At 72.2% G+C, this 115,009-nt stretch carries 100 protein-coding genes, 1 tRNA gene and 2 pseudogenes (2 of these 103 cut by a window edge); 46 read left to right on the forward strand and 57 right to left on the reverse strand.

Annotated features, from left to right (window positions below):
• Positions 1-329, reverse strand: partial view of a 30S ribosomal protein S1 gene (gene rpsA, locus BX283_RS13250; RefSeq protein WP_101387822.1) — the start only. 1,180 nt of this gene lie to the left of the window's left edge; only the first 329 of its 1,509 coding nucleotides appear in the window; the start codon lies at positions 327-329; its stop codon lies off the left edge, out of view.
• Between the two features lie 371 nt (positions 330-700).
• Between rpsA and BX283_RS13255 the strand changes: the two genes are divergently transcribed.
• Together BX283_RS13255 and hrpB are read left to right on the forward strand one after the other, a co-directional pair.
• Entirely contained in the window at positions 701-1,519 is an 819-nt protein-coding gene (locus tag BX283_RS13255) for a class I SAM-dependent methyltransferase (RefSeq protein WP_101387823.1), read from the forward strand.
• Between the two features lie 201 nt (positions 1,520-1,720).
• On the forward strand, positions 1,721-4,339 hold the full coding sequence (gene hrpB / locus BX283_RS13260; protein WP_101392317.1) for an ATP-dependent helicase HrpB: 2,619 nt from the start codon (positions 1,721-1,723) through the stop codon (positions 4,337-4,339).
• 88 nt (positions 4,340-4,427) lie between these two features.
• On the opposite strand, the gene BX283_RS13265 is transcribed toward hrpB, so the two are convergent.
• The 4 genes from BX283_RS13265 to polA all read right to left on the reverse strand — a co-directional run bounded on the left by BX283_RS13265 (position 4,428) and on the right by polA (position 10,407).
• Positions 4,428-5,417, reverse strand: a complete 990-nt coding sequence (locus BX283_RS13265) for a DUF3068 domain-containing protein (RefSeq protein WP_101387824.1) — start codon at positions 5,415-5,417, stop codon at positions 4,428-4,430.
• A 31-nt stretch (positions 5,418-5,448) separates the two neighbouring features.
• A complete protein-coding gene (locus tag BX283_RS39805; protein ID WP_107503678.1) occupies positions 5,449-5,604 on the reverse strand; it encodes an SPW_0924 family protein in 156 nt (51 codons plus the stop codon).
• 156 nt (positions 5,605-5,760) lie between these two features.
• A complete protein-coding gene (locus tag BX283_RS13270) occupies positions 5,761-7,455 on the reverse strand; it encodes a lytic murein transglycosylase (protein ID WP_101387825.1) in 1,695 nt (564 codons plus the stop codon).
• 243 nt (positions 7,456-7,698) lie between these two features.
• Positions 7,699-10,407 (reverse strand): DNA polymerase I, encoded by a 2,709-nt coding sequence (gene polA / locus BX283_RS13275; protein ID WP_101387826.1) that lies wholly within the window; start codon positions 10,405-10,407, stop codon positions 7,699-7,701.
• A gap of 132 nt (positions 10,408-10,539) precedes the next feature.
• On the opposite strand from polA, the gene BX283_RS13280 reads away from it, so the two are divergent.
• From BX283_RS13280 to BX283_RS13315, 8 genes and pseudogenes are all read left to right on the forward strand, one after another.
• Positions 10,540-12,822 carry an FdhF/YdeP family oxidoreductase gene (locus BX283_RS13280; protein WP_101387827.1) on the forward strand — a complete coding sequence of 761 codons (2,283 nt, stop codon included), beginning with the start codon at positions 10,540-10,542 and terminating at the stop codon, positions 12,820-12,822.
• Positions 12,823-12,886: 64 nt separating this feature from the next.
• Positions 12,887-13,354 carry a hotdog fold thioesterase gene (locus BX283_RS13285; RefSeq protein ID WP_101387828.1) on the forward strand — a complete coding sequence of 156 codons (468 nt, stop codon included), beginning with the start codon at positions 12,887-12,889 and terminating at the stop codon, positions 13,352-13,354.
• Positions 13,355-13,907: 553 nt separating this feature from the next.
• Positions 13,908-14,321: a hypothetical protein gene (locus BX283_RS13290; protein ID WP_143676425.1), complete on the forward strand. Its 414-nt coding sequence runs from the start codon at positions 13,908-13,910 to the stop codon at positions 14,319-14,321.
• Positions 14,322-14,813: 492 nt separating this feature from the next.
• Positions 14,814-16,027, forward strand: a pseudogene (locus BX283_RS13295) (branched-chain amino acid ABC transporter substrate-binding protein).
• A 130-nt stretch (positions 16,028-16,157) separates the two neighbouring features.
• Positions 16,158-17,090, forward strand: coding sequence for a branched-chain amino acid ABC transporter permease (locus tag BX283_RS13300; RefSeq protein WP_101387830.1), 933 nt, complete (start codon positions 16,158-16,160; stop codon positions 17,088-17,090).
• 5 nt (positions 17,091-17,095) lie between these two features.
• A complete protein-coding gene (locus BX283_RS13305; RefSeq protein ID WP_101392318.1) occupies positions 17,096-18,880 on the forward strand; it encodes a branched-chain amino acid ABC transporter permease in 1,785 nt (594 codons plus the stop codon).
• A 5-nt stretch (positions 18,881-18,885) separates the two neighbouring features.
• Positions 18,886-19,869, forward strand: a complete 984-nt coding sequence (locus BX283_RS13310; protein WP_101387831.1) for an ABC transporter ATP-binding protein — start codon at positions 18,886-18,888, stop codon at positions 19,867-19,869.
• Entirely contained in the window at positions 19,866-20,582 is a 717-nt protein-coding gene (locus tag BX283_RS13315; protein ID WP_101387832.1) for an ABC transporter ATP-binding protein, read from the forward strand. Before BX283_RS13310 ends, BX283_RS13315 begins: the two co-directional genes overlap by 4 nt.
• Positions 20,583-20,813: 231 nt before the next feature.
• Here BX283_RS13315 and BX283_RS13320 read toward each other — a convergent pair whose 3' ends face one another.
• Positions 20,814-21,464, reverse strand: a complete 651-nt coding sequence (locus BX283_RS13320; RefSeq protein WP_101387833.1) for an ANTAR domain-containing response regulator — start codon at positions 21,462-21,464, stop codon at positions 20,814-20,816.
• A 102-nt stretch (positions 21,465-21,566) separates the two neighbouring features.
• Between BX283_RS13320 and BX283_RS13325 the strand changes: the two genes are divergently transcribed.
• A tRNA-Leu gene (locus BX283_RS13325) sits at positions 21,567-21,639 on the forward strand.
• 103 nt (positions 21,640-21,742) lie between these two features.
• Here BX283_RS13325 and BX283_RS13330 read toward each other — a convergent pair.
• Positions 21,743-22,696, reverse strand: coding sequence for a DUF4331 family protein (locus BX283_RS13330; protein WP_101387834.1), 954 nt, complete (start codon positions 22,694-22,696; stop codon positions 21,743-21,745).
• A 129-nt stretch (positions 22,697-22,825) separates the two neighbouring features.
• The gene (gene pyk / locus BX283_RS13335) at positions 22,826-24,262 is read right to left on the reverse strand and encodes a pyruvate kinase (protein WP_101387835.1); all 1,437 of its coding nucleotides are present in this window, start codon (positions 24,260-24,262) and stop codon (positions 22,826-22,828) included.
• 239 nt (positions 24,263-24,501) lie between these two features.
• Between pyk and BX283_RS13340 the strand changes: the two genes are divergently transcribed.
• Together BX283_RS13340 and BX283_RS13345 are read left to right on the forward strand one after the other, a co-directional pair.
• Complete coding sequence (locus BX283_RS13340) at positions 24,502-26,643, forward strand: NPCBM/NEW2 domain-containing protein (protein ID WP_101387836.1); 2,142 nt, start codon at positions 24,502-24,504, stop codon at positions 26,641-26,643.
• A 299-nt stretch (positions 26,644-26,942) separates the two neighbouring features.
• Complete coding sequence (locus BX283_RS13345) at positions 26,943-28,742, forward strand: bifunctional UDP-sugar hydrolase/5'-nucleotidase (protein WP_101387837.1); 1,800 nt, start codon at positions 26,943-26,945, stop codon at positions 28,740-28,742.
• A gap of 6 nt (positions 28,743-28,748) precedes the next feature.
• Here the strand turns inward: BX283_RS13345 and BX283_RS13350 are convergent, their stop codons facing one another.
• The 5 genes from BX283_RS13350 to BX283_RS13370 form a co-directional block, all read right to left on the reverse strand.
• Positions 28,749-30,161: a lysine N(6)-hydroxylase/L-ornithine N(5)-oxygenase family protein gene (locus tag BX283_RS13350; protein ID WP_101387838.1), complete on the reverse strand. Its 1,413-nt coding sequence runs from the start codon at positions 30,159-30,161 to the stop codon at positions 28,749-28,751.
• Positions 30,158-31,522 (reverse strand): aminotransferase class V-fold PLP-dependent enzyme, encoded by a 1,365-nt coding sequence (locus tag BX283_RS13355; RefSeq protein WP_101387839.1) that lies wholly within the window; start codon positions 31,520-31,522, stop codon positions 30,158-30,160. Before BX283_RS13355 ends, BX283_RS13350 begins: the two co-directional genes overlap by 4 nt.
• Before the next feature lie 199 nt (positions 31,523-31,721).
• Positions 31,722-34,211, reverse strand: a complete 2,490-nt coding sequence (pepN, locus tag BX283_RS13360) for an aminopeptidase N (protein WP_101387840.1) — start codon at positions 34,209-34,211, stop codon at positions 31,722-31,724.
• A gap of 111 nt (positions 34,212-34,322) precedes the next feature.
• Complete coding sequence (locus tag BX283_RS13365) at positions 34,323-34,625, reverse strand: chorismate mutase (RefSeq protein WP_101387841.1); 303 nt, start codon at positions 34,623-34,625, stop codon at positions 34,323-34,325.
• 11 nt (positions 34,626-34,636) lie between these two features.
• Complete coding sequence (locus BX283_RS13370) at positions 34,637-35,524, reverse strand: AraC family transcriptional regulator (protein WP_101387842.1); 888 nt, start codon at positions 35,522-35,524, stop codon at positions 34,637-34,639.
• A 120-nt stretch (positions 35,525-35,644) separates the two neighbouring features.
• On the opposite strand from BX283_RS13370, the gene BX283_RS13375 reads away from it, so the two are divergent.
• A complete protein-coding gene (locus tag BX283_RS13375; RefSeq protein WP_101387843.1) occupies positions 35,645-37,420 on the forward strand; it encodes a beta-galactosidase in 1,776 nt (591 codons plus the stop codon).
• Between the two features lie 57 nt (positions 37,421-37,477).
• Positions 37,478-37,900 carry an enediyne antibiotic chromoprotein gene (locus BX283_RS13380; protein ID WP_101387844.1) on the forward strand — a complete coding sequence of 141 codons (423 nt, stop codon included), beginning with the start codon at positions 37,478-37,480 and terminating at the stop codon, positions 37,898-37,900.
• 53 nt (positions 37,901-37,953) lie between these two features.
• Here the strand turns inward: BX283_RS13380 and BX283_RS13385 are convergent, their stop codons facing one another.
• The 4 genes from BX283_RS13385 to BX283_RS13400 all read right to left on the reverse strand — a co-directional run bounded on the left by BX283_RS13385 (position 37,954) and on the right by BX283_RS13400 (position 44,279).
• Positions 37,954-41,022 (reverse strand): endo-alpha-N-acetylgalactosaminidase family protein, encoded by a 3,069-nt coding sequence (locus tag BX283_RS13385; protein WP_257582725.1) that lies wholly within the window; start codon positions 41,020-41,022, stop codon positions 37,954-37,956.
• Between the two features lie 570 nt (positions 41,023-41,592).
• Complete coding sequence (locus tag BX283_RS13390; protein ID WP_101387846.1) at positions 41,593-42,732, reverse strand: sensor histidine kinase; 1,140 nt, start codon at positions 42,730-42,732, stop codon at positions 41,593-41,595.
• Positions 42,729-43,382 (reverse strand): response regulator transcription factor, encoded by a 654-nt coding sequence (locus BX283_RS13395; protein ID WP_101387847.1) that lies wholly within the window; start codon positions 43,380-43,382, stop codon positions 42,729-42,731. The genes BX283_RS13390 and BX283_RS13395 overlap by 4 nt, the downstream gene beginning before the upstream one ends.
• A gap of 72 nt (positions 43,383-43,454) precedes the next feature.
• Positions 43,455-44,279, reverse strand: a complete 825-nt coding sequence (locus BX283_RS13400) for a trypsin-like serine protease (RefSeq protein WP_101387848.1) — start codon at positions 44,277-44,279, stop codon at positions 43,455-43,457.
• 196 nt (positions 44,280-44,475) lie between these two features.
• On the opposite strand from BX283_RS13400, the gene BX283_RS13405 reads away from it, so the two are divergent.
• The 7 genes from BX283_RS13405 (at position 44,476) to BX283_RS13435 (ending at position 51,051) form a co-directional block, all read left to right on the forward strand.
• On the forward strand, positions 44,476-45,384 hold the full coding sequence (locus tag BX283_RS13405; protein WP_101392319.1) for a hypothetical protein: 909 nt from the start codon (positions 44,476-44,478) through the stop codon (positions 45,382-45,384).
• A gap of 250 nt (positions 45,385-45,634) precedes the next feature.
• Positions 45,635-46,792, forward strand: coding sequence for an ABC transporter substrate-binding protein (locus BX283_RS13410; protein WP_101387849.1), 1,158 nt, complete (start codon positions 45,635-45,637; stop codon positions 46,790-46,792).
• An 8-nt stretch (positions 46,793-46,800) separates the two neighbouring features.
• Positions 46,801-47,697, forward strand: coding sequence for an ABC transporter permease subunit (locus tag BX283_RS13415; protein WP_101387850.1), 897 nt, complete (start codon positions 46,801-46,803; stop codon positions 47,695-47,697).
• On the forward strand, positions 47,685-48,554 hold the full coding sequence (locus tag BX283_RS13420; RefSeq protein WP_101387851.1) for an ABC transporter permease: 870 nt from the start codon (positions 47,685-47,687) through the stop codon (positions 48,552-48,554). The genes BX283_RS13415 and BX283_RS13420 overlap by 13 nt, the downstream gene beginning before the upstream one ends.
• Entirely contained in the window at positions 48,551-49,609 is a 1,059-nt protein-coding gene (locus tag BX283_RS13425) for an ABC transporter ATP-binding protein (protein ID WP_101387852.1), read from the forward strand. Before BX283_RS13420 ends, BX283_RS13425 begins: the two co-directional genes overlap by 4 nt.
• Positions 49,606-50,256, forward strand: coding sequence for an HAD family phosphatase (locus tag BX283_RS13430; protein ID WP_257582731.1), 651 nt, complete (start codon positions 49,606-49,608; stop codon positions 50,254-50,256). Before BX283_RS13425 ends, BX283_RS13430 begins: the two co-directional genes overlap by 4 nt.
• Positions 50,257-50,292: 36 nt before the next feature.
• Positions 50,293-51,051, forward strand: coding sequence for a GntR family transcriptional regulator (locus BX283_RS13435; protein ID WP_101387853.1), 759 nt, complete (start codon positions 50,293-50,295; stop codon positions 51,049-51,051).
• A gap of 28 nt (positions 51,052-51,079) precedes the next feature.
• Here the strand turns inward: BX283_RS13435 and BX283_RS13440 are convergent, their stop codons facing one another.
• On the reverse strand, positions 51,080-51,469 hold the full coding sequence (locus tag BX283_RS13440; RefSeq protein WP_101387854.1) for a ribonuclease domain-containing protein: 390 nt from the start codon (positions 51,467-51,469) through the stop codon (positions 51,080-51,082).
• Positions 51,470-51,647: 178 nt separating this feature from the next.
• Here BX283_RS13440 and BX283_RS13445 point away from each other — a divergent pair, with 178 nt between their 5' ends.
• A complete protein-coding gene (locus BX283_RS13445) occupies positions 51,648-52,118 on the forward strand; it encodes a MarR family winged helix-turn-helix transcriptional regulator (RefSeq protein WP_101387855.1) in 471 nt (156 codons plus the stop codon).
• A gap of 11 nt (positions 52,119-52,129) precedes the next feature.
• Here the strand turns inward: BX283_RS13445 and BX283_RS13450 are convergent, their stop codons facing one another.
• Positions 52,130-53,011 carry an SDR family oxidoreductase gene (locus BX283_RS13450; protein WP_101387856.1) on the reverse strand — a complete coding sequence of 294 codons (882 nt, stop codon included), beginning with the start codon at positions 53,009-53,011 and terminating at the stop codon, positions 52,130-52,132.
• A gap of 1 nt (position 53,012) precedes the next feature.
• On the reverse strand, positions 53,013-53,792 hold the full coding sequence (locus BX283_RS13455) for an SDR family oxidoreductase (protein ID WP_101387857.1): 780 nt from the start codon (positions 53,790-53,792) through the stop codon (positions 53,013-53,015).
• Between the two features lie 55 nt (positions 53,793-53,847).
• On the opposite strand from BX283_RS13455, the gene BX283_RS13460 reads away from it, so the two are divergent.
• The 4 genes from BX283_RS13460 to BX283_RS13475 are packed head-to-tail and all read left to right on the forward strand — an operon-like array spanning position 53,848 to position 57,252.
• Positions 53,848-54,612, forward strand: coding sequence for an enoyl-CoA hydratase family protein (locus BX283_RS13460; RefSeq protein WP_101387858.1), 765 nt, complete (start codon positions 53,848-53,850; stop codon positions 54,610-54,612).
• Positions 54,609-55,457, forward strand: a complete 849-nt coding sequence (locus BX283_RS13465) for a CoA transferase subunit A (RefSeq protein WP_101387859.1) — start codon at positions 54,609-54,611, stop codon at positions 55,455-55,457. Before BX283_RS13460 ends, BX283_RS13465 begins: the two co-directional genes overlap by 4 nt.
• On the forward strand, positions 55,454-56,185 hold the full coding sequence (locus tag BX283_RS13470) for a CoA-transferase subunit beta (RefSeq protein WP_101387860.1): 732 nt from the start codon (positions 55,454-55,456) through the stop codon (positions 56,183-56,185). The genes BX283_RS13465 and BX283_RS13470 overlap by 4 nt, the downstream gene beginning before the upstream one ends.
• The gene (locus BX283_RS13475) at positions 56,185-57,252 is read left to right on the forward strand and encodes a nitronate monooxygenase family protein (RefSeq protein WP_101387861.1); all 1,068 of its coding nucleotides are present in this window, start codon (positions 56,185-56,187) and stop codon (positions 57,250-57,252) included. Before BX283_RS13470 ends, BX283_RS13475 begins: the two co-directional genes overlap by 1 nt.
• 260 nt (positions 57,253-57,512) lie before the next feature.
• Here the strand turns inward: BX283_RS13475 and BX283_RS13480 are convergent, their stop codons facing one another.
• The 5 genes from BX283_RS13480 to BX283_RS13500 form a co-directional block, all read right to left on the reverse strand.
• Entirely contained in the window at positions 57,513-59,030 is a 1,518-nt protein-coding gene (locus BX283_RS13480; protein ID WP_101387862.1) for a DEAD/DEAH box helicase, read from the reverse strand.
• Between the two features lie 94 nt (positions 59,031-59,124).
• Positions 59,125-59,328, reverse strand: a complete 204-nt coding sequence (locus tag BX283_RS13485) for a cold-shock protein (protein WP_053727847.1) — start codon at positions 59,326-59,328, stop codon at positions 59,125-59,127.
• 198 nt (positions 59,329-59,526) lie between these two features.
• Positions 59,527-60,684, reverse strand: coding sequence for an acetyl-CoA C-acetyltransferase (locus tag BX283_RS13490; protein ID WP_101387863.1), 1,158 nt, complete (start codon positions 60,682-60,684; stop codon positions 59,527-59,529).
• 28 nt (positions 60,685-60,712) lie between these two features.
• Positions 60,713-61,324, reverse strand: a complete 612-nt coding sequence (locus tag BX283_RS13495; protein ID WP_101387864.1) for a TetR/AcrR family transcriptional regulator — start codon at positions 61,322-61,324, stop codon at positions 60,713-60,715.
• Positions 61,325-61,349: 25 nt separating this feature from the next.
• The gene (locus BX283_RS13500; RefSeq protein ID WP_101387865.1) at positions 61,350-62,138 is read right to left on the reverse strand and encodes an SDR family oxidoreductase; all 789 of its coding nucleotides are present in this window, start codon (positions 62,136-62,138) and stop codon (positions 61,350-61,352) included.
• A 77-nt stretch (positions 62,139-62,215) separates the two neighbouring features.
• On the opposite strand from BX283_RS13500, the gene BX283_RS13505 reads away from it, so the two are divergent.
• Together BX283_RS13505 and BX283_RS13510 are read left to right on the forward strand one after the other, a co-directional pair.
• Positions 62,216-63,361 carry an acyl-CoA dehydrogenase family protein gene (locus BX283_RS13505; protein ID WP_101387866.1) on the forward strand — a complete coding sequence of 382 codons (1,146 nt, stop codon included), beginning with the start codon at positions 62,216-62,218 and terminating at the stop codon, positions 63,359-63,361.
• Entirely contained in the window at positions 63,358-64,371 is a 1,014-nt protein-coding gene (locus tag BX283_RS13510; RefSeq protein ID WP_101387867.1) for an acyl-CoA dehydrogenase family protein, read from the forward strand. Before BX283_RS13505 ends, BX283_RS13510 begins: the two co-directional genes overlap by 4 nt.
• A gap of 134 nt (positions 64,372-64,505) precedes the next feature.
• Here the strand turns inward: BX283_RS13510 and BX283_RS13515 are convergent, their stop codons facing one another.
• The 5 genes from BX283_RS13515 to BX283_RS13535 form a co-directional block, all read right to left on the reverse strand.
• On the reverse strand, positions 64,506-65,039 hold the full coding sequence (locus BX283_RS13515) for a pyridoxamine 5'-phosphate oxidase family protein (protein WP_101387868.1): 534 nt from the start codon (positions 65,037-65,039) through the stop codon (positions 64,506-64,508).
• Between the two features lie 39 nt (positions 65,040-65,078).
• On the reverse strand, positions 65,079-66,179 hold the full coding sequence (locus tag BX283_RS40055) for a hypothetical protein (RefSeq protein ID WP_143676637.1): 1,101 nt from the start codon (positions 66,177-66,179) through the stop codon (positions 65,079-65,081).
• Between the two features lie 13 nt (positions 66,180-66,192).
• Entirely contained in the window at positions 66,193-66,411 is a 219-nt protein-coding gene (locus tag BX283_RS13525; RefSeq protein WP_101387869.1) for a hypothetical protein, read from the reverse strand.
• A 62-nt stretch (positions 66,412-66,473) separates the two neighbouring features.
• Positions 66,474-67,544: a hypothetical protein gene (locus tag BX283_RS13530; RefSeq protein ID WP_101387870.1), complete on the reverse strand. Its 1,071-nt coding sequence runs from the start codon at positions 67,542-67,544 to the stop codon at positions 66,474-66,476.
• Positions 67,541-69,367 carry a DUF2334 domain-containing protein gene (locus BX283_RS13535; protein ID WP_101387871.1) on the reverse strand — a complete coding sequence of 609 codons (1,827 nt, stop codon included), beginning with the start codon at positions 69,365-69,367 and terminating at the stop codon, positions 67,541-67,543. The genes BX283_RS13530 and BX283_RS13535 overlap by 4 nt, the downstream gene beginning before the upstream one ends.
• Before the next feature lie 282 nt (positions 69,368-69,649).
• Between BX283_RS13535 and BX283_RS13540 the strand changes: the two genes are divergently transcribed.
• The 4 genes from BX283_RS13540 (at position 69,650) to BX283_RS13555 (ending at position 73,120) form a co-directional block, all read left to right on the forward strand.
• On the forward strand, positions 69,650-69,868 hold the full coding sequence (locus BX283_RS13540; protein WP_101387872.1) for a hypothetical protein: 219 nt from the start codon (positions 69,650-69,652) through the stop codon (positions 69,866-69,868).
• Positions 69,865-71,109 carry a glycosyltransferase family 2 protein gene (locus BX283_RS13545; protein ID WP_101387873.1) on the forward strand — a complete coding sequence of 415 codons (1,245 nt, stop codon included), beginning with the start codon at positions 69,865-69,867 and terminating at the stop codon, positions 71,107-71,109. The genes BX283_RS13540 and BX283_RS13545 overlap by 4 nt, the downstream gene beginning before the upstream one ends.
• Before the next feature lie 143 nt (positions 71,110-71,252).
• Entirely contained in the window at positions 71,253-72,407 is a 1,155-nt protein-coding gene (gene wecB, locus BX283_RS13550) for a non-hydrolyzing UDP-N-acetylglucosamine 2-epimerase (RefSeq protein WP_101392321.1), read from the forward strand.
• Entirely contained in the window at positions 72,404-73,120 is a 717-nt protein-coding gene (locus BX283_RS13555; protein ID WP_257582737.1) for a family 16 glycoside hydrolase, read from the forward strand. Before wecB ends, BX283_RS13555 begins: the two co-directional genes overlap by 4 nt.
• Positions 73,121-73,251: 131 nt before the next feature.
• On the opposite strand, the gene BX283_RS13560 is transcribed toward BX283_RS13555, so the two are convergent.
• From BX283_RS13560 to BX283_RS13570, 3 genes are all read right to left on the reverse strand, one after another.
• On the reverse strand, positions 73,252-74,712 hold the full coding sequence (locus BX283_RS13560) for a glutamate synthase subunit beta (protein ID WP_101387874.1): 1,461 nt from the start codon (positions 74,710-74,712) through the stop codon (positions 73,252-73,254).
• On the reverse strand, positions 74,705-79,264 hold the full coding sequence (gene gltB, locus BX283_RS13565; RefSeq protein WP_101387875.1) for a glutamate synthase large subunit: 4,560 nt from the start codon (positions 79,262-79,264) through the stop codon (positions 74,705-74,707). Before gltB ends, BX283_RS13560 begins: the two co-directional genes overlap by 8 nt.
• A gap of 455 nt (positions 79,265-79,719) precedes the next feature.
• The gene (locus BX283_RS13570) at positions 79,720-80,451 is read right to left on the reverse strand and encodes a VIT1/CCC1 transporter family protein (RefSeq protein ID WP_101387876.1); all 732 of its coding nucleotides are present in this window, start codon (positions 80,449-80,451) and stop codon (positions 79,720-79,722) included.
• Positions 80,452-80,692: 241 nt separating this feature from the next.
• Here BX283_RS13570 and BX283_RS13575 point away from each other — a divergent pair, with 241 nt between their 5' ends.
• The 7 genes and pseudogenes from BX283_RS13575 (at position 80,693) to BX283_RS13605 (ending at position 88,434) form a co-directional block, all read left to right on the forward strand.
• Positions 80,693-81,694, forward strand: coding sequence for an ADP-ribosylglycohydrolase family protein (locus tag BX283_RS13575; RefSeq protein ID WP_101387877.1), 1,002 nt, complete (start codon positions 80,693-80,695; stop codon positions 81,692-81,694).
• Positions 81,694-82,910 (forward strand): annotated as a pseudogene (locus BX283_RS13580) (ADP-ribosylglycohydrolase family protein). The gene BX283_RS13575 and the pseudogene BX283_RS13580 overlap by 1 nt, the downstream one beginning before the upstream one ends.
• 71 nt (positions 82,911-82,981) lie before the next feature.
• A complete protein-coding gene (locus tag BX283_RS13585) occupies positions 82,982-84,145 on the forward strand; it encodes an ADP-ribosylglycohydrolase family protein (protein ID WP_101387878.1) in 1,164 nt (387 codons plus the stop codon).
• Entirely contained in the window at positions 84,142-85,551 is a 1,410-nt protein-coding gene (locus tag BX283_RS13590; protein WP_101387879.1) for an ADP-ribosylglycohydrolase family protein, read from the forward strand. Before BX283_RS13585 ends, BX283_RS13590 begins: the two co-directional genes overlap by 4 nt.
• Positions 85,548-86,453, forward strand: coding sequence for a ribokinase (gene rbsK / locus BX283_RS13595; protein WP_101387880.1), 906 nt, complete (start codon positions 85,548-85,550; stop codon positions 86,451-86,453). Before BX283_RS13590 ends, rbsK begins: the two co-directional genes overlap by 4 nt.
• Positions 86,450-87,637: a CaiB/BaiF CoA-transferase family protein gene (locus tag BX283_RS13600; protein ID WP_101387881.1), complete on the forward strand. Its 1,188-nt coding sequence runs from the start codon at positions 86,450-86,452 to the stop codon at positions 87,635-87,637. The genes rbsK and BX283_RS13600 overlap by 4 nt, the downstream gene beginning before the upstream one ends.
• Positions 87,634-88,434, forward strand: a complete 801-nt coding sequence (locus tag BX283_RS13605) for a CoA ester lyase (RefSeq protein ID WP_101387882.1) — start codon at positions 87,634-87,636, stop codon at positions 88,432-88,434. The genes BX283_RS13600 and BX283_RS13605 overlap by 4 nt, the downstream gene beginning before the upstream one ends.
• A 241-nt stretch (positions 88,435-88,675) precedes the next feature.
• On the opposite strand, the gene lgt is transcribed toward BX283_RS13605, so the two are convergent.
• From lgt to hisI, 11 genes are all read right to left on the reverse strand, one after another.
• Positions 88,676-89,608 carry a prolipoprotein diacylglyceryl transferase gene (lgt, locus tag BX283_RS13610; protein ID WP_257582742.1) on the reverse strand — a complete coding sequence of 311 codons (933 nt, stop codon included), beginning with the start codon at positions 89,606-89,608 and terminating at the stop codon, positions 88,676-88,678.
• Between the two features lie 82 nt (positions 89,609-89,690).
• Positions 89,691-90,662, reverse strand: a complete 972-nt coding sequence (locus BX283_RS13615) for a thioredoxin domain-containing protein (protein WP_101387883.1) — start codon at positions 90,660-90,662, stop codon at positions 89,691-89,693.
• A gap of 131 nt (positions 90,663-90,793) precedes the next feature.
• The gene (trpA, locus tag BX283_RS13620; RefSeq protein ID WP_101387884.1) at positions 90,794-91,609 is read right to left on the reverse strand and encodes a tryptophan synthase subunit alpha; all 816 of its coding nucleotides are present in this window, start codon (positions 91,607-91,609) and stop codon (positions 90,794-90,796) included.
• Complete coding sequence (gene trpB / locus BX283_RS13625) at positions 91,606-92,859, reverse strand: tryptophan synthase subunit beta (protein ID WP_101387885.1); 1,254 nt, start codon at positions 92,857-92,859, stop codon at positions 91,606-91,608. The genes trpA and trpB overlap by 4 nt, the downstream gene beginning before the upstream one ends.
• 163 nt (positions 92,860-93,022) lie before the next feature.
• A complete protein-coding gene (trpM, locus tag BX283_RS40595) occupies positions 93,023-93,169 on the reverse strand; it encodes a tryptophan biosynthesis modulator TrpM (RefSeq protein ID WP_180357145.1) in 147 nt (48 codons plus the stop codon).
• Positions 93,170-93,176: 7 nt separating this feature from the next.
• Positions 93,177-93,986: an indole-3-glycerol phosphate synthase TrpC gene (trpC, locus tag BX283_RS13630; protein WP_101387886.1), complete on the reverse strand. Its 810-nt coding sequence runs from the start codon at positions 93,984-93,986 to the stop codon at positions 93,177-93,179.
• 148 nt (positions 93,987-94,134) lie between these two features.
• On the reverse strand, positions 94,135-94,572 hold the full coding sequence (locus BX283_RS13635) for a DUF2752 domain-containing protein (protein WP_257582743.1): 438 nt from the start codon (positions 94,570-94,572) through the stop codon (positions 94,135-94,137).
• Positions 94,573-94,649: 77 nt separating this feature from the next.
• Complete coding sequence (locus BX283_RS13640) at positions 94,650-94,922, reverse strand: HGxxPAAW family protein (RefSeq protein WP_101392323.1); 273 nt, start codon at positions 94,920-94,922, stop codon at positions 94,650-94,652.
• A 131-nt stretch (positions 94,923-95,053) separates the two neighbouring features.
• Positions 95,054-95,704 carry a TIGR02234 family membrane protein gene (locus tag BX283_RS13645; RefSeq protein ID WP_101387887.1) on the reverse strand — a complete coding sequence of 217 codons (651 nt, stop codon included), beginning with the start codon at positions 95,702-95,704 and terminating at the stop codon, positions 95,054-95,056.
• A 163-nt stretch (positions 95,705-95,867) separates the two neighbouring features.
• The gene (locus BX283_RS13650; RefSeq protein ID WP_101387888.1) at positions 95,868-97,352 is read right to left on the reverse strand and encodes an anthranilate synthase component I; all 1,485 of its coding nucleotides are present in this window, start codon (positions 97,350-97,352) and stop codon (positions 95,868-95,870) included.
• Between the two features lie 9 nt (positions 97,353-97,361).
• Positions 97,362-97,718 (reverse strand): phosphoribosyl-AMP cyclohydrolase, encoded by a 357-nt coding sequence (gene hisI, locus BX283_RS13655; RefSeq protein ID WP_101387889.1) that lies wholly within the window; start codon positions 97,716-97,718, stop codon positions 97,362-97,364.
• A gap of 82 nt (positions 97,719-97,800) precedes the next feature.
• Between hisI and BX283_RS13660 the strand changes: the two genes are divergently transcribed.
• The gene (locus tag BX283_RS13660; protein ID WP_101387890.1) at positions 97,801-98,433 is read left to right on the forward strand and encodes a TIGR03085 family metal-binding protein; all 633 of its coding nucleotides are present in this window, start codon (positions 97,801-97,803) and stop codon (positions 98,431-98,433) included.
• Positions 98,434-98,670: 237 nt separating this feature from the next.
• Here the strand turns inward: BX283_RS13660 and hisF are convergent, their stop codons facing one another.
• The 8 genes from hisF to hisD are packed head-to-tail and all read right to left on the reverse strand — an operon-like array spanning position 98,671 to position 104,435.
• Positions 98,671-99,426, reverse strand: a complete 756-nt coding sequence (hisF, locus tag BX283_RS13665; RefSeq protein ID WP_101387891.1) for an imidazole glycerol phosphate synthase subunit HisF — start codon at positions 99,424-99,426, stop codon at positions 98,671-98,673.
• Complete coding sequence (locus BX283_RS13670) at positions 99,423-99,848, reverse strand: RidA family protein (protein ID WP_101387892.1); 426 nt, start codon at positions 99,846-99,848, stop codon at positions 99,423-99,425. Before BX283_RS13670 ends, hisF begins: the two co-directional genes overlap by 4 nt.
• A complete protein-coding gene (priA, locus tag BX283_RS13675) occupies positions 99,845-100,579 on the reverse strand; it encodes a bifunctional 1-(5-phosphoribosyl)-5-((5-phosphoribosylamino)methylideneamino)imidazole-4-carboxamide isomerase/phosphoribosylanthranilate isomerase PriA (RefSeq protein ID WP_101387893.1) in 735 nt (244 codons plus the stop codon). Before priA ends, BX283_RS13670 begins: the two co-directional genes overlap by 4 nt.
• Positions 100,579-101,229 (reverse strand): imidazole glycerol phosphate synthase subunit HisH, encoded by a 651-nt coding sequence (gene hisH, locus BX283_RS13680; RefSeq protein ID WP_101387894.1) that lies wholly within the window; start codon positions 101,227-101,229, stop codon positions 100,579-100,581. The genes priA and hisH overlap by 1 nt, the downstream gene beginning before the upstream one ends.
• Entirely contained in the window at positions 101,226-101,390 is a 165-nt protein-coding gene (locus BX283_RS40600; RefSeq protein ID WP_180357146.1) for a hypothetical protein, read from the reverse strand. Before BX283_RS40600 ends, hisH begins: the two co-directional genes overlap by 4 nt.
• Entirely contained in the window at positions 101,387-101,980 is a 594-nt protein-coding gene (gene hisB, locus BX283_RS13685) for an imidazoleglycerol-phosphate dehydratase HisB (protein ID WP_067158063.1), read from the reverse strand. Before hisB ends, BX283_RS40600 begins: the two co-directional genes overlap by 4 nt.
• Entirely contained in the window at positions 101,977-103,098 is a 1,122-nt protein-coding gene (locus BX283_RS13690) for a histidinol-phosphate transaminase (RefSeq protein ID WP_257582750.1), read from the reverse strand. Before BX283_RS13690 ends, hisB begins: the two co-directional genes overlap by 4 nt.
• The gene (hisD, locus tag BX283_RS13695; protein ID WP_101387896.1) at positions 103,095-104,435 is read right to left on the reverse strand and encodes a histidinol dehydrogenase; all 1,341 of its coding nucleotides are present in this window, start codon (positions 104,433-104,435) and stop codon (positions 103,095-103,097) included. The genes BX283_RS13690 and hisD overlap by 4 nt, the downstream gene beginning before the upstream one ends.
• A gap of 175 nt (positions 104,436-104,610) precedes the next feature.
• Here hisD and BX283_RS13700 point away from each other — a divergent pair, with 175 nt between their 5' ends.
• The 4 genes from BX283_RS13700 to ybaK all read left to right on the forward strand — a co-directional run bounded on the left by BX283_RS13700 (position 104,611) and on the right by ybaK (position 108,752).
• On the forward strand, positions 104,611-106,212 hold the full coding sequence (locus BX283_RS13700; protein WP_101387897.1) for an oxidoreductase: 1,602 nt from the start codon (positions 104,611-104,613) through the stop codon (positions 106,210-106,212).
• Between the two features lie 96 nt (positions 106,213-106,308).
• Positions 106,309-107,472 (forward strand): hypothetical protein, encoded by a 1,164-nt coding sequence (locus BX283_RS13705; protein ID WP_257582753.1) that lies wholly within the window; start codon positions 106,309-106,311, stop codon positions 107,470-107,472.
• A 5-nt stretch (positions 107,473-107,477) separates the two neighbouring features.
• Positions 107,478-108,242 (forward strand): LON peptidase substrate-binding domain-containing protein, encoded by a 765-nt coding sequence (locus BX283_RS13710; protein WP_101387898.1) that lies wholly within the window; start codon positions 107,478-107,480, stop codon positions 108,240-108,242.
• 18 nt (positions 108,243-108,260) lie between these two features.
• The gene (gene ybaK, locus BX283_RS13715) at positions 108,261-108,752 is read left to right on the forward strand and encodes a Cys-tRNA(Pro) deacylase (protein WP_101387899.1); all 492 of its coding nucleotides are present in this window, start codon (positions 108,261-108,263) and stop codon (positions 108,750-108,752) included.
• A 357-nt stretch (positions 108,753-109,109) separates the two neighbouring features.
• Here the strand turns inward: ybaK and BX283_RS13720 are convergent, their stop codons facing one another.
• The 4 genes from BX283_RS13720 to BX283_RS13735 form a co-directional block, all read right to left on the reverse strand.
• Entirely contained in the window at positions 109,110-109,733 is a 624-nt protein-coding gene (locus BX283_RS13720) for a DUF2567 domain-containing protein (protein ID WP_101387900.1), read from the reverse strand.
• Between the two features lie 34 nt (positions 109,734-109,767).
• Positions 109,768-110,577, reverse strand: coding sequence for an ABC transporter permease (locus BX283_RS13725; RefSeq protein ID WP_257584292.1), 810 nt, complete (start codon positions 110,575-110,577; stop codon positions 109,768-109,770).
• Positions 110,578-110,600: 23 nt separating this feature from the next.
• The gene (locus BX283_RS13730; protein WP_101387902.1) at positions 110,601-111,608 is read right to left on the reverse strand and encodes an ABC transporter ATP-binding protein; all 1,008 of its coding nucleotides are present in this window, start codon (positions 111,606-111,608) and stop codon (positions 110,601-110,603) included.
• 152 nt (positions 111,609-111,760) lie between these two features.
• Positions 111,761-113,023, reverse strand: a complete 1,263-nt coding sequence (locus tag BX283_RS13735) for an NYN domain-containing protein (RefSeq protein WP_101387903.1) — start codon at positions 113,021-113,023, stop codon at positions 111,761-111,763.
• A gap of 282 nt (positions 113,024-113,305) precedes the next feature.
• On the opposite strand from BX283_RS13735, the gene BX283_RS40605 reads away from it, so the two are divergent.
• On the forward strand, positions 113,306-113,476 hold the full coding sequence (locus BX283_RS40605) for a hypothetical protein (protein WP_180357147.1): 171 nt from the start codon (positions 113,306-113,308) through the stop codon (positions 113,474-113,476).
• Between the two features lie 91 nt (positions 113,477-113,567).
• Here the strand turns inward: BX283_RS40605 and dnaE are convergent, their stop codons facing one another.
• On the reverse strand, positions 113,568-115,009 hold the end of the coding sequence (gene dnaE, locus BX283_RS13740; protein WP_101387904.1) for a DNA polymerase III subunit alpha. Its footprint extends 2,098 nt past the window's final position; only the last 1,442 of its 3,540 coding nucleotides appear in the window; its start codon lies off the right edge, out of view; the stop codon is at positions 113,568-113,570.

The raw sequence follows: 115,009 nt of genomic DNA on the forward strand, positions 1-115,009 counted from the left end.
GCGCGCTTCTTCGAGAGGATCAGGCGGCCTTCCTTGTCCTCCTTCTGGAGAACCAGGGCCTCGATCTCGTCGCCGACCTTGACGACCTCGTTCGGGTCGACGTCGTGCTTGATCGAGAGCTCGCGGCTCGGGATGACACCTTCGGTCTTGTAACCGATGTCGAGCAGGACCTCGTCCCGGTCGACCTTCACGATGACGCCGTCGACGATGTCGCCGTCGTTGAAGTACTTGATCGTCTCGTCGATCGCGGCGAGGAAGGCTTCCTCGTTACCGATGTCGTTGACCGCAACCTGCGGGGTGGTGGCGGTGGTCTCGGTGCTGCTCGTCATGTGGGAAAGGGCTCCGGTACGGACATGAAGTCGTAGGTACTGCTACGCCGAGAGCCCGTATCGCCTCTGCAGAAGCCGGACAGCCTAGGAAGCGCCCGTCCCGGCGAACCGGGGGCGCCTCGAATACCGAGGGGACATACAACAGTGGGAGCGCGCCTGCTAGGTCTGAGGTGCGCAGGCTCGCAGCGCAACTTGTAGCATACGGGGGCAGCCGGACAGGGTCAATGCGCGAAGGCGCACACCCGGGGCGGATCCCCGCAATCCCGGCACAACTTAGGTTCTCCGAGGCCACGCAGGCCCATGCCGGCCCCAGCAGAACGAGGCCGCGCAGCGGCGCTCGCGCTTCTGCGCAAACTACAACGACGGGCACGATGATCCAAGAGTACGAGGCCGAATACGAGCCCGATGCGACGCGGCGTGACACCGACGAAGCGGAGAGCAGCCGGGCCAGCCGCGGGTGGTGGGACCGGAACGCCGACGAGTACCAGAGTGACCACGGAGCGTTCCTGGGGGACGACCGTTTCGTCTGGGGCCCCGAGGGGCTGGACGAGGCGGACGCGGCCCTTCTCGGACCCGTGGAGTCCCTAAAGGGACTGGACGTCCTGGAGATCGGTGCCGGGGCGGCCCAGTGCTCGCGCTGGCTGGCCGCCCAGGGCGCCCGGCCGGTCGCCCTGGACCTCTCGCACCGCCAGCTCCAGCACGCGCTGCGCATCGACGGCGGGGCGGTCCCGCTGGTGGAGGCGGACGCGGGGGCGCTCCCGTTCGCGGACGGCTCCTTCGACCTGGCGTGCTCCGCCTATGGGGCGGTCCCGTTCGTCGCCGACCCGGTGCGGGTCTTCCGCGAGGTCCGACGGGTGCTGCGGCCCGGCGGGCGCTGGGTCTTCAGCGTCACCCACCCCATCCGCTGGGCGTTCCCGGACGAGCCGGGCCCGGAGGGGCTGAGCGTGGCCGCGTCCTACTTCGACCGCACGCCGTATGTGGAGCAGGACGAGGCCGGGCGCGCGGTGTACGTCGAGCACCACCGGACGCTGGGCGACCGGGTGCGGGACGTGGTGGCCGGGGGCTTCCGGCTGGTGGACCTGGTCGAACCGGAGTGGCCCGCCTGGAACACGCAGGAGTGGGGCGGCTGGTCCCCGCTGCGGGGCAATCTGATTCCGGGCACGGCGATTTTCGTGTGCGAGCGGGATTAGCCCGTACGCGGGCGGGCGCGTGTGCACGGGGGGGTAATGGGATCAGCGGAGGTTACGCGGCGGGCCTGAGATGGCGGCCAGGGTCGGCCGCCGCCCCGGCAGCGGCCTCACCTCACCCCCACCAGTAATACAAACCCACAAACCAGCTGGTCTGTGGACGACCGGAAACGCGGCCGGGCCGGGACGTACGAAACTGTGGTCGTGATCCGAACCGACGCGATCGAGCGTCTTCCCGTACGCCATGCCGTGCCCGAGCTGCTGAGCACACTCGACGGGCACGGCACGGCGGTCCTGTCCGCGCCCCCGGGCACCGGCAAGACCACGCTGGTGCCGCTGGCGCTGGCCGGGCTGACCGGGGCCGGGCCACGGCGGCGGGTGCTCGTGGCCGAGCCCCGGCGGATGGCGGTCCGGGCCGCCGCCCGCCGGATGGCCTGGCTGCTGGGCCAGGAGGTCGGGGACGCGGTCGGTTTCTCCGTGCGCGGGGAGCGCCGCACGGGCCCCGGCACGGTCGTCGAAGTGGTCACCACCGGCGTTCTGCTGCAACGGCTGCAACGCGACCCCGAACTCGCGGGCGTGGACGTGGTGCTGCTCGACGAGTGCCACGAACGCCATCTGGACGCGGACACCGCGATCGCCTTCCTCGTGGACGTACGGGCCGCCCTGCGCCCGGAGCTCCAGCTGATCGCGGCGTCCGCCACCAGCGACGCGGAGGCCTGGTCGCAGCTTCTGACGGTGGCCGACGGCACGGGCCCGGCGCCGGTGGTGCGGAGTACGGGACAGGGCCACGGGGCGGCGGTCCACTACGCCCCGCCGCCCGCCGGGATCCGCCCGGCACACGGCACCTGGGTGGACCAGCAGCTGCTGCGCCACGTCGCGGCGACGGTCCGGCTGGCCCTGGAGGCGCACGAAGGGGATCTGCTCTGCTTCCTGCCGGGCACCGGCGAGATCGCCCGGACGGCCGGGATGCTGGACGGGGTGGACGCCGAGGTCCTCCAGTTGCACGGGCGGGCTCCGGCGGCGGTCCAGGACGCGGTGCTGCGGGGCGGCGAGGGGCGTCGGCGGGTGGTCCTCGCGACCTCCGTGGCCGAGTCCAGCCTGACCGTGCCGGGCGTGCGGATCGTCGTCGACTCCGGGCTGGCCCGCGAGCCGCGCGTCGACCACGCACGGGGGCTCGGCTCGCTGGCGACCGTGACGGTGTCGGACGCGGGGGCGACCCAGCGGCTGGGCCGTGCGGGCCGGGAGGCGTTCGGCACGGTGTACCGGTGCTGGGCGCCGGCCGACGACGCGCGGCGCCCGCGCTTCCCCTCCCCCGAAATCAAGATCGCGGATCTGGCGTCCTTCGCCCTGCGGGCAGCGTGCTGGGGCGATCCGACCGCCCAGGGACTGGCGCTGCTCGACGCCCCGCCCGCCGGGGCCATGGCGGCGGCCCGCTCCGTCCTCACCGCGATCGGAGCGGTGGACGCGGACGGCCGGGCCACCGAGCGGGGGATGCGGATGGCCCGGCTCGGGGTGCACCCCCGGCTGGCCAGGGCGCTCCTGGACGGCGTGGCCGAGGTGGGCGCGCGCCGGGCGGCCGAGGTGGTGGCGCTGCTGAGCGAGGAGCCGCCGAGGGAGTACGGGGACGATCTGGCGGCGGCGTGGCGCACGGCCCGCCGCGGCGGCGACGGGTACGCGGCACGCTGGCGCCAGGAGGTGCGGCGGCTGACGTCGGCGGTGACGGGGGCGGGGTCCGCGTCCACGGGGACAGGGGCGGGTCCCGCGTCGACGGCGCCGGGAGCAGGTTCCGTGTCCGCCTCTTCTTCCTCGGGCTCCGGTCCGGAAGGGCCTTTGAGGTCGGGATCGGGATCGGACGACGCCGTTGCCGGGCTGGTCACCGCGCTGGCCTTTCCGGAGCGGGTGGCGCGGGCCCGGGGTGAGGGCTCGTTCCTGATGGTGTCCGGCACCCGGGCCGAGCTGGGGCAGGGGTCCGGGCTGCGGAGTGCAGCGTGGCTGGCGGTGGCCGTGGCGGACCGGCCGGTGCAGGCCGCTTCGGCACGCGTGCGGCTGGCCGCCGTCGTGGACGAGGGCATCGCGCGCGTGGCCGCCGGGCCATTGGGGGCCGAGGGCGAGGAGGTGCATTGGGAGGACGGTGATGTGGTCGCCCGGGAAGTGGAACGCCTGGGCGCGGTGGAGCTGTCCGTGCGGCCGTTGAAGCAGCCCGACCCCGCTCTGGTGAGGCGGGCGCTTCTGGAGGGGCTGGCGAAGGAGGGCATAGGGCTGCTGCGGTGGTCGCGGGAGTCCGGGGGGCTGCGGGAGCGGCTGGCGTTTCTGCACCGGACACTGGGCGAGCCGTGGCCGGACGTGTCGGACGGGGCACTGCTCGCCCGGGCCGAGGAGTGGCTGGAGCCGGAGCTGTCCCGGGCGCGGCGCCGGGCCGATCTGGGGAGGCTGGACGCGGGGCAGGCGCTGACCCGGCTGCTGCCGTGGGCGAGCGGCGAGGCGGCGCGCCTGGACGAGCTGGCACCGGAGCGGATCGAGGTGCCGAGCGGGTCGCGGATCAGGGTGGAGTACGGGGGTGCGCAGCCGGTGCTCGCGGTGAAGCTCCAGGAGATGTTCGGCTTGGAGGGGACGCCGGAGGTCGCCGGAGTGCCCGTGCTCATACATCTGCTCTCCCCGGCCGGGCGCCCCGCCGCCGTCACCGCCGACCTGGCGAACTTCTGGCGGGAGGGCTACCGGGCGGTCCGTGCCGAGCTGCGCGGGCGCTACCCCAAGCACCCCTGGCCGGAGGACCCCTCGCGGGCCGAGCCGACGCGGCACACCAACGCCCGGCTCAAGCGGTGACCTGAGGGCGGGCGACCTGCTGAACGGCTGAATGGTCGACCTGCTGGACGGTGACGTGCGGCAACCCGACCCGGCCTCGCGCCCGGCGTCACGCGCTGACCGGCTCCGGCTCCGTGCGGGCCGTCGGGGCCGGGGTGCCGGGGCGGCGGCTGCGGGCCTCCAGCCACAGGGAGAGGGCGAGCAGTGTGGTGCCGAGTCCGAGGAAGCCCCAGGGGAGATAGGAGGTGAGCAGCAGGATCAGAGTGCGGTTCTTCTTGATCAGCGCGACCGTGTGGTCGACGTAGTCCTCGCGCATCTTCACATGACCGGAGAAGGCGGTGATCTTGTCTTGGCCGAACAGAGCCGTGGCGTTGCGGAGTTCCTCCTGGTGGATCTCCTCGCCGTTGACCGGTCCGCCGGTCACGGGGTCGACCCAGAACATCCGCTTGGTGCTGTACCACCGGGTCAGGCCGGTCTGCTTGGCGACCTCGGGGGTGACGCCGAGGGGCATGGCCTTGGGGAAGGGGACCCGGGTCCAGGGGATGGTCTGCTCGAAGTAGTAGACCTTGAGGCCGTGGAAGGCGACCGTGCCCTTGTAGTGGATGGGGGCGCTGGTGCGGCTCTGGGCGTCGAAGTACTCGTAGTCCCGCTTCTCGGTGAGGAACGGCCACTTGAACTCGATGCCCTCGCGCTTGACCGGGTCGCCGTCGACCATCTCGCCGGTGGCGTGGACCGGGGCCTGGCTGTGGGCGTCGTAGATATAGCGCTCGGGGTTCTTGGAGACGAACTGGCCCTTGTCGTCGAGGACATACGTCAGGGAGTCCCAGACGACGACGTCCTTGCCCGCGGTCTTCTCGATCTTCCGGGACTCCTCGACGTTGCCCTTGAGGGTCTGCACGATGGTCACCTTGGGGACCGTCACGGACTTGAACTGCTTGTAGTCGAGGAGGGTGGCGTTCTTCGCCTCCAGGACCGTCTCCTGGTACTGGCTGGGCGAGACCTTGGCGAGCCGGGGGAAGGCATACCAGCGCAGTAGCGGGGAGAGCGCCGCGAAGAAGACGGCGAGGGCGAGCAGGATCAGGCTGGCTTTGCGTCGCATGCGGCCGGCTCTCCTCTACTTCTCTGCTTCTCTACTTCCCGGGCGGGACGGCCCCGGGGGCGGTGGGGACGGTGGTGAGCAGGGGCTTGGGCGAGGTGGTGCCCTCGGGTCCGCCGATCGCCGTGACGGTCAGCACGATGGCGAGGGCGGCGGCGAGCCCGATGGCCGCGGCGACGAGGGCGCGCATGCTCGGCCTCCCGGAGCTGATGGGTCGTCAGGGTTGGGGCACCGTAGCAACGCGGGGGTGAGATGAGAACACGTGGGACCGCCCCCGCTGCACTTGCGGCAGCGGGGGCGGTCCGGAGACGACGCAGGCGGCGGACGGCCGCGGGAGGTGAGGTGGTCAGGCGACCTTGAGCCGGACGTCGAGGGTGGCGCCGCCCGGGGTGGTGAGGCGGAGCACGAAGGTGCCCGTCTGGCCGTCCGCGTAGATCTTGGGAAGCCGCAGCACGCCATGGGCGTCGGTCTTCAGATCCTTGAGGGTCCGGATCGGGTTGCCCTTGTCGTCCTTGAAGTAGGGGCCCTTGTCGTTGACCTTGGGGTCGGCGACCGCGGTGCCGGCGGCGGACGCCTCCGGGGTGACGATCATCGCGGCGGCGACGGCGATGCCGGGGACGACGGCGCCCTTGTACGTGGCCTTGACCTCCACGTAGTTGGCGAACTCGGCGCCGGGGGCGGCCGTCAGCTCCTTGGCGTCGGTGCGCGCCAGGGCGTCCGCCTGGCGGGCGTTGACGGTGGCGGTCCACTTGATCTCGGGCAGGCTGGTGCCGACGACGGTGGCCCGGACGGTGAAGGTACCGGTCTGCTCGCCCGCGAGGAGGGCGGGGGCGGTGGCGCGGCCGTCGGTACCGGTGTCGACGGTGACCTGGGTGGCGTCGCCCGGGAAGCGGGCGCCGGTGGTGCCGATGACCTGGAAGCGGACGGTCGCCTTGCCCATCGGCCGGCCGAACTGGTCCTTGACGCGCACCTTGGGCTGCCCGGCGAACGAGGAGCCCGCGGTGGCCGTCAGGGGCGCGGTGTCCGCGTCCTCGAACGTGCTCGCCTTCTTCGACGGCAGCGGCTTGGGCGAGCTGGGGTCGCTCGGGGTGGGCTTGGACGGCTCCGGGCGCGTCGGCGTCGGCTTCGGGCCGGGCTTGGACGGGGTGGGCTTCGGCGTCGGGCCGGGGGTCGACGGGTGCGGGGACGGGACCGTGCCGGCGGGCCGGCGGACCGGGCTGTCGCTGCGGCTGCCGGGCAGCACGCCCGTACCGTTCGGGACCTCGTGCGAGCCGCGCTTGTAGTAGTCGAACCACGTCAGGACCGTGGTCAGGTACTCCTGCGAGTGGTTGTAGCTGAGCACCGCTTTGTCCAGGTTGGACTGGACGGCGAGGTCGCGGTCGCCGCAGAGGTAGTAGGCGGCGGCCAGCGAGGCGTCGTAGACGTTGTTGGGGTCCTTGCGGCCGTCGCCGTTGCCGTCGCGGCCGGAGGTCGCCCAGGTGGAGGGGATGAACTGCATGGGGCCTACGGCGCGGTCGTGGACCGTGTCGCCGTCGTAGGAGCCGCCGTCGGTGTCGGTGATGTTCTCGAAGCCGACGCCGTTGAGGACCGGGCCCAGGATCGGGGTGAGGGTGGTGCCGTTGGCGTCGACGCGGCCGCCGTTGGCCTGGCCGGACTCGACCTTGCCGATGGCCGCGAGTATCTGCCAGGGGAGGTGGCAGGAGGCCCGGTCGCGGGCGAGCTCCGCCTCGGCCTTCTTGTAGGCGTCGAGGAGGGTCGCGGGTATGCCCTGCTGGTCGGCGCCCAGGACGGGCGAGCCGGTGGTCGGGGCGGCCGGCGGGTTCGGGGAGACGAGGGGCGGGAGGTCCGTGTAGTACGGCGAGTTGCCGCTGGCCGGGGCTCCGGGGGGAGGCGTCGGGGTGCCGGACGCCGCGTGTTCGCCCGCCGGGCCGTTGGCCAGGACGCCCGGTCCCTGGGAGGCGGAGAGCGCCGCCACCGCCGCCGCGGCCACGGCGGTCGTGGTCGCTCCCTTGCGCAGCCGTCGCCCGATTCGCGGTGCCATACGTCTAGCCCCTCCCCGTGGTCAGCAGTTCGCGCTCCCCAGCGCAGGCCTCAGGAGACCCTACGGCACCCACTGGGCAGAGCGACACCGCCCCCTGACCCTTATTCACCTTTTCACCGCTTCGTCACCCGGGAGCTGCCCAGATATGGCGGAGAATCGGTTCCCCCCGCGTACACGGACCTGCCCGCCCGGTGCGATACCGGGCGGGCAGGTTCTCGGGGGCCGGCGGTCCGGGCCCGGTGGTCAGTGCGCGGCGGACTCCCAGTCCGCGCCCGCGCCCACCGACACGTCCAGCGGGGCGCGCAGGGACACGGCCGAGGCCATCTCCCGGCGGACCAGGGACTCGACCTTCTTGCGCTCCCCCGGCGCGATCTCCAGGACGATTTCGTCGTGGACCTGGAGCAGCAGGCGGGAGTTCAGGCCCGCCTCGGTCAGGGCGCGGTCCACCTTAAGCATGGCGACCTTGACGATGTCCGCCGCCGTGCCCTGGATCGGGGCGTTGAGCGCCATCCGCTCGGCCATCTCGCGGCGCTGGCGGTTGTCGCTGTTGAGGTCCGGCAGATAGCGGCGGCGGCCGAGCATCGTCTCCGTGTAACCCGTCGCCCTGGCCTCCTCCACCACGCGCTGGAGGTAGTCCCGGACGCCGCCGAAGCGCTCGAAGAACGTGTCCATCAGGCCGCGCGCCTCGGCTGCCTCGATGTTCAGCTGCTGGGAGAGGCCGAACGCCGAGAGGCCGTAGGCCAGGCCGTACGACATCGCCTTGATCTTGCGGCGCATCTCCGGGTCGACCTGGGTCTTGTCGACGCCGAAGACCTGGGAGGCCACCGTCGTGTGCAGGTCCTCGCCGGAGGCGAAGGCCTCGATGAGGCCCTCGTCCTCGGAGAGGTGGGCCATCACGCGGAGCTCGATCTGGCTGTAGTCGGCGGTGAGCAGCGACTCGAAGCCCTCGCCGACCACGAAGCCGCGGCGGATGGCACGGCCCTCGTCCGTACGCACCGGGATGTTCTGGAGGTTGGGGTCGGTGGAGGAGAGGCGGCCGGTCGCCGCGACCGTCTGGTTGAAGGTCGTGTGGATGCGACCGTCGGCGGCGACGGTCTTGATCAGACCCTCGACGGTGACCCGCAGCTTCGCCTGCTCGCGGTGGCGCAGCATGATGACCGGCAGCTCGTGCTCGGTCTGGGCGGCCAGCCACGCCAGCGCGTCCGCGTCCGTCGTGTAGCCCGTCTTCGTCTTCTTCGTCTTGGGCAGGGCGAGCTCGCCGAAGAGGACTTCCTGGAGCTGCTTGGGCGAGCCGAGGTTGAACTCGTGGCCCACCGAGGCGTGCGCCTCCTTCACCGCCTGCTGCACCGCGCCCGCGAACTGCTGCTCCATCGCCTCCAGATGGGGGCGGTCGGCCGCGATGCCGTACCGCTCCATCTTGGCGAGGAGGGTCGAGGTGGGGAGCTCCACGTCGTGGAGCAGGTCGGCCGCGCCGACCTCCTTGAGGCGCTCGGTGAAGGCGTCGCCCAGGTCCAGGACGGCGCGCGCCTGGGTCATCAGGGCCTCGGCCTCGGCCTGGTCGTCGGCGCCGAAGGCGAGCTGGCCGTCGGCGGCCGCCGGGGCGAGCTCGCGGCCCAGGTACTCCACGGACAGCGCGTCCAGGGCGAAGGAGCGGCGGCCGGGCTTGACCAGATACGCGGCGAGCGCCGTGTCCATGGTGACGCCGTCGACGCTCCAGCCGTGCTCGGGGAAGACCCGCATCGCGGCCTTCGCGTTGTGCAGGACCTTCGGCTTGGTGGCGTCCGCGATCCAGGCGGCGAAGGCCCCCTCGTCGGCCTCGTCGAGCTCGGACGGGTCGAACCAGGCGGCGGGGCCGTCGGCGGCGGCCAGCGCGATCTCGCTGACGCTGCCCGTGCCGAGCGCCCACGCGTCGACGGTGGCCAGGCCGAGCGGCCCGGCGCCGTGCTCGGCGAGCCAGGGGGCGAGCTCGCCCGCGCCCAGGACCGAGCCGTCCAGCTCCACACCGGCGGCGGGGGCCGGGGCCTCCTCCTCGCCCGCGCCCGGGTCGACCGCGAGGAGCCGCTCGCGCAGCGACGCGTTGCGGATCTCCAGCACGTCCAGGACGCCGATCAGGGCCGTCCGGTCGTACGGCGCGCGCTCCAGGTCGGCCGGGGTCTTGGCCAGCTCCACGTCGCGCACCATCTCGGTGAGGCGGCGGTTGAGGCTGACGGACTCCAGGTGGTCCCTGAAGTTCTGCCCGGCCTTGCCCTTGACCTCGTCGGCGCGCGCGACCAGCTGCTCGAAGGAGCCGAACTGGTTGATCCACTTCGCGGCGGTCTTCTCGCCGACGCCCGGGATGCCCGGCAGGTTGTCGGACGGGTCGCCGCGCAGGGCCGCGAAGTCCGGGTACTGCTGCGGGGTCAGGCCGTACTTCTCCTCGACCTTCTCCGGGGTGAAGCGGGTCAGCTCGGAGACGCCCTTGGTGGGGTAGAGCACCGTCACGTTCGGCGAGACGAGCTGGAAGGAGTCGCGGTCGCCGGTGACGATGAGGACCTCGAAGCCCTCGGCCTCGGCCTGGGTGGCCAGCGTCGCGATGATGTCGTCGGCCTCGAAGCCCTCGGTCGCGAAGCGCGGTGCGTTCATCGCGTCCAGGAGCTCGCCGATCAGCTCGACCTGCCCCTTGAACTCGTCGGGGGTCTTCGAGCGGTTCGCCTTGTACTCCGGGAACTCCTCGGAGCGCCAGGTCTTGCGCGACACGTCGAACGCCACCGCGAAGTGCGTGGGCGTCTCGTCACGCAGCGTGTTCGCCAGCATCGACATGAAGCCGTACACGGCGTTGGTCGGCTGACCTGCGCCGGTCGTGAAGTTCTCCGCGGGCAGCGCGAAGAACGCCCGGTACGCCAGGGAGTGCCCGTCCATGAGGAGCAGGCGCGGTCGGTTGTCAGGGGTCTTCTTCGATGCTGTCTCAGCCACGTCCCCGATCCTGCCACGCCCCACTGACAATCCCCGCCAGTGTGCGGCGGGGACCGCGCCGGGACGGCTGTCAGTGGTCCGTGACAGGATCGGAACCGTACGTATCGCACACGTCGCTCGAAGGGGAGCGCCATGGCCACCAAGCCGCCCGCAGGGGACCCGGTTCAGGACGCGCCGCAGGTCGCGCCGCCCAAGCACGCCGCCGCCGGGCTTCCCGCCATCGGGTACACGGCGCTGGTGGCCCAGCAGCAGATGGGCGTGGCCCGGGCGACGCGGACGCTACTGAAGGTCAACCAGAAGGACGGGTTCGACTGTCCGGGGTGCGCCTGGCCGGAGGGCGACAAGCGGCACGTGGCGGAGTTCTGTGAGAACGGGGCGAAGGCGGTCGCCGAGGAGGCGACGCTGCGCCGCGTCACCCCCGACTTCTTCGCCGCGCACCCGCTCTCCGACCTCGCGGAGCGCAGTGGGTACTGGCTGGGCCAGCAGGGCCGGATCACCCAGCCGATGTACCTGCCGGAGGGCGCCGACCGGTACGAGGCGGTGACCTGGGAGCGGGCGTTCGAGATCATCGCCGATGAGCTGAAGGCGCTGGACTCGCCGGACAAGGCGCTCTTCTACACCTCGGGGCGCACCAGCAACGAGGCCGCGTTCCTGCTCCAGCTCTTCGCGCGCGAGTTCGGCACGAACAACCTGCCGGACTGCTCCAACATGTGCCACGAGTCGTCCGGTTCGGCGCTCACCGAGACCATCGGCATCGGCAAGGGCAGCGTCTCCCTTGAGGACCTGCACCAGGCCGACCTGATCATCGTCGCCGGGCAGAACCCGGGCACGAACCATCCGAGGATGCTCTCGGCCCTGGAGGAGGCCAAACGGGCGGGCGCGAAGATCATCTCGGTGAACCCGCTGCCCGAGGCGGGCATGGAGCGCTTCAAGAACCCGCAGACCGCCAAGGGCCTCGCGCTCGGCGGCCAGGCGCTCAACGACCTCTTCCTCCAGATCCGCATCGGCGGCGACCAGGCCCTGTTCCGCCTGCTCAACAAGCTGATCGTGGAGACCGAGGGGGCCGTGGACGAGCTGTTCGTCCGCGAACACACCCATGGGTACGAGGAGTTCGCCGAGGCTGCCCGGGCCGCCGACTGGGACGAGACGCTGGCCGCGACCGGTCTCACGCGCGCGGAGATCGAGCAGGCGCTGTCCATGGCGCTCGCCTCCCGGCGCACCATCGTCTGCTGGGCGATGGGCCTGACCCAGCACAAGCACGCGGTGGCGACGATCCGGGAAGTGGTCAACTTCCTTCTGCTGCGCGGCAACATCGGCCGCACCGGCGCGGGGGTCTGCCCGGTGCGCGGGCATTCGAACGTACAGGGCGACCGCACCATGGGCATCTTCGAGCGCCCCGCGCCCGCGTTCCTCGACGCCCTGGAGAAGGAGTTCGGCTTCGCGCCGCCGCGCCACCACGGCTATGACGTGGTCCGCTCCATCGAGGCGCTGCGCGACGGAAAGGCGAAGGTGTTCTTCGCGATGGGCGGCAACTTCGTGGGGGCCACGCCCGACACCGAGGTCACCGAGGCCGCGATGCGCCGAGCCTCGCTCACCGTCCATGTGTCGACCAAGCTCAACCGCTCCCACGCGGTCACCGGTCGGCGTGCGCTGATCCTGCCGACGCTCGGGCGCACCGACAAGGACGTGCAGAAGAGCGGCAAGCAGTTCGTGACCGTCGAGGACTCGATGGGCCTGGTGCACTCCTCGCGCGGCAACCTCAAGCCCGCGAGCCCGCATCTGCTCTCCGAGCCCGCCATCGTCGCCCGTCTCGCGCGCGCCACGCTGGGCGCCGGGTCGACGGTGGAATGGGAGGAGTTCGAGAAGGACTACGCGAAGATCCGCGACCGCATCGCGCGCGTGGTCCCCGGCTTCGAGGACTTCAACGCGCGCGTGGCGAAGCCCGGCGGCTTCCGGCTGCCGCACGCGCCGCGCGACGAGCGCCGCTTCCCCACCGCGACCGGGAAGGCCAACTTCACGGCCGCGCCGGTGGAGTACCCGACGGTGCCCGAGGGCCGGCTGCTGCTCCAGACCCTGCGCTCGCACGACCAGTACAACACCACGATCTACGGCCTGGACGACCGCTACCGGGGCATCAAGGGCGGCCGCCGGCTGGTGCTCGTGAACGCCGAGGACGCGCGCGAGCTGGGGTTCGCGGACGGCTCGTACGTGGACCTGGTCAGCGAGTGGAAGGACGGCGTGGAGCGGCGGGCGCCGGGCTTCCGGGTCGTGCACTACCCGACGACGCGGGGGTGCGCCGCGGCGTACTACCCGGAGACCAACGTGCTGGTGCCGCTGGATTCCACGGCGGACACGAGCAACACCCCTGCCAGCAAGTCCGTGATCGTACGTCTGGAACAATCGGCGACCGTCTAAGCGTTCGCTCAGACACGTCGGCCGGCCAGGCCGGAGGAACCGGACCACGATCGGAGTCCCGCCCATGGGTGAGCAGAGCAAGGTGAAGTTCCCGCAGGAGGTCATCGACGAGTACGCGGCGCTGGGCATCGACCTGCCCGCGCTGTTCTCCGCGGGGCACCTCGGCACCCGGATGGGCGTGCAGATCCTGGAGGCGTCGGCGGAGCGGGTCGTCGGCACGATGCCGGTGGAGGGGAACACGCAGCCGTACGGGCTGTTGCACGGGGGTGCGTCGGCGGTGCTCGCCGAGACGCTGGGGTCGGTGGGGTCGATGCTGCACGGGGGGATCTCGAAGATCGCGGTGGGGGTCGATCTGAACTGCACGCATCATCGGGGGGTGCGGAGTGGGCTGGTCACGGGGGTGGCCACGCCGGTGCATCGGGGGCGGTCCACGGCGACGTACGAGATCGTGATCTCGGATGAGGAGGGGAAGCGGGTGTGTACGGCTCGGCTTACTTGTCTGCTGCGGGACGCGGAGGCCCCCAAGGTTTGAGCCCCTCCCCGCCCCTTCCCTAAACCCTCCGGGGGTGGGTGGTCGCACGGTGGGCGGATCTTCCTGGGGGCTGCGCCCCCCGGCCCCGGTGCGGGGGCTCCGCCCCTGCACCCTGTCTCGGGGCTGCGCCCCGGATCCCGTTCGTCTGCGGACCGTAGATGGCTGGTCGCGCAGTTCCCCGCGCCCCTAGGAATGCCGCTGCGCGGCAATCCCCTGGGCGCCTCGAAGGGGCGCACCTCAGGGGCGCGGGGAACTGCGCGAGCAACCCAGCACGGCCCGCAGACAAAACCCGCCCGCCCGGGACGGCCCGCACTCGACGTCCCCCGCACTCCAAGGGGCGCGGGGAACTGCGCGACCAGCCCACCGCCACCCGCAGACGAACAGCCCCGCAGTCGGGTCTGGGACCGAGCCCCCAGCAAGCCACCTCAACCCCCCCCCCGCCCGGCCGCCCGCCAGAGGGCTTAAGGGAAGGGGCGGGGTGGGGAAAAAACCCCAACCCCCCTACCCCCCACCCCAGTTGTGTCACCGATCGTGACCCCCTACCGTTCCCGTCATGGCCAGCCCATCGGGAACCGGACACCCCTCCGTGACGCGGTACCGACCGCTCCGGATCGTCGCCTGTGCGCTGATCGTCGTCGCCGCGGGCACCGGGTGTTCCAGCGGCCACCACACCGCCTCCCACGCCACCTCCGCCCCGGCCCCCACAACCACCACCCCGGAAGAGGACTGCCGGCGGCTGGTCGAGTACTGGGCGCGGGCGATGATCCAGGGCAATCGCTGGTCGGGCCTCGACTGGGAGCAGAAGGGGTTCTCGATCGACCAGCACGAAGTCCATGATCGGGTCGTCGCCGCCGCCCGCGCCGAGCAGCGTACGAACGGAACCGCCGCCGCGCTCGATCTGATAGCGCGTCAGTCCCGGCAGGAGTGCACCGCCCGGCACGGCGCGATGGGAGGTGGTCGGCACTAGGTCCGTACCGGGGCCGCACCAACCTTCCGGCCACTCCCGATCGTAACGCTCCGTAACTCGGGCGAAATGGATAAACGGGATCCGCGCCTCCGGTCCATATTCACAAGATCATCACCGATATCCGGTGCATGGACATCACCGCAGGTGGGGCCACTACCCCCGGCAGACCCCTCTGTCAGTAGCAAGATCAGCTCAAGCCCCTTAGCGGAACTGGGAATTCTCAGTATGTGGGCACTCTTCGGGCTCACCAATGCCCCCATCTGTCCACAGAGCTCCCCCAGGCGTGTCCGCTCGTCATAACAAGAAAGTCACATCCTGACCTTCCCTGGTCCCCGACTCAGCAACCTGCGCCTAGAGTCACGGCCAGTCACCGCGCCGCCGGGCGCGTCTGCTGCACGGCACCTGTACCACCCCAGTACGGCCCGGCGAGTCACACGGCGCCTCAGCGGAGGCGTCGCGCCAGGGAGAGGACATATCGTGCGACACCGTTCCTTGCTCATACTCACCACCGTGCTCACCACGGGGGCGCTCACCCTCACCGCGTGCGGATCGCGCGACAAGAAGGACGACAACGGCGGCGGCGGCAAGACGACGACCGTGGTCATCGGTGTCGACGCACCCCTGACCGGCCAGAACTCCGCCACCGGCCTCGGCATCCAGTACGGCGTACAGATCGCCGTCGACGACGCCAACGCCAAGAACCTGGTCCCCGGCGTCAAATTCGCGGTCAAGGCGCTGGACGACAAGGCGCTGCCGCCGACCGGCCAGCAGAACGCCACCGCGCTCGTCGCCAACAAGGACGTCCTCGGTGTCGTCGGCCCGCTGAACTCCGGCGTCGCCCAGACGATGCAGCAGGTCTTCGCGACCGCCAACCTCGTCGAGATCTCCCCTCGAACACCAACCCGACCCTGACCCAGGGCAAGGACTGGGCGGCCGGGAACAAGTCCCGTCCGTTCAAGACCTACTTCCGCACCGCCACCACCGACGCCATCCAGGGTGGCTTCGCCGCGGACTACGCGGTCAACACCCTGAAGAAGAAGAACGTCTTCGTCGTCGACGACAAGCAGACCTACGGCGCCGGTCTCGCCCAGCTCTTCAAGCAGGGCTTCACCAAGGCGGGCGGCAAGGTCGCGGGCGAGGACCACGTCAACGTGGGCGACAAGGACTTCGCCGCCCTCGTCACCAAGATCAAGAACTCGGGTGCGGACCTCGTCTACTACGGCGGCCAGTACGACGAGGCGCAGATCGTCACCAAGCAGCTCAAGGACTCCGGCGCCAAGATCCCGCTCTTCGGCGGCGACGGCATCTACAGCGACACCTTCATCACCACCGCCGGCAAGGCGGGCGAGGGCGACCTCGCGACCTCGGTCGGCGTGCCGGTCGACACCCTGGACAAGGCCAAGGACTTCATCCAGAAGTACAAGGACAAGAAGTACCCGGGTGACTACGGCACCTACGGCGGTTACTCGTACGACGCCGCCACCGCCATCATCAAGGCCGTCGGCAACGTGGTGAAGGACGGCAAGGTCCCGGCCGACGCCCGTCAGCAGATCGTCGCCGAGGTCCAGAAGACCCAGTTCGACGGTATCGCCGGCCAGGTCGCCTTCGACGAGTTCGGTGACACCACCAACAAGCAGCTGACCGTCTACCAGGTCACCAACGGGAAGTGGAAGGCCGTCAAGAGCGGCACGTACAACGCAGGCTGATCCAGCCCGTACCGCACGTTCCACAGCACCACCGCACGACAACAGGGCCGCGCGGCCACGACAACCGTCCACCGCGCGGCCCGACGTCTACTCCCCTCGCACTCACTCCCCATCCCATGGAGGCCTTGCGGTGCACACTCTGCCGCAGAACCTGGCCAACGGGCTGCTCCTCGGCTCGATGTACGGGCTGATAGCCATCGGTTACACGATGGTCTACGGCATCGTCCAGCTCATCAACTTCGCACACGGCGAGATCTTCATGACGGGCGCCTTCGGCGGCCTCACGGTCTACCTCTATGTGCTCCCCGACGGCGTATCCATGTGGATAGCCCTCCCCCTGATGCTGATCGGCGGCGCCATCGTCTCCGTACTGATCGCCCTGGGAGCGGAACGCTTCGCCTACCGGCCACTGCGCGGCGCGCCACGCCTGGCGCCGCTGATCACCGCGATCGGCCTCTCGCTCGCGCTCCAGCAGGCGGTCTTCAACTGGTACCCGAACGCCAAGAACGACGAGAACTTCCCGCAGCTCCCGGGCGGGCCGTTCCACATCGGCTCGATCACCTTCGGCTCCGGTGACATCTTCCTGATCACCGCGGCCCCGCTCTGCATGGCGGCCCTCGCCCTCTTCGTCCGCTCCTCGCGCACCGGCCGTGCCATGCAGGCCACCGCGCAGGACCCGGACACCGCCCAGCTCATGGGCATCGACACCAACCGCATCATCATGATCGCCTTCGCCATCGGCGGCCTCTTCGCCGCCGTCGCGGGCGTCGCCTGGGGCCTCAAGTACGGCTCGATCAAGTACGAGATGGGCTTCCAGGCCGGCCTCAAGGCCTTCACCGCGGCTGTCCTCGGCGGTATCGGCAACATCTACGGCGCCATGATCGGCGGTGTGGTCCTCGGCCTCGCCGAGACCATGGCCAGCGCGTACATCGCCAACGTCCCCGGGATGCAGCAGCTCGGCGGCTCGGGCTGGGCGAACGTCTGGGCGTTCGTCCTCCTCATCCTCGTCCTGCTCTTCAGGCCACAAGGCCTGGTGGGCGAACGCGTCGCGGACAGGGCGTGATCGACATGACCACCAGCACCACCAAGACCACCGCCCCCGCGGCCGAGCCCCTCGGCATCGTCCCGCTGCCGGCGCCCGTCGCCCGGTTCCTCATCGCGGTCGGCGCCGTCGCCACCATCGCCTCCACCTTCCTCGCCTGGACCTGGACCTCCGAGTTCCCCGGCGACCTCACCGTCACCGGCTACCCGGCCGGGCTCCAGACCCTCACCCTGATCGCCGGAGCACTCACCCTGCTCTACGCCCTCGCGGGCTACGGCGTCCGCGGCCTGGGCTGGCTCAACCCGGGCGGCAGCAACAACCCGGTGCTCCTCGCCGCGGTCTCCGCGTTCGCGGTCGTCTGGTACACCGCGATCGCCATCTCGTACGACCTGGGCGGCCTGGCCAACCTGGAGCCGGGCGCGTACGTCGCGGCCGTCTCCTCGCTGCTGCCGGTCGTCGGCGCGCTCGCGCTGCCGCACCCGGGCCGCTCGCTGCGCGACCACATCGCCAAGCCGGACGGCATCCCGGCGGCCGCGCCGCTGCCCAGCTGGGTCCAGCGCCTGATCATCTCGCTGGCCACCGCGCTCGGCCTGGTCGTCTTCACGTACGGCATCGGCGTCAACGACGACGAGAGCGAGACCTTCATCGGTCTGCTGCTCCTGGTCCTGTTCGGCTCGATGGCGCTGTTCGCCGCCGGACTCTTCGAGCGGTTCACCGAACTCAACGTCCAGCACAAGGGGTTCGCGACCACCGCCGTGTTCCTCGCGGCCGTGATCTTCCCGTTCACCCAGAGCGAGGACCACAACGCCAACCTCGGCGCCAACATCCTCATCTTCGGCACCGTGGCCCTCGGCCTCAACATCGTCGTCGGCCTCACCGGTCTGCTCGACCTCGGTTACGTGGCCTTCCTCGGCGTCGGCGCCTACGCGGCCGCGCTGGTCTCGGGCTCCGAGTTCTCCCGCTTCTCCGGTGTACAGGTCCCGTTCTGGGCCGCCGCGCTGATCGGCATGGGCGCCTCACTGGTCTTCGGCGTGATCATCGGTGCACCGACACTGCGGCTGCGCGGCGACTATCTGGCCATCGTGACCCTCGGCTTCGGAGAGATCTTCCGGATCACCGTCAACAACCTCGACGGCGGCTCCGGCCCCAACCTCACCAACGGCCCCAACGGCATCTCCCAGATCCCCGACCTGGAGATCTTCGGGTTCAACCTCGGCGCCGCGCACGACATCGCCGGACGCACCATCGGCCGCTTCGGCAACTACCTGTTCCTGATGCTGCTGATCACGGCGCTCATCGTGCTCGTCTTCAACCGCGCCGCGAACTCCCGTATCGGCCGCTCCTGGATCGCCATCCGCGAGGACGAGACCGCCGCCACCGCCATGGGCATCAACGGCTTCCGGGTCAAGCTCATCGCCTTCGCCCTGGGCGCCTCGCTCGCCGGTCTCGCGGGCACGGTCTTCGCCCACGTCAACTACAGCGTGGTGCCGAGCCCCTTCCAGTTCGCCGGTGCCGCGCCGCCCAACTCGGCCTTCCTGCTCGCGGCCGTCGTCCTCGGCGGCATGGGCACGGTGAGCGGTCCGCTCCTGGGCGCCTCGCTGCTCTACCTCATCCCCGAGAAGCTGGGCTTCCTCAAGGAGTACGAGCTCTTCGGCTTCGGTGTCGCACTCATCCTGCTGATGCGGTTCCGCCCCGAGGGCATCGTCGCCAACCGGCGCCGCCAGCTCGAATTCCACGAGACCGGCCAGCTGGACGTGCCCGACAAGGGCCTTCCGGACACCACCGTCGGCGTCACCAAGGCGGAGGCGTAACCATCATGACCACCACCATCGCCCCCAGCCCGGTGCTCGAAGCGTCCGGCGTCACCATGCGGTTCGGCGGTCTGACCGCCGTACGCAACGTCGACCTCACCGTCAACAGCGGCGAGATCGTCGGTCTCATCGGCCCCAACGGCGCCGGCAAGACCACCTTCTTCAACTGCCTCACGGGGCTCTACGTCCCCACCGAGGGCAAGGTCTCGTACAAGGGGACCGTGCTCCCGCCCAAGCCGCACCTGGTCACCCAGGCCGGTATCGCGCGCACCTTCCAGAACATCCGGCTCTTCGCCAACATGACCGTTCTGGAGAACGTGCTCGTCGGGCGGCACACCCGCACCAAGGAGGGCCTCTGGTCCGCCCTGCTGCGCGGCCCCGGCTTCAAGAAGGCCGAGGCCAGGTCCCGCGAACGGGCCATGGAACTCCTGGAGTTCATCGGCCTCCAGCACAAGGCGGACCACCTCGCCCGCAATCTGCCCTACGGCGAGCAGCGCAAGCTGGAGATCGCCCGGGCGCTGGCGAGCGAGCCGGGGCTGCTGCTCCTGGACGAGCCGACCGCCGGTATGAACCCGCAGGAGACCCGGGCCACCGAGGAACTGGTCTTCGCCATCCGGGACATGGGCATCGCCGTCCTCGTCATCGAGCACGACATGCGCTTCATCTTCAACCTGTGCGACCGGGTGACGGTGCTGCTCCAGGGCGAGAAGCTCGTCGAGGGCACGTCGGACGTGGTGCAGGGCGACGAGCGCGTGGTCGCGGCGTACCTCGGCACACCGTTCGAGGGGGCGCCGGGGGACGAGGAGGTCGCGGAGGTGGAGGCGGCGGCCGCGGCTGCGGCCGAGGCCGCCGAGGTGGACTCCGCCGGGGCTCCCGCCTCCCCGGAGGCCGCTCCGGCCGAGGCGGACGCCGCTCCGGCCGAGACCGACACCGCCTCCTCCGAGGCCGATGCTCCAGGAAAGACCCGTACCGAAGGAGACTCCCAGTGACCGCTCTTCTGGAAGTCGAAGACCTCCGCGTCGCCTACGGCAAGATCGAGGCCGTCAAGGGGATCTCCTTCAGCGTCGAGGCGGGCCAGGTCGTCACGCTCATCGGCACCAACGGCGCCGGCAAGACCACGACCCTGCGGACCCTGTCGGGGCTCCTCAAGCCCTCCGGCGGCCGGATCACGTTCGACGGGAAGCCCCTGTCGAACATCCCCGCGCACAAGATCGTCTCGCTCGGGCTGGCCCACTCCCCCGAGGGCCGGCATATCTTCCCGCGTCTGAGCATCGCCGAGAACCTCCAGCTGGGAGCGTTTCTGCGGAACGACAAGGAAGGCATCGAGAAGGACATCCAGCGGGCGTACGAGCTGTTCCCCATCCTGGGCGAACGGCGCAAGCAGGCCGCCGGCACGCTGTCGGGCGGTGAGCAGCAGATGCTCGCGATGGGCCGGGCGCTGATGTCCCAGCCCAAGCTGCTGATGCTGGACGAGCCGTCGATGGGGCTCTCCCCGATCATGATGCAGAAGATCATGGAGACCATCGTCGAGCTCAAGGCCCAGGGCACCACGATCCTGCTCGTCGAGCAGAACGCGCAGGCCGCGCTGTCCCTGGCGGATCACGCCCATGTGATGGAGGTCGGCGAGATCAAGCTCTCCGGCTCCGGCCAGGACCTCCTCCACGACGAGAACGTCCGCAAGACGTACCTCGGCGAGGATTAGGCGCCGGGTGGGGTGAGCTGGTCGGTCGGCTGCGGGTCGTCCGTGGTTGCTCGCGCAGTTCCCCGCGCCCCTTAGGAAGTACGGGCCGCGCCACGAGATGTGGCGCGGCCCATGCCGTCTGCGTTCGTGGACCGGTCAGCCGTACCCCCTAGGGGCGCGGGGCTGTGACATGTGCGGCTCCGCCGCGTGGGCGCGAGCAACCCACCACCGGCCCGCAGACAAAGACCGGGCTTACCCCTTCGCCGCCTTCTTCTCCTCCGCGTCCTCGATGACCGCCTCCGCGACCTGCTGCATCGACAGGCGCCGGTCCATCGACGTCTTCTGGATCCAGCGGAACGCGGCGGGCTCGGTCAGCCCGTACTGCGTCTGCAGGATCGACTTCGCGCGGTCGACCAGCTTGCGCGTCTCCAGGCGCTGGGAGAGGTCCGCGACCTCCTTCTCCAGCGCCTTCAGCTCGGTGAAGCGCGACACCGCCATCTCGATCGCGGGCACCACGTCGCTCTTGGAGAACGGCTTCACCAGGTACGCCATCGCCCCCGCGTCCCGCGCCCGCTCCACCAGGTCGCGCTGCGAGAACGCGGTGAGCATCAGGACCGGCGCGATGGAGTCCTTGGCGATCTGCTCGGCGGCCGAGATGCCGTCCAGGATCGGCATCTTCACATCGAGGATGACCAGGTCGGGGCGGTGCTCCCGGGCCAGCTCGACGGCCTTCTGGCCGTCCCCGGCCTCGCCGACGACCGCGTAGCCCTCTTCTTCGAGCATCTCTTTGAGGTCGAGGCGGATGAGGGCCTCGTCCTCGGCGATGACGACGCGGGTCGTCAGCGGCGGGACGTGCGACTGGTCGTCGTCGGCGACGGGCTGGGGCGACTCGGGGGCGGTCACGGGGGCTCCTTGTTGCGGGGCAAGTACTGCTTCCCAAGAGCGTACCCAGCTGCGGTAAGGTGTGGTCACGGCGGGTAGCCGCCTACCTTTGGTTCCAAGGATGCCCCGGTAGCCCAGCGGTAGAGGCAATGGTCTCAAACACCATCCAGCGTCGGTTCGAATCCGACCCGGGGTACTTTTCGTGCGAATCCATGGTCACGCACCGTTGAGGTTCGCGTCACTCCCCACCCCTTTTCTGAAAGCCCGGGCCCCCACCCGTACGACAGGGGCCCGACGGCTCAGTGCGGCGTGCCGAGGTAGGGGAACTCCTGGAGCAGGTCCCGGTGCGGGGCGATGTGGTCCGTGGTGATCTTCCCGCCGGAGACCATGGCCAGCCGGGCCGAGGTGACGTCGTCCGTGAGCGTGCGGCCGTTGGGGTACGCGGCGGGCCTGCTCCGGTCGTAGCGCAGGATGTCGGGGAGCACCGTGCTCAGGGCCGCTTCCGCCGACTCCCCGGTGTAGCCGCCGGTGTGCCGCAGGACCGCCGTCCAGGGGGCGCGGTAGGTGTCCCAGTCGTCGGCCGGTTCGCCCGCGTTGTACGCGTCCTTGACCTCCTCCGCGTTGAAGTACGCCGTGAGGGAGGGATGGGCGCCCCGGTCCACCGAGGTCAGCGTCCCGTTCCGGTGGACGCTGACGCGGGCCCAGACGCCGATGACGGGGTCGGCGCCGAGTTCGGCGTCGGGGACTTCCAGGACGATGCCGAAGACGTTCTTGTCGGCGCCCCAGTCGGTGCCGGTCCACTGGAAGTCCTTGACGATGCCGTCGAGGTCCGCGAAGAACGGGTCGCTGCGCAGCCCGGCCGAGACGAGGTACTGCCCCGCCTCGGTGACCTGGGGGTAGGGGCCGAAGCTGACGGGCGCGTCGGTGAACATCGGGGTGCCGGCGGCCTCGTGGGCGCGGGCCTCGGCGCCGGTGGCCCGGTGGACGGTGAGGGTCTGCTCCCCGTCGTCGGCGGGGTCGGAGAAGGTGAAGCTGTAGGCGACGTCGGCCCGGTGGTCGCCGTCGGTGTCGACGTTGAGGCGGTAGACGGCGTCCGGGTGGAAGGCCCGGCCGCCGGTGGGGGCGATCGGGTTGACGTTCATGATGAGGACGGTGCGGTCGCCGGGGACCGAGAAGGCGAACACGTCGGTGAGGTCGAGGCGCGCGTCGTCCATGGGCGAGCGCAGGTGCGGCCCGCTGAGGTGATGTGACATGCCGTCAGCGTGGCGGCGGACCCCGGCCCTGACGCCCGAGGCCGGGCCGTCGGGTCATCCCTTCGGCCCGGCCCCGTCCCCGGTACGGTGGTGCGGTCGGCTACTGGGGCCGCGTTCAAAGACACGCGCTCAGCCCTTGGGGCTGTCGTCCTCGCCGATGTGGTGGACGCGGACCAGGTTGGTCGAGCCCGCGACCCCGGGCGGGGAGCCCGCCGTGATGACCACGATGTCGCCGCGCCGGCAGCGGCCGATCTTCAGGAGTTGTTCGTCGACCTGGGCCACCATCGCGTCCGTCGACTCCACGTGCGGCCCGAGGAACGTCTCCACGCCCCAGGTGAGGTTGAGCTGGGAGCGGGTGGCCGGGTCGGGCGTGAAGGCGAGCAGCGGGATCGGCGAGCGGTAGCGGGACAGGCGCTTGACGGTGTCGCCGGACTGGGTGAAGGCGACCAGGTACTTGGCGTTCAGGAAGTCGCCCATCTCGGCCGCCGCGCGGGCCACCGCGCCGCCCTGGGTGCGGGGCTTGCTGCGCTCGGTGAGCGGCGGCAGGCCCTTGGCCAGCACGTCCTCCTCGGCCGCCTCGACGATGCGGCTCATCGTACGGACGGTCTCGACGGGGTACTTGCCCACGCTGGTCTCGCCGGAGAGCATCACCGCGTCCGTGCCGTCGATGACCGCATTGGCCACGTCGCTCGCCTCGGCCCTGGTGGGGCGGGAGTTGTCGATCATCGAGTCCAGCATCTGGGTGGCCACGATGACCGGCTTGGCGTTCCGCTTGGCGAGCTTGATCGCCCGCTTCTGCACGATCGGGACCTGTTCGAGGGGCATTTCGACGCCCAGGTCGCCGCGCGCCACCATGATTCCGTCGAAGGCCGCGACGATGTCGTCGATGCTGTCGACCGCCTGCGGCTTCTCGATCTTGGCGATGACGGGAACGCGGCGGCCCTCCTCGTCCATGATGCGGTGGACGTCCTCGATGTCGCGGCCGCTGCGGACGAAGGAGAGCGCGATGATGTCGGCGCCGGTGCGCAGGGCCCAGCGCAGGTCCTCGACGTCCTTCTCGGAGAGCGCGGGCACGGAGACGGCGACGCCGGGGAGGTTGAGTCCCTTGTGGTCGGAGACCATGCCGCCCTCGACGACGCGGGTGCGCACGTGCGGGCCGTCGACACCGACGACCTCCAGGGCCACCTTGCCGTCGTCGACGAGGATGCGTTCACCGGTGGTGACGTCGTCGGCGAGGCCCGAGTAGGTGGTGCCGCAGGTGTGGCGGTCGCCCTCGACCTGCTCGACGGTGATGGTGAACTCATCGCCGCGTTCAAGCAGTACGGGACCTTCACGGAAACGCCCCAGACGGATCTTCGGGCCTTGAAGGTCGGCGAGCACTCCGACACTGCGGCCCGTTTCGTCGGACGCCTTGCGCACGCGCTGATAGCGCTCCTCGTGGTCGGCGTACGTGCCGTGGCTGAGGTTGAAGCGGGCGACGTCCATTCCGGCCTCGACCAGTGCCTTGATCTGGTCGTACGTGTCGGTGGCGGGCCCCAGGGTACAGACGATCTTTGCTCGACGCATGCTTCGAGCCTAGGCCTTACCGGCCGGTAGAGAATTGGTCCCGCGTGACTACTCAACAACCTTTGCATGAAGGGTTATTGACAACTGTTGAATTGTGCGCCGGGGCGCTCCGATGAGCGGACGGCACTCTGTCCCAGGCCCGGCGCAAACCCTTGACATGTCCAGGCCTCGACGCTGGAATATGTTCGTTTTCGTTCGACCTCGTTGAATTCGGCGCCACTACACCGACGGAGCCGCACATGTCATCGTTCAGGAAGTTCAGAAAACGGGCCGGTAAACGGGCTGGTACCGCACTCGCCGCACTTCCGCTGCTGGCCGGCGGCCTGGTCGCCCTGGCCGCCACGGCCGCGCCGCCCGCCGCGGCCGTCGACAACGGCCTCGCCCGGACCCCGCAGATGGGGTTCAACAACTGGAACTCCACGCACTGCCGGGCCGAGTTCAACGAGGCGATGGTCAAGGGGATCGCCGACACCTTCGTCTCGCAGGGCCTCAAGGACGCCGGGTACACCTACGTCAACCTCGACGACTGCTGGGCACAGCCCAGCCGCGACGCGAGCGGCAACCTCGTGCCCGACCCCGTGCGCTTCCCCCACGGGATCAAGGCTGTCGCCGACTATGTGCACTCCAAGGGCCTCAAGTTCGGCCTCTACTCCAGCGCGGGCACCAAGACCTGCGACGTCCAGGGCTTCCCCGGCGGGCTCGGCCACGAGCAGCAGGACGCCAACCTGTGGGCCTCCTGGGGCGTCGACTACCTCAAGTACGACAACTGCAACAACAACGGCGTCGACGCCAAGCAGCGCTACAAGGCGATGGGCGACGCGCTGACGGCCGCCACCCGCTCCACCGGCCGCCCGATCCTCTACAGCATCTGCGAGTGGGGCTCCAACCAGCCGTGGACCTGGGCCCCGGCCGTCGGCAACTCCTGGCGGACCACCGGCGACATCAGCGACTCCTGGTCGAGCATGATCTCCATCGCGCACCAGAACCAGTCGCTGGCGCCGTACGCCGGGCCGGGCGCCTGGAACGACCCCGACATGCTGGAGGTCGGCAACGGCGGGATGACCGACACCGAGTACCGCACCCACTTCAGCCTCTGGTCGCAGATGGCCGCGCCGCTGCTGATCGGCAGTGATCTGCGCACCGCGAGCGCCTCGACGCTGGCCATCCTCAAGAACACCGACGTGATCGCGGTGGACCAGGACCCGCTCGGCAAGCAGGGCACGGTCGTCGCCGGCTCCGGCGGCCTGGTCGTGATGTCCAAGCCCCTTTCCGACGGCGGCCGTTCGGTCACGCTGACCAACGAGACCACCTCCACGAAGACGGTGTCCACGACCGTGAAGGACATCGGCATCGGCGGGGCGTCCTCGTACACGCTGAAGGACCTGTGGTCCAAGGCGACGAGCACGACGACCAATGGCATCAGCGCGTCGGTGCCCGCGCACGGCACGGTCATGTTCCGGGTGACGCCGGGCAGTCCGGTGCCGCCGCCGACCGGCCTGAACCAGCTGAGCGATCTGCCGTGGACGTCGGCGGTGGGCGGCTGGGGTCCGGTGGAGCGCGACCGCAGCAACGGCGAGCAGGCGGCGGGCGACGGCCACGCCCTCACCATCGGCGGCACGACCTATGCCAAGGGGCTCGGCACGCACGCGCCCAGTGACATCTCGTACTACCTGGGCGGCGCCTGCGCGTCGCTCGGGGTCGACGTGGGCGTCGACGACGAGTCGACGAAGGGCGGGTCCGTACGGTTCCAGGTCTGGCGGGACGGGACGCTGGCCGCCGACAGCGGGGTGCGTACCGCCGCGGATCCGCCCAAGCACCTGAGCGCCGACCTCAAGGGCGGGTCGAAGCTGCGGCTCGTCGTCACGGACGGGGGCGACGGCATCAACTACGACCATGCCGACTGGGCCGACGCGAAGCTGGCCTGCGGGACCGGCCCCTCGGCCGGTACGCACGATCTCAGCGACCTGACCTGGACGTCGGCCACCAACGGGTGGGGGCCGGTGGAGAAGGACCGCAGCAACGCCGAGCAGGCGGCGGGTGACGGCACACCGCTCACCGTCAATGGAACGGTGTACGCGAAGGGCCTCGGCACCCACGCCGCGAGCTCCGTCTCGTACTACCTGGGCGGCGGCTGCTCCTCGCTGACCACGGCGGTGGGGGTGGACGACGAGGTCACCACCAAGGGGTCCGTCGTCTTCCAGATCTGGCGCGACGGGACGCAGGCCGCCGACAGCGGGAAGCTCACGTCTGCGGATGCGGCGAAGCAGTTGTCCGTCGATCTGACGGGCTCGCTTGAGGTGCGGCTTGTGGTCACCGACGCGGGGGACGGGGTCGACTACGACCATGCGGACTGGGCGGGGCCTCGGCTTGTGTGTGGCTAGTCCTCGTCTGCGGGCCGTGGGGGCTGGTCGCGCCCACGCGGCGGAGCCGCACAATGACACAGCCCCGCGCCCCTAGGTAGGTACGGCTGGCCCCGGGCAGATTCCGCGCGCGCCCCTAGGTAGATACGGCTGGCCCCGGGCGGATTCCGCCCGGGGCCGGGCGTTTTTTCGTGGTCATCCGATCGAAACCTGCCAGGGGTGTTGCGGATGGCCGGTTCTGCGCCAAAATCCTCTGGACCTTCTACGCGCGTCGCGTAGCGACTTCTACGCGCGTAACACACCGTCAGGGAGTGCATCACATGCCGCTGAACCGTAGGACGTTCCTGGGCACCACGGCCGCCGCCGGAGCCGGTGCGGCCATAGTCGGGGGCGTCGCGGCCCCCGCCGAGGCCCATGAGCACGGGCACGGGCGGACGCCCAAGCGGTACTCGTTCAGCGTCATGGGCACCACCGACCTGCACGGCAACGTCTTCAACTGGGACTACTTCACGGACAAGGAGTTCGACGACAAGGCCCACAACGACGTCGGCCTCGCCAAGATCTCCACGCTCGTCGAGCAGATCCGCAAGGAGAAGGGCCGCCACAACACCCTGATGATCGACGCGGGTGACACCATCCAGGGCACCCAGCTCTCGTACTACTACGCCAAGGTCGACCCGATCACGGCCAAGCACGGCCCGGTGCACCCGATGGCGCAGGCCATGAACGCGATCGGCTACCACGCCGCCGCCCTCGGCAACCACGAGTTCAACTACGGCATCCCGGTGCTGCGCAAGTTCGAGGAGCAGTGCGACTTCCCGCTGCTCGGCGCCAACGCGCTGGACGCCAAGACGCTGAAGCCCGCCTTCCGGCCGTACGTCATCAAGCGGATGTGCACCCCGCACGGCCGCGACGTGCGCGTCGCCATCCTCGGTCTCACCAACCCCGGCATCGCCATCTGGGACAAGGCCAACGTCAGCGGCAAGATGGTCTTCCCCGGCCTTGAGGAGCAGGCCGCGAAGTGGGTGCCCAAGCTGCGCTCGATGGGCGCGGACGTGGTGATCGTGGCCGCCCACTCGGGCTCCTCGGGCACCTCCTCGTACGGCGACCAGCTGCCCTACATCGAGAACGCGGCCGCGCTCGTGGCCCAGCAGGTGCCGGGTATCGACGCGATCCTGGTCGGGCACGCGCACACGGAGATCCCCGAGTACCGGGTGGCGAACAAGCAGACCGGCAAGGAGGTCGTGCTCTCCGAGCCGCTGAAGTGGGGCCAGCGGCTGACCGTGTTCGACTTCGACCTGGTGTGGGAGAAGGGCCGCTGGACGGTCGAGAAGGCGGGCGCCAAGGTCCTCAACTCCAACACCGCCGCGGAGGACCCGAAGATCGTCCGGATGCTCTCGGACGAGCACAAGAAGGTCGTGGCGTACGTCAACCAGGTCATCGGCACCTCGAAGGCGGCCATGACCACCGCCGAGGCGGCCTGGAAGGACGAGCCGATCATCGACCTGATCAACACGGTCCAGGTCGACACGGTGAAGGCGGCGCTGGCGGGTGGCGCCTATGCCTCTCTGCCGGTTCTCTCCCAGGCGTCCTGCTTCTCGCGCACGGCCGTCATCCCGGCGGGCCAGGTCACCATCAAGGACGCGGCCGGGCTCTACCCGTTCGAGAACACGCTGGAGGCGCGGCTGCTGACGGGCGCCCAGCTCAAGGACTATCTGGAGTTCTCGGCGCGGTACTACGTCCAGACGGCCGCCGGGGCGCCCGTCGACCCGTCGAAGCTGACGAACGCCGACAACACCCCGGACTACAACTACGACGCGGTGTCGGGGCTCACGTATGACATCGACATCGCGAAGCCGGCCGGTTCCCGGATCGCGAACCTGAAGTTCCAGGGCAAGCCGCTGGACCCGGCCGCGCAGTTCGTCCTCGCCGTCAACAACTACCGGGCCAACGGCGGCGGGAACTTCCCGCATGTCGCGGCCGCGAAGCAGGTGTTCTCGAACTCGGAGGAGATCCGCAACACGATCATCGCCTGGGTGAAGGCGAAGGGCGTCGTCGACCCCGCCGCGTTCGCCTCCGTGGACTGGAAGCTGGTCCGCGACGGGGTCGCCGTCTTCTAGGCCCTCTCAGCCCTCCAGCGGGATCAGGCCGCCCGGTGCCCTCGGCGCCGGGCGGCTCTCCTCCTGCTTGGCCAGGCCGAACGTGGTGAACGCCGTCCGCGTCGGCAGCGGGTACGGCTCCTTGCCCGTCAGGGAGTTCAGGATCGCCGCGCTGCGCCAGGCCGCCAGGCCCAGGTCGGGGGCGCCCACGCCGTGGGTGTGCTTCTCCGCGTTCTGGACGTACACCGCGCCGGTGACCGAGCTGTCCAGGACCAGGCGGAAGTCCGCGTCGACGCGCGGGCGTTCGGAGGAGTCCAGGCGCATGTACGGGTCCAGGCCCGAGAGCATGCGGGTCAGCGGGCGCTCCCGGTAGCCGGTGGCCAGGATCACTGCGTCCGTGGTCAGCCGGGAGCGCACGCCCTGCTGGGTGTGTTCGAGGTGCAGCTCGACCTTGGTGGTGGCCACCCGGCCCGCCGTGCGGACGCTGACGCCGGGCGTGAGGGTCGCGTCGGGCCAGCCGCCGTGCTGGGTGCGGCGGTAGAGCTCGTCGTGGATGGCGGCGATGGTCTCCGCGTCGATGCCCTTGTGGAGCTGCCACTGGCGGGGCACCAGCTCGTCGCGTACGGGCTCGGCCAGGGCGTGGAAGTAGCGCGTGTAGTCGGGTGTGAAGTGCTCTAGGCCCAGCTTCGAGTACTCCATCGGCGCGAAGGTCTCGGTGCGGGCCAGCCAGGTGAGCCGCTCGCGGCCCGCCGGGCGGTTGCGCAGCAGGTCGAGGAAGACCTCGGCGCCGGACTGGCCGGAGCCGACGACGGTGATGTGGTCGGCGGCGAGGAACCGGTCCCGGTGGTCGAGGTAGTCGGCCGAGTGGATCACCGGCACCGCGGGCGCGTCCGCGAGCGGCCTGAGCGGCTCCGGCACATACGGCTCGGTGCCGACGCCGAGCACCAGGTTGCGGGCGAAGGCGCGGCCCAGCGCCTCGGCCTGGCCGTGCGCGTCGAGCTGGGTGAAGTCGACCTCGAACAGCTCCCGTTCGGGGTTCCAGCGCACCGCGTCCACCTGGTGGCCGAAGTGCAGCCCGGGCAGGCTCTCGCTGACCCAGCGGCAGTACGCGTCGTACTCGGTGCGCTGGATGTGGAAGCGCTCGGCGAAGTAGAACGGGAAGAGCCGCTCGCGGTGGCGCAGGTAGTTGAGGAACGACCAGGGGCTGGCGGGGTCGGCGAGGGTCACCAGGTCGGCCAGGAACGGGACTTGGAGGGTGGTGCCCTCGATGAGCAGGCCGGGGTGCCAGTGGAAGGCGCGGCGCTGTTCGTAGAAGGCGGTCGAGAGTCCGCCGGGCACACCGTGGGCGAGGGCGGCGAGCGAGAGGTTGAACGGGCCCACTCCGATGCCCACCAGGTCGTGCGGGCGGTCGAGGTCTTGGACGGGTGCCGGTGCGGTCATCGCGGGATGCTGCCTTCCACGGTCTTGAGGAGCTGTGCCAGGTCGCCGGTGGTGGTGTGGGGGTTGAGCAGGGTGGCCTTGAGCCAGAGGCGTCCGTCGGCGCGGGCCCTGCCGAGGACGGCCCGGCCCTCGGTGAGCAGGGCGCGGCGGATCCGGGCGACCTCATTGTCGGGGGCGCCCGTCGGGCGGAACAGGACGGTGGAGATCACGGGCCGCTCGTACAGGTCGAACCGGGGGTGCTCCTCGACCAGGTCCGCGAAGGTCCGGGCGAGGGCGAGCGTGCTGTCGACGAGCTCGGCGAGGCCGGTGCGGCCGAGCGCGCGGAGCGTGACGGCGATCTTCAGTACGTCCGGTCTGCGGGTGGTCCGCAGGGAGCGGCCGAGGAGGTCGGGCAGGCCCGCTTCGGTGTCGTCACCGGCGTTGAGGTAGTCGGCGGTGTGCGCCAGCGGGGCGAGGCGGGCCGGGTCGGGGACCGCGAGCAGCCCGGCGGCGACCGGCTGCCAGCCGAGTTTGTGCAGGTCGAGCGTGAGGGAGTGGGCGTGTTCGAGGCCGCGCAGCTTCTCCCGGTGGGTGTCGCTGAAGATCAGCGGGCCGCCGTAGGCCGCGTCGACGTGCAGTTCGGCGCCGTGCCGGGCGCACAGGGCGGCGATCTCGGGGAGCGGGTCGATCGCGCCGGTGTCGGTCGTGCCCGCGGTGGCGGTGACGAGCAGAGGTTGGTGCAGGTCGGTGAGGGCCTCGTCGAGGGCGGCGAGGTCGAGGGTGCCGGAGGGGGCGGGGACGGTGACCGGCTCCGGGAGGCCGAGGAGCCAGGCTGCGCGGGCGACCGAGTGGTGGGCGTTGGCGCCCTGGACGACCTGGACCGCCCCGTGCCGTTCGCGGGCCAGCAGCAGGGCGAGCTGGTTGGACTCGGTGCCGCCGCTGGTGACCAGCGCGTCGCCGCCGGGCCAGAACTCGGCGGCCAGCGCCCGGGTGACGAGGGCTTCGAGCTCGGTGGCCGCGGGGGCCTGGTCCCAGGAGTCGAGGGACGGGTTGAGCGCGGAGGCGGCCAGGTCGGCGGCCGCGGCGAGGGCCAGCGGCGGGGTGTGCAGATGGGCGGCGCAGCGCGGGTCGGCGGGGTCGGCCGCGCCCTGTGCCAGGGCCCGCACCAGCGTGGTCAGCGCCTCCTCGGCGCTGGTGCCCCGTAACGGGAGCACGTCGCCGATCGCGGCCCCGAGCCGCACGGCCACCGCCTCCGGCCCGCCGCCCGGCAACGGCCCGCCCCGGGCCACCGCGCCCTCGCGCAGCGCGTCGAGGACGACACCGAGGAGGGGGTGCAGGGCGGCGGGGCCGTGGGGGCCGCCGGCGAGGGGCGGGAGGTGCATGGGGCGAGTCCTTCGGGTGTGCGAACGACGGCCTCACCAGCGTGGAGCGTCCCGGCCCGGTGGGGCTGCCCTGCACAACGATCTCAACCCGAAAGTGGTACTGGCCCCCGGAGGCGGGGGGTTGGGGGGTGGCGCGCTGGTATGAGCGCGCCACCCCCGGCGCCGCCGTGCGGCGGCGTCCCCGGTCGGGCCGCCCCGGTCAGGCGTCCCGTACCGCCAGCGCCCTGCGCAGGTCGTCGACCTGGTCGGTCAGCTTGCGCCGCAGGGCCGGGAGGAGGTCGTCGCGGGACAGGCACGCCTCGCCCAGGGCCACCGTCTCCGCGTCGACCGCGAAGTCCGGGAAGGCGTAGCGGCCCGCCGCCTCCGCGATCGCGGGGCCGCGCCGGGCGGCCAGCGGGACCGCGTCCACGTAGAAGCGCGCCACGTACTCCCGTACCAGATCGGCCTGTTCGGGCTGCCAGAAGCCCTGGGCGGTGGCCGTGAACAGGTAGTTGGAGAGCGTGTCCCCCTCGAACATCGCGGACCACGCGGCGGCCTTCGCGGCGGTGTCCGGCAGCGCGGCGCGGCAGCGGGCCGCGCCCTCCTCGCCCGTCGCGCTGGGGTCGCGCGCCAGCTCGGCGGCGATCTGTGCCTCGGTGGTCGCGCCGAGCACCGCGAGGCGGTACAGGACGCGCCAGCGCAGCTCCGGGTCGAGCTCGGGGCCGCCGGGGACGCTGCCGTCGGCCAGCCACTCCTGGATGGTGTGGGGCTGGGCGGCGCAGTCGACGAAGTGGCGGACTGCGGTGAGGCGCAGGCCCGGGTTGTCGCCGTCCTCGGTGCGCCGGATCAGGTCCCGGGTCAGCTCGGTCAGGAGCGCGAGCGCGGCGGGGCGCGCCCCGGCCGCGAGATAGCGGCCGGCCACCTGTCCGGTGGCGAAGGTCAGGACGCCCTGCACGATCGCCAGGTCCGACTCGTACGGGAGGTGGGCGCGGGCCGCCTCCAGGTAGGCGGCGGGCGGGAGCTGGCCGTCGCGGACCATGTCGCGGGCGGCGTTCCAGACGACCGCGCGCGCCAGGGGGTCAGGGAGTCCGGACAGGGAGCGCAGGGCCGTCTCCCACGACTCGGTGTCCAGGCGCACCTTGGCGTAGCTGAGGTCGCCGTCGTTGAGGAGCACGAGCGCCGGGCGCGCGCCGGCGCGGGTCACCGGCTCGGCGGCGGGCACGTCGGTCTCGAAGCGCTCGCGCAGCACCAGCTGTCCGGGGCGCGCCGGGTCGGTGTCGTACGCGCCGACGGCGATCCGGTGCGGCCGGTCGCCGTCCTGCTCGACGGCGAGCGTCCAGGAGCCGCCGTTCTCGCCGACCACCGGCGTCAGCGTGTCCACGCCGGTGGTGCGCAGCCACTTCTCCGCCCAGGCGTGCACGTCGCGGTCGGTGGCGGAGGCCAGGTTGTCGATGAAGTCGGCGAGCGTGGCGTTGCCGAACTTGTGCCGCTTGAAGTGGGTGTTGATGCCTGCGAGGAAGTCCTTCTCGCCCAGCCAGGTCACCAGCTGGCGCAGGGCGGAGGCGCCCTTGGCGTAGGAGATGCCGTCGAAGTTGAGCATCGCGGAGGCGGTGTCGGGCACGGCGTCCGGGTCGGGGGCGACGGGGTGGGTGGAGGGCCGCTGGTCGGCGTCGTAGCCCCAGGCCTTGCGGACGATCCCGAAGTCCACCCAGGTGTCGGTGAAGCGGGTGGCCTCGGTGAGGGTCTGGTAGCCCATGTACTCGGCGAACGACTCGTTCAGCCAGATGTCGTCCCACCAGCGCAGGGTGACCAGGTCGCCGAACCACATATGGGCCATCTCGTGCGCGACGACCATGGCGCGGGTCTGGCGCTCGGTGTCGGTGACGGCGGAGCGGTAGACGAACTCGTCGCGGAAGGTGACCAGGCCCGGGTTCTCCATGGCGCCCGCGTTGAACTCGGGCACGAAGGCCTGGTCGTAGGAGTCGAACGGGTACGGCTCGTCGAACTTCTCGTGGTAGCGGTCGAAGCACTGCCGGGTGATCTCGAAGAGCTCCTCGGCGTCGGCGTCCAGGTACGGCGCCAGCGAGCGGCGGCAGTGCAGGCCGAACGGGAGGCCCGCGTGCTCGGTGGTGATCGAGTGCCAGGGGCCGGCGGCGAGCGCCACGAAGTAGGTGGAGAGCAGCGGGGTGGTGGCGGCCTTCCAGCGGCCGTCGCCCTGCCGCTCGGTGATGCCGTTGGCCAGCACGGTCCAGCCCTCGGGCGCGGTGACGGTGAGGTCGAAGGCGGCCTTCAGGTCGGGCTGGTCGAAGGCGGCGAAGACGCGCTGCACGTCCTCCATGAAGAGCTGGGTGTACGTGTAGGTCTCGCCGTCGACCGGGTCGGTGAAGCGGTGCAGCCCCTCGCCGGTGTGCGAGTACGTCATCTCCGCCTCGACGCGCAGCTCGTGCGGGCCCTCGGCGAGGCCGGTGAGCGCGAGGCGGTTCTCGACGAGGGCGGCGGGGTCCAGCGGCCGCCCGTCGAGGCTGACCGAGCGCAGGGTGGCCGGCTTGACCTCGACGAACGTGTCCCCGGCCGCGCGCGCGGTGAAGTGGATGACGGTCTGGGAGTCGAAGGTCTCCTCGCCGGTGGTGAGATCGAGCTCGATCTCGTACCGCTGGACGTCGAGGAGCCGGGCACGGGTCTGCGCTTCGTCGCGCGTCAGTACGGACATGGGGGCCATGCTGCCCGATGCCCCCCGGTCAGCACACGGGGGTTGCGTTCCGCTCTCAGCGCAGGCGCGTCTCAGCGCAGGCGCGCGGGCGCCCGGCGGCTCACCACGGCCTCACGACGACTTGGCGATCGTCTCGTGGTGCCTGATCACCTCCGCGATGATGAAGTTCAGGAGCTTCTCGGCGAAGGCCGGGTCCAGCTTGGCGTTCTCGGCGAGGCGGCGCAGCCGGTCGATCTGCTCGGCCTCGCGGGCCGGGTCGGCCGGCGGCAGCTTGTGCTCGGCCTTGAGGTGGCCGACCTGCTGGGTGCATTTGAAGCGCTCGGCGAGCATATGGACGACGGCCGCGTCGATGTTGTCGATGCTGTCCCGGAGCCGGGCGAGCTCCGCCTGCACGGAGGGGTCGATCGTGGTCATGGTCGTCGAGCTTACGTGGCCGGGCCCGGGATCGTCGGAGGGTGTTCAGGATCCGGGATCCGGCTGCTCCAGCCGCCCGGGACGGCCCGGCCCTGCTGCTCGCGGAAGCGGACCGGGGCGGTGCCGACACGCCGGGTGAACAGGCGGGAGAAGTACGCGGGGTCGTCGTAGCCCACCCGGCGGGCCACGGCGGCGACCGGCAGCTCGGTGGCCGCGAGCAGCTCCTTGGCCCGGCCGAGCCGGATGCCCAGGAGGTAGTCCTTGGGGCTGCACCCCGCTCCCCGGCGCACCGCCGTGCGCAGCTCGGCGGGGGTCATGCCGTGCCGGGCGGCGTGCTCGGCCACCGACAGCGGCTGGAAGGCGTCGCGGGCGAGCGCCTGGAGGACCGGGTCGCCGTCGGGCGCGAGGTCGGCGCGGGCGCGGCGCAGGGCGACCAGGAGTTCGTGCACGGCGGCGCCCGTCTCGACCTCCAGGAGCGGGTTGCCCCGGCGGGCCGCCCTGGCTATCCGGCCGACGGCGGCCCGGGCGAGCGCGGTGTCGGCGAGCGGCACCACGGGCCGCTCGGGCTCGATGTAGCCGAGCTCGGTGTAGGTGGCGGTCGCGGGCCCGGTGAAGTCCACGAACGACTCGTCCCAGCCGGTGGCCGGGTCGGGCCCGTAGTGGTGCGGCACTCCCGGGGTGAGCCAGATCAGCGCGGGCGCGGTCACCGTGACGCGCTCCCCGTCCGCGCCCCGGAACCAGCCGCCGCCCGCGCCGATCACCACGGCGACGTGGTGGTCCAGGGTGCGCGGCCCGACGGTGGGCAGCGCGCCGTGCTGCATGCCGACGCCGAGGCAGACCAGGCCGAGCCGGTGGTGGACCGGGCTGGGCGTGAAGTAGCGCATCCAGGTGTGGTACATGCCGGTCCCGCCGCCTCCCGTCCCCCCTTTGCGTCCAATCAGCGCCGATCTTTGTCCATGGACCGGCGCCCGCGCCAGGGGCGACGCTGATCCGGAGGACCGAGAGACGGGCGGGGGCCGGTGGCTGACTTCACCGTGGGTGACGAGGACTTTCTGCTGGACGGGCGGCCGGTGCGGCTGCTCTCGGGGGCGCTGCACTACTTCCGGGTGCACGAGTCCCGGTGGGGCCATCGGCTCGCGATGCTGCGGGCGATGGGTCTGAACTGCGTCGAGACGTATGTGCCGTGGAACCTGCACGAACCGGCCCCGGGCCGCTACCGGGACCCGGAGGCGCTGGGCCGGTTCCTGGACGCGGCGCACGCGGCGGGGCTGTGGGCGATCGTGCGCCCCGGCCCGTACATCTGCGCCGAGTGGGAGAACGGCGGTCTGCCGCACTGGCTGACGGGCGCGCTCGGGTCCCGGGTGCGGACCCGGGACCCGGAGTACCTGCGGCACGTGGAGCGCTGGTTCCGGGTGCTGCTGCCGCCGGTGGTGGCCCGCCAGGCCGGCCGGGGCGGCCCGGTGGTCATGGTCCAGGTGGAGAACGAGTACGGCAGCTACGGCTCGGACCGCGTCCATCTGCGGGCGCTCGCCGACCTGCTCGGCGAACTAGGCGTGGGCGTCCCGCTGTTCACCTCCGACGGCCCCGAGGACCACATGCTGACCGGCGGCTCGCTGCCGGGTGTGCTGGCCACCGCGAACTTCGGCTCGGGCGCCCTCGACGCCTTCGAGGTGCTGCGGCGCCACCGCCCCGAGGGTCCGCTGATGTGCATGGAGTTCTGGTGCGGCTGGTTCGAGCACTGGGGCGCTCAGCCGGTGGTGCGGGACGCGCGCGAGGCGGCGGGGGCGCTGCGCGAGATCCTGGAGTGCGGTGCCTCCGTCAACCTCTATATGGCGCACGGCGGCACCAGCTTCGGCGGCTGGGCGGGCGCCAACCGGGACGGCGTGGAGCATCTGGGCCCGCTGCGGCCGGATGTGACGTCGTACGACTACGACGCGCCGATCGACGAGTACGGCCGCCCGACGCCGAAGTTCTGGGCGTTCCGTGAGGTGCTCGCCGAGTACACGGACGGCCCGCTTCCGGAACTGCCGCCCGCACCACCGGCGTTGGGCACGCCGGTCACCGTGCCGCTGACGGAGTGGGTGGCGGCCGAGGACGTGCTGGAGGCGCTGGGGTCGGCGGAGGGCGTGTACGGGACGCCGCCGACGTTCGAGGAGCTGGACGTGGACCGGGGCGTGGTGCGCTACCGGTTCGAGGTGCCCGGGCCCCGGCAGCCGTATCCGCTGCGGGTGCTGGGGCTGCGGGACCGGGCGGTCGTATACGTCGACGGGGTGCGGGCCGGGGTGCTCACCGAGGGCGACGCGGTGCTGCCGGAGCCGGTGGCGGGGCCCGCCGTGGTCGAGCTGTGGGTGGAGTCGCTGGGGCGCGTGAACTACGGGCCGAGGCTCGCCGAGCCCAAGGGGATCACCGGCGGGGTGCTGCACGAGCGGCAGTTCCTGCACGGCGTACGCGCACGTGGGCTGCGGCTCGACGCGTTCGAGGAGGCGTTCGCGGAGGCGTGCCGAGAGGGGGATCGGACGCGGCGGCTCCCGTTCCGTTCAACTGCGGAGGCGGGACGGGGGCTGTTTCGAGGCACCTTCGATGCCCCGGTTCCGGGTGATTCGCGGCTCGAACTCCACGGCCTGGTCCGAGGTTTCGTCTGGGTAAACGGCTTCAACCTCGGGCGTTACTGGTCCGCCGGACCACAGCGGTCGCTGTACGTCCCCGGAGGGGTGCTGCGGGATCAGGCCAACGAAGTGTGGGTGTGGGAATGCGAAGTTGAGGACGCAACGGGTCCGGAAGTGAAATTCCACTAGCCTCGAAGAGCGCGAAGAAAGCGCGTTCTCTTTCCCGACGCACACTTTGAGGTTGACATGAAGGATCTCATCACCCGATCCCGCATCGCCAAGTTGGCCGCCTCTGGAGCCGCCGTGGCAGCGACCGTACTGCTCGCCACTCCCGCGTCCGCCGCGACCGCGATCTCGGTGACCCCGAGCAGCGGCCTCTCCGACGGCCAGACGGTCACGGTCTCCGGTTCGGGCTACACGCCCGGCGCCGCCGTGAACGTGGGCGAATGCGCCTCCGCCACCCTCTGTTCCAACGACGTCAAGTTCCTCACCGCCGACGCCAACGGCGCCATATCGACGACGCTCGCCGTCAAGAAGACCTTCGTCGCCAAGGACTGGTCCACGGGCCAGGACGTCACGGTGGACTGCGCCGCGGCGGGCACGCAGTGCAACGTCACCGCCTGGGAGCAGACCACGGGCAACACGGTCCAGAACATCTCCTTCAACTGAGCCGACGACCGCCCCGCCCCTCCAGGGGGCGGGGCGGTCCCCTTGTCCCGTGCCTACGCCTCCGTCACCTCGAACGCGTCCAGCGTGAACTCCGCCGTCCCGTCGTCGCCCGTCTTGCGCAGCCCCACCCATGCCTCACCGGTCGCGGGGGCCGTGAACTCGTAGGCGTACGCGGTCGGTCCGGTCGCCGCGCCGAACACCTCGCGGCTCAGCTCGCGCGTGCCGGCGCCCTCGTCGACGGCCGTGACCCAGGCGTACTGGCCCGCCTTCTCGCTCTCGTAACGGAAGCCGACGCGATAGCGCTTACCCGGGAGGAAACGGACACTGAAGGGCACGGTCCGGTAGACCAGACCGTCGTTCTCGCCACGCGATTTGAGCGACTGGCCGCCGTCGATCACGTCGTCGACCGCCTTCCCGTTCCAGCCGCGCTGGGTGTACGGGGCGTGCCGCTGCGCGATGTGGGTGCGCGGGTCGGTGACGCCGCCCGCGTCGCCCTTGACGAAGACGCCCCAGCCCTGCGGCACGTTCTCGAAGTCCTCGTGGACCAGCGCGCCCGCCTTGACGGTGGGCGCGGCCGCCACGACCCGTACGTTGTCGAACCGCACCCGGGCCTCCCCCGCCTCCGCGCACAGGGCCAGTTCCACCGGGCCGCCACCCTCGGGGACCGTGAAGTGGGTGAACATCCGCTGGAAGCGGGTGCCGTGCTTGCGGTCGGCGGCGACGAAGTTGCCCGCGGTGGAGGTCGCCGTCCAATTGCGCGCGGTCACCCCGTCGGCGGTGCGCACCTCCAGGGCCGCGACGCGCCGCTCCCCCGCCCGCTCACCCACCTCGACCTGCACGGACGCGGCGTACGTACCGGGTGCGAGGCGGGTCAGGCGCTGGCCGACGGAGGCCGCCGCGCCCGCGCCGATCACCAGCTCGTAGTCACCGAGCGCGCTGCGGCGTACGGAGGCGGGGCCGCTGACCGTCCAGCCTTTCAGGGAGCCGGAGTGGAAGCCGGGGTCGTACAGGCCGGTGCCCTGGCCCCAGCGCGGGTCCCGGGCGCGGGCGCGTTCGCGCACGACGACGTAGGGCTGACCGGCCGCCGCGCCCTCGATGGTGACCGTGCCGGAGCGCACCGGCAGCTCGCGCTCGTAGGCCCGGCCCTGGTCGGTGAGCCGGTACAGGACCACCGTGCGGGCCCCGGACCAGCCGCGCGGCAGCCGCCAACTGGTCGTGCCACCGGCCGGGTTGTAGTGGTAGAGCTTGGCCGGGTCGGCCGCGCGGCGGGGCTCCCAGGGCAGCAGATAGGCGCCGCCGTCGTACACCACGCGCGCGTCCGTGGTGATCCGGCGGGTGCCGTCGGCGTCGGAGACCGAGGTGGCGCCGGGGCCGAAGAAGGTGATCTCGTGCTCGTCCCAGCGCCGGACCGGATACGCCTGGAGGTACTTGGCGGGCAGCGACTGCGTCCAGATCAGCCGGTAGAACGCCGTCCAGTCGGTCTTGCCGACCCACCCCTCGAAGTTGCCCATGCGGACGTGGCCGAGCAGCGTCGGCCACTTGTCGGCGAAGACGTCCTTCTGGTGGTTGCGGATGAAGCGGATCAGCTGGGAGTTGATGCCGCGCGAGGTGTCGCCGCCGTAGTCGGTCTCGTTGGCCCAGTGCGACCAGAGCGAGGAGCGCTCCAGGCCGTGCCCCCACTCGGAGGTGACCAGCCAGCCCTGGGCGCGCAGTTCGCGCTGGAGGCGGTCGGAGGTCCAGCCGGACTCGCGGAACACGTCGATGTAGAGGGCGCCGAGCGCCGGGTCCGCGTCGCGGCGCAGCGCGGCGAACCGCCGCGCGATGTCACCGGAGACCAGGTCGCGGCGCTGGTCGATGCGGTACGACTGATCGAGCCAGTCCCACTGCTCGTTCGCCTTGTCGACCAGCGTCTCGGAGAAGGCGTGGGCGACAGGGTAGGACTCGGTGGCGTTGACATGGACGGCGAAGTCGCTGTTCCACTCCTTCCCTTCGCGGACCAGGTGGTTGAGGTCCTCGATGCCGCCCGCGCGCTCGTTGTAGTTGCCCGCGTAGTCCGGGTGCGCCGAGTCGTGGCCCTCGGACTGGTAGCCCTTGAGCAGCGTGTACTGGCGCAGACCGTCGGTGGCCAGCGAGATCCGCTTGACGTTGTCGAGGGTGGCCAGGAACGGGTTGGTCGCCTGCGAGGCGAAGTTGAAGGGGATGTGCGGGACGACCCGCAGATGCTGCTCGTCGGCGCCGAGCGGGCTGACCATGATGTCGCGGAACGCGATGGCCGCGTCCTGCCAGTCGACGGTGCCGTCGCCGTTGCGGTCGCCGGTGACGATCACGGTGGCGTACGGGAGCGGCTCGGTGTCGTCCACGGCGGCGGTGGCGGCCCGGTGCGTCCACTGGCCGGGGACGAGCCGCGCCTCGACGTACCCGTCGCGCTTGAGGACCTGGCGCCAGAGCCGCCCGTTCTCCCAGGTGGTCCCGGCCGCGCTGTCGGGCTTGTCGTAGACGGTGTTGGTCTCGACGGCGCCGCCGAGGGTGTCGTGCGCGACGACGGCGTAGGCACAGCCGATCGGCGCCGCGTCCGGGGCGGTGTCGGCGGTGACCTGGACGAGTGTGTCGCCGCTCTTCGCCTTGTCCAGCTGGATCCGGGCGGCGAGCAGCGCCGCGCCCGGCTGGTCGCTGCGCACGGAGAGCAGGGCGAGGGCGGGGATCTGGAGGGTGCCGACGCGGCGGGCGGGGGTGTCGTCGATCCTGGTCACCCGCCAGTCGACGCGGTGCCCGTCGACGCGGATCTCCACGCCGATCTCGGTGCCGCCGTCGAGGGCGAGCGTGTACGAGGCCCGGTCGCGGCCCGTCCGCGCGGTGACGCGGGGCGTGTGGGCGACCCCGTCGACCAGCACGGTCGTGACGGGCTCCGTCTGCCCGTACAGCTTCGCGCCGCTCGCGCGGTCGGTGTACGAGACGATGCGCGGGAAGGCGGTGTCGAGCCGCACCTCCAGGTCGCGGGAGCGGATGGTGCTCTCCCCGGCGGCTCGGGCGACCCCGGGCGCCCCCAGCGCGGCCCCGGCCCCGGCCAGCGCGGTGGCCGCGACCACCGTCCTCCGCTTCGGTCCGCGTACTTCGGCGTTCACGTCGGGTGCCTCCTCGTGACGGGGTCTTCCGTGCGGGTCACGATGGGGCGGGTGGGGGGGTGTGCCCATGGACAAAGGGGTGGGGGGTGTTGGACTAAGCGCGCTTTGCTTTGGCCCGGGGTTCGTCTGCGGGCCGGTGGGTGGCTGGTCGCGCAGTTCCCCGCGCCCCTGTTTTGGCCCGGGGTTCGTCTGCAGGTGTGTGGTGGGTTGCTCGCGCCGTTCCCCGCGCCCCTAACCCCTCTTTCGTCTGCGGGCCATGGTCGGTTGCTCGCGCCGTTCCCCGCGCCCCTCAACCCCCCTTCATCTGCGGACCGTGGCCGGTTGCTCGCGCCGTTCCCCGCGCCCCTCAACCCCCCTTCATCTGCGGACCGTGGTCGGTTGCTCGCGCCGTTCCCCGCGCCCCTTAGGTGCCGCTGCGCGGCAATCCCCTGGGCGGCCCGGAGGGGCGCTTTTAGGGGCGCGGGGAACTGCGCGACCAGTTGGGGACGGCCTGCAGACGAAGACCGGGCCGAAAAGGGGCGCGGGGAACCGCGCGACCGGCCACCCACCGGGCCGCAGACGAAGACCGGGCTAAAGCAGTGGCAGGAGCGCCACCACCTGCCAGCCCCCCTCCGGCGCCGGGCCCGCTGTCAGTTCGCCGCCGAGGGCCGTCACTCGCTCCGTCAGGCCCGCCAGGCCGAAGCCGCCGCCCCGGGCGCCCGGCGGGAGTCTCGCCGCGCGGGAGCCGTCGTCGGCGACCCGGACCTCCAGGCCGTCGCCGACCACGCGGAGCCCCACCCGTACCGCACTCGCGTCCGCCGCATGCTTGCGGACGTTCGTCAGGGCTTCGCGGACCACGCGGTACGCGGCGGCCGCGACCTCGCCGGGCAGCCGCTCCTCCAGGCCCGCCTCGACGTACAGCACGGCCGGCGGGCCCGCCAGGGAGAAGCGGTCGGCCAGCTCGCGCAGCTGCGCCAGGCCCGCGACCGGCTCGGTCTCGGGCTCGCCCGCGCGCAGCACCCGCACCAGCCTGCGCATCGCGCTCAGCGCGTCCCCGCCCGCCTCCTCGATCCGGGCGAACGTATCGGCGGCCCGCTGCCCCTCGACCGCGGTGAAGCGGGCCGCGCGGGCCTGGACGACGATGCCGGTGACGTGGTGGGCGATCAGGTCGTGGAGCTCGCGGGCGAGTTCGAGGCGCTCGGCCGCGCGGACGGCCTGGAGGTCGCGCACACGCTGCCAGGACTGGGCGCGCAGCAGCAGCGAGTACGCGCTGACGACGACCGTGAGCACCGCGAAGAGCAGGGTGAACCGGCCCGGCGAGGCGTCCCGGACCGGCACCGCCATGCAGCCGAGCCCAAGCACCGGGCCGAGGACGGCGGCGGTGCGGGCCGGCGCCCGCAGCAGGACCGCGGCGAGCAGCACCAGCAGCGCCACCGCCTCGCCCATCCCCCAGACGATCTCCGGGCGGTCGAGGAACATCAGCCCGGTCGCGGCCCAGGTGGCGGCCGCGCCGGCCCAGGCCCGTACGACCAGGTCGGGACGGGGCCACGGCAGCGCGCACAGGCAGACCACCAGGCCCGAGGCCCAGACGATGGCGTGCGGGGTGGTGGGCTGGCGGGCCAGGGCCAGGCCCTCGAAGACGACGAGCCCGACCAGGACGGCGGCGAGCGCCCCGCGGGCGACATCGGCCCAGCGGGGGTGGCCGCGCAGCCAGCGGCGGAGCGGGCTCACGCGGCGCCCGTGGCCAGTCCGCTCTCCCAGGCCCAGGCGGCGATCTCCACCCGGTTCCGGGCGCCGAGCTTGCCCTGCACATTGGCCAGATGGGTCTTCACAGTGGAGAGGGAGACGTACAGCTCGGCGGCGATCTCGGCGTTGGTGGCGCCGCGCGCCAGACACCGTACGACCTCGCGTTCGCGCTCGGTGAGGGGTTCGGCGGGCTGCCGCAGGGAGGTGGCGGGGCGGGCGGTGGCGAGCTCGCGCAGCAGCCGGACGGTGATCGCCGGGGAGACCAGCGAGTCCCCGGCCGCCGCCGCCCGGACCGCCTCCACCAGCATCTCGGGGCTTGCGTCCTTGAGGAGGAAGCCGCAGGCGCCGCCGTGCAGGGCGGCGTGGACGTACTCGTCCAGGTCGAAGGTGGTGACGATCACGATCCGCGGGCGTTCGCGGCCGCGGAGGCGGCGGGTGACTTCGAGGCCGTCGAGGCCGGGCATAGGGATGTCGAGGAGCAGGACGTCCGGGTCGTGCCGGTCCACGGCCTCCAGGGCGGACGGGCCGTCGAAGACGTCGTCGAGGACGTCGATGTCGGGCCTGCTCTCCAGGATCATGCGGAACCCGGTCCTGACCATCTCCTGGTCGTCCGCGATGACCACCGTGATCGACATGTCCACATATGACCAGATTAGGCCGGACGCCCGCAAATTCGGGGCGCCCGGCCAGCCGTACGGCGGGGAGTGCTAGAGGGTCGCGGCCGCCTTCGCGATGTCGGCGGCGAAGGTCGAGACCTCGCTGTACACGCCCGGGTAGCCGGGCTCGGCGCAGCCCTGGCCCCAGCTCACGATGCCGACCTGGATCCAGGCGTTGTCGTTGTCCTTGCGGAACATCGGGCCGCCGGAGTCGCCCTGGCAGGTGTCGACGCCGCCCTGCTCGACGTAGCCCGCGCAGATCTCGTCGCTCGGGACGAGCTCACTGCCGTACGCCTGCTGGCACTGGGCGTCGGAGACGAACGGGACCGTCGCCTTGTAGAGGTAGCGCTGCTGGCCGCCGCCCTCGCTGCGGGCGCCCCAGCCCGCGATGGTGAAGGTGCCGTTGTTGAACTGGGTGGTGGTGGCGATCTTGAGGGTGGGCTGGCCGACCGGCTTGGCGAGCTTGATCAGCGCCCAGTCCTTGCCCCTGCCGTTGTAGCCGGGCGCCTGGAGCACCTTGGTCGACTTCACCTTGATGGCGCTGCTGCTCTGGAGGTCGACGACGCCCGCGGTCGCGGTGATGGAGGTGTTGGTGCCGGAGCCGTTCACGCAGTGGGCGGCGGTGAGGACGATCTGCTGGGTGTAGAGGGCGCCGCCACAGCCCATGGAGAGGCGGACCATGAACGGGAACTCGCCCTGGGCGGCGCGGGTTCCGCCGACCACGGGCGCCTGGGACGCGGAGGCGCCCGTGGCAGGTTGGAGGGTGAACGCGGCGAGGGTGACCGCCGCGACGGCTATGCATCTCTTGAGCGCACGCACGAGGGTGTTCTTCAAGGGACTGCCTTTCGTGGGGGGTTGAACGTGGGGGTCGAGCATGGGGACCGAGCGTGGGGACTGCTCCGCGCCCCGGCGCGCCGTGGGATGACATGGGCGCGTCAATGCGCGTGCTGTGGATTATCGGAGCCCTCCGGGCGGCCTACAAGGATTGCTTTCCGGCCATGTGTACGAGGGCGGGGTGCCGTACGCGCCTCGTACAGTGGAGGCTGGTTCACCGTCGTACGGGGGTGACAGCGTGGCCCATCCGAACGCGCCCGGGCCCGGTCCCGTCGTGCACGGGTTTCCGCACATCGAGACCGTGCGGGCGGCGATCACCGCGCTGTACCGGCGGCTGTCGGCCGACGGGATCCAGGGGTACGCGACGAGCGTCCTGCCCGCCGACGTGGCCTTCGCCGACCACGACGACCTCCATCTGGGCGCCCAGCGGGTGGCCCGCGCGCTCGTCCAGCACCTGCATCTGCCGGACGCCCGGATGATCGTCGGGTTCCGCGAGATGCAGCACGCGGCCTCGGTCGAACTGGCCGCGGGACCCGAGTACTTCATCGAGCTCAACGACCGCTTCCGGCGCCACCGGCGGGACATCGGGGCGGCGCTCGCCCACGAGATCACACATGTGCTCCTGCACCGGCTCGGCCTTGAGTTCCCGGGGACGCGGGACAACGAGATCCTCACGGACACGGCGACCACGTATCTGGGGGCGGGGTGGCTGCTGCTCGACGCGTTCCGGGAGGACGGGGTGTCCAGCCAGAAGCTGGGCTATCTGACGCCGGAGGAGTTCGGATATGTGCTGGCGAAGCGGGCGGCGGTGTTCGGCGAGGACCCGTCGCCGTGGTTCACCAGCCCGCAGGCGTACCCCGCGTACCGGGCCGGGGTCGCCCGGGCCCATCTCGACGCGCGGCAGCCGCCGTTGGCGGGGGCGGGGTGGGCCGGGCGGCGGCGGTACGCGCGGGACCGGCGGGGGGCGCGGTCGGGTGAGGGGGTGTGGGGGTCCTCGGCGGGGCCGTACTCCTTCGAGGGCGGGGGTGCGTCGTTGCGGGTGTGCTTCTCGTGCCCTACGTGTGGGCAGCGGAATCGGGTGGGGGTTCGGGGGAGGGTGCGGGTGCGGTGTGGGGTGTGCGGGGCGGTTCTGACCTGCGATACGTAGCCCCACCCCGCGGTGGCTGCGCCGCCCCGACCCCGTTCGCCTGCGGACCGTGGGTGGCTGGTCGCGCAGTTCCCCGCGCCCCTTGAATGCCGCTCCGCGGCAGACACACAACCAGCCACCCGGCCGGAATTCGCCCCCTCCCGTCCTTCCCGCCTCCCGCCGTTCACCACCGCGACACACACCACCCCCGTAATGAAGGAGTTGTCTGTACAACAGTTGGCTGTACAACCTCGCCCCTCATGGAGCCCTCGTGACGACCGCCCCCCGTATCCGCACCGCCGGTATCGCCCTCGCGCTCACCGCATCCGCGTTCGCTCTCGCCGCCTGTGGCGCGAAGAGTGACGCCAAGAACGTCGACTCGGGCGGGAAGTCCGTCGCGGCCGCCGGGTCCGCGAAGGAGGCCGGGGGGATGGACGCGCTGGTCGCCGCCGCCAAGAAGGAAGGCGCTCTCAACGCCATCGCGATCCCCCGCGACTGGGCCAACTACGGGGCCCTCATCGACGGGTTCCAGAAGAAGTACGGCATCAAGGTCGCCGTGGAGAACCCCGACGGGACCAGCCAGGACGAGATCAACGCCGTCAAGACCCGCAAGGGTCAGGACCGCGCCCCGGACGTCCTCGACCTCGGCGCCTCCTTCGCGCAGGCCGCGGCCCAGCAGGGGCTGACCGCCCCGTACAAGGTCGAGGCGTACGAGAAGATCGCCGCGGGGCAGAAGGACCCGCAGGCCCGGTGGTTCAACGACTACGGCGGCTACGTCTCCATCGGCTGTGACGCCAAGCGCGTCAAGGAGTGCCCGCAGACCTTCGCCGATCTGCTGAAGCCCCAGTACAAGGGGCAGGTCGCGCTCAACGGCAACCCGACCAAGTCGGGTTCGGCCTTCGCCGGTGTGTACGCCGCCGCCCTCGCCTCCGGCGGGTCCTTCGACGACATCCGGCCCGGCCTCGACTTCTTCGGCAAGCTGAAGAAGAACGGGAACTACAACCCCGTCGAGTCCACCCCGGCGACCGTCGAGAAGGGCGAGACCCCGATCAGCATCGACTGGGACTACCTCAACGCCGGGTACGGGGAGGAGTTCAAGAGCAAGGGGCTCGACTGGAAGGTCGCCGTGCCCGGTGACGGCGTCTACGCCCAGTACTACTCCCAGGCCGTCAACAAGGACGCGCCGCACCCCGCCGCCGCCCGGCTGTGGCAGGAGTACCTGTACTCGGCCGAGGGGCAGAACCTGTGGCTCAAGGGCCACGCCCGGCCCGCCCTGATGACCGCCATGGAGCAGGACGGCACGCTCGACAAGGCCGCCGCCGCCGCGCTCCCCAAGGTCGCGGGCACCCCGAAGTTCCCCTCCGAGGCACAGACCGCCAAGGCCAAGCAGGTCCTGGCCGCGGGCTGGGCCAAGGCGATCTCGGGCTGATCCGATCCATGACCACTCTGACCACTTCCTCCTCGCCGGGGGCCGCCGCGGCTGACGCGCGCCGCCCCCGGCGGCGGGGCCCCAAGGCCTCCGGGTCCTGGCTCGCCGCCCTGCCCCTGCTCGCCTTCGTGGCCCTCGCCTTCGGGCTCCCCGCCGTCGCCATGGTCCACGGGGCGTTCACCGTCGACGGCTCGTACGGACTCGCCAACCTCGACCAGTCCGTGCACGGCGCCTACCGCACCGCCCTCCTCGGCAGCCTCAAGCTGGCCGCCGTCACCGCGGGCATCGGCTCGGTGCTCGGGCTGCTGCTCGCCCAGGCCGTCGTCACCTCGCGCGGCCGGGCGCTGCGCGAGGCCGTGCTCACCGCCTCCGGCGTCCTCGCCAACTTCGGTGGTGTGCCGCTGGCCTTCGCCTTCGTCGCGACCCTCGGCAACGCCGGTGTGCTCACCACCCGCCTCGGCCTCGACCGGCACGGGTGGAGCCTCTACAGCTTCTGGGGGCTCGCCCTGACGTATCTGTACTTCCTGGTGCCCCTGATGGTGCTCACCGTGGCGCCCGCCCTCGACGGGCTGCGGCCCCAGTGGCGCGAAGCCGCCCTCAACTCCGGGGCCGGAACCTGGCAGTACTGGCGGCACGTGGGCATCCCGGTGCTCCTGCCGACCCTGCTCGGCGGGTTCGTGCTGCTCTTCGGCAGCGCCTTCGCCGCGTACGCCACCGCCGCCGCGATGGTCGGCAGCTCGATCCCGCTGGTGACGCTCCAGATCGCGGACGCGCTCTCCGGCAACGTCCTGATCGGCCAGGAGAACGTGGCGCTCGCCCTCAGCCTCGACATGGTGCTGGTCGCGGCGCTCGTCATGGCCGTCCATCTGCCCCTCCAGCGAAGGAGCGCCCGATGGCTCGCCTGATCCCGGCCGGAGCGCGCCCCTGGCGCGGTGTCGTCCTCGGCGCCGCCGGGCTCTACTTCCTGGTGCCGCTGCTCGCCGCCCTGGTCTTCACCGTGGATGTACCGAACCAGGGGTTCACCCTCGACTCGTACACCCAGATCTTCTCCGCCGACGGGTTCACCACCGCCCTGCTGCTCTCCCTCGGCCTCGGGCTCACCACGGTCGCCCTCGCGCTGCTCCTGACGCTCCCGGCCGCGCTCGCGGTGCGGCTCTCGGGCTCGGGGCGACTGCGGGCGGTGCTCGAAGTGGTCTGCACGCTGCCGCTGGTGGTGCCGCCGGTCGCGCTGGTCGCCGGGATCGGGACCGTGCTGAAGTGGGGGCCCGACCACCTCGCCGCCACTCCGCTGTACGAGACGTTCGTCGCGGCGCAGGACCCGGACTTCCCGGTCGTGCTGGTCCTCGCGTACGTGGTGATGGCGCTGCCGTTCGTCCACCGCTCGCTGGAGGCGGGGCTGCGGGCCGTCGATGTGCGTACGCTCGTCGAGGCCGCCCGTGACCTGGGCGCCTCCTGGCCCCGGGCGATCGTCTCGGTCGTGCTGCCCAATCTGCGCACCGCGCTGCTCAACGCCTCGTTCCTGGCGCTCGCGCTGGTGCTCGGCGAGTTCACCGTGGCGCAGCTGCTCGGGTTCCAGCCGTTCGCGGTGTGGATCGTTCAGGCGTCCGGCTCCAACGCCCAGCTGTCCGTGGCGGTCTCGCTGCTCAGCCTGGTGCTGACCTGGGTGCTGCTGCTGGTCCTGACCGCCGTCTTCCGTACCCGCGCCGCCCGTTCGGCGCGTGCCCCCCGCAGTGACACGAACAAGAAGGAGGCGGGCGCGTGACGATCACCGACGCACCTGCGCGCACCGGAACCGCCCTCAGGATCCGGGGGCTGCGCCGCACCTTCGGCTCCGCCGTCGCGCTCGACGGGCTCGACCTCGATGTGGCGCCCGGTGAACTCCTGGCCCTGCTCGGCCCGTCGGGCTGCGGCAAGACCACGGCGCTGCGGGTCCTCGCGGGCTTCGAGCGGCCCGACTCCGGTCAGGTGCTGCTCGACGGCGAGGACATCGTGCCGGTCCCGGCCAACCGGCGCGACACCGGCATGGTCTTCCAGTCGTACAGCCTCTTCCCCCATCTGACGGCGGCCGAGAACGTGGCCTTCGGCATGCGGATGCGCAAGGTCGCGGTGGCCGAGCGGCGCTCGCGCGCGGCCGAACTCCTCGATCTCGTGGGCCTGCCCGACCACGGCGGACGCTATCCGCACCAGCTCTCCGGCGGTCAGCAGCAGCGCGTGGCGCTGGCCCGGGCGCTCGCCCTGCGGCCCCGGCTGCTGCTGCTCGACGAGCCGCTCTCCGCGCTGGACGCCCAGGTGCGGGTGAACCTGCGCGAGGAGATCCGGCGGCTCCAGCTGGAGCTCGGGATCACCACCGTGTTCGTCACGCACGACCAGGAGGAGGCCCTGTCGATGGCCGACCGGGTCGCGGTGATGCGCGGCGGCCGGCTCGAACAGTGCGCCACCCCGGCCGAGTTGTACGACCGTCCGGCGACCGCGTTCGTGGCGTCCTTCATCGGCACCATGAACCGGATCCCGGGGCGCCTCGCCCCGGACGGGCAGGCCGAGGTCCTCGGTGTCACCCTTCCCGTGGACGGCCCGGCGGCCGGTGCCACCGCGTTCCTGCTGCGCCCCGAGGCGCTGGACGTGACTGCGGACGGCCCCGACACCGTCACCGGCAGCTCCTTCCACGGCGCCAGCACCCGGCTGCGGGTCCGCCTCGCGGACGGCACCGAGGTGAAGGCCGACCTGCCCTCGCACACGGCGGGCGCGTTCGGCGCGGGCGCGGCCGTGACCGTACGGCCGCAGCGGCGTCCGGTGCTCGCGGCGGGTGAGGAGGCGTGAGCGGGCTGCGCGCGGTGCTGTTCGACATGGACGGCACCCTGGTCGACACCGAGCGGGCCTGGGTCGAGGTCGTCGAACAGGTCGCGGCCCGGCACGGGTACGCGCTGGTGGGCGCGGGGCGCACGGCGGTGTACGGGCGGTCCGTGGAGGACACCGCCAGGATGCTGCACGAGCCGCTCGCCGTCCACCAGGACGTCCTGGCCGCCGAGTTGGGCGACGGGTTCGCCGCCCGGCTCGCCGACGGGGCCGAGCCCCGGCCGGGCGCGCTGCGGCTCCTGGCGGCGCTGCGCCGCGACCGGGTGCCGACCGCGCTGGTGTCGGCGTCCCCGCGCGCGGTCGTCGACCGGGTCGCGGCCTCCCTGTCCGGACACCGCTTCGACGCGGTCTACGGGGCGGAGGACACCGCCCGCACCAAGCCCGCGCCCGACCCGTATCTGGCAGCGGCGGCGGCCCTGGGCGCGGAGCCGTCGCGGTGCGTGGCCGTCGAGGACACGGTGACGGGCGTGACGTCGGCGGAGGCGGCGGGGTGCGCGGTGCTCGCGGTCCCGTCGATGGAACCCATCGCGCCCGCGGCGGGACGGACGGTACTGGCTAGTCTGGAGGAAGCCGATCCGGCGCTGCTGCGCTCGCTGATCAGCCTCGGCTAGCTGCCGGTTGACGGGACAACGGGGACGGGGAACGACATGGCAGGCAAGGCGGCGCCGCTGTACCGGAAGGTGGCCGGCGATCTGCGGGCGGCCATCACCGCCGGGGAGTACGGATCGGGGGCGCGGCTGCCCGCCGAGGACGAACTCGCCCGTACCTACGGCGTGTCCAGGGGCACCATCCGCCAGGCGCTGGCCGCGCTGCGCACCGACGGTCTGGTGACCTCGCGGCGCGGCGCGCGGCGGGTGGTGCTCGGCGGGGGCGGGGCGCGGCTCCAGAGCTTCGAGGAGCTGCGGTCGTTCGCCCGCTGGGCGCGCTCGCAGGGCGAGGAGCCGGGCGGCCGGACGGTCGCGGTGGACCCGGGCGAGGCGACCGAGGAGGAGGCGTACCACCTGCGGCTCCCGGTCGGGGAGCGGATCTTCCGGGTGCTGCGGGTCCGTACGCTCTCCGGGTCCCCGGTGATGGTGGAGCGCACCACCTATCCGGAGCGGGTGGGCGAGCTGGTGGCGGCGATGGACCCGGGCCTCGCCTCGCACGCCGACGAACTGGAGGCGCACGGCGTGCTGTTCAGCGACGCCCTGCACACGATCGACGTGGTCCCGGCGGACGCCACCGACGCGCAGCTGCTCGGCTGCCGGGCCGGTGACGGCCTGCTGCGCGAGCGCCGCCGCTCCACCGACCCGGCGGGCCTGCCGCTGGAGTGGTCCCAGGACCGCTATCTGCCGGGCACGGTGGCGTTCACCGTACGCAACTCCTCGGGGTCCCGGGCGATGGGCAGGAGCCTCAACGGCTCGTGAGACTCCTGCCCGGGTGTCGGTCCGGGTCTCAGCAGCCGCGGTCGACCAGGTCGAAGGTCGCGTAGTGGTCCGAGGTGTAGTAGTCCTCGTCCGCCTGCTGGCCGGTGACGATACGGCGGGCGCCGCGCGTCGGGGAGCCGGGCGTCGTCACGGTGTACTCGTGGTAGTAGCCGCTCGGCTCCGAGGGCAGCACGTGCTCGCGGTTGGAGAAGACGACGCCGTCCTGGGAGTACGGGAACGGGCCGCCCTTGTCGATGAGGCGGAACGTGTCGTACGCCTGCGAGGGCAGCGCGGAGTAGCAGACGCTGCCGACGCTCTGGACGGAGGCGGTGGCCGGAAGAGCGGTCGGGCCGAGGAGGAGGGTGGCGGCAAGGGTCGCTATTCCGCCGAGCGTGGTGATGCGTGGGGGGATTCTCATGCGGTCATGATGACGCGCGTAGAACGGTGATCGTCAACGGCAAGTCGGTTGAATTTCCCACGAGTTAACCTGCGACACCGAGCCGTAACCGGGGCGCCCGCAAGTCTTTGCCCTCATGGGAAGAAATTGGCCATTCTTTCGTTTCGGCGAACTAAAGGCCTTGCTACTCTCTCCGCCCATGGACCCCAGCCTCGATGCCGACCGCGCCAAGGCGGTCGAAGACCTTCTCTCCGTGACGCGCGAACACAGCGGCGTCACCGTGATGTTCCACACCGCGGTCGCCGAAAGACAAGGCCTCGGCGCCTCCGAGACCAAGACGCTCGATCTGCTCGAACGGTTCGGTCCGCTCACCGCCAAGGAACTCTCCCAGCACACCGGCCTCGCCCCCGCGTCCGTCACCGGCCTCGTCGACCGCCTGGAGGCCAAGGGGTTCGTACGGCGTGCCAAGCACCCCACGGACAAGCGGCGCGTGCTCATCGAGATCCGCTGGGAGAACATCGACGGCCTGAAGCGGTTCTTCGTGGACTGGTCCCACCAGGTGGCCGAATTCTGCGAGGAGTTCACGACGGAGGAGCTGGGGACCGTGGTCCGCTTCCTGACCGGCACCAGCGCGCTCCAACGGGAGGCGGCGGCGCGGCTCGGACCGTAGCGCGGCCGCCCTCACCCCGCCCCGTACACCACCCCCGGCTCCGCCGCCTCCGCCAGCAGCCGTCGTGCCGTCTCCCCCGCCTCCGCCGGGGTCCAGCGGGCCCCCTTGTCCGCCGTCGGGCCCGGGCGCCAGCCCTCCATGACCGTGATGCGGCCCCCCTCCGCCTCGAAGACGCGGCCCGTCACGCCCTCGCTCGCCGCCGAGCCGAGCCACACCACCAGCGGCGACACGTCCTCGGGCGCGGCCGCGAGGCCGGTGAAGACCTGCTCGGTCATCCGGGTGCGCGCCGCCGGGGCGATCGCGTTGACCTGGACGCCGTACCGCGCGAGCTCCGCCGAGGCCACCAGGGTGAGGCCGACGATCCCGGCCTTGGCCGCCGCGTAGTTCCCCTGGCCCACACTGCCGAGCAGCCCCGCCCCGGAGGTCGTGTGGACGACCCGGGCCACCGGCCGGCGGCCCGCCTTCGTCTCGGCGCGCCAGTGCGCCGCCGCCTCGCGCAGCGGCAGGAAGTGACCCTTGAGATGGACCCGGACCACCGCGTCCCAGTCGTCCTCGTCGAGGTTGACCAGCATCCGGTCGCGCAGGAAGCCCGCGTTGCCGACCAGCGTGTCGAGGCGGCCGAAGTGGTCCAGGGCCGCCTCCACCAGGGAGGCCGCGCCCTTCGCCGTCGCGATGTCCCCGCCGTGCGCGACCGCCTCGCCGCCCGCCGCGCGGATCTCGGCGGCGACCAACTCGGCCGGGCTGCCGGGGGCCGGGGCGCCGTCGAGGCCGACGCCGAGGTCGTTGACGACGACCTTCGCCCCCTCGGCCGCGAACGCCAGGGCGTGCGCCCGGCCGAGCCCCCGCCCCGCCCCGGTCACCACGACGACCCGCCCCGCACTGATGTCTGCCATCTCAACTCCCTTGCTGTTCGGGTGACTTGTTGACGGTGGCCGCGTCCAGGAACGCCGGGCGCTCGCCGCCGCCGTGGACCAGGAGGGACGCGCCGGTGATGTACGCGGCCCGGGCGGAGGCGAGGAAGACGGCCGCGTCCCCCACCTCGGCGGGCTCGGCGAGCCGCCCGAGCGGCACGGTCCGGGCGACGGCCGCGACGCCCTCCTCGTCGCCGTAGTGCAAAGGGGCGAGCTCGGTGCGGACCATGCCCAGGACCAGCGTGTTGACCCGCACCGCGGGCGCCCACTCCACCGCCATCGAGCGGGCCAGGTTCTCCAGGCCCGCCTTGGCGGCGCCGTACGCGGCGGTGCCGGGCGAGGGGCGGGTACCGCTGACGCTGCCGATCATCACCACCGAGCCGCCGGACGCCCGCAGCAGCGGGTACGCGGCGAGCGAGGCGGTGAGCGGCGCGGTGAGGTTGAGCTCCACCACGCGCGTGTGGCGCTCGGCCGACGACTCGTCGAGCAGGCGGTAGGGCGTGCCGCCCGCGTTGTTGACGAGCACGTCGAGGTGCCCGTAGGCCGTGGCGACCGCGTCGAAGAACTCCCGTACGGCAGCGGGTTCGCGCAGGTCGAGCGGGCGGAACTCGGCCTCGCGGCCGCCCGCTTCGACCGGCCGCTCCGGTGGTCTGCGGGCGCAGACCACCACCTCGGCGCCCGCCGCCAGGAACGCCCGCGCGATGCCCGCGCCGACGCCCCGGGTGCCGCCCGTGACGACCGCCGCCTTCCCGGCCAGCTCCATCCGCGCTACCTTCCTCACCTAACAAATGTTTGGTGGAAAGGTAGCTGATCCGCTCATGGGTGTCTCCACCACCGGCCCCGAGAAGGGGATTTCGCTCGTCACCGTCGACTTCCCGCCCGTCAACGCGCTGCCCGTGCACGGCTGGTACGAGCTGGCCGACGCGGTCCGCGCGGCCGGGCGCGACCCCGGCGTCCGCTGTGTGGTCCTGGCCGCCGAGGGGCGCGGCTTCAACGCCGGGGTCGACATCAAGGAGTTGCGGCGCGACCCCGGCCACGGCTCGCTCCTGGGCGCCAACCGGGGCTGCTACGAGGCCTTCGCGGCGGTGTACGAGTGCGAGGTGCCGGTGGTCGCGGCGGTGCAGGGGCACTGTCTGGGCGGCGGGATCGGCCTGGTGGGCAACGCCGACGTGGTGGTGGCGAGCGAGGACGCCACCTTCGGGCTGCCCGAGCTGGACCGGGGCGCGCTCGGCGCCGCCACCCATTTGGCCCGCCTCGTCCCCCAGCACCTGATGCGCGCGCTCTACTACACCTCGCGCACGGCCACGGCCCGGGAGCTGCTGGCCCACGGATCGGTGTGGAAGGTGGTCGGTCGGGCCGAACTCCTCCACTCTGCCCTGGAGTTGGCGCGGGAGATCGCCCGCAAGGACGGCTCGCTGATCCGGCTGGCGAAGGCCGCCATCAACGGCATCGACCCCGTCGACGTCCGCCGCAGCTACCGCTTCGAGCAGGGCTTCACGTTCGAGGCCAACCTCAGCGGGGTGGCCGACCGCATCCGCGACACCTTCGGCGAGGAGCCGGGGAAGGGGAGTGAGCGGGCATGACGGACAAGACCATGACGCCCGAGGACGTCGTCGCCCGGCTGCGCAGCGGCATGACCCTCGGCATCGGCGGCTGGGGCTCGCGCCGCAAGCCGATGGCGCTGGTCAGGGCGCTGCTCAGATCACCGGTGACGGATCTGACGGTGATCTCGTACGGCGGCCCGGACGTCGGCCTGCTCGCGGCCGCCGGGCGGATCCGCAAGCTGGTCGCCCCCTTCGCCACCCTCGACTCCATCCCTCTTGAGCCGCACTTCCGCGCGGCGCGCGAGGCGGGGGCGTTCACGCTGACGGAGATCGACGAGGCGATGTTCATGTGGGGGCTGCACGCGGCCGCCAACCGGCTGCCCTTCCTGCCGGTACGGGCCGGACTCGGCTCGGACGTCATGCGGGTCAACCCCGGGCTGCGGACGGTGACTTCGCCGTACGAGGACGGGGAGACATTCGTCGCCGTGCCCGCGCTGCGCATGGACGCGGCCCTGGTCCACCTCAACCGCGCCGACCGGCTCGGCAACGCCCAGTACCTGGGCCCCGACCCGTACTTCGACGACCTGTTCTGCGAGGCCGCCGACAGCGCGTACGTCTCCTGCGAACGCCTCGTCGAGCCCGGCGGCTTCGCGGACGCCGTCCCGCAGACCCTCCTGGTCGGACGCCACTCGGTCACGGGTGTCGTCGAGGCGCCGAACGGGGCGCATTTCACGTCGTGCGTGCCGGACTACGGGCGGGACGAGCCGTTCCAGAAGCTGTACGCGACGACTCCGTGGGAGGACTTCGCCGTGCGGTTCCTGTCGGGGCCGGACGAGAAGAGCTATCAGTCGGCCGTGCAGGCCTGGCACGAGGAGGTCCGATGACGGGTCCTGCCGTCAGCCGAGCCGAGTACTGCGTGATCGCCTGCGCCGAGGCGTGGCGCGGCGACGGGGAGGTGCTGGCCAGCCCGATGGGCCTGATCCCGTCGCTCGGCGCGCGCCTCGCCCGGCGCACCTTCGCCCCGGACCTGCTGCTCACCGACGGCGAGGCGACGCTGGTCGGGGCGGACGGGGCGGCGGAGGGCTGGCTGCCGTACCGCCGCCATCTGACCATGGTCACCGGGGGCCGGCGGCACGTGATGATGGGCGCGAGCCAGCTCGACCGGTACGGCAACCAGAACATCTCCTGCATCGGCGACTGGGCGGCGCCCACGCGCCAGCTGCTCGGGGTGCGCGGCGCCCCGGTCAACACGCTCAACAACCCGGTGAGTTACTGGGTCCCTCGCCACTCCCCCCGGGTGTTCGTGCCCGAGGTCGACATGGTGTGCGGCGTCGGCTACGACCGGGCGGCCGCCGCCGGGGCGCGCTACCACTGCCTCCCCCGGGTCGTCACCGACCTCGCCGTCCTCGACTTCGCCACCCCGGACCGCACGATGCGGCTGGCGTCGCTGCACCCCGGGGTGACGGTGGCGCAGGTGCGCGCGGCCACGGGCTTCGAGCCGGCGGTGCCGGACGAGGTCCCCTTCACCCGGGACCCGTCGGCCGAGGAACTGCGCCTGATCCGGGAGGTGCTGGACCCGGAGGGGCGGCGCGAGGCGGAGGTACGCGGCTGATGGAGACGGCACTGACCCGGCTGGTGGGGGTGCGGCACCCGATCGTGCAGACCGGGATGGGCTGGGTGGCCGGGCCCCGGCTGGTGACGGCCACCGCCGAGGCCGGCGCGCTGGGCATCCTCGCCTCGGCGACGATGACCCTCGACGAGCTGCGCGCGGCGGTACGGAAGGTCAAGTCCCGTACGGACGCGCCGTTCGGGGTGAATCTGCGGGCGGACGCGGGGGACGCGCGGGAGCGGGTGCGGATCATCGTGGAGGAGCGGGTACGGGTGGCGTCCTTCGCGCTCGCCCCCTCGCGGGAGCTGATCGCGGAGCTCAAGGACGCGGGGGTGGTGGTCATGCCGTCCGTCGGGGCGCGGCGGCACGCCGAGAAGGTGGCGGCGTGGGGCGCGGACGCGGTGATCGTCCAGGGCGGGGAGGGCGGCGGGCACACCGGCGAGGTGGCGACGACGGTCCTGCTGCCGCAGGTCGTGGACGCGGTGGACATCCCGGTGGTGGCGGCCGGGGGCTTCCACGACGGGCGCGGTCTGGTGGCGGCGCTGGCGTACGGGGCGGCGGGGGTCGCGATGGGCACGCGGTTCCTGCTCACCTCGGACTCTCCGGTGCCGGACGCGGTGAAGGCGCGGTATCTGGCGGCGGGGGTGTCCGACGTGACGGTGACACGGGCGGTCGACGGCCTGCCGCACCGCATGCTGCGCACGGAACTCGTGGCGTCGCTGGAACGGTCCGGGCGGATACGTTCGCTGGCCTCGGCGGTGCGCCACGCCGCGGCGTTCCGCGCGCTGTCGGGCACGTCCTGGGCCCGTCTCGTGGCCGACGGCCGCGCGCTGCGCCACGGCAAGGACTTGAGCTGGAGCCAGGTCCTGCTGGCGGCCAATACGCCGATGCTGCTGCGGGCGTCGATGGTGGAGGGGCGGGTGGAGGCGGGGGTGATGGCGTCCGGGCAGGTGGCGGGGGTGATCTCGGATCTGCCGAGTGTGGGCGAGCTGGTGGAGAGGGTGGTGGGGGAGGCGGAGGCGACGGCGTCGCGGCTCGGGGGTTTGTCCCCCACCCCGCCCCTTCCCTAAACCCTCCGGGGGCGGGTGGTGGGTGGAGGCTCGTCTCCCAGGGGCTTCGCCCCCGGACCCCGTTCGCGGGGCCTGCGGCCCCTGCACCCCGCTGCGTTCGTCTGCGGACCGTGCTGGGTTGCTCGCGCAGTTCCCCGCGCCCCTAACTACCCAGGGGCGCGGGGAACTGCGCGCTCAGCCATCCACGGTCCGCAGACGAAGCACCCGGCCGCCCGCCCGAGGGCTTTCGGGAAGGGGCGGGGTGGGGGCAAAAACCCCGGCTACGCCGGGGCGCTGCGGCGGCCGCCCGTCTGCGGACGGCCCCGGCGCGCGCCACCGCCCTGAGCGCGGGCACCCTGCGGCTGGGAGCCACCCCGGGCGCCACCCTGCGCCGAACCCTGGCCCGCACGGCCCGAGCGGGCGCCCGAGCGGGCCCCCCGGCTCCGGGTACGCGCACCCGACGGCGGCGTAGGCGCGGGCACCTCGATCACGACCGGCACACCCGACGGCTCGCGCGCCCCCGTGACCCGTACCAGCTCTTCGTCGCTCGACTTCACCGCCGCCGTCCGGGGACGGATCCCCGCGAACGTCATCAGGCGGCTCATCTCGCGCTTCTGCTCGGGCAGGACCAGCGTCACGACGCTGCCCGACTCGCCCGCGCGGGCGGTGCGGCCGCCCCGGTGGAGGTAGTCCTTGTGGTCGGTGGGCGGGTCGACGTTGACGACCAGGTCGAGGTCGTCGACGTGGATGCCGCGCGCCGCCACGTTCGTCGCGACGAGCGCGGTGACCTGGCCGTTCTTGAACTGCTCAAGGGTGCGGTTGCGCTGCGGCTGGGAGCGGCCGCCGTGCAGGCCCGCCGCCCGTACGCCGCTCGCGAGCAGCCGCTTGACCAGCCGGTCCACCGAACGCTTGGTGTCCAGGAACATGATCACCCGGCCGTCGCGCGCGGCGATCCGCGCGGTGACGGCCTTCTTGTCGGTCTCGTCCTGGATGTAGAGGACGTGGTGTTCCATCGTGGTGACCGCGCCCGCCGACGGGTCCACCGAGTGCACGACCGGGTCGGTCAGGAACATCCGGACCAGCCGGTCGATGTTCTTGTCCAGGGTCGCCGAGAACAGCATCCGCTGACCGCCCGGCTCGACCTGCTTCAGCAGCGCCGTGACCTGCGGCATGAACCCCATGTCGGCCATCTGGTCGGCCTCGTCGAGGACCGTGATCCGGACCTGGCCGAGCTGGCAGTCCCCGCGCTCTATGAGGTCCTTGAGGCGGCCGGGCGTCGCCACGAGCACCTCGGCGCCGCGGCGCAGCGCGTTCGCCTGCTTGGTGAGCGAGAGGCCGCCCACGACCGTGGTCAGGCGCAGGTTGACGGCCGTGGCGTACGGCGTCAGCGCGTCGGTGACCTGCTGGGCCAGCTCACGCGTCGGCACGAGCACCATGGCGAGCGGCGCCTTCGGCTCGGCGCGCTGTCCTGCCGTACGGGCCAGCATCGCGAGGCCGAAGGCGAGGGTCTTGCCCGAGCCGGTGCGGCCGCGGCCGAGGATGTCGCGGCCCGCGAGGGAGTTCGGCAGGGTCGCGGCCTGGATCGGGAACGGCTCGGTCACGCCCTGCGCGGCCAGCGTCTTGAGGAGCGCCGCGGGCATGTCGAGGTCGGCGAAAGCCGCGACCGACGGGAGCGCGGGCGTGATGGTTTCCGGCAGCGTGAACTCACCCTGCGGCTGCACGGTCCGGCCGCGCGCGGACTTCGCGGCGGGCTTGGCGGAGCTGGAGGTGGAGCGCTTGCGGGGGGTCGTACGCGTCATACGGAAATTGCCTTCCTGGGCCCTGGGGACGGACAGCACGCAAGCCGGGACCCGCACCTGCGCGGTGCGGGCCCCGGCTCGGAATTCGCCGTGATCAGGCGGGGAGGATGTTCTCCGCCTGCAGGCCCTTCTGGCCCTGGGTGACCTCGAAGGAGACCTTCTGGCCCTCGAGGAGCTCACGGAAGCCGGAGGACGCGATGTTCGAGTAGTGGGCGAAGACGTCCGGGCCGCCGCCGTCCTGCTCGATGAAGCCGAAGCCCTTTTCCGAGTTGAACCACTTCACGGTGCCAGTAGCCATGTCATTCTCCTGAATAGGTAGGGGCCCCATCCGGAGAAAGCCGGAAAAACAATAATGCGCCTGAGGAACATTCCCGTCAGGCGCACATAAAGTCTATGGGTACCAAAACTGCAACGCGGAAACTGTACCACGTCGCCCCGCTGGGCGCAGGTGCGGCCGTGTGGGCCGCACCACTCCCCCGTGCCTCTCCGGCCCTGGTCACAGCCGTTCGATCACCGTCACGTTCGCCTGGCCGCCGCCCTCGCACATCGTCTGGAGGCCGTAGCGCCCGCCGGTGCGCTCCAGCTCGTGGAGGAGCGTCGTCATCAGCCGTACGCCGGTGGCCCCCAAAGGGTGACCGAGGGCGATGGCCCCGCCGTTGACGTTGACCCTCTCCGGGTCCGCGCCGGTCTCCTTCAGCCAGGCGAGCACCACCGGCGCGAAGGCCTCGTTGATCTCGACCAGGTCGATCGCGTCGATCGTCAGGCCCGTCTTCTTCAGCGCGTACGCGGTCGCCGGGATCGGCGCCGAGAGCATCCGGATGGGGTCCTCGCCGCGCACCGAGAGGTGGTGGATCCGGGCGCGCGGGGTGAGCCCGTGCTCCCGTACGGCCCGCTCGCTCGCCAGGAGCATCGCGGCGGCGCCGTCCGAGACCTGGGAGGAGCACGCGGCGGTGATCGTGCCGCCCTCGACGACCGGCTTGAGGGCGGCCATCTTCTCCGCGGTCGTGTCGCGGCGCGGCCCCTCGTCGACGCGCACCTCCCCGTAGGGCACGCTCTCGCGTGCGAAACGGCCCTCGTCGAGCGCCCGGATCGCGCGCCGGTGCGAGCGGAGCGCGAACTCCTCCTGGTCCTCGCGGCTGATCCGCCACTTGCGCGCGATGAGCTCGGCGCCGTGGAACTGGTTGACCGGCTGGTCCCCGTACCGCGCCCGCCAGCCCGCCGAGCCGGCGAACGGGCCCTCGGTCAGGCCGAGCGGCTCGGCCGCCTGCCGGGAGGCGAAGGCGATCGGGATCATCGACATGTTCTGGGTGCCGCCCGCGACGACCAGGTCCTGGGTGCCGGAGAGCACGGCCTGGGCCGCGAAGTGCACGGCCTGCTGGGAGGAGCCGCACTGGCGGTCGACGGTGACGCCCGGCACCTCCTGCGGCAGCCCGGCCGCCAGCCACGCGGTGCGCGCGATGTCCCCGGCCTGCGGCCCGACCGCGTCGAGGCAGCCGAAGACGACGTCCTCGACGGCGGCCGGGTCGATCCCGGAGCGCTCGACGAGCGCCCTGAGCACATGCGCCCCCAGGTCCGCCGGATGCGCGCCCGCGAGCCCGCCGCCGCGCCGCCCCACCGGGGTGCGCACCGCTTCGACGATGAATGCCTCGGCCATTCCCCATCTCCCTTGACGTGCCGGCGAATTACTCGCGTACGGCGATTCCGTCCAGCACCATCGACAGGTACTGGCGGGCGATCTCCTCCGGGCTGTGCCGGCCGCCGGGCCGGTACCAGGACGCGGCCACCCACACCGTGTCGCGGACGAACCGGTAGGTGAGCCGGACGTCCAGGTCGGCGCGGAACGCCTTCGCCTCGACCCCGCGCTCCAGGGTTCCCAGCCAGGCCTGTTCGAACTTGCGCTGCGAGTCGGCGAGGTAGCCGAAGCGCGGCAGCTCGGTGAGGTGCCTGGACTCCTTCTGGTAGATCGCGACGGCGGCCCGGTGCCGGTCGATCTCCCGGAAGGACTCGGTGACCAGGGCCTCGATGGTCTCGCGCGGCCCGAGCCCGGCGGCGAGCACGGCGTCGTACCCCTCCCACAGCTCGGTCAGGAAGGTGGAGAGGATCTCGTCGAGCATCGATTCCTTGGAATCGAAGTGGTAGTAGAGACTGCCCGCGAGCATGCCGGCCTCGTCGGCGATCCTGCGGACGGTGGTGGCGTTGTAGCCCTGGGCGGCGAACACCTCGGCCGCGGTGGCGAGGAGTTCTCCGCGCCGCTCGGGCACGGCGGTCACCTGCTGCTTCTTGTTCTTCGGCACGGGTCCATTGTGGTCCTGGCGGGCGCTAGGGGTGCTGGCTGCTGACGGCTACGACCTCGCCCGTCATGTAGGAGGAGTAGCCGCTGGCCAGGAAGACGATCACGTTGGCGACCTCCCACGGCTCGGCGTACCGCCCGAAGGCCTCCCGCGCGGCGAGCTCGTCCAGGAGCTCGGCCGAGGTGACCTTGGCGAGGTGGGGGTGCATGGCGAGGGACGGCGAGACCGCGTTGACCCGCACCCCGTGGGCGGCCGCCTCGATCGCCGCGCAGCGGGTGAGCGCCATGACGCCCGCCTTCGCGGCGGCGTAGTGGGCCTGCCCGGCCTGGGCGCGCCAGCCGACGACGGACGCGTTGTTGACGATCACCCCGCCGAGGCCGGTGGCCCGGTAGGCGCGCAGGGCGGCCCGGGTGCACCGGAAGGTGCCGCCCAGGGTGACGTCCAGGACCCGGTCCCACTGCTCGTCGCTCATGTCGGCGAGCTCGGCCGTGCCGCCGAGGCCCGCGTTGTTGACGACGACGTCGAGGCGGCCGTGGATCCGTACCGCCTCCGCGAACAGCGCGCGCACCTGGGCGTCGTCGGTGACGTCACAGGGCAGCGCGGCCACCGCGGCGGCGCCGAACTCGGCCGCGAGCGCCTCCTCGGTCTCCTTGAGCCTGCGCGTGTGCGCGTCGCTCACCAGCACCCGCGCGCCCTCCTCCAGGAACCTGCGGGCGGTCGCGCCGCCGATCCCGGCCCCGGCGGCGGCCGTGACGACGGCGGTGCGGCCGTCGAGGAGGCCGTGCCCGGGCACGTACGGAACCTTGTTGTCGGTCACGCTCGCAGGCTAACCTACCAAACACTTGTTAGGGAACGGCTTGTTGAGGGAACGGTCGCGAAGGGGCGGGCCCCGCAATGGACTTGAACCACACGGCCGAGGAGGACGCCCTGCGCACCGAGGCGCGCGAGTGGCTCGCGGCCCATGTGCCGGCCGCGCCGCTCCCCTCCCTGGAGACGGCGGAGGGCTTCGCCGCGCACCGGGAGTGGGAGGCCGAGCTGTACGCCGGGCGGTGGTCGGCCGTCTCCTGGCCCGAGCGGTTCGGGGGCCGGGGCGCCGACATCTTCGGGTGGCTGGCCTTCGAGGAGGAGTACTGGGCGGCGGGGGCGCCCGGCCGGGTCTCCCAGAACGGCATCAGCCTGCTCGCGCCCACACTGTTCGACCACGGCAGCGAGGAGCAGCGCGCCCGGGTGCTGCCGGACATGGCGAGCGGGGCGGTGGTGTGGGCGCAGGCCTGGTCGGAGCCGGAGGCCGGGTCGGACCTGGCGTCGCTGCGGTCGCGGGCCGTGCGCGCGGACGGGGGCTGGCTGCTGTCGGGGCAGAAGACGTGGTCGTCGCGGGCCGCGTTCGCCGACCGCGCCTTCGGCATCTTCCGCACCGAACCGGCGGCGCCCCGGCCCCACCAGGGCCTGACCTATCTGATGTTCGACCTGCGGGCCCCCGGCGTGACCGTCCGCCCGATCGGCCGCCTCGACGGCAGACCGGCGTTCGCGGAGCTGTTCCTGGACAAGGTGTTCGTCCCCGACGAGGACGTCATCGGGGAGCCGGGGCAGGGCTGGCGCATCGCGATGTCGACGACCGGCAACGAGCGCGGGCTGACCCTGCGCTCCCCCGGCCGCTTCCTGGCCGCCGCCGACCGGCTCGTACGGCTGTGGCGCGAGCGCGGCGAGGACCGGGGGGCGAGCGACCGGGTGGCGGACGCGGTGATCGGGGCGCGGGCCTATCAGCTGTTCACGTACGCGGGCGCGTCCCGTTTCGCGGCGGGCGGGGAGATGGGCGCGGAGTCGAGCCTGAACAAGCTGTTCTGGTCGGAGTACGACATCGAGCTGCACGAGACGGCGCTGGAACTGCTGGGCCCGGAGGGCGAGTTGTCCCGGTCGCCCGACGGCTGGGCGGAGGGGTACGTCTTCGCGCTCGCCGGACCCGTCTACGCCGGTACGAACGAGATCCAGCGCGACATCGTCGCCGAGCGGCTGCTCGGCCTCCCGAAGGGCCGCCGATGAGGTTTCTGCCGACCGCCGAGCAGCGCGACTTCACCCGCTCCCTGGACGCGCTACTGACCGCCTCGGACACCCCGTCGGCCGTACGGGCCTGGTCGGCCGGGGACCACGGGCCCGGCCGGACGCTGTGGGCGCGGCTCGCCGACGCGGGGGTGTTCGCGCTGGCGGCCCCCGAGACGCAGGACGGAATGGGCCGGCTGCCGGTGGAACTAGCCCTCGCCCACCGCGAGTTGGGCCGCCACGCGGTGCCGGGCCCGCTGGTGGAGACGGCGGCGGCGACGGCCCTGCTGTCCCACCTGGCGGACGCGGGCGACCCAGCCCCGGCCAAACGCCTGCTGCCGGGCCTGCTGACGGGCGAGACCGTGGTCACGCTGGGGGTGCCGGAGGGCGGGGGGTATGTGCTGGACGCGGAGGGGGCGGATGTGGTCCTGGTGGTGACGGGGGCGGACGGGGCCGCCCCCGGCTCCGGCCCCGAGCTGCGGCTCGCCCCCGGCCACGGGCCCGTCCACCCGTCCCTCGACCCCGCGCGGCGGCTCGCCCGCCCCGACCCCGGCGGGGAACTCCTCGCCGCCGGGCCGCCGCTGGCCGGGGCGGTCGGGTGCGCGGTCCGCTGGGCGCGGCTCGCGGCGGCCGCGCAGGCGGTCGGGGTGGCGGAGGAACTGCTGCGGCGGACCGTCGCGTACGTCAAGCAGCGCACCCAGTTCGGGGTGCCGATCGGCTCGTTCCAGGCGGTCAAGCACCGGCTCGCGGACACGCTGCTCGCGGTGGAGTTCGCCCGGCCGCTGGTGTACGGGGCGGCCCTCACCCTCGCCCCGGGCGACCTCGCGGCGGCGAAGGCGGCGGCGGGCGAGGCCGCGTACACGGCGGCCCGCGCCGCGCTCCAGCTCCACGGCGCGATCGGCTACACCGAGGAGCTGGACCTCTCCCTCTGGCTCCGCAAGGCCCGCCCGCTACGGGACGCGTGGGGCACACCGGCGCGGTGCCGGGCGGAGGTACTGGCGGCGTACGTCTAGCAGTCCTGTTCGTCTGCGGACCGTGGGTGGCTGGTCGCGCGGTTCCCCGCGCCCCTGAGACGCGCCCCTTCGGGGCGCCCAGGGGACCAGCCCCCACCGGCCCGCAGACGAATGACCGCCCTCCCGGCGTACCCCTAGACCTCCTCGCGCGGCGGCTCCGTCCCGCCGCCCCGGCGGATCGTGCGCAGGGCGGCCCCCGGGCGCCACGCCCGCAGGACGATCTCCTCCGTCTCCTTGTCGATGCCCGTGTGGACCACCTCGGTCAGCTCGGCCCGGAAGAGGAGGAACGGCTCGGGCGGATGCACCTCGTCCGCGTACCGGGCGAGCTCCCCGGGGTCGACGACCTCGACCGCCCGCCCGCTGACCCGGACGTCGCCGTCGGCCATCTCCGCGTCGGGCCCCGGGTTCGCCTGCACCGCGAAGCGCGGGTCGCGGCGCAGGTCGTACGCCTTGCGGGAGTTCGGCATCATGCCGAGCCACAGCTCGCCGCCCCGGATCTCGACCTCAAGTCCGGTGACCCGGGGGCTGCCGTCCGCGCGCAGGGTCGCGAGGACGTGGTGCTTGTACAGGCGGAAACGCTCCCGCACGGCCCCGGCGAACCCCGGCTCGGCGGCCTCGAACTCTTCCCAACGGAATCTCTGCGGTGTCTGCGCTGCGTGCGGTGTCATGCGCCCAGCAAACCGCAGATGCCCGACACCTTCTCTGGATTATTCGGGCGTCCGGTCCTGGAACGACGGCAGGGTGAAGATCCGTTCCTTCGACGCGTCGTCCATCAGCTCGACCAGCGGCAGCACCAGTTCCCACAGGTCGCGTTTGTCGACCTCGCGGGCGAGCGCGTCCAGGTGGTCGTCCGTGAGGGCGGACGCGGAGGCCGCGATCGTCTCGCGGGAGGCGGTGGGGAGGAGCTCGACCAGGGGCAGGAACTCCGCCCACAGGCCCGTGGCCACCACCGCCGGGACCATACCGGTCAGCACGTCGGGGTCGCGCAGGGACGGAAGGAGGGCCACCGCCCGGCGGTCGTCCTCGGAGAGCAGGGCCACCAGGGGGAGCAGGGACTCCCACAGATCCTGCGCGGCCACGGTGCGTACCAGCGAGTCGAGGCGCTCCGGCGGCTGGCGGGCCGCCAGCGTGGCGATGCGGGTGCGCTGGTCGCCCGTCACCAGGCCCGCGACCGCCAGCGCCTCGGGCCACAGGCCGTCCGCCGCCGACGCCACGACCCGCGCCAGGCGCTCCTCGCCCATCAGGTCGACTATGCGGTTCAGGTGGTGGGGGAGGTCGATCACGCTGCCTGTCCTCAGCACCACCGCGTCCTCGACCTGCGGGAGGATCCGCTCCAGGGCCGAGTCGCGCAGATGGCCCACGAAGCGGCCCATGGTGAGGTGGTCGCCGCGTTCGGCGAGGGCGACGGAGACGCGTACGAGGAGGTTCTCGTCGAGGCGGTCCACGATGCCGGGGATGCGGCGCGGGTCCAGGTGCGCGCACGACTCGGCCGTGAAGGCGACCGGCAGCTTCTCGATGATGTCGGCCGCCCTCGCGGGTTCGAGCCTGCCCGCCACCGCGGCCGCCAGCCGCGGCCCCAGCGCCTTCTGGGAGATCGCGGCCGCGACCCCGGCGGGCACCAGCTTGGTGGCGCGGGCGATCCGGTCGAGCATCTCCGGCGCCCCGTCGAAGAGCGCGGCCACGGTCTGCTCGCGCAGCCGCCGCAGGTCGTCGGCGGGGAGCGCGGACAGGAACGCGAGTTCGTCCGGTTCGCGGCCGAGCAGGCGGGCGATCTTCTCCGTCTCGGCGCGGCCGAGGAGCTTGTCCATGTCGGTCACCGGCTCACTTGAAGAGGATGCGGCGGACGGGGCCCCGGGCGAGCGCGGGGACGAGCTTCAGCGCCTCCTCGGCGGCCTCGCCGAGACCGGCGGCCCGGGCGGCCCGCTCCTCGCGCAAGGCGGCGGCAAGGAGCGCCAGTTGATCATCCGTCAGGGACGCCAGGGCCTGCGGCGGCGCCGACCCCAGCTCCGTACCCAGTCGTGACAGCGCTTCGGTGCTCACGCAAACCTCCTGGCGACAGCGGCGGCATCGGTCCGGTCCCGAGCGTGCGGCCGATTTGACTTTTAGTCAATAGCGCCGCCGGACCGTCCCCAGCGTTCGCGCAGCACCTCCTCCGCCGGCTTCCCGTGCGGTGTGTACGCCAGCTTCGCCGGTGTCTCCCCGCTGTCCGGCCAGTCGTCCCACATCCACCAGCACACCCCGGCCCACCAGTCCCGGTCCGTGAAGGTGTCCAGCAACGCCCGGTATCCGGCGGCCTGTTCGTCGGTGTCCTGGCGCTTGCTGACCGTCCAGGAGTACGGCGCCGTCGTCGAGCCGTGCTGGCTCGTGTAGCCGGCCTCGGTGAACAGGATCTTGCGGTGCTGCCGTCCGGAGAAGGCCGCCAGCTCGTCCGCGACCGGCCGCCAGGCCCGGCCGAGCTTCGCCGCGTCCGCCGTGGGGGCCGACCCCAGCGGCCAGTACGCGTCGATCCCGATGACGTCGAGCTCCGGCCAGAAGGGCACCTTCGCGTACTCGTCGTAGTTGGCCGCGTACGTCAGCGGCTCCCGGTAGCGCGCCCGGACCGCCGCGATCACCTTGCGCCAGGCCGCCAAGTCCCCGGACACGCCCGCGAGTTCGGTTCCGACCACGAACCGCTCGGCGCCCGTGTCGTGCGCGAGCGCCGCGTAGTGCGTGATGAACTTCTCGTACGAGGCGAACCAGGCGGCCCGGTCGGCGGGGCGGATCTCCGCCCGGTCGGTGCCGTCCACCAGGTCCACGTGCGGCTTCAGCATGACCGCCAGCCCGGCCCGGTGCGCGAGGGCGGTGATCCGCCGCAGGCTCGCGTCGCTCGCGGTCTCCCCGGTGGGGCGCTGCTCCGTATCCCTGGTGCTCTTCTGGTACCAGGTGGGCGTGAAGACGACCCAGCGCGCCCCCGTGCGCGCGATGTCCCGCAGATACGCCTCGGCGCGCGGGCTGTCGTAGTCGTCCACCGACCAGGACGGCAGGGTCATCCCCCGCACCCGCCCGTCGCCCGCGGAACCGGACGGGCTCGGCGCGGGCGCCGAGTCGTCGCCCGGCTCCCCCGAGCAGCCCCCGAGCACGAGCGCGGCGGCCGCGGCGAGAGCCGCGACCGCCTTCTTTCGAGTGGTTCTCACAGCGCCGCGGGGCTGACGAAGGTGTAGCCGAGGGCCTTGATGCCGTCGATCGTGTCCTTCAGCGGCTGGACCGGATAGTAGGGGTGGTAGAAGAAGCTCGCGAAGCCGTCCCGGACCGCCAGGTTCGCCTTGGCCGACGCGATCAGGTCCGCGGGCAGCCGCGGTGGATGGTTGTTGTACGCCACGGGCTCATAGTTCCCGATGTTCTCGGGCAGCACCTTCGTCCCGTACACATCGTTGACGACGTACGGGAAGAACTGGCCGACGAACCGGTTCGGGTCCGCCGTACCACCGCCCAGCATCCCCGCGAAGTACAGCGAACGCTCCAGCCGGGACGGGAAGTTCTGCGCGAACACGCGGTAGTCCGTGGCGGAGGCCGCGTAGTGCGGAGTCGTCCACAGCTGCGGGCGCGGCAGCCCGGCCGCGGCGAACGCCGCGAGGCCCGCGGTGACCCGGGACTGCGCCCAGGCCGTGGAGTCCTCGGCCACCGGCCCGTCGTAGACGACGTTGTCCGCCGCGTCCACGTGCGCCCGGTAGAACTCGAAGTCGTCGCCGGTCACGCCGTTGTAGGGGTTGTCGACGCCGTCGTACTGGTGCGTGTAGCCGTGCTCCATCAGCACGGCGCCGCGCGCCAGCATGTACTTCAGCGCCGAGACGACCTGCGGCCGCTGCGCGAGCGTCACGGTCTGCGGGGTCCCGCCGTTGTAGACGCCCTTGGGGTCCTTGTAGACCGGGATGACGTTGATGCCGTACGGAATCCGCTGGGAGTACAGGTAGTCCGCCATCGCCCGCAGCTGCGCCGGGTCGGCGTCGGGGCTGATGTCCTCCAGGCGGACCATCGCCCGGTGGCGGGCGGCGGTGCCGGGGGCGAGCGAGTCGTACAGCATGTCCTCGAAGGCGATCACGCGGTCGCTCTCGGAGACGTAGACGAAGGGGAGCTCCCCGACATAGGTGAGGTTCGCGGACCGCACCGCCCACGGGAAGGTCTTCCCGCTCGCGGAGTCCAGCGCCTCGGCCACCTTGGTGACCGCGGGATAGCCCGCCCCGGTCAGGATGTTGGGGCGCAGCACACCGCCGTCCTGCCCGGCCGGGACCTTCCGGGTGAGGGTCTGGCCGCGGTAGCCGACCTGGGTGACGTTGCCGACGGAGCCGCCGTCCTCGAAGTACGAGGTGGTCGGGTCCCAGCCGTACTTCTGGGTGAACTGGGCGACCCCCACCGCGCTGCCCATGTTCCAGATGTTGTCGCCGACCCAGGTCACCGGGGTCGTGGCGGCCTGGACGTCCTGGTAGAACGCGGCCGGCACGGCGTCCGGGATGCCACCGCCGTAGTAGGTGGAGCCGAGGTAGACGGTCGCCGTGTACTGGCCGAGCATCCCGGCGGTGTACTGGGAGACCGGCTTGGCGGTCACGGTGCCGAAGTGGCCGCCGAGGTTCGCCGCGGCCATGGCGTACAGCTCGCCGAGGTACCCGTAGGGGCCCGCGGTGTCGTACAGGACCAGGGTCGAGGTCGTGGCGGGCGCCGCGGCTTCCAGGAGCCGGCTCACGGTGTCCGTCACCGTCGGCACGAGCGCCTTGACGGGCGGCGGCGGTGTCGCCCGGCGCCGGATGTCCGCCGCGAGGTGCGCCTTCGCCCAGTCGGCCAGGCTCACCCGGCTGACGTTCGCCGCCGGGGCGAGCGATTCCGGCGGTGGCCGGCGGCCGTCCGGCGCGGCGGCCGAGGCCGCGAACGCGGTGCCCACCAGCACCGCCAGCACCAGGAACAGTACGGAGACGCGGCGCCGCCCCCGCCGCCCGCGTACAGCCGCTCTTTTCAGGGATTTCATGAGTGATTGCCCCCCTCTTTGCCATGGAATGGCAAACCAGGGACCCTTGCTGGTTTTTCCGGCCGGGTCCCTGGTCGAATGAGGGCCACGATTCTTCTGGCCGACGGCAAAGCGTGTCAATGGCGCACGGCGCTCCATTGCGAATGCGCCCCGCGCCCCCTGATGCGATCCATGAACTTTTAACTTCGCACTCGCGGCCCCGTCCGAACCTGCTACGTTCGCCATCTCACACGGAGACGTGTGGGTAAAAATGGGGGGGAACCCATGTACGGAAAACCTGCCTTGGGCACCATGCTGCCGCTGGCGGGGATGGCGGCGGCACCCGAGGCCGTGCCGGGCCTACCTTTGGCCAAGGCTCTGCAGGCCACAGCGGGTGCGGGCTTCGTTCTCTACTGCCTCGTCGCCTGCGTCCTCATATCGATCAGAATCCGGCTCCGCTGGCGCATCGGTTCGAATGTTCAGCCCGACGGGGCACGCCCCGACGACCTGGGGCGGAAATGATCGAAGAGCTGTTGCTGTGGTCGAGCATTTCCATCATCCTCATGGCGGGCTGCTACAACACCGGCCTCTTTATGCTCTCCAGGCGCCGGGCACCCCGCAGAAAAGGAGCACGCAAAGAAAGGCTCTATATATTCCTCCTCGCCTGCCTCAATGAAGAACAGGTACTGGCCGAGAGCCTGGCGCGGATCACCGCACTGCCCGCCGGGAATTTCCTGGCCCTGGTCATCGACGACGCCTCGGACGACCGGACGTCCGAGATAGCCCGGGCGGCGGGCCCCGAGCGGGTCCTGCTGCACCGGCGCGAACTGCCCGACGCCCGGCGCGGCAAGGGCGCCGCGCTCAACGACGGCGTACGGTTCCTCACCGAATCCGGGGTGCTCGACGGGCACGATCCGGACGACGTCATCGTCTGCGTGGTCGACGCGGACGGGCGCCTCGACGGCCATGTGGTCCAGTCCGTCGACCCGTTCTTCGACGACCCCCGCACCGGAGCCACCCAGATCTGCGTGCGGATGTACAACCGGGGCACCGGACTGCTCGCCCGCCTCCAGGACATGGAGTTCGTGGTCTACGGCGATGTCTTCCAGAGCGCGCGCCGGTTCATCGGAAGCGTCGGCATGGGCGGCAACGGCCAGTTCATGCGGCTGTCGGCGCTGCACACCCTGGGGCCCGGCGGCCCCTGGAGCGACAGCCTCACCGAGGACCTGGACCTCGGCGTACGGCTGATCGCGAAGGGCTGGACCACCCAGCACTGCACCACGGCCTCGGTCTCCCAGCAGGCCGTCCTCACCCTGCGGCGCCTGGTACGGCAGCGATCCCGCTGGTTCCAGGGCCACCTCCAGTCGGCCGGACTCGTCCCGCTCATCCTGCGGGAGGTCCCGACCCGGCCCGCGCTCGACCTGCTCTACCACCTCTCCAGCCCGGTGCTGATCCTGCTCACCTCGCTGCTGCCGCTGTCCTTCCTGGTGGCACTGGGCGGCACCGCCCTCGCCTCCGTCGAGGCGGGGCAGGCGCTGGTGTCACCGATGTGGCTGCTCGGCCCGTACGTCCTCTCCTTCACCGCGGCGTACGCGTACGGCTTCGTGTACGCCAAGCGCGAGCGGGACCTCGGGTTGGTGCGGTCGGTGCTGGTCGCCCACGTCTTCGTGTTCTACGGCTATATCTGGTTCGCCGCCGGCTGGTGGGGGCTGTGGCGGATGGCGACCGGCAAGACCACCTGGCTCAAGACCGCCCGCACCTGAGCGGCGACCCGGCGCCGGGGCTCCTGGGCGCATCTCTCGCTTCTCTGCAGTTCTCTTCGCTTCTCTCATCGTGCTCGTCCTTGTCATAGGGGGGACCTATGTCTGCCATGCCTTCGTTTCCTTCCGGTGCGCCCGTGCGCGCCATGCTGGTGCTCGGCACCCGGCCCGAGGCGATCAAACTCGCGCCGCTCGCCCGGGCGCTGGCCCGCGGTACGGAGTTCGAGCCGGTCGTCGTGACCACCGGCCAGCACCGCGAGATGCTCCACCAGATGCTGGGGCTGCTGGGGGTCGACGTCCGCCACGCCCTCGACGTGATGCGCAACCGCCAGCAGCTCTCCGATCTGACGTCCCGTCTGGTGGAGGGGCTCGGCCAGCTGCTGCGCAGGGAGCGGCCCGACCTGGTCGTGGTCCAGGGCGACACGACGACCGCGCTGGCCGGGGCGCTCGCCGCGTTCTACGAACACATCCCCGTCGCGCACGTCGAGGCGGGGCTGCGCACCGGGGTCCTGGACAACCCGTTCCCCGAGGAGCTCAACCGCTGCCTCATCGGGCGGATCGCGCGCTGGCACTTCGCTCCCACCGAGCGCGCCGCCCGGCATCTGCGGGCCGAGGGCGTCCCCGAGGGCCAGATCTTCACCACCGGCAACACCGTCATCGACAACCTCCACTGGGCGCTCGCCGAGGGGCTCGGGAGCTGCGCGTTCCGCACCGCGCGGCGCCGGATCCTGGTGACCCTGCACCGGCGGGAGAACCAGGGCGCCCGGATGCACGCGATGGCCAGGGCGCTGAACCGGCTCGCCGAGCGGGGCGACGTGGAGATCGTGATCCCGCTGCACAAGAGCCCGGCGGTGCGCGAGGCGCTGCTGCCGCTGACGGGCCGGCCCGGCATCACCCTGGTCGAGCCGCTGGACTACCCGGACTTCACGGCCACGCTCGCGGGCTGCGACCTGGTCCTGACCGACTCCGGCGGCATCCAGGAGGAGGCCCCCAGCCTCGGCAAGCCCGCCCTGGTGCTGCGGACCACCACCGAGCGGCCGGAGGCGGTGGAGGCCGGGGCGGCCCGGCTCATCGGCACCGATCCGGAGGTCATCGTGGCCGCGGCGGCGGCGCTCCTGGACGACCCCGGCGCGTATCAACGGATGGCTACGGCGGGCAATCCGTACGGGGACGGCGGTGCGACCGCGCGGATCGTCACCCAGCTCGGTGAGGACTTCGCGGCGGAAGTCCCGTCCGCCCCCGTGCCGTTGCTCCCCGCGCCCCCCGTAGTCGGCGGACCGGGTCCATACTCGACGGCATGACGACAGCCCCGCGTCTGCGGCGCCCGGTCCCGCCGACCGGGCCCGGTGGCCGCAGACGCAGAGCCACCGCGCTGGTCCTGGCCGCCGCCCTGCTGGCGGCCGGGGCCTTCGGGCTGAGCAGGTGCGCGGGCGACGGGAGCCCGGCGCCGCGCGAACCGTGGGCCGACGGCACCGCGCACGGCCGCTGGCAGTCGGTGTTCAACGGCCACGGCGTCAACACGGGCGACGACGACGCCCTGGAGCTGGCGCCCCGGCGGGCCACCGACCCCGGCACCACCCACGCGGGCCTCGTGGTGAGCCGGGCCGTGTACGGCGACGTCCGGTACGAGGCCGGGATGCGCACGGTCGAGCAGCTGCGCACCCCCGCGCCGAACACCTGGGAGGTGGCCTGGCTGGTGTGGGCGTACACCGACCCGGAGCACTTCTACTACATCACCCTCAAACCCAACGGCTGGGAGCTGGGCAAGCGCGATCCCGCTTATCCGGGCGGCCAGCGCTTCCTGGCGACGGGCGAGCGGGGCTTCCCGGTCGGCACCTGGTACACGGTCCGGGTCCAGCAGCGGGGCGCCCACCTTCAGGTGGCCGTCGACACGGCGGGCCTCGCCGACTTCACCGACACCGAACGCCCTTATCTCCAGGGCGCGTTGGGGGCGTACACGGAGGACGCCCGGGTGGAGTTCCGCCAGCTGCGGGCCGAGGGCCGCAAGGGCTGACGCGCCGCGGCGCCCACCCGGTCGTCCGGTCGGGGACAGTGGGGCAGGCGCCGCGCTGCGGGGGCCCGGGGGTGTCCCCCGATCCTGCGCAGCCCGTACACCGTTGTACGGAACGATTTGGGTGGAGCGGACTAGACCGTCAGCGCCCGGTCCGTCGGACGGATCGGGGCGGGCAGTGCGCTCCTCCCCGTAAGGTACCGGTCCACACCCCGTGCTGCCGAACGGCCCTCCGCGATCGCCCAGACGATCAAGGACTGGCCGCGCCCGGCGTCACCGGCCACGTACACTCCGTCGACGTTCGTCGCGTAGTCGGCGTCGCGGGCGATGTTGCCGCGCTCGTCGAGCTCCAGGCCGAACTGCGCCACCAGGCCGTTGGACTGGTCGGTGCCGGTGAAGCCCATGGCGAGGGTGACCAGCTGGGCGGGGATCTTCCGCTCGGTGCCCGGCTTCTGGGTCAGCTTGCCGTCGACGAACTCGACCTCGACCAGGTGCAGGAACTGGACGTTGCCGTCCTCGTCGCCCTCGAAGTGGGTGGTGGAGACGGAGTAGACCCGCTCGCCGCCCTCCTCGTGGGCCGAGGTGACCTTGTAGAGCATGGGGAAGGTCGGCCAGGGCTGGTTGGCGTTCCGCTCCTCGCCGGGCCGCGGCATGATCTCCAGCTGGGTGACCGAGGCCGCGCCCTGGCGGTGGGCGGTGCCCACGCAGTCCGCGCCCGTGTCGCCGCCGCCGATCACGACGACGTGCTTGCCCTCGGCGGTGAGCGGGGGCGCCACGAAGTCGCCCTCCTGCACCTTGTTCGCCAGCGGCAGGTACTCCATCGCGAAGTGGATGCCGTTCAGCTCGCGGCCGGGGACCGGCAGGTCGCGGGAGACCGTGGCGCCGGCCGCGATGACCACCGCGTCGTAGCGCTTGCGCAGCTTCGCCGCGTCGATGTCGCGGCCGATCTCGACCTCGGTGCGGAACTTGGTGCCCTCCGCGCGCATCTGCTCGATGCGGCGGTTGATGTGCACCTTCTCCATCTTGAACTCGGGGATGCCGTAGCGCAGCAGCCCGCCGATGCGGTCGGCGCGCTCGTACACCGCGACCGTGTGGCCGGCCCGGGTCAGCTGCTGGGCGGCGGCCAGACCCGCCGGGCCCGAGCCGATGACCGCGACGGTCTTGCCGGACAGCCGCTCCGGCGGCTGCGGGGTGACGTCACCGCTGTCCCACGCCTTGTCGATGATCGAGACTTCGACGTTCTTGATGGTGACGGCGGGCTGGTTGATGCCGAGGACGCACGCCGACTCGCAGGGCGCCGGGCACAGCCGCCCGGTGAACTCCGGGAAGTTGTTGGTGGCGTGCAGCCGCTCGGACGCCGCCGACCAGTCCTCGCGGTAGGCGTAGTCGTTCCACTCGGGGATCAGGTTCCCCAGCGGACAGCCGTTGTGGCAGAACGGGATGCCGCAGTCCATGCAGCGCCCGGCCTGCTTGCTGATGATCGGCAGCAGCGAGCCGGGAACGTAGACCTCGTTCCAGTCCTTGACGCGCTCGGCCACGGGGCGGGTCTTCGCGACCTCGCGACCGGTGGTGAGAAAGCCCTTGGGGTCAGCCATTGGTCGCCGCCTCCATCATCTTCTCGGTGGTCTCCTGCTCGGAGAGACCGGCGAGCTCAGCGGCTTCCTTGGCGGCGAGCACTGCCTTGTACGTGGACGGGATGATCTTGCTGAAGCGCCGGGCCGCGGCGGGCCAGTCGGCGAGCAGCTTCTCGGCGACCGTGGAGCCGGTCTCCTCCTGGTGGCGGCGCACGACGTCGTGCAGCCACTGCTCGTCGGCCTCGGTGAGGGCCTCGACCGCCGCCAGGTTGCCGGCGTTGACGTGGTTCGGGTCGAGGTCGATCACGTACGCGATGCCGCCGGACATACCGGCCGCGAAGTTGCGTCCGGTCTCGCCCAGGACCACCGCGTGGCCGCCGGTCATGTACTCGCAGCCGTGGTCGCCCACGCCCTCCGAGACCACCAGGGCGCCGGAGTTGCGGACGCAGAACCGCTCGCCGGTGCGGCCGCGCAGGAACAGCTCGCCGCCGGTCGCGCCGTACGCGATGGTGTTGCCCGCGATGGTCGAGTACTCGGCGAGGTGGTCGGCGCCCCGGTCCGGGCGGACGATCACACGGCCGCCGGAGAGGCCCTTGCCGACGTAGTCGTTGGCGTCGCCCTCCAGGCGCAGCGTCACACCGCGCGGCAGGAAGGCGCCGAAGGACTGGCCGGCCGAGCCGGTGAAGGTGACGTCGATGGTGTCGTCGGGCAGGCCCGCACCGCCGAACTTCTTGGTCACCTGGTGGCCGAGCATGGTGCCGACGGTCCGGTTGATGTTGCGGATCGGGACCTGCGCGCGGACCGGCCGGGCGTCCTCGGCGGTGGCGGCGCCCAGCGCGTCGGCGGCGAGCTCGATGAGCTCGTTGTCGAGCGCCTTCTCCAGGCCGTGGTCCTGCTCGACGACGGCGTGGCGCACCGCGCCCTCGGGCAGCTCGGGCACGTGGAAGAGGGCGTCCAGGTCGAGGCCCTGCGTCTTCCAGTGGCGCACCGCGCGGCTGGTGTCCAGGAGCTCGGCGTGGCCGACGGCCTCCTCGATCGACCGGAAGCCCAGCTCGGCGAGGAGCTCGCGGACCTCCTCGGCGATGAACTGGAAGAAGTTGACGACGTACTCGGCCTTGCCGGAGAACCGGTCGCGCAGCACCGGGTTCTGGGTGGCGATGCCGACCGGGCAGGTGTCCAGGTGGCAGACGCGCATCATGACGCAGCCGGAGACGACGAGCGGCGCGGTCGCGAAACCGAACTCCTCGGCGCCGAGCAGCGCGGCGATGACCACGTCGCGGCCGGTCTTGAGCTGGCCGTCGGTCTGCACGACGATCCGGTCGCGCAGGCCGTTGAGCAGCAGGGTCTGCTGGGTCTCGGCGAGGCCGAGCTCCCAGGGGCCGCCCGCGTGCTTGAGCGAGGTGAGCGGGGAGGCGCCCGTACCGCCGTCGTGGCCGGAGATCAGGACCACGTCCGCGTGCGCCTTGGAGACACCCGCGGCGACCGTGCCGACACCGACCTCGGAGACCAGCTTCACGTGGATGCGGGCCGCCGGGTTGGCGTTCTTGAGGTCGTGGATCAGCTGGGCCAGGTCCTCGATGGAGTAGATGTCGTGGTGCGGCGGCGGCGAGATGAGGCCGACGCCCGGCGTCGAGTGACGCGTCTTGGCGACCCACGGGTAGACCTTGTGGCCGGGCAGCTGGCCGCCCTCGCCGGGCTTGGCGCCCTGCGCCATCTTGATCTGGATGTCGTCCGCGTTGACGAGGTACTCGCTCGTCACACCGAAGCGGCCGGAGGCGACCTGCTTGATGGAGGAGCGGCGCGCCGGGTCGTACAGGCGGTCCGGGTCCTCGCCTCCCTCGCCGGTGTTGGACTTGCCGCCCAGCTGGTTCATGGCGATGGCGAGCGTCTCGTGCGCCTCGCGCGAGATCGAGCCGTACGACATGGCGCCGGTGGAGAAGCGCTTGACGATCTCGGAGACCGGCTCGACCTCGTCGATGGGGATCGAGGGGCGGTCGGAGGAGAAGCCGAAGAGCCCGCGGAGCGTCATCAGGCGCTCGGACTGCTCGTTCACGCGCTGGGTGTACTGCTTGAAGATGTCGTACCGGCGGCCGCGGGTGGCGTGCTGGAGGCGGAAGACCGTCTCCGGGTCGAACAGGTGCGGCTCGCCCTCGCGGCGCCACTGGTACTCGCCGCCGATCTCCAGCGCGCGGTGGGTGGCCGCGATGCCGGAGGCGGGGTACGCCTTGGCGTGCCGGGCGGCGACCTCCTTGGCGATGACGTCGATGTCCGCGCCGCCGATCTTGCTGGCGGTACCGCTGAAGTACGTGCCGACGAACTGCTCGTCCAGGCCGACGGCCTCGAAGACCTGGGCGCCCCGGTAGGAGGCGACGGTCGAGATGCCCATCTTGGACATCACCTTGAGGACGCCCTTGCCGAGCGCGTAGATCAGGTTGCGGATGGCCTGCTCGGGCTCCAGGCCCTCGATGAAGGTGCCCGCGCGGACCAGGTCCTCGACGGACTCCATCGCCAGGTACGGGTTGACGGCCGCGGCGCCGTAGCCGATCAGCAGCGCCACGTGGTGCACCTCGCGCACGTCACCGGCCTCGACGAGCAGCCCCACCTGGGTGCGCTGCTTCGTACGGATGAGGTGGTGGTGGACGGCGGCGGTGAGCAGCAGCGACGGGATCGGCGCGTGCTCGGCGTCGGAGTGCCGGTCGGACAGGACGATCAGCCGGGCGCCGTTCTCGATGGCGGCGTCGACCTCGGTGCGGATGGCCTCGATGCGCTCGGCGAGCGCGGCGCCGCCGCCGGAGACCCGGTAGAGGCCGGAGAGCGTCGCGGCCTTGAAGCCCGGCATGTCGCCGTCGGCGTTGACGTGTATCAGCTTGGCCAGCTCGTCGTTGTCGATCACCGGGAACGGCAGCGTGACGCTGCGGCAGGACGCGGCGGTCGGGTCGAGCAGATTGCCCTGCGGGCCCAGCGAGGAGCGCAGCGAGGTGACGAGCTCCTCGCGGATGGCGTCCAGCGGCGGGTTGGTGACCTGCGCGAACAGCTGGGTGAAGTAGTCGAAGAGCAGCCGGGGGCGCTCGGAGAGGGCCGCGATCGGCGAGTCCGTGCCCATCGAGCCGAGCGGCTCGCCGCCGGTGCGGGCCATCGGCGCGAGGATGACGCGCAGCTCTTCCTCGGTGTAGCCGAAGGTCTGCTGGCGGCGGGTGACGGAGGCGTGCGTGTGCACGATGTGCTCGCGCTCGGGCAGGTCCTCCAGCTCGATCTCGCCGGCTTCCAGCCACTCCTTGTACGGCTTCTCGGCGGCCAGCGCCGCCTTGATCTCGTCGTCCTCGATGATGCGGTGCTCGGCGGTGTCGACGAGGAACATCTTGCCGGGCTGGAGGCGGCCCTTGCGGACGACCTTGGCGGGGTCGATGTCGAGCACGCCGACCTCGGAGGAGAGCACGACCAGGCCGTCATCGGTGACCCAGTAACGGCCGGGGCGCAGGCCGTTGCGGTCGAGGACCGCGCCGACCTGGACGCCGTCGGTGAAGGTGACACAGGCCGGGCCGTCCCAGGGCTCCATCATCGTGGAGTGGTACTGGTAGAAGGCGCGCCGGTCCGGGTCCATCGAGTCGTGGTTCTCCCACGCCTCGGGAACCATCATCAGGACGGAGTGCGGCAGCGAGCGGCCGCCGAGGTGGAGGAGTTCCAGCACCTCGTCGAAGGAGGCGGAGTCGGAGGCGTCCGGCGTGCAGACCGGGAAGATCCGGTCCAGCGTCTCGCCCTTGAACAGGTCGCTGACGAGCTGCGACTCGCGGGCCACCATCCAGTTGCGGTTGCCCTTGACCGTGTTGATCTCGCCGTTGTGCGCGACGAAGCGGTACGGGTGGGCGAGCGGCCAGGACGGGAAGGTGTTCGTCGAGAAGCGCGAGTGGACCAGCGCGACGGCGGTGGCGAACCGGCGGTCGGAGAGGTCCGGGAAGAACGGCTCCAGCTGCCCGGTGGTGAGCATGCCCTTGTAGACGATCGTGCGGGCGGAGAGCGAGGGGAAGTACACCCCGGCCTCGCGCTCGGCGCGCTTGCGCAGGACGAAGGCCTTGCGGTCGAGCGCGATGCCGGTGCTGGTCCCGTCGCCGACGAAGAGCTGCCGGAAGGCGGGCATGGTGGCGCGGGCGCCGTTGCCGAGCAGCTCGGGCGTGACGGGCACCTCGCGCCAGCCGAGGACGTCCAGGCCCTCCTCGGCGGCGATGGCCTCGATCCGCGCCACGGCCGAGGCGCTGTCCTCGACAGGCAGGAAGGCGATGCCGACGGCGTACGCACCGGCCTCGGGCAGCTCGAAGGAGGTGACCTCGCGCAGGAACGCGTCCGGCACCTGGAGCAGGATGCCGGCGCCGTCACCGGAGTCCGGCTCGGAGCCGGTGGCACCCCGGTGTTCGAGATTGCGCAGTACGGTCAGCGCCTGCTCGACCAGCTCATGGCTGGCCTCACCGGTCAGGGTGGCCACGAACCCGACACCGCAGGCGTCGTGTTCGTTACGGGGGTCGTACATCCCCTGCGGGGCAGGTCGACCGTCCATGGGCGACCAGGCGTCGGAACGCATCGGCTCTCCCGTCGTCGTCGTGGCATTGGGGCATCCCCTGTTCGAGCGAAGTCGAGGACTTGGGGACGCATAGCCGAGGGACGACGTTGGCCCTCTGCGAAATTTCGTGCAGGTTACATGATGGGACGGATCTCGGGAACCGGATAGTCCGTTCCAGCATGCGGACACTCGGGCGCTGATCGCCGTGCTTTCCGGGGCAGGCTTCATTGCCTGCGGCAGCGGAGTGTGTACGGCCTATGCCCGGTGGTCGAAGAGGCGAAACCGCCCAGTAACGATTAGTTATGTGGGGTCCTGCATACTCCCGCATCTTACGGGTGGCGGGGCGGTCCCGCGCAGGACGTAGGTCACATGGTGACCCCGGACTCGTCCGGGCGCACGGCGAAGGCCCGCCCGGACGGGTGGACGTCGGGGCGGGCCTTTCGGGGCGAGAGGGGTCGGCGGGGCCGGGGCCGCGGTCAGCCCACCGCCGTACCGAAGAGCGAGCCGAGGCCGAAGGTGAGGGCCGCGGCGGCGCCGCCGAGGGCCAGCTGGCGCACTCCGCTGAACCACCACGAGCGCGCGGTGACCTTGGCGACCACGGCGCCGCAGGCGAAGAGACCGATCAGCGCCAGCAGCACGGCGGGCCACAGGGCACTCGCGCCGAGCAGATACGGCAGTACGGGCAGGATCGCCCCCAGGGCGAACGAGCCGAACGACGAGACGGCGGCGACGGCGGGCGACGGCAGGTCGTCCGGGTCTATGCCGAGCTCCTCGCGGGCGTGGATCTCCAGCGCCTGCTCGGGGTCGCGGGAGAGCTGCATGGCGACCTCGCGGGCGAGCGCGGGCTCGACGCCGCGCGACACGTACAGCTCGGCCAGCTCCTCCATCTCGTCCACCGGGTGCTTGCGCAACTGCTGGCGCTCGACGTCGAGTTCGGCCTCGACGAGCTCGCGCTGCGAGGCGACGGAGGTGTACTCACCGGCGGCCATCGAGAAGGCCCCGGCGGCGAGCCCGGCGAGCCCGGTGACGACGATGGTCTGCTGCGTCACGGAACCACCCGCGACGCCGGTCATCAGGGCCAGGTTGGAGACCAGCCCGTCCATCGCGCCGAAGACGGCGGGGCGCAGCCAGCCGCCGTTGACGTCCCGGTGCGTGTGATTGTCCCGGTGCGCCTCGTGCAGCGCGGCTTCGGTGTTGATGACGGACACAGCTCTCCCCTTGCGTTCAGCAGCGGGCGCTCGCGTCCCGCCCCCCTCTTCTCCGTCGAAATTACGCTCGATGTAAGCCCCGCGCTAGCAAGGCAGGCCGTACTTACCCAGGTCAGAGGGCTGTTGTGCTCATTCGTGGCCGCTCTTGCACACATGTGGCGGGAGGGTGACAGATGGACTCCTGGCTCGTTCGGCGTGGCAGAGATCAAGCGAAGGATCCGGCGACGTCGAAAGGCCTCCCATGGAGTTGATCGCCAGCGGCCCCGGTACGGCCGAGGCCATCCGCGAGCGAGCCAGGGGCGCGCTGCTCGGCCTCGCCGTGGGGGACGCGCTCGGCGCCCCCGCCGAGAACATGAAACCGTCGGAGATCCGGCGCCGCTGGGGCCGTATCGAGGGCTTCGTCTCGGACGACCCGGCGGGCACGGACGACACGGAGTACGCCATCTTCTCCGGTCTGCTGCTCGCCCGGCACGGCTCGGCGCTCACGGTCACCCACGTCGAACACGCCTGGCACCACTGGATCGCGGACCGCGACGAGGGCCCGTTCCGGGGCGCGGGCTTCAGCGAGCGGGGCACCCTGGAGAACCTCCGCCGGGGCCTGGCGGCGCCGATCTCGGCCCAGCACCGCCACGCCTGGAGCGACGGGCTCGCCATGAGGGCGGCGCCGTTCGGGGTGTTCGCGGCGGGCGCGCCGAAGGAGGCGGCGCGGCTGGTGGCGATCGACGGCTGCGTCAGCCACGAGGGCGAGGGCATCTACGGCGGCCAGGCCGTCGCGGCGGGCGTGGCGGCGGCGATGACGGGCGCGGGCCTCACCTCCGTGATCGCGGCGGCCCTGTCGGTGATCCCGATGGACTCCTGGACGGCGCGCTCGCTGCGCCGCGCGGTGGCGGTGGCCGACCAGGGCGAACGGGCGGTCCGCTCGGCGGTGGTGATCGGCGGCTACCCCTGGACGGACCTGGCCCCCGAAGCGGTCGCCCTGGCCTTCGGCGCCTTCGCCACGGCCCGGGGCGACTTCACGGCGTCGGTCCTGACGGCCGTGAACATGGGCCGCGACGCGGACACTACGGCGGCGGTGGCGGGCGCCCTGGCAGGCGCGTACGGCGGCGCCGCGTCGATCCCTCCCGCCTGGTCCTCCGCGATCGGCCCGGTCCGTGGCAGCTGCCTCCCCGAGATGCGCGGCTACCACGTCCTGGACATCGCGGACTTGCTGACGCCGGATCCCGAGGAAGGGGAGAGCGCGTGATGGGCGACGAGGTTTCAGCGGGGCGTACGGAGCTCCGAAGCGGGGTGCCGGGGCTGTCCCAGGCCGACCGGATCCAGGGCCTCCTGCCGACCCGGGCCGACCGCATCCAGGGCCTCCTGCTGGGTCTGGCCGCAGGGGACGCCGCCGGGTGGCCCGCCGCCCGGCACCGCGCCGCCCGGATGCCCGAGTGGACCCGGCGGCTCACCCGCGAGCTCGACACCTTCGCCGAGCAGAACGCCACCACCACCCTGCCGGTCCCCATCGCCCTCAACCAGCCCCCGAACCGCTGCGCCTGGGCCCGTCGGACGACGCCGAGTGGGCCGCGTTCGCCGCCGAGAGCGTGCTCACCGCCGCCGAGCCCCTGCTCGCCCACCTCACCCCGGCCCGACGCGTCCGCGCCGCCGTCGACCGCGCCTGGAACCTCCTCGCCGCCGAGGTGGCCGCGGCGGCCGAGCGCGCCCCCGAGGTCGAGTCCGCCGTGCTCCCGCTGCGCGCCCGCATCTCCGTACGCGCGGGCCTGGGCAACCTCGCCACCGGCCTGCGCCCGCCCGCCACCGGCCACGACAACCCGCACTACTTCGACGACGCCGCCTGCGTACGCGCCGCCGTCCTCGCCGTGGTGCACCCCGGCGCGCCCCGGGAAGCCGCCGAACTGGCCGAGTTCGACGCCCGTTACACCCAGGACGGCGACGGTGTGCACGGCGCCCGCGCCGTCGCCGCGGCGGTCGCGGCCGCGCTCGGCGGGGCCGGAGTCGAGGACACCGTGGCGGCCGCCCTCGACGAACTCCCGCCCGACACCGAGATCGGCCGCAACGCCCAGCACGCCGTCAAGCTCGCGCACGACTTCGCCGGCGACACGGCGGGCGCGTTCGCCCTGGTCCCGCTCCTGGAGCACCAGATCGTGGACCACGTCTACAGCTACGGGATCGCCGCCGCCGAGACCGTCCCCGTCGCCCTCGCCCTGGCCACCGCCTCGCGCGGCACGGTCGCCGAGGCGGTCCCGGCCGCGGCCTGTCTGTCCCGGGTCGCGGACTCGGCGCCCGCCCTCGCCGGGGCGCTCACCGGCGCGCTCGGCGGCGGCGCGGCCATCCCTGCCCCCTGGCTGGACGCCTGCCGCACCCTGTCCGGCTGCGCCCTGCCACGCCTGGCCGGCACCGACCTCGTGGAGCTCGCCGGGCTCCTCGCCGACACGCTGCGCCACCCGCCGGGCGGCTGAGCTTTTCACCGCTTTTCGCGAAAGTGCCGCGAACCCCCGCGAACTGACCGCCCAGGGTGGACAATTCCGGCATGACGCTCACGACGTCGTACACGACGCTCACTCTTGAGGACCGCATCACCGGCGCCCTGGTCGGCGCGGCCGTCGGGGACGCCCTCGGCGGCCCGGTCGAGGGCTACACCCCGGAGCAGATCGTGGAGCGGCACGGCGGCCGCGTCCACGGCATCGTCGGCCCCTGGCACGGCGACGACTGGCGTACGGCCCGGCCGATCGCCCCGTACCACAAGGGCGACGGCCACGTCACCGACGACACCTTGATGACGCACGCGCTGATCCGGGTGTACGAGAAGGTCCGCGACCACCTGGACGCGTACGCGATCGCCGACCACCTGGTCCCCGACCTGATCGCGCACCCGCGCTGGATCCCGGAGCTCGAAGCCGAGGCGATCCCCCTCCAGCGGATCTTCCTCGCCGAGAAGTGGATCGTGGCCCGGCTGCACTACGGCCACGTCGACCCCCGCGAGGCGGGTAGCGGCAACATCGTCAACTGCGGCGCGGCGATGTACATGGCCCCGGTCGGCCTGGTCAACGCGGCCAATCCGGCGGCGGCGTACGCGGAGGCCCTGGAGGTGGCGGCCCCGCACCAGTCCTCGTACGGCCGGGAGGCGGCGGGCGTGTTCGCGGCGGCGGTGGCGGCGGCGTGCGCGCCGAACGCGACGGCGGCGAGTGTCGTGGAAACGTGCCTGTCCCTGGCGAAGGACGGCACCCGTACGGCCATCGGGGCAGTGGCGGAAACGGCCTCCGCCCACACGGACTTCGAGTCGGCCCTGGCCCCACTCCGGGCGGCGATCGCCCCCTTCGACACGGTCGGCCCGGACTACCGCGCCCCGTCCCTGGGCGCCCGCCGCCCCTCCCGCCTGCACGCCATCGAGGAGCTCCCGATCGCCCTGGGCATGCTGTTGGTGGCCGACGGCGACTACCGCACGGCGGTGCTCGGCGCGGTGAACTACGGCCGGGACTGCGACTCCATCGCCACCATGGCGGGCGCCCTCGCGGGCGCGCTCCGGGGCGAGGCCCCGATCCCCGCCACCTGGCCCAAACAGATCGCCGAGGCCAGCCGCCTGGACCTGCACGCCCCGGCGCGGGCCCTGACGGAGGTGACCCGCGAGGTGTACGAGAAGGACCGCGCCCGCCGGGCCGCCCACCACACGGCCTTCGAGGCGCTGACCCGGTGACCCCGCTGCGCGTGACCTGGGTCCAGCCGGAGGACCTGCTCACCCACGAACTCCGCCAGGCGGCGGAGGACGGCCGCGAGGCGGGCCGGATCGCGAGCCGCTGGAAGGCGGCGGGCGGCACCACGACCCCCGTCCCCGGGGGCGCGTCGATGCCCCCGGCACCCCCGGCCCTGCGTGCCCTGGCGATCCGCCTCCTGGACGAACTGGCGGAGCAGCCAAGCCGGTTGGCGCCCGGGGAACCCACAGACCTGGCGGCGATCAAAGCCGCCACACCGAGCTGGCCTGGCACAGAGTCTGAAGCCCCCCACCAGGGAAGGGGCGGGGCGGGGGACATCCCCCGCCTCCACGCCGCCTGGCTCGGCCGGGCCGCCGGCTGCCTGCTCGGCAAACCCGTCGAGAAGCTGCCCCTCCACGGCATCCGCGAAATCGCCCGCGCCACCGGCAACTGGCCGCTGCACACCTGGTTCACCGCCACCGGCCTCCCCGCCGACCTGGTCACCAGGTACCCCTGGAACCGCCGCTCCGCCCCCACCTCGCTGGCCGAGAACATCGACGGCATGCCCGAGGACGACGACCTCAACTACCCCCTCCTCGGCCTGCTCCTCCTCCAGCGCCACGGCCGCCACTTCACCACCACGCAGGTCGCTCAGCTGTGGCTGGACGAGCTCCCGGCGGGCCGGACGTTCACCGCCGAGCGCGTCGCGTACCGCAACCTCCTCGACGGGATCGAGCCGCCGCACACCGCCACCCACCGCAACCCGTTCCGCGAGTGGATCGGCGCCGCCATCCGCGCCGACGTCCACGGCTGGACCAACCCGGGCGACCCCGCGGCCGCCGCCGAGCAGGCGCACCGCGACGCCGTCCTCACCCATACCGCCAACGGCGTGTACGGCGCGATGTTCACGGCCGCGGCGATCTCCCTGGCCGCCACCGGCGCGTACGACGTACACGGCTGCCTGGCCGGCGGCCTCGCCGTGATCCCCCCGCGCTCCCGCCTCGCCGAGGCCGTACGCCTCGGCATCCGGCTCGCCCACGAAGAAAGCGACTTCGACACCGTCGTCGACCACCTCCACACCGCCCTCGGCGGCTACCACTGGGTGCACTCCGTCCCCAACGCCGCCCTGCTCGCCGCCGCCCTCACCCACGCCGACGGCGACTTCTCCGGCTCCATCTGCCGCGCGGTGTCCGGCGGCTGGGACACCGACTCCAACGGGGCCACCGCCGGTTCGCTCGCGGGACTCCTCGCCGGGCACCCGGAGGCGCTGCCCGCCCGCTGGACCGCACCGCTCAAGAACCGCCTCGCCAGCACCGTCGCCGACTTCGACGGCACCGGTTTCGACACCCTCGCGCAACTGACCGCACGACTCACCCCACCCTTGATCCCCCAGGAGGTACGGAGCGCATGACGCGCATCGCGGTGCTCGGCAGCACCAACATGGACCTGGTCGCCTACGTGAAGACCGCCCCGCGCCGCGGCGAGACCGTCACCGGCCACGACTTCCGTACGATCCCGGGCGGCAAGGGCGCCAACCAGGCCGTCGCCGCGGCCCGCGCGGGCGCCGACGTCGCCCTCATCGGGGCCGTCGGCACGGACGAGTTCGGCGTACGGCTGCGGGCCGCGCTCGACGGTTCCGGCGTCGACACCGACCTCGTGCGCACCACCGAGGGACCGTCCGGCACGGCCCACATCGTGGTCGACGCGGACGGCGGCAACGCGATCGTCGTCATCCCCGGCGCCAACGCCTCCGTCACCCATCTCGGCCCCGGCGACGAGGCGCTGATCGCGGGCGCCGAGTCGCTGCTGCTCCAGCTGGAGCTGCCGATGGACACGGTCGTCGAGGGCGCCGCGGCGGCCCGGCGCCACGGGGTGCGCACGGTCCTCACCCCCTCCCCCGTCCAGCCGCTGCCGCCCGAACTCCTCGCCGCCACCGACCTGTTGGTGGCCAACGAGCACGAGGCCGCCGCGCTCACCGGCATCGACGACCCCAAGGCGGCCGCCCGCGCCCTGCTCGAACTCGTCCCCGAGGTGGTGGTCACGCTCGGCGCCCGGGGCAGTCTGTACGCGGCACGCGGCCAGGACCCGGTCGCGGTCCCGGCCCCGGAGGTGACCGCGGTCGACACGACGGGCGCGGGCGACACGTTCGTCGGCGCGCTCGCCGTCGCCCTGGGCGAGGGCCGGGCGATGCCCGAGGCGCTCGCCTGGGCGTCGGACGCCGCCGCGCTCTCGGTGCGGCGGCCCGGCGCGGTGGCCGCCATGCCGTACCGCAAGGAGATCGACGCGGCGGCCGCCGAGGGAACCGCCCGGTGACGACTCCGCTGCGGCACCTGCGGGTTCTGGACCTCGCCACCCTCTTCGCCGGGCCGCTCGCGGCGACGATGCTCGGCGACTTCGGCGCCGAGGTCATCAAGGTCGAGCACCCCCGCCGCCCCGACCCCTCGCGCGGCCACGGCCCCGCCAAGGACGGCGTCGGGCTCTGGTGGAAGCTGCTCGGCCGCAACAAACGGACGATCACCCTCGATCTGTCCACGCCGGGCGGCCGCGAGACCCTGCTCCGGCTCGCCGCCTCCACCGATGTGATCATCGAGAACTTCCGTCCGGGCACCCTGGAGCGCTGGGGCCTGGGCTGGCCCGAACTGGCCGCCGCCAACGACCAGTTGGTACTGGCCCGGGTCACCGGGTTCGGCCAGTGCGGCCCGTACGCCCACCGCCCCGGCTTCGGCACGCTGGCCGAGGCGATGAGCGGCTTCGCGGCCGTCACCGGCGAGCCGGACGGCCCGCCGACGCTGCCGCCGTTCGGCCTCGCGGACTCGATCGCCGCGCTGGCCACCGCGTACGCCGTACTGACCGCTCTCACCGCGCGCGCCGCCACCGGGCGCGGGCAGGTGATCGACATGGCGATCATCGAGCCGATCCTGACGGTCCTCGGCCCCCAGCCCATCTGGTACGACCAGCTCGGTTACGTCCAGCCGCGCACCGGCAACCGCTCCCGCAACAACGCCCCGCGCAACACCTACCGTACGGCGGACGGCAGTTGGCTCGCCGTGTCCACCTCGGCCCAGTCGGTGGCCGAGCGGGTGATGCGGCTGGTGGGACGCCCGGACCTGATCGGCGAGCCCTGGTTCGCGACCGGCTCGGGGCGGGCCGACCACGCGGACGAGCTGGACGAGGCGGTGGGCGGCTGGATCGCCCGGCGCACCCGCGAGGAGGCGATGACGGCGTTCGAGAAGGCGGAGGCGGCGATCGCGCCGATCTACGACATCCGCGAGGTGATGACGGATCCCCAGTACCGCGCGCTGGACACGCTCACCACGGTCGACGACCCGGAGCTGGGCCCGGTCAAGATGCAGAACGTCCTCTTCCGGCTCTCCGAGACCCCGGGCGCGATCCGCTGGGCGGGCCGCCCGCACGGCGCGGACACGGACGCGGTCCTGACCGAACTGGGCCTGTCCGCCCAGGAGATCACCACGCTGCGCGGGGCGGGCGCCCTGTGACCACCACGATCCCGCTGACCTGGCTGTACGCCCCCGGCGACCGGCCGCAGGTGGTCGAGAAGGCGCTGTCGGCGGGCGCGGACGTGGTGATCGTGGACCTGGAGGACGCGGTGGCGCCGGACCGCAAGGAGTACGCCCGGGCGGCGACGGCGGAGCTGCTCGCGGAGCCGCTGTCCACGGCGGTGCACGTCAGGGTGGCCACGGAGGACGATGTACGAGCTCTGGCCGGGCTCCCTGGCCTGGCGGGCCTGCGGCTGCCGAAGGTCACCCATGCCCACCAGGTCCAGCACATCGCGGCCCTGGCGCCCGGCGTCCCGCTGTATCCGCTCCTGGAGAGCGCGCTGGGAATCGAGCACGCCTACGCGATCGCCGCCGCGCACCCTTCGGTGCGGGGGATCGCCCTCGGCGAGGCGGACCTCTGCGCGGATCTGGGCGTACGCGACGAGGTGGGCCTGGACTGGTCGCGGAGCCGGGTGGTGGTGGCGGCGCGGGCGGCGGGGCTGGCCCCGCCCGCGCAGTCGGTGTACCGGCACATCACCGATCTCGCGGGCCTGGCCGCGTCCTGCGCGCACGGGCGCGCGCTCGGCTTCCTGGGGCGGGCGGCGATCCATCCGGCGCAGCTGCCGGTGATCGAGCGCGCCTATCTGCCGCCGCCGTCGGAGGTGGCCGCGGCGGAGGAGATCCTCACGGCGTCACCGACCGACACGGGCGCGCTGGCGCTGCCGGACGGGCGTTTCGTGGACGCGGCGGTGCTGGATGCCGCGCGACGCACGGTGGCGCTGTCCCACCGGCGGTGACGGTGAGCGGAGCCCGGTGTTCGTCTGCGGGTGGTGGGTGGCTGGTCGCGCAGTTCCCCGCGCCCCTTAGGTGCCGCTGCGCGGCAATCCCCTGGGCGGCCCGAAGGGACGCTTCCAGGGGCGCGGGGAACTGCGCGAGCAACCCACCACCGGCCCGCAGACAAACACCGGGCCGAAAAGGGGCGCGGGGAACTGCGCGAGCAACCCACCACACACCCGCAGACGAACCCCGGGCCAGGGCTCAGCCCTTGCTGCTCGTCCCGTTCTCGGACGGCACCGACTTCTCCGCCTCGTCCGCGGGCGCGTCCTCGGAGGGGGCGTCCTCGGACGGCGCATCCGGCTCCGACTGCGGCTCCGCGCCGGCCACCGGCTCCACAACCGCCTCCCGCCCCGGCCGCACCCGCGAAGAAATCACGATGTACGTCACGGCGAGCACGAACACCGTGATCGCGGTCCAGTCGTTGAGGCGCAGCCCCAGCACGTGGTGGGCCTCGTCGACCCGCATGTACTCGATCCAGCCGCGCCCCACGCAGTACGCCGCGACGTACAGCGCGAACGCCCGGCCGTGGCCCAGCTTGAAGCGGCGGTCGGCCCAGATGACCAGGAAGCCGACGCCGAGGCACCACAGCGACTCGTACAGGAAGGTCGGGTGGTAGGTGCCCGCGACCCGGTTCGTGCCCTCGCTGATCTTCAGCGCCCACGGCACATCGGTCGGCTTGCCGTACAGCTCCTGGTTGAACCAGTTGCCCCAGCGGCCCACCGCCTGGGCGAAGGCGATACCAGGGGCCAGCGCGTCGGCCCACGCCGGCAGCGGGATGCCCCGGCGGCGGCAGCCGATCCACGCGCCCACCGCGCCGAACGCGATCGCGCCCCAGATGCCGAGCCCGCCCTGCCAGATCTTGAAGGCGTCGACCCAGTCCTCACCGTCGCTGAAGTACAGCTGGTAGTCGGTGATGACGTGGTAGAGCCGACCGCCGACGAGACCGAAGGGCACCGCCCAGACGGCGATGTCGGCCACGGTGCCGGCTTGGCCGCCCCGGGCGATCCAGCGCTTGTTGCCGTACCAGACGGCGACGAAGACACCGATGATGATGCAGAAGGCGTAGCCGCGCAGCGGGATCGGTCCGAGATGGATCACGCCGGTGGACGGGCTGGGAATGAAGGCGAGGTTCATGGCAGGGTCGACGCTACCTTGCCGGGCGGGCGGTCGGACCACCCACCCGGCAACTTCTGAGTAACGAGCGGGACGGCAGCGGCTAGGGGGCCTCGTGGGCCGGAACCGCCTTGCTCGGGTGGACCCCCGCCGGGGCCTTCTTCGGGGCCGTGCCCGGGGCGCGCCCGTGCTTCGGCGCCCCGTCCTCGGCGGGCGCCCCCGCCGGCGGCGAGCTCGGGGCACCCGGCGTCGCCGCTCCCGGCTTCGACGGCGAAGCCGCCCCCGGCTGCTTGCCCTTGTTCGCCTCGGCGACCCACTTCTTCAGGTTCGCCGGGCTGATCTGCTCGCTGCCCTTCTGCGGGAAGACCGACTCCCCGTTCAGCTGGACCGTCGGCGTACCGTTGAAGCCGCCCTTCTGGAAGGCGTCGTTGGACTTGGTGACCCAGCTGTCGTGCTTGCCCTCCTCCACGCAGGAGCGGAAGGCGGCCGTGTCCAGGCCGGGGACCTTCTGGGCCAGCTCGATCAGCTTGCTGTTCTTCCCGTACGCGTCGTCCGTCTCCTTGGGCTGGTTCGTGTAGAGCACGTCGTGGTACGCCGGGAACTTCCCGGCGTCCTGTGCGCAGCCCGCCGCGTTCGCCGCGTGCAGCGAGCCGCTGCCGCCGAGGTTGTGGTCGATCAGGGTGGCGAGGTGGTACTGGACGCGGATCTGGCCGCTGCCCTCCAGCTCGTGGACCGTGGACCGGAAGCTGTTCTCGAACGCGGCGCAGGCCGGGCAGCGGAAGTCCTCCCAGACCGTGAGCGTGGACGGCGCGTCGGCGGCGCCCACCGGGATGGCCAGCTTGTCCTTGCCCTCGGTGCCGGTCGGCGCGAGCAGCGGGCCCGCCGTGCTCTTCTTGCCGTCGCTCTTGGTGTTGGCCGCGATCACGCCGATCACGGCGGCCAGCCCGAGGACGCACACCACCGCCGCGGCGACGATCATCGTGCGTCTGCGGCGGTCCTGGGACCGCTGCCGCTCGCGCTCCTGGGCCAGCCGCTCGCGGGCCGTTCTCTTGCCTTCTTGGTTCTTCTCGCTCACACCCGCAAAACGAACCGGGGAGGCACCCACGTGCCTCCCCGGCGCGATATCCACCCGTACGAGCTAACGCGCTCCGGGTCCGCCCCTACCCGGGCAGGGTTACGGAGCGTTGCGGCGGACGGCCTACACCCTTACGGCGTACGGCGTACGCCCCGCGCGAGTTCACCCGCGAGGGCGCGCACGGCGGCGAGTCCGCTCACGTGGTCCGGCGCGTCAAGGAGGCGCTGGACGAAGGCCGAGCCGACGATCACGCCGTCGGAGAAGGCCGCGACCTCCCGGGCCTGCTCCGCGTTGGAGACGCCGAGGCCGACGCAGACCGGCAGGTCGGTGGTGGCCCGGGTGCGCCGCACCAGGTCCTCGGCCTGCGCGCCGACCGACGCGCGCGTGCCGGTGACACCCATCAGGGACGCCGCGTACACGAAGCCGGAGCCGGCGGCCGTGATCTTCGCGAGCCGCTCGTCCTTGCTGCTGGGCGCGACCACGAAGACCGTGCCGAGCCCGTGCTTGTCGGCGTGCTCGCGCCACAGCGCGGACTCCTGGACCGGCAGGTCGGGCAGGATGCAGCCGGCGCCGCCCGCCTCGGCGAGCTCCGCGGTGAAGCGCTCCACGCCGTACCGGTCGATGGGGTTCCAGTACGTCATCACCAGGACCGGCTTGCCGGTGGCGGCATGGGCCTCGCGGACCGTGCGCAGCACGTCGGCGATCTTCACCCCGCCCTTGAGCGCGATGTCGTCGGCGGTCTGGATGACCGGTCCGTCCAGGACCGGGTCGCTGTGCGGCAGCCCGACCTCGACCACGTCCGCGCCGCCGTCGAAGACGGCCTTGATCGCCTCGATGCCGCCCTCGACGGTCGGGAACCCGGCCGGCAGGTAGGCGATGAGCGCGGCCCGGTCCTCGGCCTTCGCCTTGGCGAGGGTGTCGCTCAGCAGTTGTACGTTCCCGCTCACTTCGCGTCCCCCTCGGCCCCGTTGTCGTACAGCCCGAAGTAGCGGGCCGCCGTGTCCATGTCCTTGTCGCCGCGCCCGGAGAGGTTGACCAGGAGCAGGCCGTCCTTGCCGAGCTCGCGGCCGACTTCGAGGGCGCCCGCGAGCGCGTGCGCGGACTCGATCGCCGGGATGATGCCCTCGGTGCGCGAGAGCAGCCGCAGGGCCTGCATGGCCGCGTCGTCGGTGACCGCGCGGTACTCGCCGCGGCCGGTGTCCTTGAGGTAGGAGTGCTCCGGGCCGATGCCCGGGTAGTCCAGACCGGCCGAGATCGAGTAGGGCTCGGTGATCTGGCCCTCGTCGTCCTGGAGTACGTACGAACGCGATCCATGCAGGATGCCCGGCTCGCCCGCGGTCAGCGTCGCCGCGTGCTCGCCGCTCTCGATGCCGTGCCCGGCGGGCTCGCAGCCGATCAGCCGGACGTCCGCGTCCGGGATGAAGGCGTGGAAGAGCCCGATGGCGTTGGAGCCGCCGCCGACGCAGGCCACGGCCGCGTCCGGGAGCCGTCCGGCGCGCTCCAGGATCTGGCGGCGGGCCTCGACGCCGATGACCCGGTGGAAGTCGCGGACCATGGCCGGGAACGGGTGCGGGCCCGCGACCGTGCCGAACAGGTAGTGGGTGCGGTCCACATTGGCGACCCAGTCGCGGAACGCCTCGTTGATGGCGTCCTTCAGGGTGCGGCTGCCGGACTTCACGGGGACGACCTCGGCGCCGAGCATCCGCATCCGGGCGACGTTCAGCGCCTGGCGCTGGGTGTCGACCTCGCCCATGTAGATGGTGCATTCGAGGCCGAAGAGGGCGCAGGCGGTCGCGGTGGCGACGCCGTGCTGGCCCGCGCCGGTCTCGGCGATGACGCGGGTCTTGCCCATGCGCTTGGTGAGCAGCGCCTGGCCCAGCACGTTGTTGATCTTGTGCGAGCCGGTGTGGTTCAGGTCCTCGCGCTTGAGGAAGACCCGGGCACCGCCCGCGTGCTCGGCGAACCGGGGCACCTCGGTGAGCGCGCTCGGCCGGCCGGTGTAGTTGACCATGAGGTCGTTGAGCTCGGCGGCGAAGGCGGGGTCGGCCTTGGCCTTCTCGTACTCGACGGCGACCTCGTCCACGGCGGCGACCAGCGCCTCGGGGATGAACTTGCCGCCGAACTCGCCGAAGTAGCCCTCTTGTGTGGGGACTTGACCGTCCGGGTCCGGGATGAAGAACTCGTGCTCTTGGGACATGGGGATACCTCCCCGGGGCGTCATGGCCCCGGTCCTGGGTTACGTGTGGTCACGGGTTCGCCCAGGCGCCGTAGAACATGATCTGGGTGCGCGACAGCAGGCCGTGGTGGGCTGGTCGCGCAGTTCCCCGCGCCCCTACGGGGCGCTCACGCTCGGGCGGCGCTCAAGGCAAGCCGCGCCATCGCATCCCGTTGACCTGGCCCGGCTCGTCGCCGATCACGTAGCGCACCCGGCGCCCGTGCACCCGGCGCGCCGGAGCGCGGCAGCCGCGCGGGCGGCAGCCGGGGGCGAGACGGGCGGCAATGGGCATGGTGAGGTCAGTTCCGTCCGTGGCGCAGGGCCGGGTGGGCGCCCGCGGCGACCAAGTCCGCGACGGCCCCACGGGGGTCCTTGCCCGTGACCAGGGACTCGCCGACCAGGACGGCGTCCGCGCCGGCGTTGGCGTACGCGATCAGGTCGTGCGGGCCGCGCACACCGGACTCGGCGATCTTCACGATGTGCGAGGGGATCTCGGGGGCGACGCGCTCGAAGACGGTGCGGTCGACCTTGAGGGTCTTCAGGTCGCGCGCGTTGACGCCGATGATCTTGGCGCCCGCGTCGACCGCCCGCTCGACCTCGTCCTCGTCGTGCACCTCGACCAGCGGGGTGAGCCCGATGGACTCGGCCCGCTCGATCAGCGAGACCAGCGCGGGCTGCTCCAGGGCGGCGACGATCAGGAGCGCCAGGTCGGCCCCGTACGCCCGGGCCTCCCACAGCTGGTACGCGGTGACGATGAAGTCCTTGCGCAGCACCGGGATGTCGACCTTGGCCCGGACGGCCTCCAGGTCGGCGAGCGAGCCGCCGAAGCGGCGCTCCTCAGTGAGCACGGAGATGACGGCGGCGCCGCCCGCCTCGTAGTCGGCGGCGAGACCGGCCGGGTCCGCGATGGCCGCGAGGGCGCCCTTGGACGGGCTGGAGCGCTTGACCTCGCAGATGACCTTGACGCCGTCGCCGCGCAGGGCCGCGACGCCGTCCCGAGCCTGGGGCGCCTTGGCGGCGCGCTCCTTGAGCTCGTCGAGGCCGACCCGCGCCTGCCGCTCCGCCAGATCGGCGCGGACGCCCTCGATGATCTCGTCGAGCACACTCACGCGAGCGGCCCCCTTCCAGGACGGTGACGTTGACGATCGGCCAGGATCAGCCATGACGATGGTATCCGCCCCGAGGCGAAGGGCTCGCATCCGGTTGACGTCCGTCCCACTCTTCGGACAGCCGGGACGTGGGGAGATATACGGAATGTCACGGCGCCAGCACAGACCCGAACGGTAGATTCCGGACAACTGAGAAGACCAGCAGCACCGCGCCGATCCCCCACCAATGGGCGTCCTTGAGGTCCACACGGAAGGGCAGCCCGCGCGCGGCGCGCACGGCCCAGACCACCCAGAGGACCGCGAAGAGCACATAACCGGCCACCGCGAGCGCGTTGGCCCCGAGGGCCGCGCCAAAGTGGCCGGTGATGAAGGCGTGGGCGCTGCGCAGACCGCCGCAGCCCGGGCAGTAGATCCCGGTGAGGCGCAGCAGCGGGCAGACGGGGTAGTGGCCGGGCTCGTTCGGGTCGACCGCGCCCACGTACGCGAAGGCGGCGGCGACCCCCGCGAGGGTGCCCAGCGGCACGAGGAGCCGGCGCGCGGCGGCGGGGGCCGCCGGGGCGGGCGTCGGGGTCGGGGTGGCGTCCACGCGGTGATTGTCCCCGTTCACGCGGAGAGGCGCAGCCCCAGGGGGCCGCGCCTCGTCCAGGTGGAGCGTCCGTTGCCTCAGCGGGCCTCGGCGAGGCGGGCGCGGGCCTTGAGACCGGCCTCCTCGCGGGCCGCGGTCATCTCGGGGGACTCCTTGGGGGTGCCGAGACCGGCCATCTTCATGACGCCGCCGACGACGCCGCCGAGGAGGGTGAGCGCCGTACCCGCCCAGAAGCCGATCGGGTTGGCGGCGACGATGAAGACCGAGGCCACGCAAAAGCCGATGAAGGAGATGATGACACCGGTCCAGGCGGCCGGGGTGTGTCCGTGGCCGCCGCTGCTGCCCGCCATGAGTTGCTCCTCGTTGGTGAATCTCTGGGTCGCGGAGTCGGCCGCCCAGTCCGGGGACGGGGACCGCTCACCGACCATTGTCGCCCACCCGTACGGGTGCCCCGAGCCTGGGGTCGCCGCCGTGGGGGAGCTCACACTCCGGTCGGGTCCTCGCCCCGGTCCAGAGCCTTCCACAGCTCCTCGGGCCGCTCCGGGTCCTTGGCCGGACGGGCCTTGCGGGCCCGGGGGCTGCCGTCGCGTTCGTAGCGCCCGCCCATCGCGGGCCAGGCGGCGCCGAACCGCAGCGCGAGCAGCCCGGCGACCAGCAGCAGCAGGCCGCCCGCGAAGGTGACGTAGGGCCAGGCGGTGTGGGTGAGGCCGCTGATGGTCTCGGCGGCGTCGCCGCTGGTCCTGGCGGCCTTCTCGTCCAGCGCGGAGCTGTCGTCGGCGCCGAGGAAGGCGGCGAGCGCGGCCCCGGCGCCGCTCAGCGCGAGCAGCCCGGAGACGAGGAGGCGGCCGGCCCGGCGGACCGCGAAGACCGCGACGAGCGCGGCGAGCCCGACTATGGCGAGCGCGGCGGGCACGCCCGTCACGTTCTGCCCGGTGGCCCGCAGCGGCACGGAGCCGCCCCCGACCGCGGCGTGGCCCTCGGCCCAGGTCTGCCCGGAGGCGAGCAGGACGACGGCGGCGCCGACCGCGCCGAAGAGCAGCGCGGCGGCGAGGGTACGACGGCCGCCGCCACGGGCGGGTGACGCGGATTCGGCACGCGACTGGGGTACGGGTACGGCACTCACGTACTCCACTATCGCCTGCGCGGCGGTGATCTTGTCAGCCGGGGGCGGATTTATGGCGCGAACAGTTCGGCTGCGGACCGTGGGTGGCTGGTCGCGCAGTTCCCCGCGCCCCTAGGTATTCAGGGGCGCGGGGAACTGCGCGAGCAACCACAGACGGTCCGCAGCCGAAGCACTAGCCGTTGAGTCGGTTCGCCGTGTGCACGGCGCGCAGCACCGCCGCCGCCTTGTTGCGGCACTCGTTGTCCTCCGACACCGGGTCGGAGTCGGCCACCACACCCGCTCCGGCCTGGACGTACGCCGTGCCGTCGCGCAGCAGCGCGGTGCGGATGGCGATGGCGGTGTCGGAGTCCCCGGCGAAGTCGAGGTAGCCGACGCAGCCGCCGTAGAGCCCGCGGCGGCTCGGCTCCAGCTCCTCGATGATCTGCATCGCGCGCGGCTTGGGCGCGCCGGAGAGGGTCCCGGCGGGGAAGCACGCGGTGAGCACGTCGAAGGCGGTACGGCCCGGGGCGACCCGGCCGGTCACGGTCGACACGATGTGCATGACGTGCGAGTACCGCTCCACCGACATGAAGTCGACGACCTCGACGCTGCCCGGCTCGCAGACCCGGCCCAGGTCGTTGCGGCCCAGGTCCACCAGCATCAGGTGCTCGGCCCGCTCCTTGGGGTCGGCGAGCAGCTCCTCGGCCAGGTCGTTGTCCTCCTGCGGGGTGGCGCCCCGGTGCCGGGTCCCGGCGATCGGGTGGACCATGGCCCGGCCGTCCTCGACCTTGACCAGCGCCTCGGGGCTCGACCCCACGACGTCGAAGCCGTCGAAGCGGAAGAGGTACATGTACGGGGACGGGTTGGTGGCCCGCAGCACCCGGTAGACGTCGAGCGCGCTCGCGCCGCACGGCGTCTCGAACCGCTGCGAGGGCACCACCTGGAAGGCCTCGCCCGCGCGGATGCGCTCCTTGATGTCCTCGACGGCGTCCTGGTACGCCTTGCCGCCCCACAGCGCGGTGTACTCGGGCAGCTCGGACGGCGGGAGGGCGGCGGGCGCGTACTCGACCGGCTTCGCCAGGTCCGCCTCCATGGCGTCGAGCCGGGCCACGGCGTCCGCGTACGCCTCGTCGACGCCGGTGTCCAGGTCGTTGTGGTTGATCGCGTTGGCGATCAGGAGCACCGACCCGGCCCAGTGGTCGAGCACGGCGAGGTCGGAGGTGAGCAGCATGGTCAGCTCGGGCAGCCGCAGGTCGTCGCGCCCGTGCTCGCCGATCTTCTCCAGCCTGCGCACGATGTCGTATCCGAGGTAGCCGACCATCCCGCCGGTGAACGGCGGCATCCCGGCCGCCAGGTCGCGCGGGGTGTGCAGCGCCTCGACGGTGGCCCGCAGCGCCTCCAGCGGGTCGCCCGAGGTGGGGACGCCGACGGGCGGGGTGCCGAGCCAGTGGGCCTCGCCGTCGCGGGCGGTGAGCGTGGCGGCGGAGCGCACGCCCACGAACGAGTAGCGCGACCAGGACCGGCCGTTCTCGGCGGACTCCAGGAGGAAGGTGCCGGGCCGCTCGGCGGCGAGCTTCCGGTAGAGCCCGACGGGAGTGTCGCCGTCCGCGAGGAGGCGGCGGCTGACCGGGATGACGCGGCGGTCCACCGCGAGCTTGCGGAAGGTTTCGAGATCCATGGCGCGACCCTACTGACCGGCGGCGGGCAGCAGGACGTCGGCGTCGAAGCATGTCCGATCCCCGGTGTGGCAGGCCGCCCCGACCTGGTCGACCTTGACGAGGAGGGTGTCCCCGTCACAGTCCAGCGCGACGGACTTCACGTGCTGGAAATGCCCGGAAGTGTCCCCCTTCACCCAGTACTCGTTCCGGCTGCGCGACCAGTAGGTGCAGCGGCCGGTGGTCAGGGTGCGGTGCAGGGCCTCGTCGTCCATCCAGCCGAGCATGAGCACCTCGCCGGTGTCGTACTGCTGGGCGATGGCCGGGACCAGTCCATCGGCGGTCCGCTTCAGGCGGGCGGCGACGGCGGGGTCGAGAGTGCTGGTCATGGCCCCATTGTGCCGTGGCCCGGGGGCGCTCCGGCGGTGCGTCCACTGGGCGGACGGGGGTACGGGTCGTACGCTGGCCCCCATGTCGACCCATGCCAAGCGTGAACGGCTGCTGCTCGCCGACCTGTTGGAGGCGGCGGGTCCGCAGGCCCCCACTCTCTGCGAGGGCTGGACCGCGCGCGACCTCGCGGCGCATCTGGTGGTCCGCGAGCGCCGCCTCGACGCGGCCGGCGGGATAATCCTGGGCGCGCTCAAGTCCCGGCTGGACCGGGTGCAGGCGGAGTTCGCCGCGAAGCCGTACGAGGAGCTGGTGCAGCTGTTCCGTACGGGGCCGCCGAGGTTCTCGCCGTACAGCCTCAAGCAGGTGGACGAGGGGGCGAACGCGATCGAGTTCTACGTCCACGGCGAGGACGTCCGCCGGGCTCAGCCCGACTGGACGCCGCGGCCGGTGGACCCGGTGTTCGCGGACGTCCTGTGGTCGCGGCTGGAGAGGATGGCGCGGGTGATGGGGCGCCGCTCGCCGGTGGGCCTGGTCCTGCGCCGCCCCGACGGGCAGACGGCGGTGGCGCGCCGGGGAACGCCGGTGGTGACGGTCACCGGCGAACCGGGCGAACTGGCCCTGTTCGCGTCGGGCCGCCAGAGCGCGGCGGATGTCCAGGTCGAGGGGGACAAGGCGGCGGCGACGCGGGCGCTGGAGGCGAAGCTGGGCGTGTGAGCGGTGGGGTTGCCCCACCCCGCCCCTTCCTGAAAGCCTCCGGCGGTTGCCGGTCGTCTGCGGGCCGTAGATAGCTGGTCGCGCAGTTCCCCGCGCCCCTGAGAATGCCGCTGCGCGGCAATCCCCTGGGCGCCCCGAAGGGGCGCATTTAAGGGGCGCGGGGAACTGCGCGACCAGTTGGGGACGGCCCGCAGACGAACCAAGCGGGGTGCAGGGGCGCAGCCCCCGGGAAACACCTCACCGCACCGGATGCCCCGCCTCCCGCAGTGCCCCCTTCACGTCACCGATCCGCAGATCCCCGAAGTGGAACACCGACGCCGCAAGGACCGCGTCCGCCCCCGCCGCCACCGCCGGAGCGAAGTCGGCGAGGCGGCCCGCGCCGCCCGAGGCGATCACCGGGACCGACACATGGCGGCGGACCGCCGAGATCATCGGGACGTCGTACCCGTCCTTCGTCCCGTCCGCGTCCATCGAGTTGAGCAGGATCTCCCCCGCCCCCAGCTCCGCCGCCCGGTGCGCCCACTCCACCGCGTCGATGCCGGTCCCCCGGCGCCCGCCGTGGGTGGTGACCTCGAAGGAGCCGGACGGGGTACGGCGCGCGTCGACCGACAGGACCAGGACCTGGCGGCCGAAGCGCTCCGCGATCTCGCGGATGAGGTCGGGGCGCTCGATCGCCGCCGTGTTGACGCCCACCTTGTCCGCCCCGGCCCGCAGCAGCTTGTCCACGTCGTCCGCCGAGCGGACGCCGCCGCCCACCGTCAGCGGGATGAAGACCTGCTCGGCGGTGCGCCGCACCACGTCGTACGTCGTCTCCCGGTTGCCCGAGGACGCCGTGATGTCCAGGAAGGTGAGCTCGTCCGCGCCCTCGGCGTCGTACAGCTTCGCCATCTCGACCGGGTCACCCGCGTCGCGCAGGTTCTGGAAGTTGACACCCTTCACCACCCGGCCGTCGTCGACGTCCAGGCAGGGGATGACTCGGACCGCGAGGGTCATGCGGGGGCTCCTTCGGGGGCGCCGGCTGCGGCGCCCCGGTACGCGTCCACTTCTACTTCGACCAGCACGCGCGGGTCGACCAGACCGGTCACGATGACCAGCGTGGCCGCCGGACGGACGGCCCCGAAGAGCTCCTTGTGGGCCCGGCCCGCCTCGTCGATGTCCCGCGCGTGGGTCAGATACATACGGGTGCGGACCACGGACTCGACCCCGAGCCCGAACTCCGCGAGCGCGGCGAGGGCGTTCGAGAAGGCCACCATGGCCTGCTCGTACGGGTCGCCCTCGCCGTAGAGCACCGTGCCCTTGAACGGCGTGGTGCCGGCGACATGCACATGGTCGCCCGCGGCGACGGCGCGCGCGAAGCCGATCGTGTCCTCCCAGGGGGTGGGAACGTCACTCTGCACACGCCGTACGTCGCTCATCGGGACACAGCCTCCAGGGCTTCTTCGAGGGTGAACGCCTTCGCGTACAGGGCCTTGCCCACGATGGCGCCCTCCACACCCTGCCCCACGAGCTCCGCGATCGCCCGCAGGTCGTCGAGCGAGGAGACGCCGCCCGAGGCCACCACGGGCTTGTCGGTGGCGGCGCAGACGTTGCGCAGCAGCTCCAGGTTGGGGCCGGTGAGCGTGCCGTCCTTGGCGATGTCGGTGACCACGTACCGCGCGCAGCCCTCGGAGTCCAGGCGTGCCAGCGTCTCGTAGAGGTCGCCGCCGTCGCGGGTCCAGCCGCGGCCGCGCAGGGTCGTGCCCCGTACGTCCAGACCGACCGCGATCCGGTCCCCGTACCGCGCGATGACCTTGGCGACCCACTCGGGGGTCTCCAGGGCCGCGGTGCCCAGGTTGACGCGGCGGCAGCCGGTGGCGAGCGCGGCCTCCAGGGAGGCGTCGTCGCGGATGCCGCCGGACAGCTCCACCTTGATGTCCATCGCGCCCGCGACCTCGGCGATCAGCGCGCGGTTGTCGCCGGTGCCGAAGGCGGCGTCCAGGTCCACCAGGTGCAGCCACTCGGCGCCGGAGGCCTGCCAGGCGAGCGCCGCCTGGAGCGGGGAGCCGTAGGAGGTCTCCGAACCGGACTCGCCGTGGACGAGGCGGACGGCCTGGCCGTCGCGGACGTCGACGGCGGGCAGCAGTTCGAGCTTGGGGGACGGTGCCATCACAGGGTTCCGATCCAGTTGGTCAGCAGCTGGGCGCCGGCGTCGCCGGACTTCTCGGGGTGGAACTGGGTCGCCCACAGCGCGCCGTTCTCCACCGCGGCCACGAACGGCTCGCCGTGGGTGGCCCAGGTGACCCGGGGCGCGCGGATCCTGGGGTTGGTGACCTCCAGGCTCCAGTCGTGCACCGCGTACGAGTGCACGAAGTAGAACCGGGCGTCGGCGTCCAGGCCCGCGAACAGCTCGCTGTCCTCCGGGGCCTTGACCGTGTTCCAGCCCATGTGCGGGACGACCGGCGCCTTCAGCGGCCCGACCGTGCCGGGCCACTCGTCCAGGCCCTCGGTCTCCACACCGTGCTCGATGCCCCGCTCGAAGAGGATCTGCATACCGACGCAGATGCCCATCACCGGGCGGCCGCCCGACAGGCGCCGCCCCACGATCCAGTCGCCGCGCGCCGCGCGCAGCCCCTGCATACAGGCGGAGAACGCGCCGACGCCGGGGACGAGCAGCCCGTCCGCGTTCATGGCGGTGTCGTAGTCACGGGTGATCTCGACGTCCGCGCCGACGTGGGCGAGGGCGCGCTCGGCGGAGCGCACGTTGCCGAAGCCGTAGTCGAAGACGACGACCTTCTTGACGGGAGTGCCCGTGCTCAATTCCACACCTCCAGCCGCAGGACGCCCGCGGCCAGGCAGAGCGCCGAGCTGATCGCCAGCAGCGTGATCAGGCTCTTGGACATCTCCTGCTTGATGAAGGAGTAGACGCCGCCCGCCAGGAAGAGGCCGAGGACGATCAGGATGGTGTTGAGGCCGTTCACAGCGCGCCCTTGGTCGAAGGAAGGATGCCCGCGGCACGCGGGTCGTGCTCGGATGCGTAGCGCAGCGCCCGGGCCAGCGCCTTGAACTGGCACTCCACGATGTGGTGCGCGTTGCGCCCGTACGGGACGTGGACGTGCAGGGCGATCTGCGCCTGCGCCACGAAGGACTCCAGGATGTGCCGGGTCATCGTGGTGTCGTACTCGCCGATCATCGGCGCCATGTTCTCGGGCTCGGTGTGCACCAGGTACGGGCGGCCGGAGAGGTCCACGGTCACCTGGGCGAGGGACTCGTCGAGGGGGACCGTGCAGTTGCCGAAGCGGTAGATGCCGACCTTGTCGCCGAGCGCCTGCTTGAAGGCGGCGCCGAGCGCGAGGGCGGTGTCCTCGATGGTGTGGTGCGAGTCGATGTGCAGGTCGCCGTCGGTCTTGACCGTGAGGTCGAAGAGGCCGTGGCGGCCGAGCTGGTCGAGCATGTGGTCGTAGAAGCCGACTCCCGTCGACACGTCGACCTTTCCGGTCCCGTCGAGGTCGATCTCGACGAGGACGGACGTCTCCTTGGTGGTGCGTTCGACACGGCCGACGCGGCTCATGCGCTCTGCTCCTTCTTGAGTTGACGGACCGCGTCCAGGAACGCGTCGTTCTCGGTGGGGGTGCCGGCGGTGACGCGCAGCCACCCGGGCACCCCGTTGTCACGGACCAGGACGCCCTGGTCGAGGATCCGCTGCCAGGCGGTGTGCGAATCCTCGAAGCGGCCGAACTGGACGAAGTTGGCGTCCGAGTCGGTCACCTCGTACCCGGCCGTGCGCAGCTCGGTGACCAGCCGGTCCCGCTCCCGCTTGAGCTGCTCGACATAGCCGAGCAGCGTGTCGGTGTGCTCCAGGGCCGCGAGCGCGGTCGCCTGGGTGACGGCGGAGAGGTGGTACGGCAGCCGGACGAGCTGGACCGCGTCGACCACCGCCGGGTGCGCGGCGAGGTAGCCCAGGCGCAGCCCGGCGGCGCCGAACGCCTTGGACATGGTCCGCGAGACGACCAGGTGGGGGCGGCCCTCGATGAGCGGAAGCAGCGAGTCGCGGTGGCTGAACTCGACATACGCCTCGTCGACGACCACCAGGGACGGCTTGGCGGCCTGGGCGGCCTCGTACAGCGCCAGAACCGTTTCGGCTTCGACCGCCGTGCCGGTGGGGTTGTTGGGCGAGGTGATGAAGACGACGTCCGGCCGGTTCTCGGCGATCGCCTTCTCGGCGGCCGCCACGTCGATGGTGAAGTCCTCGTTGCGCGGCCCGGAGATCCAGCCGGTGCCGGTGCCGCGCGCGATGAGGCCGTGCATCGAGTACGAGGGCTCGAAGCCGATCGCGGTGCGGCCGGGGCCGCCGAAGGTCTGCAGCAGCTGCTGGATGACCTCGTTGGAGCCGTTGGCCGCCCAGACGTTCTCCACGCCGACCCGGTGGCCGCCGGTGCGGGTGAGGTAGCGGGCGAGTTCGGTGCGCAGCTCCACCGCGTCCCGGTCCGGGTAGCGGTTGAGGCCGCGCGCGGCCTCGGCGACCCGCTCGGCGATCCGCGCGACCAGCGGCTCGGGCAGCGGGTACGGGTTCTCGTTGGTGTTGAGCTGGACGGGCACGTCCAGCTGGGGCGCGCCGTAGGGGGACTTGCCGCGCAGTTCGTCGCGTACGGGCAGGTCGTCCAGGGTGAAGGCGTTGCTCTCGGTCACTGGCCCGGCACCTTCCATCCGAACCTCGCCTTGAGCGCGGCCCCGTGCGCGGGCAGGTCCTCGGCCTCGGCGAGCGTGACGACGTGGTGGGCGACCTCGGCGAGGGCGTCCCGGCTGTAGTCGACGATGTGGATGCCCTTGAGGAAGGACTGCACCGACAGGCCCGAGGAGTGGCAGGCGCAGCCGCCGGTGGGCAGCACGTGGTTGGAGCCCGCGCAGTAGTCGCCGAGTGAGACCGGGGACCACGGGCCGACGAAGATCGCGCCCGCGTTGCGGACCCGGCCGGCCACGGCGGCGGCGTCGGCGGTCTGGATCTCCAGGTGCTCGGCGCCGTACGCGTCGACCACCTTGAGTCCCTGCTCCAGGCCGTCGACCAGGACGATCGCGGACTGCCTGCCGGCCAGCGCGGGCTTGATCCGGTCCTCGACGTGCTTGGTGGCGGCGACCTGCGGCTCCAGCTCGCGCTCGACCGCGTCGGCGAGCGCCGCGCAGTCGGTGACCAGGACCGCGGCCGCCATCGGGTCGTGCTCGGCCTGGCTGATCAGGTCGGCGGCGACGTGCGCCGGGTCGGCGGTCTCGTCCGCGAGCACGGCGATCTCGGTCGGCCCGGCCTCGGTGTCGATGCCGATGCGGCCGGTGAAGTAGCGCTTGGCGGCGGCGACCCAGATGTTGCCGGGGCCGGTCACCATGTTCGCGGGCGCACACTCCTCGGTGCCGTACGCGAACATCGCCACGGCCTGGGCGCCGCCCGCCGCGTACACCTCGTCGACGCCGAGCAGCGCGCACGCGGCGAGGATCGTCGGGTGCGGCAGTCCGCCGGCTGTGTCTCCTTCAAAGCGGGGCTTCTGCGGCGGGGAGGCCAGCGCGATGGACTCGACGCCCGCCTCCTGGGCCGGGACCACGTTCATGACCACGGACGACGGGTACACCGACCGGCCGCCCGGCGCGTACAGACCCACGCGCTCGACCGGCACCCACTTCTCGGTGACCGTGCCGCCGGGCACCACCTGGGTGGTGTGCTCGCTGCGGCGCTGGGCGCGGTGGACGGTCCTGGCGCGCCGGATGGACTCCTCCAGGGCGGCCTTGACCTGCGGGTCGAGCTTCTCCAGGGCCTCGTCGAGCGCCTCGGCGGGCACCCGGATCCGCTCCAGGGTCACTCCGTCGAACTTCTCCGCGTACTCGATCAGCGCCGCCGTGCCGCGATGATGCACGTCCTCGCAGATGGGCCGCACCTTCTCCAGGGCGGCTTCCACGTCGAACTCGGCACGGGGCAGCAGGTCGCGCAGGGCGCCACCCTCGGGGAGGGCGTTGCCGCGCAGATCGATTCGAGAGATCACGGAACCAATTCTCTCAGACCGCATCGCGCCACCGATCGCCCGTATCACTGGCTGATACGTATCCCGCCCGCCCCGCGCCCCTGCCGTGACCACTAGCGTTCACTCCGTTACACACGCATGTACGTACATCCGCACGTGACCGCGCGGGGCGAGCAGCACGACGAGGGGGACGGCAGTGACCGAGGCGCAGGATGCCGATGTGGCCCCGGACTGGTTCAGTCCGGTGGAGTTGCAGATGTGGGAGGACTTCCGCAACGGCAGCCCTTACGACCTGCGCACCCGCAGCCGGGTGCGGGACGACCCGTTCTCCGGGCGCGTCTGGGGGCCCGAGCGCCAGGTGAAGGCCCGGGCGGTGGCCCTGCTGCTGCTCCACGGGCCGCCCGCGCTGCCCGGCCGGGTCGCGGCCCTGAAGCTGAACGGCGTGCAGATCGTCGGGACGCTCAATCTGTCGGGCGGCACGGTCACGCCGTACGTGGAGCTGAACAACTGCCGGTTCGAGAACGAGGTGCTGCTGCCCGAGTGCCGGTTCACCACCGTGCGGATGGTGAACTGCGCGATCCCGCGGATCGAGGCGGCCCGGCTCCAGACCGAGGGCGATCTGCATCTGCCGCGCTGCCGGATCGCCCGCGGCATCCGGCTCACCGACGCCCACATCGGCACCGATCTGCTGCTCAACCAGGCCGTGATCCACCCCGACCGCAAGGGCCGCTCGATCGCGGCCGACGGCCTCTCGGTCGCCCAGGACCTCCAGGCCGAGCTGATCGAGTCGTACGGGGAGGTGAGCCTGCGGGCGGCCAAGGTCGGGGTGACGTTCAGCCTGCGCGGCAGCCGTCTGGTGAACCCGGAGGGGCGGCGGGCGCTGAACGCCCCGCAGCTGACCGTGGAGCGGACGCTCTACATGACGGCGGCGGCCGTCTCGCCCGGCGCCACCGAGACCACCACCCCGCCGTACGGGACGAACTACTCCGGCACTCCGGCCCGGGGCACCCGGGTACAGCCGTTCGTCTGCGAGGGCGGGCTGCGCCTGGACGACGGCCGGTTCGGGGACGCCGTCGACTTCCAGAGCGCGCGCTTCGTGATGCGGGACTTCCAGGAGGTGTCGCTGCGCCGGGTGCAGACGCCGGAGCTGCGCTTCCTCGGGGAGCGGCCGGAGCGGGGCCGGGTGGTGCTGTCGGGCGCGCGGGTGGTGAACCTGGTCGACATGTCGACGAGCTGGCCGGGGCCCGGCGGGCTCGCGATGGGCGGCTTCAGCTACGACAACCTGATCCCGCGCGGCCTCTTCCCGCTGGCCAGACGCCTTGAGTGGGTGACGGCGGCGACTCCGGAGTACGCACCGGAGCCGTACGAGCGCCTGGCCACCGTGCTGCGGGGCAGCGGCGAGGACGCGGACGCGCGCGAGGTGCTGCTCGCCAAGCAGCGCCGGCGCCGCGAGACCCTGCCGCTCGCGGGGAAGGCGTGGGGCGTGCTCCAGGACCTGACGGTGGCGTACGGCTACCGGCCGGGGCGGGCGGCGCTGTGGATGGCGGTGCTGTGGGCGATGGGCGCGCTGGCGTTCTCGCACTACGACCCGCAGCCGATCAAGGAGGACGAGCACCCGGACTGGAACGCCTCGCTGTACGCCCTCGATCTGCTCGTGCCGGTGATCAATCTGGGGCAGGACGGCTACTGGAAGCTGCACGGCGGCTGGCAGTGGGTCTCGGCGGTGCTCATCGTGCTCGGCTGGATTCTGGCCACGACCGTGGCGGCGGGCGCCTCGCGGCTGCTGCGGCGTGGCTGAAATTTGCCGGTCCTTGACCTGTGCACGTACAACCGTCACGGCCGCCACACACTCTTCACCGCACACCTCTGGCGGAGCTCCCACCTGCGGTTTTCAATGGTTCACACCATGTCATTCGTACGCGCCCTGCTCCGTGCCGTCCGCGCGGTCAGGCACACCCCGCACCTCGCCGCCGACCTCCCGGCCGACGAGGATCTGCTCCTCGACGCACCCGACGGGCGGCTCGGCCCCGCGCTCGTGGCCGCCGCCCGGGGCGAGTACGCGGGGGCGGCCGAGCTGCTCGCCGTCACCCGCGAGTCGGCCGAGTGGGAGAACCGCGACCGCTACACCATGCGGCTCGCGGCCTTCGCGGTCAGCCGCCCGGACTGGCTCGCCGACTGGCTGGCCGCCGCGCCCCGCGACCCGGACGCGCTGCTCGTCAAGGCGGAGCTGGCGATCGTACGGGCGTGGGGCTCGCCCGCCCGCGCCGAGCTGCTGCGGGAGATCGCGCCGCTGATCGACGCGGCGGCCTCGGCCGAGCCGGCGGACCCGGTGCCGTGGCGCATCGCGCTCGACCACGCGCGCGGCACCCATGCGCCGCACACCGTCTTCGAGTCGCTGTGGGCGGAGGCGATCGGCCGCTCCTCGCACCACTACGGCTGCCATGTGGCGGCGCTGCAATACCTCTCGGCGCAGTGGTACGGCTCGCACCGGGAGTGCTTCGGCTTCGCCGAGGAGGCCGCGGCGGACGCGCTGCCCGGCTCGCTCGTCCAGGCGCTGCCGGTACGGGCCGCGTTCGCCTGCCTGGCCGCCGACACGGGCGGGGCGCCGACCGGCGGGCAGCGCCCGCAAGAGCTGTTCCGCGACCGGATCGACGCGGCGGCCGACCTCGCCATCGCGCTGTCCGCCGCGTACGAGCCGGGCGACCCGTGGCCCGCCGAGGTCCGCAATCTGCTGGCGTACGTCCTGGTCGTACGGGAGCGGTGGGAGGAGGCCCTGGAGCAGTTCCGCCGCATCGGCCCCTACGCCACGGCCTTCCCGTGGGCGCGGCTCGACGACGACCCGCTGGGGCGGTTCACCGAGCTGCGCGACGGGGTGCGCAGGCAGGTGGCGGCCCGGACGCCGCCGGGGCGCGCACGCGGCCCGGCGGGCGCTGTGGCCGAGCCTGTCGACGCCCCGGGGCAGCCCCCGGCGAAGGCGCCGGGCCGCGCCGCCGGGCCGCCGGGCGCGGGCGCCCTCGGGAAGCCCGGACGCAGCCGGTCCGGCGACCATTACGCTTGAGCGTTGTGACCACCGCTCGCCTCCCCCTCTTTCCGCTCAACTCGGTCCTGTTCCCCGGCCTCGTCCTGCCGCTGAACGTGTTCGAGGAGCGCTATCGCGCCATGATGCGCGATCTGCTGAAGTCCGGCCCGGACTCCGGCTCCGCCTCCGACGACGACGAGCCGCGCCGGTTCGCCGTGGTCGCGATCCGCGACGGCCGGGAGGTCGCGCCGACCGGTCCCGGGCTGCCCGACCAGACGGCGATCCCGGAGAAGGGCCCGGCGGCCGGGTTCGGCCCCGACCCGATCCAGGCGTTCCACCAGGTGGGCTGTATCGCGGACGCGGCGACGATCCGGGAGCGGTCGGACGGCAGCTTCGAGGTCCTGGCCACCGGCACCACCCGGGTGAAGCTCCTCTCGGTGGACGCGAGCGGCCCCTACCTCACGGCCGAGCTTGAGGAGCTGCCCGAGGAGCCGGGCGAGGAGGCGGGGGCGCTGGCGGAGGGCGTGCTGCGGGCGTTCCGGGCGTACCAGAAGCGGCTGGCGGGCGCGCGCGAGCGGTCCGTGACCGGCTCGGCCGAGCTGCCCGACGAGCCGTCGGTGGTGTCGTACCTGGTGGCGGCGGCCGCGGTGCTCGACGTCCCCGCGAAGCAGCGCCTGCTCCAGGCGCCGGACACGGCGACGCGCCTGCGCGAGGAGCTGAAGCTGCTGCGCGCGGAGACGGCGGTGATCCGCCACCTCCCCTCGCTCCCGGCGGTGGACCTGACCCGTTCCCCCACGAGCCCCAACTGACGTAAGGACGCAGGCGAGTTGGCGAAGAAGAAGGCGGCCGGGGGCACTCCGGCGACGGTGGCGCTGACGGCGGCGGGCACACAGTTCACGGTGCACGCGTACGAGCACGACCCCTCGTCCGCGTCGTACGGCGAGGAGGCCGCGGCGGCCCTCGGCGTCTCCCCCGACCGCGTCTTCAAGACGCTGGTGGCGGACGTCGACGGCGAGCTGACCGTGGCGGTGGTCCCGGTGGCGGGCTCCCTGGACCTCAAGGCGCTGGCGGCGGCGGTCGGGGGCAAGCGGGCGGCGATGGCGGATCCGGCGGCGGCCGAGCGGACGACGGGCTACGTCCGGGGCGGCATCTCGCCGCTGGGCCAGCGGCGCCGACTGCGCACGGTGCTGGACGCGTCGGCCTCGGCCCATGCCACGATCTGCGTCTCGGCGGGGCGCCGGGGCCTGGAGGTCGAGCTGGCGCCGGGGGATCTGGCGGCGCTCACCGACGCGGTGCTGGCACCGGTGGCGCGCGGATAGCTCTTTCGTTGTGTCCGGTAACCCCCCTGGACACATCGCTCGGGGGCGAGCAGGTTGCCACCATGTCGAAACGCACCCGCAAGCGGAAGTGGCGGATCAGGAAGGGCCGGGCGAACCACGGGCGGCGCCCGGCGTAGCTTTTCCCCACCCCACCCGTTCCCGGCTGTGACATTTGCGGCTCCGCCGCGTGGCCTCTGGCGGGCGGCCGGATGCTCCACCTGCGGACCGTGCTGGGCTGGTCGCGCAGTTCCCCGCGCCCCTAGGTATTTAGGGGCGCGGGGAACTGCGCGACCAGTTGGGGACGGCCCGCAGACGAACGAACACCCCGGGGTCCGGGGCGGAGCCCCCGGGAGGGGCTCAAAGCTCCGTGGGCGGCCACGGCTCCGGGTCCCGCGGAGCGAACAGGGCCGTCAGGGCCAGGTGCGACGCCATCGCCGCGAGCGGCCACGCCAGCAGGGCGCCCTTCGCGTTCAGCTTGAGGGGGGCGTCGAAGACGACCCCCTTGCCCGCGGCCCGCGCCGCCGCCACGACGTCCTCCGTCGGCCCCAGCCACACCCCGACCCGCCAGGCCAGCCAGGACCCGAGGAGCGCGCCCACGGCGAGGCCCACCACCAGCGGGATGCCGCCGCGCCTGCGGAGCAGGAAGACTATGGCCGCGCACACGACGCCGAAGCCCAGCGCGAGCAGGATGAACGTTCCGTCCGCCCCGATCGCCTCCTCGCCCTCCGTGTCCTTGAGGAACACGGCCTTGTCGTCGGAGACGAGCGGCACCCGCGGCGCCAGCCACACCCACAGCAGCCCGAGCAGCACACCCGTGACCGCCACCGCGACCGCCGTGATCACGGCGTCCCGGAGCTCCGCCTTCATCGCGGGGCCCTCCTCCCGTACGGGGACACCCGGCCCGGAACCGGGGTGTGCGGAGTTCTGCCAGGCGTCGTCGTCCGGGGGCTGCTGGTGAGGCGGCGTCAGAGGTGCGGTCACCCCGCCATCGTGCCAGGCGCTCCTGTGCGGCGCCTCACCGGGAGACCGCCGCCCGGCGGTACGCCCAGGTCGCCACGAGCAGCGAGACGACCCCGACGGCCGCGCAGACCGCGAGGTCGAGCCCGATGACGGCCCAGTCGGGGTGCCCGCCGAAGCTGTGCGCGAAGGCCTCCACCCCGTAGGTGGAAGGCAGCAGATCACGTGCGTACGCGATCGGTCCGGGCAGCCGGTCGGCCGGCAGGACGCCGAGCAGCAGCGCCGCCGACATGCCCAACTGGCCGAGCAGGGTGGCCAGTTCCTGGCGCGGGGCAAGGAGGCCGAGGGCCGCGCCGAGCCCGGCGAGCGCGGCGCCCGCCAGCGGGATGACCGCGGCCAGCACCCACAGGTGCGCCAGCGGAAGTCCGAACAGGACGCAGCCGGTGATCGCCGTCACCAGCGTCCCCGGCACGGTGAAGGAGGCGTACGCGGCGGCCGCGCCGAGCACCACGGACGCGGGCGGCACCGGCAGCGTCGCGTAGTGGTCGAGCCCGCCGCCCGCCCGCAGCTGCCCGAAGTACTGCGCGAGCAGGTTGAGCGCGACGAAGGCGACCACCAGCACGCTCGACCCGGCGACCACGGCCCGCGCCTCGCTGCCGCCGTCCACGACCCCCCGCATCAGGACCATGATCCCGATCGACTGGAAGGTCGCCACGAAGAGCAGCGGGATGCGGGCCACCTTGGCCCGGGAGAGCTGGGCCCGGTAGACGGCCGAGAGGGCGGGCAGCAGCCGCGCCCGGGGCGCGAGCGGCGCGGCGGCCCCGGCCCGTTCCGCCGGGGCGGCGAGCGCCTCCGGGGGAGCCTCCACGGAAACCTCCAGGGGAAACGCGCTCACGCCTTCACCAGACCTTCCGTACGGCCGCCGAGGGCGAGGTAGACGTCTTCCAGGCTCGGCGTGGCCAGGGTGAAGTCGTCGAGGGCGGCGAAGGCGGGCCCGCCGGTGACCGCCGCGACGGCGGCGCGCGCGGCGTCGGGGCCGAGCCGCAGCACCCAGCGCCGCCCGGCCTCCTGGGCCCGCGGGCGCAGCGCCGCGACCTCGGGCAGCTCGACGGGCGCCCGCTCGCGCCACACCAGCTCGACCCGGACCTCGGAGGCGACCCGTTCCTTCAGGCCCGCCGGGGTGTCGCAGGCGATGACCTTGCCGCGGTCGAGGACGGCGACCCGGTCCAGGACGGTCTCGGCCTCGATGACGTTGTGGGTGACGAGCAGCACGGTCGCGCCGCGCTCGGCCCGGCGCCGGTCGACGGCCGCCCAGACGGCCCGCCGGGCCACCGGGTCCATGCCGGTGGTCGGCTCGTCGAGGACGAGCACCGGCCGGTCGCCGACGAGCGCGGCGGCGAAGCAGGCGAGCCGCCGCTGTCCGCCGGAGAGCTTCTTGAGCGGCCGTCCGGCGAGCGCGGTCAGCCCGAGCTCCTCCAGTACGGCGTCGCGCTCGGCCCGCGCGGCCTTCGCCGGGAGCCCGCGCAGCCGGCCGGTGGTCTCGGCGGCGAGCGACACGGTCAGCTCGTCCAGGGCGGTGGACTCCTGCCCGAGGTAGCCGATCAGCCGGGCGGCCCGCTCGGGGTGGCGCACCAGGTCGTGGCCGAGGACGTCGACGCTGCCGGAGTCCGGCCGCATCAGCCCGGTGAGCTGGCGCACCAGGGTCGACTTGCCCGCGCCGTTGGGCCCGAGCAGGCCGAAGATCTCGCCGCGTCCCACGTCGAGGTCGATGCCGTCGGTGGCCCTGATCTCGGGCGTACCGGCCGAGCCGCGTCTGCCGCGCGCGGCGGGGTACGTCTTGGTGAGGCCCCGCACCGCGCAAACGGTGCCGGCCCGCGCCGCTGCTGTGCCGGTACTCACGGACAACGAGCCTACGGGGTCGGTCGGCCCACTCCGCCCCCGGACCCCTGTTTGTTCCGTTCGCCGAACGATCGGCGTCGAGGAGCCGAACCGTCCGGTTCGCCCCGGAGCGCCGGGCGCGCGGTGGTGCTCGCCGCGCGCCCCGCCGCGTACTACTCCCCCACCGGCGCGCGCTCGGCGGCCGCCCGGACGTCGATCTCCCGCCAGAAGCCCGCCCGGATCGCGTACCGGTCGTGCTCGTCGATCTGGTCGTCCTTGTGGGCGAGCAGCCCGAACCGCGCCGCGTACCGCAGGAGTTCGCCGTCGATGCGGTGCGGGATGCGCGGATACATCGTGGACAGCTTCTGTACGTGGCTCGTCTCCGGCAGGCGCTCCATCCAGCGGCGCGCGAAGACCTGCCCCACCTCGTACGGGTCGCCGCCGACCGTGGTGATGTCCTCCTCGCGGTCCGCCCAGCGCTGCTCGGCGCTGGTCAGCTGGGCGAGGGTGGGCAGCGAGGCGGTCTCCGGTGACTCGCCGAGCGTGGAGCCGGGGCGCTCGACCCAGCCTTTGTCGGAGGACCAGCGCAGGGTCGCGTGCGGGGCGTGCGGCGAGGTGGCCTGGGCGCCGGGCGCGCGCAGGCCCGCCAGGTCCTTGGGGGTGGGCACGCCCTTGACCGCGGTGCCGGGCGCGGAGCCGACCGGCGTGCCGTTGCCGACGGCCGCCGGGGGCTGGGCCGTCCCGTTGCGCGCGGCCGCGGCCTGGGCCTCCGCGGCCCGCTCGGCGGAGGCGGCGAGCGCAGACTCGGGCAGCGGGGCGGAGAGGATCGCGGCGATCTCCGGGCGGGGGGCCGCGGCCGGGGCGTACATGGTGCTCAGTTCCTTGACCCGGACCGCCTGGGTGATCCAGGCGCGGTCCAGGACCCGGCGTTCGTCGGCCTCGGCCACCAGGTCCTCGGACTGGTTGTAGTCGCCGTCGGCAGCCTGGACGGCCCACAGGTGCACGGCGACGCCGTGTTCCTTGGCCGACATCAGTCCGGGCAGCAGATCGCCGTCCCCGGTCACCAGGACCACGTCCGAGCAGGCGCGATTTCTGGCCAACTCGGTGAGCTCGGCGTGCATCGCCGCGTCGACGCCCTTCTGCGCCCACCGCCCGTCGCTTCGGGTCAGCGCGCCCAGCCGGACCGTCACCCGGGACATCACCCGCAACCTGCGGTGTTCCGGCTGGGGCACCCGGTCGGGGGCGCCGTCGAACCAGTAGATCCGCAGCAGCGGCTGCTCGGTGTCGGCCTCCGCCCGCTCGCGCAGCGCCTGGATCAGGGCGGCGTGGTCGACGGTGATCCGTGAACGGGCGGGCTCTCCGGCCAGAAGGCTCGCGGCCGCGCCCAACAGGTAACCCGCATCCACAAGGACGACGCAGCGGTCCACGCGTTCCACCCTCTTTCATAACCTTGAAAATCAAAAGATCAGAGGCAAAGGAGATCAGGGAGATAAGAGTGCAGGAGATCGAGAGATCAGGGAACGTACTTCGGGTTTCCTTCGAGTCTGCCCGACCCTGCGAGGGTTAACGGCCGGAACTCGATCATCGGCGTGGCGGACTCTTCCGCTGCACATCCATTACGTTCGACTACGCACGGTAATCGTCTGAAATGCGCTCTTTGTCGGGACGTGTGAGGCTGACAGCGGCCCTGGACCCTAGTCCCCCCAGGAGGCATCACCATGGCCAAGAACAAGTCCGGCCGTAAGCAGCAGGCCGCCTCGCAGGCCGAGCGCGGTCAGCAGGACGCCGTCAAGCAGGCGATGGAAGCGCAGTCCCAGCCCCAGGCGCAGGCCCAGGGCAGCCCGGCGGATGTTGCCCGTAAGCACCAGCGTCGCTTCGGCCACAACTGATAATTCCACACGCACCAGGCACACAAATGCGGAAGGGGCGCGCCCTATTTGGACGCGCCCCTTCCGTATGAAATAAAAAGTCCGCCCTCTCTCAGCCCGCCAGGCAGGACGGGCCGAGCAGCACCTTCAGATCGCCGAAGAGGGCCGGGTCCGGCTGGACCCGGTGCCGGTCGAGCCGCAGCACCGTGGTCTTGCGCGGCCCCTGGAGCTTGATCCGCACCTCGGTGTTGCCCTTGTGGTGGCCGAGAATCTCGCCCAGGCGGCTGATCATCGGCGGGGTCACCTTCACCGTCGGGATGGTGAGCACCACCGGCGCGTTGGTCCCCGCCGACGACAGGTCCGGGACCATCAGCTCCATCGCGACCAGGCGCGGGATGTCCTCGCGCTTGTCGAGGCGGCCCTTGACGAACACCACCGCGTCCTCGACGAGCTGGGTGGACACCAGCTGGTAGGTCGCCGGGAAGAACATGCACTCGATGGAGCCCGCCAGGTCCTCGACGGTGGCGATGGCCCAGGCGTTGCCCTGCTTGGTCATCTTGCGCTGGAGGCCCGAGATGATGCCGCCGATGGTCACGACCGCGCCGTCCGCGTGCTCACCTCCGGTGAGCTGCTGGATGGAGGCGTCGGTCTTGTCCGAGAGCACGTGCTCCAGGCCGAAGAGCGGGTGGTCCGACACATAGAGGCCGAGCATCTCCCGCTCCTGGGCGAGCAGGTACGACTTCTCCCACTCGATGTCGGAGAACTCGACGTCCAGGCCGAAGCCCGGCTCGTCGGAGTCGGCCTCGCCCATCCCGCCGAAGAGGTCGAACTGGCCCTCGGCCTCCTTGCGCTTGACCTGCACCACGTTGTCGATCATCGGCTCGAAGTGCGCGGTGAGGCCCTTGCGGGTGTGCTTCATCTCGTCGAAGGCGCCGGCCTTGATCAGCGACTCGACGGTCCGCTTGTTGCAGACGACCGCCTCGACCTTGTCGAGGAAGTCGGGGAACGAGGTGTACTTCCCCTTCGCCTTGCGGGACTTGATGATCGAGTCCACCACGTTCTGACCGACGTTGCGCACGGCGGTCAGACCGAACAGGATCACGTCGTCGCCCTGCGCCGAGAAGTTGGACTCGGACTCGTTGACGTTGGGCGGCAGCACCTTGATGCCCATGCGGCGGCACTCGTTGAGGTAGACCGCCGACTTGTCCTTGTCGTCCTTGACCGAGGTCAGCAGCGCCGCCATGTACTCGGCGGGGTAGTTCGCCTTGAGGTAGGCGGTCCAGTACGAGACGAGGCCGTACGCCGCGGAGTGCGCCTTGTTGAAGGCGTAGCCCGCGAAGGGGACCAGGACGTCCCAGAGCGCCTTGATGGCCTCGTCGCTGAAGCCCTTCTTCTTGGCGCCGGCCTCGAAGATGACGAAGTTCTTCGCCAGCTCCTCGGGCTTCTTCTTGCCCATCACGCGGCGGAGGATGTCGGCCTCGCCGAGCGAGTACCCGGCGATGATCTGGGCGGCCTTCTGGACCTGCTCCTGGTAGACGATCAGGCCGTAGGTGA

It is taken from the genome of Streptomyces sp. TLI_146 (assembly GCF_002846415.1).
Classification (GTDB): Bacteria; Actinomycetota; Actinomycetes; order Streptomycetales; family Streptomycetaceae; genus Streptomyces.

Bases quoted from the DNA above. Each gene is read 5' to 3' on its own strand.
- BX283_RS13255 (WP_101387823.1), top strand. From the start codon at position 701: ATGATCCAAGAGTACGAGGCCGAATACGAGCCCGATGCGACGCGGCGT.
- BX283_RS13265 (WP_101387824.1), bottom strand. From the start codon at position 5,417: ATGCGACGCAAAGCCAGCCTGATCCTGCTCGCCCTCGCCGTCTTCTTC.
- BX283_RS39805 (WP_107503678.1), bottom strand. From the start codon at position 5,604: ATGCGCGCCCTCGTCGCCGCGGCCATCGGGCTCGCCGCCGCCCTCGCC.
- BX283_RS13270 (WP_101387825.1), bottom strand. From the start codon at position 7,455: ATGGCACCGCGAATCGGGCGACGGCTGCGCAAGGGAGCGACCACGACC.
- BX283_RS13280 (WP_101387827.1), top strand. From the start codon at position 10,540: ATGGCCACCAAGCCGCCCGCAGGGGACCCGGTTCAGGACGCGCCGCAG.
- BX283_RS13285 (WP_101387828.1), top strand. From the start codon at position 12,887: ATGGGTGAGCAGAGCAAGGTGAAGTTCCCGCAGGAGGTCATCGACGAG.
- BX283_RS13290 (WP_143676425.1), top strand. From the start codon at position 13,908: ATGGCCAGCCCATCGGGAACCGGACACCCCTCCGTGACGCGGTACCGA.
- BX283_RS13305 (WP_101392318.1), top strand. From the start codon at position 17,096: ATGACCACCAGCACCACCAAGACCACCGCCCCCGCGGCCGAGCCCCTC.
- BX283_RS13310 (WP_101387831.1), top strand. From the start codon at position 18,886: ATGACCACCACCATCGCCCCCAGCCCGGTGCTCGAAGCGTCCGGCGTC.
- BX283_RS13330 (WP_101387834.1), bottom strand. From the start codon at position 22,696: ATGTCACATCACCTCAGCGGGCCGCACCTGCGCTCGCCCATGGACGAC.
- pyk (WP_101387835.1), bottom strand. From the start codon at position 24,262: ATGCGTCGAGCAAAGATCGTCTGTACCCTGGGGCCCGCCACCGACACG.
- BX283_RS13340 (WP_101387836.1), top strand. From the start codon at position 24,502: ATGTCATCGTTCAGGAAGTTCAGAAAACGGGCCGGTAAACGGGCTGGT.
- BX283_RS13345 (WP_101387837.1), top strand. From the start codon at position 26,943: ATGCCGCTGAACCGTAGGACGTTCCTGGGCACCACGGCCGCCGCCGGA.
- BX283_RS13350 (WP_101387838.1), bottom strand. From the start codon at position 30,161: ATGACCGCACCGGCACCCGTCCAAGACCTCGACCGCCCGCACGACCTG.
- BX283_RS13355 (WP_101387839.1), bottom strand. From the start codon at position 31,522: ATGCACCTCCCGCCCCTCGCCGGCGGCCCCCACGGCCCCGCCGCCCTG.
- pepN (WP_101387840.1), bottom strand. From the start codon at position 34,211: ATGTCCGTACTGACGCGCGACGAAGCGCAGACCCGTGCCCGGCTCCTC.
- BX283_RS13365 (WP_101387841.1), bottom strand. From the start codon at position 34,625: ATGACCACGATCGACCCCTCCGTGCAGGCGGAGCTCGCCCGGCTCCGG.
- BX283_RS13370 (WP_101387842.1), bottom strand. From the start codon at position 35,524: ATGTACCACACCTGGATGCGCTACTTCACGCCCAGCCCGGTCCACCAC.
- BX283_RS13380 (WP_101387844.1), top strand. From the start codon at position 37,478: ATGAAGGATCTCATCACCCGATCCCGCATCGCCAAGTTGGCCGCCTCT.
- BX283_RS13395 (WP_101387847.1), bottom strand. From the start codon at position 43,382: ATGTCGATCACGGTGGTCATCGCGGACGACCAGGAGATGGTCAGGACC.
- BX283_RS13400 (WP_101387848.1), bottom strand. From the start codon at position 44,279: ATGCTCGACCCCCACGTTCAACCCCCCACGAAAGGCAGTCCCTTGAAG.
- BX283_RS13415 (WP_101387850.1), top strand. From the start codon at position 46,801: ATGACCACTCTGACCACTTCCTCCTCGCCGGGGGCCGCCGCGGCTGAC.
- BX283_RS13420 (WP_101387851.1), top strand. From the start codon at position 47,685: ATGGCTCGCCTGATCCCGGCCGGAGCGCGCCCCTGGCGCGGTGTCGTC.
- BX283_RS13435 (WP_101387853.1), top strand. From the start codon at position 50,293: ATGGCAGGCAAGGCGGCGCCGCTGTACCGGAAGGTGGCCGGCGATCTG.
- BX283_RS13440 (WP_101387854.1), bottom strand. From the start codon at position 51,469: ATGAGAATCCCCCCACGCATCACCACGCTCGGCGGAATAGCGACCCTT.
- BX283_RS13445 (WP_101387855.1), top strand. From the start codon at position 51,648: ATGGACCCCAGCCTCGATGCCGACCGCGCCAAGGCGGTCGAAGACCTT.
- BX283_RS13450 (WP_101387856.1), bottom strand. From the start codon at position 53,011: ATGGCAGACATCAGTGCGGGGCGGGTCGTCGTGGTGACCGGGGCGGGG.
- BX283_RS13455 (WP_101387857.1), bottom strand. From the start codon at position 53,792: ATGGAGCTGGCCGGGAAGGCGGCGGTCGTCACGGGCGGCACCCGGGGC.
- BX283_RS13460 (WP_101387858.1), top strand. From the start codon at position 53,848: ATGGGTGTCTCCACCACCGGCCCCGAGAAGGGGATTTCGCTCGTCACC.
- BX283_RS13465 (WP_101387859.1), top strand. From the start codon at position 54,609: ATGACGGACAAGACCATGACGCCCGAGGACGTCGTCGCCCGGCTGCGC.
- BX283_RS13470 (WP_101387860.1), top strand. From the start codon at position 55,454: ATGACGGGTCCTGCCGTCAGCCGAGCCGAGTACTGCGTGATCGCCTGC.
- BX283_RS13475 (WP_101387861.1), top strand. From the start codon at position 56,185: ATGGAGACGGCACTGACCCGGCTGGTGGGGGTGCGGCACCCGATCGTG.
- BX283_RS13480 (WP_101387862.1), bottom strand. From the start codon at position 59,030: ATGACGCGTACGACCCCCCGCAAGCGCTCCACCTCCAGCTCCGCCAAG.
- BX283_RS13485 (WP_053727847.1), bottom strand. From the start codon at position 59,328: ATGGCTACTGGCACCGTGAAGTGGTTCAACTCGGAAAAGGGCTTCGGC.
- BX283_RS13490 (WP_101387863.1), bottom strand. From the start codon at position 60,684: ATGGCCGAGGCATTCATCGTCGAAGCGGTGCGCACCCCGGTGGGGCGG.
- BX283_RS13505 (WP_101387866.1), top strand. From the start codon at position 62,216: ATGGACTTGAACCACACGGCCGAGGAGGACGCCCTGCGCACCGAGGCG.
- BX283_RS13510 (WP_101387867.1), top strand. From the start codon at position 63,358: ATGAGGTTTCTGCCGACCGCCGAGCAGCGCGACTTCACCCGCTCCCTG.
- BX283_RS13515 (WP_101387868.1), bottom strand. From the start codon at position 65,039: ATGACACCGCACGCAGCGCAGACACCGCAGAGATTCCGTTGGGAAGAG.
- BX283_RS40055 (WP_143676637.1), bottom strand. From the start codon at position 66,179: ATGGACAAGCTCCTCGGCCGCGCCGAGACGGAGAAGATCGCCCGCCTG.
- BX283_RS13535 (WP_101387871.1), bottom strand. From the start codon at position 69,367: ATGAAATCCCTGAAAAGAGCGGCTGTACGCGGGCGGCGGGGGCGGCGC.
- BX283_RS13545 (WP_101387873.1), top strand. From the start codon at position 69,865: ATGATCGAAGAGCTGTTGCTGTGGTCGAGCATTTCCATCATCCTCATG.
- wecB (WP_101392321.1), top strand. From the start codon at position 71,253: ATGCTGGTGCTCGGCACCCGGCCCGAGGCGATCAAACTCGCGCCGCTC.
- BX283_RS13555 (WP_257582737.1), top strand. From the start codon at position 72,404: ATGACGACAGCCCCGCGTCTGCGGCGCCCGGTCCCGCCGACCGGGCCC.
- BX283_RS13560 (WP_101387874.1), bottom strand. From the start codon at position 74,712: ATGGCTGACCCCAAGGGCTTTCTCACCACCGGTCGCGAGGTCGCGAAG.
- gltB (WP_101387875.1), bottom strand. From the start codon at position 79,264: ATGCGTTCCGACGCCTGGTCGCCCATGGACGGTCGACCTGCCCCGCAG.
- BX283_RS13575 (WP_101387877.1), top strand. From the start codon at position 80,693: ATGGAGTTGATCGCCAGCGGCCCCGGTACGGCCGAGGCCATCCGCGAG.
- BX283_RS13585 (WP_101387878.1), top strand. From the start codon at position 82,982: ATGACGCTCACGACGTCGTACACGACGCTCACTCTTGAGGACCGCATC.
- rbsK (WP_101387880.1), top strand. From the start codon at position 85,548: ATGACGCGCATCGCGGTGCTCGGCAGCACCAACATGGACCTGGTCGCC.
- lgt (WP_257582742.1), bottom strand. From the start codon at position 89,608: ATGAACCTCGCCTTCATTCCCAGCCCGTCCACCGGCGTGATCCATCTC.
- trpB (WP_101387885.1), bottom strand. From the start codon at position 92,859: ATGTCCCAAGAGCACGAGTTCTTCATCCCGGACCCGGACGGTCAAGTC.
- trpM (WP_180357145.1), bottom strand. From the start codon at position 93,169: ATGCCCATTGCCGCCCGTCTCGCCCCCGGCTGCCGCCCGCGCGGCTGC.
- BX283_RS13640 (WP_101392323.1), bottom strand. From the start codon at position 94,922: ATGGCGGGCAGCAGCGGCGGCCACGGACACACCCCGGCCGCCTGGACC.
- BX283_RS13650 (WP_101387888.1), bottom strand. From the start codon at position 97,352: ATGGATCTCGAAACCTTCCGCAAGCTCGCGGTGGACCGCCGCGTCATC.
- hisI (WP_101387889.1), bottom strand. From the start codon at position 97,718: ATGACCAGCACTCTCGACCCCGCCGTCGCCGCCCGCCTGAAGCGGACC.
- BX283_RS13660 (WP_101387890.1), top strand. From the start codon at position 97,801: ATGTCGACCCATGCCAAGCGTGAACGGCTGCTGCTCGCCGACCTGTTG.
- hisF (WP_101387891.1), bottom strand. From the start codon at position 99,426: ATGACCCTCGCGGTCCGAGTCATCCCCTGCCTGGACGTCGACGACGGC.
- BX283_RS13670 (WP_101387892.1), bottom strand. From the start codon at position 99,848: ATGAGCGACGTACGGCGTGTGCAGAGTGACGTTCCCACCCCCTGGGAG.
- priA (WP_101387893.1), bottom strand. From the start codon at position 100,579: ATGGCACCGTCCCCCAAGCTCGAACTGCTGCCCGCCGTCGACGTCCGC.
- hisB (WP_067158063.1), bottom strand. From the start codon at position 101,980: ATGAGCCGCGTCGGCCGTGTCGAACGCACCACCAAGGAGACGTCCGTC.
- BX283_RS13705 (WP_257582753.1), top strand. From the start codon at position 106,309: ATGGTTCACACCATGTCATTCGTACGCGCCCTGCTCCGTGCCGTCCGC.
- BX283_RS40605 (WP_180357147.1), top strand. From the start codon at position 113,306: ATGGCCAAGAACAAGTCCGGCCGTAAGCAGCAGGCCGCCTCGCAGGCC.